This window comes from Endozoicomonas sp. PH6C (assembly GCF_059322965.1).
The window spans coordinates 2,890,759-3,006,101 of sequence record NZ_CP185342.1 but is presented as its reverse complement, the minus strand read 5'-3'; the positions used below and the strand labels follow the sequence as shown (position 1 = coordinate 3,006,101).

General features: G+C 48.6%; 79 protein-coding genes and 3 pseudogenes (1 of these 82 running past the window's edge). 37 read left to right on the top strand and 45 right to left on the bottom strand.

The features are described from left to right. Positions 1 to 133: 133 nt before the first annotated feature. From lpxD to rpsB, 11 genes are all read right to left on the bottom strand, one after another. On the bottom strand, positions 134 to 1,162 hold the full coding sequence (gene lpxD / locus ACOMG9_RS11270; RefSeq protein ID WP_422133634.1) for a UDP-3-O-(3-hydroxymyristoyl)glucosamine N-acyltransferase: 1,029 nt from the start codon (positions 1,160 to 1,162) through the stop codon (positions 134 to 136). A 3-nt stretch (positions 1,163 to 1,165) separates the two neighbouring features. After that, entirely contained in the window at positions 1,166 to 1,663 is a 498-nt protein-coding gene (locus ACOMG9_RS11265) for an OmpH/Skp family outer membrane protein (RefSeq protein ID WP_317141682.1), read from the bottom strand. Between the two features lie 420 nt (positions 1,664 to 2,083). Further along, the gene (bamA, locus tag ACOMG9_RS11260; RefSeq protein ID WP_494530263.1) at positions 2,084 to 4,399 is read right to left on the bottom strand and encodes an outer membrane protein assembly factor BamA; all 2,316 of its coding nucleotides are present in this window, start codon (positions 4,397 to 4,399) and stop codon (positions 2,084 to 2,086) included. Between the two features lie 47 nt (positions 4,400 to 4,446). After that, on the bottom strand, positions 4,447 to 5,823 hold the full coding sequence (gene rseP / locus ACOMG9_RS11255) for a sigma E protease regulator RseP (protein WP_422133631.1): 1,377 nt from the start codon (positions 5,821 to 5,823) through the stop codon (positions 4,447 to 4,449). A gap of 154 nt (positions 5,824 to 5,977) precedes the next feature. Continuing rightward, complete coding sequence (ispC, locus tag ACOMG9_RS11250) at positions 5,978 to 7,165, bottom strand: 1-deoxy-D-xylulose-5-phosphate reductoisomerase (RefSeq protein ID WP_422137898.1); 1,188 nt, start codon at positions 7,163 to 7,165, stop codon at positions 5,978 to 5,980. Between the two features lie 2 nt (positions 7,166 to 7,167). After that, positions 7,168 to 7,968 (bottom strand): phosphatidate cytidylyltransferase, encoded by an 801-nt coding sequence (locus ACOMG9_RS11245; RefSeq protein WP_422133629.1) that lies wholly within the window; start codon positions 7,966 to 7,968, stop codon positions 7,168 to 7,170. Continuing rightward, positions 7,962 to 8,735 carry a polyprenyl diphosphate synthase gene (uppS, locus tag ACOMG9_RS11240; RefSeq protein WP_448216974.1) on the bottom strand — a complete coding sequence of 258 codons (774 nt, stop codon included), beginning with the start codon at positions 8,733 to 8,735 and terminating at the stop codon, positions 7,962 to 7,964. The genes ACOMG9_RS11245 and uppS overlap by 7 nt, the downstream gene beginning before the upstream one ends. 339 nt (positions 8,736 to 9,074) lie before the next feature. After that, entirely contained in the window at positions 9,075 to 9,632 is a 558-nt protein-coding gene (gene frr, locus ACOMG9_RS11235; protein WP_448216973.1) for a ribosome recycling factor, read from the bottom strand. After that, positions 9,625 to 10,365: a UMP kinase gene (gene pyrH, locus ACOMG9_RS11230; RefSeq protein WP_448216972.1), complete on the bottom strand. Its 741-nt coding sequence runs from the start codon at positions 10,363 to 10,365 to the stop codon at positions 9,625 to 9,627. The genes frr and pyrH overlap by 8 nt, the downstream gene beginning before the upstream one ends. Positions 10,366 to 10,625: 260 nt before the next feature. Continuing rightward, on the bottom strand, positions 10,626 to 11,486 hold the full coding sequence (tsf, locus tag ACOMG9_RS11225) for a translation elongation factor Ts (protein ID WP_422133627.1): 861 nt from the start codon (positions 11,484 to 11,486) through the stop codon (positions 10,626 to 10,628). A 195-nt stretch (positions 11,487 to 11,681) separates the two neighbouring features. Then, on the bottom strand, positions 11,682 to 12,494 hold the full coding sequence (gene rpsB, locus ACOMG9_RS11220) for a 30S ribosomal protein S2 (protein WP_448216971.1): 813 nt from the start codon (positions 12,492 to 12,494) through the stop codon (positions 11,682 to 11,684). 440 nt (positions 12,495 to 12,934) lie between these two features. Between rpsB and map the strand changes: the two genes are divergently transcribed. From map to corA, 9 genes are all read left to right on the top strand, one after another. Then, positions 12,935 to 13,735 (top strand): type I methionyl aminopeptidase, encoded by an 801-nt coding sequence (gene map, locus ACOMG9_RS11215; protein WP_422133625.1) that lies wholly within the window; start codon positions 12,935 to 12,937, stop codon positions 13,733 to 13,735. A 110-nt stretch (positions 13,736 to 13,845) separates the two neighbouring features. Beyond that, positions 13,846 to 16,563 (top strand): [protein-PII] uridylyltransferase, encoded by a 2,718-nt coding sequence (glnD, locus tag ACOMG9_RS11210; protein WP_448216970.1) that lies wholly within the window; start codon positions 13,846 to 13,848, stop codon positions 16,561 to 16,563. Positions 16,564 to 16,757: 194 nt separating this feature from the next. Then, complete coding sequence (locus tag ACOMG9_RS11205) at positions 16,758 to 17,993, top strand: hypothetical protein (RefSeq protein WP_494530262.1); 1,236 nt, start codon at positions 16,758 to 16,760, stop codon at positions 17,991 to 17,993. 1,045 nt (positions 17,994 to 19,038) lie between these two features. Further along, complete coding sequence (locus ACOMG9_RS11200) at positions 19,039 to 20,331, top strand: hypothetical protein (protein WP_448216968.1); 1,293 nt, start codon at positions 19,039 to 19,041, stop codon at positions 20,329 to 20,331. A 410-nt stretch (positions 20,332 to 20,741) separates the two neighbouring features. Then, positions 20,742 to 21,896 carry a hypothetical protein gene (locus tag ACOMG9_RS11195; RefSeq protein ID WP_448216967.1) on the top strand — a complete coding sequence of 385 codons (1,155 nt, stop codon included), beginning with the start codon at positions 20,742 to 20,744 and terminating at the stop codon, positions 21,894 to 21,896. 16 nt (positions 21,897 to 21,912) lie between these two features. Next, complete coding sequence (locus ACOMG9_RS11190) at positions 21,913 to 22,113, top strand: hypothetical protein (protein WP_494530261.1); 201 nt, start codon at positions 21,913 to 21,915, stop codon at positions 22,111 to 22,113. Further along, positions 22,110 to 22,634: a hypothetical protein gene (locus ACOMG9_RS11185; protein WP_448216965.1), complete on the top strand. Its 525-nt coding sequence runs from the start codon at positions 22,110 to 22,112 to the stop codon at positions 22,632 to 22,634. Before ACOMG9_RS11190 ends, ACOMG9_RS11185 begins: the two co-directional genes overlap by 4 nt. Before the next feature lie 387 nt (positions 22,635 to 23,021). Then, positions 23,022 to 24,422, top strand: coding sequence for a hypothetical protein (locus tag ACOMG9_RS11180; protein ID WP_494530260.1), 1,401 nt, complete (start codon positions 23,022 to 23,024; stop codon positions 24,420 to 24,422). Between the two features lie 776 nt (positions 24,423 to 25,198). Then, positions 25,199 to 26,152: a magnesium/cobalt transporter CorA gene (gene corA, locus ACOMG9_RS11175; protein WP_317141697.1), complete on the top strand. Its 954-nt coding sequence runs from the start codon at positions 25,199 to 25,201 to the stop codon at positions 26,150 to 26,152. A gap of 38 nt (positions 26,153 to 26,190) precedes the next feature. Here corA and ACOMG9_RS11170 read toward each other — a convergent pair whose 3' ends face one another. Genes ACOMG9_RS11170 through ACOMG9_RS11160 form a run of 3 tightly spaced genes read right to left on the bottom strand, consistent with a single transcriptional unit; the run spans position 26,191 to position 28,790 of the window. Then, complete coding sequence (locus tag ACOMG9_RS11170) at positions 26,191 to 27,555, bottom strand: HAMP domain-containing sensor histidine kinase (RefSeq protein WP_448216963.1); 1,365 nt, start codon at positions 27,553 to 27,555, stop codon at positions 26,191 to 26,193. Continuing rightward, positions 27,533 to 28,210, bottom strand: coding sequence for a winged helix-turn-helix domain-containing protein (locus ACOMG9_RS11165; protein WP_422137892.1), 678 nt, complete (start codon positions 28,208 to 28,210; stop codon positions 27,533 to 27,535). Before ACOMG9_RS11165 ends, ACOMG9_RS11170 begins: the two co-directional genes overlap by 23 nt. Positions 28,211 to 28,259: 49 nt before the next feature. After that, on the bottom strand, positions 28,260 to 28,790 hold the full coding sequence (locus ACOMG9_RS11160; protein WP_448216962.1) for a PepSY domain-containing protein: 531 nt from the start codon (positions 28,788 to 28,790) through the stop codon (positions 28,260 to 28,262). Positions 28,791 to 29,049: 259 nt separating this feature from the next. Here ACOMG9_RS11160 and brnQ point away from each other — a divergent pair, with 259 nt between their 5' ends. From brnQ to cydX, 9 genes are all read left to right on the top strand, one after another. Further along, a complete protein-coding gene (gene brnQ / locus ACOMG9_RS11155; RefSeq protein WP_448216961.1) occupies positions 29,050 to 30,363 on the top strand; it encodes a branched-chain amino acid transport system II carrier protein in 1,314 nt (437 codons plus the stop codon). Between the two features lie 118 nt (positions 30,364 to 30,481). Then, entirely contained in the window at positions 30,482 to 31,636 is a 1,155-nt protein-coding gene (locus tag ACOMG9_RS11150) for an ATP-dependent zinc protease family protein (RefSeq protein WP_448216960.1), read from the top strand. A gap of 8 nt (positions 31,637 to 31,644) precedes the next feature. Beyond that, the gene (locus ACOMG9_RS11145; RefSeq protein ID WP_448216959.1) at positions 31,645 to 33,186 is read left to right on the top strand and encodes a UUP1 family membrane protein; all 1,542 of its coding nucleotides are present in this window, start codon (positions 31,645 to 31,647) and stop codon (positions 33,184 to 33,186) included. A gap of 3 nt (positions 33,187 to 33,189) precedes the next feature. Continuing rightward, positions 33,190 to 34,158 (top strand): alpha-L-glutamate ligase-like protein, encoded by a 969-nt coding sequence (locus ACOMG9_RS11140; protein WP_422409518.1) that lies wholly within the window; start codon positions 33,190 to 33,192, stop codon positions 34,156 to 34,158. 217 nt (positions 34,159 to 34,375) lie between these two features. Beyond that, positions 34,376 to 36,568, top strand: coding sequence for a diguanylate cyclase (locus ACOMG9_RS11135; RefSeq protein WP_448216958.1), 2,193 nt, complete (start codon positions 34,376 to 34,378; stop codon positions 36,566 to 36,568). 86 nt (positions 36,569 to 36,654) lie between these two features. Then, the gene (locus ACOMG9_RS11130; protein WP_448216957.1) at positions 36,655 to 38,556 is read left to right on the top strand and encodes a hypothetical protein; all 1,902 of its coding nucleotides are present in this window, start codon (positions 36,655 to 36,657) and stop codon (positions 38,554 to 38,556) included. 498 nt (positions 38,557 to 39,054) lie between these two features. After that, positions 39,055 to 40,629: a cytochrome ubiquinol oxidase subunit I gene (locus ACOMG9_RS11125; RefSeq protein ID WP_448216956.1), complete on the top strand. Its 1,575-nt coding sequence runs from the start codon at positions 39,055 to 39,057 to the stop codon at positions 40,627 to 40,629. A gap of 12 nt (positions 40,630 to 40,641) precedes the next feature. Then, the gene (gene cydB / locus ACOMG9_RS11120; protein ID WP_422133609.1) at positions 40,642 to 41,775 is read left to right on the top strand and encodes a cytochrome d ubiquinol oxidase subunit II; all 1,134 of its coding nucleotides are present in this window, start codon (positions 40,642 to 40,644) and stop codon (positions 41,773 to 41,775) included. Between the two features lie 12 nt (positions 41,776 to 41,787). Continuing rightward, complete coding sequence (gene cydX, locus ACOMG9_RS11115) at positions 41,788 to 41,910, top strand: cytochrome bd-I oxidase subunit CydX (protein WP_422137889.1); 123 nt, start codon at positions 41,788 to 41,790, stop codon at positions 41,908 to 41,910. A gap of 225 nt (positions 41,911 to 42,135) precedes the next feature. Here the strand turns inward: cydX and ACOMG9_RS11110 are convergent, their stop codons facing one another. The 11 genes from ACOMG9_RS11110 to ACOMG9_RS11060 form a co-directional block, all read right to left on the bottom strand. After that, positions 42,136 to 43,314, bottom strand: a complete 1,179-nt coding sequence (locus ACOMG9_RS11110; RefSeq protein ID WP_448216955.1) for a DUF3322 domain-containing protein — start codon at positions 43,312 to 43,314, stop codon at positions 42,136 to 42,138. 1 nt (position 43,315) lies between these two features. Continuing rightward, positions 43,316 to 46,738 (bottom strand): ATP-binding protein, encoded by a 3,423-nt coding sequence (locus ACOMG9_RS11105; RefSeq protein WP_448216954.1) that lies wholly within the window; start codon positions 46,736 to 46,738, stop codon positions 43,316 to 43,318. After that, positions 46,719 to 47,309: a DUF4194 domain-containing protein gene (locus tag ACOMG9_RS11100; RefSeq protein WP_448216953.1), complete on the bottom strand. Its 591-nt coding sequence runs from the start codon at positions 47,307 to 47,309 to the stop codon at positions 46,719 to 46,721. Before ACOMG9_RS11100 ends, ACOMG9_RS11105 begins: the two co-directional genes overlap by 20 nt. A gap of 39 nt (positions 47,310 to 47,348) precedes the next feature. Next, entirely contained in the window at positions 47,349 to 48,788 is a 1,440-nt protein-coding gene (locus ACOMG9_RS11095; RefSeq protein WP_448216952.1) for a DUF3375 domain-containing protein, read from the bottom strand. Positions 48,789 to 48,923: 135 nt separating this feature from the next. Further along, positions 48,924 to 49,583, bottom strand: coding sequence for a DUF4276 family protein (locus tag ACOMG9_RS11090; RefSeq protein ID WP_448216951.1), 660 nt, complete (start codon positions 49,581 to 49,583; stop codon positions 48,924 to 48,926). Beyond that, positions 49,580 to 50,665 (bottom strand): AAA family ATPase, encoded by a 1,086-nt coding sequence (locus ACOMG9_RS11085; RefSeq protein WP_448216950.1) that lies wholly within the window; start codon positions 50,663 to 50,665, stop codon positions 49,580 to 49,582. The genes ACOMG9_RS11090 and ACOMG9_RS11085 overlap by 4 nt, the downstream gene beginning before the upstream one ends. A 463-nt stretch (positions 50,666 to 51,128) precedes the next feature. Then, complete coding sequence (locus ACOMG9_RS11080) at positions 51,129 to 52,880, bottom strand: vWA domain-containing protein (RefSeq protein WP_494530259.1); 1,752 nt, start codon at positions 52,878 to 52,880, stop codon at positions 51,129 to 51,131. Between the two features lie 94 nt (positions 52,881 to 52,974). Then, positions 52,975 to 53,952 carry a DUF3150 domain-containing protein gene (locus tag ACOMG9_RS11075; protein WP_494530258.1) on the bottom strand — a complete coding sequence of 326 codons (978 nt, stop codon included), beginning with the start codon at positions 53,950 to 53,952 and terminating at the stop codon, positions 52,975 to 52,977. Continuing rightward, entirely contained in the window at positions 53,949 to 54,953 is a 1,005-nt protein-coding gene (locus ACOMG9_RS11070; protein WP_494530257.1) for an AAA family ATPase, read from the bottom strand. Before ACOMG9_RS11070 ends, ACOMG9_RS11075 begins: the two co-directional genes overlap by 4 nt. 96 nt (positions 54,954 to 55,049) lie before the next feature. Next, positions 55,050 to 56,099, bottom strand: a complete 1,050-nt coding sequence (locus ACOMG9_RS11065) for a lambda-exonuclease family protein (RefSeq protein ID WP_494530256.1) — start codon at positions 56,097 to 56,099, stop codon at positions 55,050 to 55,052. An 11-nt stretch (positions 56,100 to 56,110) separates the two neighbouring features. Further along, positions 56,111 to 57,091: a recombinase RecT gene (locus ACOMG9_RS11060; RefSeq protein WP_448216474.1), complete on the bottom strand. Its 981-nt coding sequence runs from the start codon at positions 57,089 to 57,091 to the stop codon at positions 56,111 to 56,113. Positions 57,092 to 57,339: 248 nt separating this feature from the next. Here ACOMG9_RS11060 and ACOMG9_RS11055 point away from each other — a divergent pair, with 248 nt between their 5' ends. Next, the gene (locus ACOMG9_RS11055; protein WP_257253224.1) at positions 57,340 to 57,465 is read left to right on the top strand and encodes a hypothetical protein; all 126 of its coding nucleotides are present in this window, start codon (positions 57,340 to 57,342) and stop codon (positions 57,463 to 57,465) included. Between the two features lie 97 nt (positions 57,466 to 57,562). Here the strand turns inward: ACOMG9_RS11055 and ACOMG9_RS11050 are convergent, their stop codons facing one another. Next, positions 57,563 to 58,582 (bottom strand): integrase domain-containing protein, encoded by a 1,020-nt coding sequence (locus ACOMG9_RS11050; RefSeq protein WP_494530255.1) that lies wholly within the window; start codon positions 58,580 to 58,582, stop codon positions 57,563 to 57,565. A gap of 810 nt (positions 58,583 to 59,392) precedes the next feature. Here ACOMG9_RS11050 and ACOMG9_RS11045 point away from each other — a divergent pair. Together ACOMG9_RS11045 and ACOMG9_RS11040 are read left to right on the top strand one after the other, a co-directional pair. Beyond that, on the top strand, positions 59,393 to 59,950 hold the full coding sequence (locus ACOMG9_RS11045) for an IS66 family transposase (RefSeq protein ID WP_494530389.1): 558 nt from the start codon (positions 59,393 to 59,395) through the stop codon (positions 59,948 to 59,950). Further along, entirely contained in the window at positions 59,947 to 60,402 is a 456-nt protein-coding gene (locus ACOMG9_RS11040) for an IS66 family transposase (RefSeq protein ID WP_494530254.1), read from the top strand. Before ACOMG9_RS11045 ends, ACOMG9_RS11040 begins: the two co-directional genes overlap by 4 nt. Before the next feature lie 832 nt (positions 60,403 to 61,234). Here ACOMG9_RS11040 and ACOMG9_RS11035 read toward each other — a convergent pair. The 6 genes and pseudogenes from ACOMG9_RS11035 to ACOMG9_RS11010 all read right to left on the bottom strand — a co-directional run bounded on the left by ACOMG9_RS11035 (position 61,235) and on the right by ACOMG9_RS11010 (position 69,869). Continuing rightward, positions 61,235 to 62,677, bottom strand: a pseudogene (locus tag ACOMG9_RS11035) (ISNCY family transposase). A gap of 846 nt (positions 62,678 to 63,523) precedes the next feature. Further along, positions 63,524 to 64,927, bottom strand: coding sequence for an alpha-amylase family protein (locus ACOMG9_RS11030; RefSeq protein ID WP_494530253.1), 1,404 nt, complete (start codon positions 64,925 to 64,927; stop codon positions 63,524 to 63,526). 253 nt (positions 64,928 to 65,180) lie between these two features. Then, positions 65,181 to 65,855, bottom strand: coding sequence for a LutC/YkgG family protein (locus ACOMG9_RS11025; protein WP_448216936.1), 675 nt, complete (start codon positions 65,853 to 65,855; stop codon positions 65,181 to 65,183). Further along, the gene (locus tag ACOMG9_RS11020; RefSeq protein ID WP_448216935.1) at positions 65,852 to 67,303 is read right to left on the bottom strand and encodes a LutB/LldF family L-lactate oxidation iron-sulfur protein; all 1,452 of its coding nucleotides are present in this window, start codon (positions 67,301 to 67,303) and stop codon (positions 65,852 to 65,854) included. The genes ACOMG9_RS11025 and ACOMG9_RS11020 overlap by 4 nt, the downstream gene beginning before the upstream one ends. Further along, on the bottom strand, positions 67,300 to 68,124 hold the full coding sequence (locus ACOMG9_RS11015; protein ID WP_494530252.1) for a (Fe-S)-binding protein: 825 nt from the start codon (positions 68,122 to 68,124) through the stop codon (positions 67,300 to 67,302). The genes ACOMG9_RS11020 and ACOMG9_RS11015 overlap by 4 nt, the downstream gene beginning before the upstream one ends. A gap of 50 nt (positions 68,125 to 68,174) precedes the next feature. Then, on the bottom strand, positions 68,175 to 69,869 hold the full coding sequence (locus ACOMG9_RS11010) for an L-lactate permease (protein WP_494530251.1): 1,695 nt from the start codon (positions 69,867 to 69,869) through the stop codon (positions 68,175 to 68,177). Positions 69,870 to 70,082: 213 nt separating this feature from the next. Between ACOMG9_RS11010 and ACOMG9_RS11005 the strand changes: the two genes are divergently transcribed. After that, positions 70,083 to 70,826, top strand: coding sequence for an FCD domain-containing protein (locus tag ACOMG9_RS11005; RefSeq protein WP_448216932.1), 744 nt, complete (start codon positions 70,083 to 70,085; stop codon positions 70,824 to 70,826). Positions 70,827 to 70,958: 132 nt separating this feature from the next. Here the strand turns inward: ACOMG9_RS11005 and ACOMG9_RS11000 are convergent, their stop codons facing one another. From ACOMG9_RS11000 to ACOMG9_RS10985, 4 genes are all read right to left on the bottom strand, one after another. Next, entirely contained in the window at positions 70,959 to 71,729 is a 771-nt protein-coding gene (locus ACOMG9_RS11000) for a hypothetical protein (RefSeq protein WP_448216931.1), read from the bottom strand. A gap of 173 nt (positions 71,730 to 71,902) precedes the next feature. After that, a complete protein-coding gene (locus ACOMG9_RS10995) occupies positions 71,903 to 72,166 on the bottom strand; it encodes an exonuclease/endonuclease/phosphatase family protein (RefSeq protein WP_448216930.1) in 264 nt (87 codons plus the stop codon). A gap of 45 nt (positions 72,167 to 72,211) precedes the next feature. Continuing rightward, on the bottom strand, positions 72,212 to 73,546 hold the full coding sequence (locus ACOMG9_RS10990; protein WP_448216929.1) for an HlyD family type I secretion periplasmic adaptor subunit: 1,335 nt from the start codon (positions 73,544 to 73,546) through the stop codon (positions 72,212 to 72,214). Continuing rightward, entirely contained in the window at positions 73,543 to 75,633 is a 2,091-nt protein-coding gene (locus ACOMG9_RS10985; RefSeq protein WP_448216928.1) for a type I secretion system permease/ATPase, read from the bottom strand. The genes ACOMG9_RS10990 and ACOMG9_RS10985 overlap by 4 nt, the downstream gene beginning before the upstream one ends. 205 nt (positions 75,634 to 75,838) lie before the next feature. Between ACOMG9_RS10985 and ACOMG9_RS10980 the strand changes: the two genes are divergently transcribed. Both ACOMG9_RS10980 and ACOMG9_RS10975 read left to right on the top strand, forming a co-directional pair. Continuing rightward, positions 75,839 to 77,182: a TolC family outer membrane protein gene (locus tag ACOMG9_RS10980; protein ID WP_448216927.1), complete on the top strand. Its 1,344-nt coding sequence runs from the start codon at positions 75,839 to 75,841 to the stop codon at positions 77,180 to 77,182. A 4-nt stretch (positions 77,183 to 77,186) separates the two neighbouring features. Next, positions 77,187 to 89,666 (top strand): VCBS domain-containing protein, encoded by a 12,480-nt coding sequence (locus ACOMG9_RS10975; RefSeq protein ID WP_494530250.1) that lies wholly within the window; start codon positions 77,187 to 77,189, stop codon positions 89,664 to 89,666. Positions 89,667 to 89,787: 121 nt separating this feature from the next. On the opposite strand, the pseudogene tnpA reads toward ACOMG9_RS10975, so the two are convergent. The 5 genes and pseudogenes from tnpA to ACOMG9_RS10950 all read right to left on the bottom strand — a co-directional run. Continuing rightward, positions 89,788 to 90,012: pseudogene (gene tnpA / locus ACOMG9_RS10970) on the bottom strand (IS200/IS605 family transposase); the annotation flags it as partial. A 317-nt stretch (positions 90,013 to 90,329) separates the two neighbouring features. Next, positions 90,330 to 91,277 (bottom strand): LysR substrate-binding domain-containing protein, encoded by a 948-nt coding sequence (locus tag ACOMG9_RS10965; RefSeq protein WP_448216925.1) that lies wholly within the window; start codon positions 91,275 to 91,277, stop codon positions 90,330 to 90,332. Positions 91,278 to 91,397: 120 nt separating this feature from the next. Further along, complete coding sequence (locus ACOMG9_RS10960; RefSeq protein ID WP_448216924.1) at positions 91,398 to 92,894, bottom strand: CoA-acylating methylmalonate-semialdehyde dehydrogenase; 1,497 nt, start codon at positions 92,892 to 92,894, stop codon at positions 91,398 to 91,400. Between the two features lie 225 nt (positions 92,895 to 93,119). Then, positions 93,120 to 94,280: an iron-containing alcohol dehydrogenase gene (locus tag ACOMG9_RS10955; protein WP_448216923.1), complete on the bottom strand. Its 1,161-nt coding sequence runs from the start codon at positions 94,278 to 94,280 to the stop codon at positions 93,120 to 93,122. Positions 94,281 to 94,340: 60 nt separating this feature from the next. Further along, the gene (locus ACOMG9_RS10950) at positions 94,341 to 95,921 is read right to left on the bottom strand and encodes a BCCT family transporter (protein WP_448216922.1); all 1,581 of its coding nucleotides are present in this window, start codon (positions 95,919 to 95,921) and stop codon (positions 94,341 to 94,343) included. 561 nt (positions 95,922 to 96,482) lie between these two features. Between ACOMG9_RS10950 and ACOMG9_RS10945 the strand changes: the two genes are divergently transcribed. After that, a complete protein-coding gene (locus tag ACOMG9_RS10945) occupies positions 96,483 to 98,993 on the top strand; it encodes a CoA transferase (protein WP_448216921.1) in 2,511 nt (836 codons plus the stop codon). Positions 98,994 to 99,125: 132 nt separating this feature from the next. On the opposite strand, the gene ACOMG9_RS10940 is transcribed toward ACOMG9_RS10945, so the two are convergent. The 4 genes and pseudogenes from ACOMG9_RS10940 to ACOMG9_RS10925 all read right to left on the bottom strand — a co-directional run bounded on the left by ACOMG9_RS10940 (position 99,126) and on the right by ACOMG9_RS10925 (position 100,291). After that, positions 99,126 to 99,383 carry a hypothetical protein gene (locus ACOMG9_RS10940; protein ID WP_448216920.1) on the bottom strand — a complete coding sequence of 86 codons (258 nt, stop codon included), beginning with the start codon at positions 99,381 to 99,383 and terminating at the stop codon, positions 99,126 to 99,128. A 6-nt stretch (positions 99,384 to 99,389) separates the two neighbouring features. Further along, positions 99,390 to 99,440 (bottom strand): annotated as a pseudogene (locus tag ACOMG9_RS10935) (hypothetical protein); the annotation flags it as partial. Between the two features lie 2 nt (positions 99,441 to 99,442). Next, positions 99,443 to 100,009: a PD-(D/E)XK nuclease family protein gene (locus ACOMG9_RS10930; protein ID WP_448218634.1), complete on the bottom strand. Its 567-nt coding sequence runs from the start codon at positions 100,007 to 100,009 to the stop codon at positions 99,443 to 99,445. 120 nt (positions 100,010 to 100,129) lie between these two features. Next, positions 100,130 to 100,291 (bottom strand): hypothetical protein, encoded by a 162-nt coding sequence (locus ACOMG9_RS10925; protein ID WP_448216919.1) that lies wholly within the window; start codon positions 100,289 to 100,291, stop codon positions 100,130 to 100,132. Positions 100,292 to 100,502: 211 nt separating this feature from the next. Here ACOMG9_RS10925 and ACOMG9_RS10920 point away from each other — a divergent pair, with 211 nt between their 5' ends. The 12 genes from ACOMG9_RS10920 to ACOMG9_RS10865 all read left to right on the top strand — a co-directional run. Continuing rightward, positions 100,503 to 101,885: a hypothetical protein gene (locus tag ACOMG9_RS10920; protein WP_494530249.1), complete on the top strand. Its 1,383-nt coding sequence runs from the start codon at positions 100,503 to 100,505 to the stop codon at positions 101,883 to 101,885. Then, positions 101,882 to 102,277, top strand: coding sequence for a hypothetical protein (locus ACOMG9_RS10915; protein WP_448216917.1), 396 nt, complete (start codon positions 101,882 to 101,884; stop codon positions 102,275 to 102,277). The genes ACOMG9_RS10920 and ACOMG9_RS10915 overlap by 4 nt, the downstream gene beginning before the upstream one ends. Positions 102,278 to 102,332: 55 nt before the next feature. Next, positions 102,333 to 104,471: an HsdM family class I SAM-dependent methyltransferase gene (locus ACOMG9_RS10910; RefSeq protein WP_448216916.1), complete on the top strand. Its 2,139-nt coding sequence runs from the start codon at positions 102,333 to 102,335 to the stop codon at positions 104,469 to 104,471. Next, positions 104,471 to 105,979, top strand: coding sequence for a restriction endonuclease subunit S domain-containing protein (locus ACOMG9_RS10905; protein ID WP_494530248.1), 1,509 nt, complete (start codon positions 104,471 to 104,473; stop codon positions 105,977 to 105,979). The genes ACOMG9_RS10910 and ACOMG9_RS10905 overlap by 1 nt, the downstream gene beginning before the upstream one ends. 86 nt (positions 105,980 to 106,065) lie before the next feature. Beyond that, positions 106,066 to 106,344, top strand: a complete 279-nt coding sequence (locus tag ACOMG9_RS10900) for a type II toxin-antitoxin system Phd/YefM family antitoxin (protein ID WP_448216914.1) — start codon at positions 106,066 to 106,068, stop codon at positions 106,342 to 106,344. 3 nt (positions 106,345 to 106,347) lie between these two features. Beyond that, positions 106,348 to 106,707 carry a type II toxin-antitoxin system RelE/ParE family toxin gene (locus tag ACOMG9_RS10895; protein ID WP_448216913.1) on the top strand — a complete coding sequence of 120 codons (360 nt, stop codon included), beginning with the start codon at positions 106,348 to 106,350 and terminating at the stop codon, positions 106,705 to 106,707. Positions 106,708 to 106,834: 127 nt separating this feature from the next. Next, positions 106,835 to 107,674 carry a DNA damage-inducible protein D gene (gene dinD, locus ACOMG9_RS10890; protein WP_494530247.1) on the top strand — a complete coding sequence of 280 codons (840 nt, stop codon included), beginning with the start codon at positions 106,835 to 106,837 and terminating at the stop codon, positions 107,672 to 107,674. Next, positions 107,671 to 108,906, top strand: a complete 1,236-nt coding sequence (locus tag ACOMG9_RS10885) for a hypothetical protein (RefSeq protein WP_448216911.1) — start codon at positions 107,671 to 107,673, stop codon at positions 108,904 to 108,906. Before dinD ends, ACOMG9_RS10885 begins: the two co-directional genes overlap by 4 nt. Further along, on the top strand, positions 108,903 to 113,141 hold the full coding sequence (locus tag ACOMG9_RS10880) for a hypothetical protein (RefSeq protein WP_494530246.1): 4,239 nt from the start codon (positions 108,903 to 108,905) through the stop codon (positions 113,139 to 113,141). Before ACOMG9_RS10885 ends, ACOMG9_RS10880 begins: the two co-directional genes overlap by 4 nt. 2 nt (positions 113,142 to 113,143) lie before the next feature. Continuing rightward, on the top strand, positions 113,144 to 114,004 hold the full coding sequence (locus ACOMG9_RS10875; protein WP_448216909.1) for a hypothetical protein: 861 nt from the start codon (positions 113,144 to 113,146) through the stop codon (positions 114,002 to 114,004). Then, positions 114,001 to 115,137 carry a hypothetical protein gene (locus ACOMG9_RS10870; protein WP_448216908.1) on the top strand — a complete coding sequence of 379 codons (1,137 nt, stop codon included), beginning with the start codon at positions 114,001 to 114,003 and terminating at the stop codon, positions 115,135 to 115,137. The genes ACOMG9_RS10875 and ACOMG9_RS10870 overlap by 4 nt, the downstream gene beginning before the upstream one ends. Before the next feature lie 3 nt (positions 115,138 to 115,140). Further along, a protein-coding gene (locus ACOMG9_RS10865; RefSeq protein ID WP_448216907.1) for an ATP-binding protein crosses the window boundary here: on the top strand, positions 115,141 to 115,343 show its start. It continues 1,483 nt past the right edge of the window; the window shows 203 of its 1,686 coding nt (coding positions 1-203); it begins with the start codon at positions 115,141 to 115,143; the stop codon falls past the right edge of the window.

Here is a 115,343-nt window from a genome sequence, read left to right as displayed (position 1 = left end):
TTCATGGCCAGAAATTAAGCCCTCAGCAAAACCTGATCACCGGGCATGACAGGATGATCAGGAAATACAGCAAGAGACTGATAAACCAGCCTCTTGCTGATAGATACCGAACGTGCGGCACATCAAACGGGTTTCATTCTTCGAGTCGGCGCTCGCACCGTTTCAGTCGTTTGGCCATATCATCAAGTCTCCTGAAGCGGACCGCGTTCTTTCTCCACTCCCCCGCATCCATGATGCCTGTCCCGGATGCATAGGCACCAGAACGGGATATGGATTTGGTGACCATTGCCATTCCAGAGAGATGAACATGATCAGCAATGGTGATATGACCCGCAAGACCCGAAGCACCAGCAATGGTGCAATATTCACCAACCCTGGTACTACCGGAAATACCGACATTGGCAGCAATAGCAGTATGCTTTCCTATTATCACGTTATGAGCGATCTGCACAAGATTGTCGATTCTGACTCCGTCGTGTATCACCGTGTCCCCCAATGCGCCTCGATCGATACAGGTGCAGGAACCAATCTCCACATTGTTACCGATAACTACTCCACCGATCTGGGCTATTTTATGCCACTGCCCGTCCAATCGGGCGTTGCCAAAGCCATCGGCCCCGATAACAGCATTAGCATGAATAATACTGCGCTCACCAATAAAGACACCGTGACAGACTGAAACATTTCGACAAATATGACTGTTCTTACCGATCACAGTGTCATGACCAATCACAGCACCGGCATCAATTCGAACACCCTCAGAGATCTGAACTCCGGACTCAATCACTACTTTTGGGCCTATTGCGGCCGTTGGATGAATCGCGGCGTCTGAAGCAATAACTGCGGAGGAATGGATACCTTCAGGCAACCCCTTATCAGTATCAAACAGATGAGAAAGAGAAGCATACCCCAGATAAGGATTATCCAGAATCAATGCATTCCCGGCCCAGGCTTCAGCCTGAGCGGGTGCCAGAATAACCGCACTGGCCCCTGTAGTCTCCAGGTAGCGAGCGTAGGCGGGATTCGCTAAAAAGGCCAGCTCACCAGCAACAGCATCCTGAAGGGTATTCAGGCCAGAGATACACTCCTCACCATCACCCTTGAGTTCAGCAGCCACTCTGTCAGCCAGCTCAGACAAGGTAAAGGAAAAAGACTGTTTCATGAATTACTTCAACTTATTCATGCGCTCAATCACCTTACGGGTGATATCAAAACCAGGCTTAACGAAACGCGCAGCACCACGCTCCAGAACCAGATCATAGTCCTGCTCTTTAGACACTTCCTCAATCGCTTTATCAAGCTTCGGTCTCAGCTTACCCAGTTCGGTCTGGTCAGAACGGGCTTTTTCGCTTCGCAGCTGTCGATCTTGCAGTTGCAGATCTTCAAACTTACGCTTGATCTGGACCTGACGATTCTCACGCTGGCCCTCGGTTAAAGTAGGACCATCTTTCTGCAGTTTTTGCTCCATTACTCTGATTTCTTCCTGCAGTGCTTTGAGCTGTTTGATTTTAGGAGCAAACATCTTTTCAGCTTCTTTGGCATATTTTTTGGCAGCGTCTGACTCCAGAACAGCCATCTCAGAATCCACAACAGCGATTTTTTGTGCCTGAGCCAATGGAGATAACAGCAGCAGAGCAACAAACGCCAATTTGATCGATTTCAAGTTCTTTCTCCTGAATAAAAACGCAAAGTCCAAAACAGAGTATACCTTTGTATACCAGAAACTCTCTAAAGCCTGAAACAATCACCTGATAAATTCTGAAACAGCTTCAAAGCTTTCCTAAAGCCACATGCGAGAACGCACTAATTATAATGAAATGGTATTATATCGCATCTATTTATACCGCTCTGCTTGTATAGAATCAGTAAAAACTGATTCTTTCTCCTGGCAAAAAAAGTGGGCATTCATCATATATAAAACCATCCTTCGGTATTATCGAATCGCAGGAATAATCAGGTGGAAATCAGAGCCGAAAACTGCTGAGGAAACACTCGCTCAACCTGTATGATTGTATTGGCTTCTGAAAATCTTATTGAGAGCTGCTAATGCCAGAAGCAGCCCTCAATAAAATCACGAGAGGTTTTAGAAAGGCGTACCCAGGGAGAACGCAAACACCTGAGTCTCGTCCTCTCCCTCGGGATTAAGTGCTTTGGCCAGACTAAAGGTCAGCGGTCCGAGTGGAGTAATCCAGGTCAGGCCCACGCCCACACTGTAACGAAGCGAACCAAAATCAGGCTTCGAGCAATCCTTGATATCACCGCTGGGACAATTGGTATCAAAGACATTACCGTAATCAAAGAACAGACTGGTTCTGAGCGAACGCTGATCTTTCACAAAAGGCAGAGGGAAGAGCACTTCAGCGGTACCCTCGAAGACAAAATCACCACCAATGGCGTTGTAATCATTGTCTGTCCGCTCTTTGGCCTTAGGACCCAGGGAGTTATCTTTATAGCCACGAACAGAGCCAAAGCCACCCGCATAGAAATGCTCGAAGAAAGGTATGTCGGTGGTATCACCATAGGCACCGATATAACCGATTCTGGTAGAGACGCGCCCTGTCAGCGAGTCGGTAAACGGATAGAAGTACTGGCCACGATAAACCAGCTTGTAAAAGCTGACATCCGACCCCGGAATAGTCACCTGCGCCGATGCACTTTGAGAGTAACCCCGTGTCGGCAACAAGCCCCGATTCAATTCATTTTCGGACCAACTCAGCGTTGTCTTGACGTTTGTGAAACTATCACCATTCTCCTTCAGATAATTGAGAATATAATCCGGCGTTTCTGACCCCGTTGTAATACTGGTATCGTCAATACCCAATCCCATACTGATTGTCTGAGTTTCCGAAATCGGGTAACCAAAGTTAACATTGGCACCGGTTGTATCTGCAGCATAGTTCGAGATATCAGTATCACTGTAATCATAAGAACGATGATACAAGTTGAAACCACGGCTGACACCATCAACGGTGAAATACGGATCAGTAAAGCTGAAGTTATAGAGCTGACTGACATCACTTTTGTTCAGACCTACAGACACCTTGTTACCGGTCCCCAGGAAATTGTTCTGACTGATAGAGCCGCCCAAAAGCAGGCCGTCAGACTGAGAGAAACCCACACTGGCTGATATACTGCCCGAAGGCTGCTCTTCAACGGTGTAGTTCACGTCAATCAGGTCACTGGTTCCGGGAACCGGTGGTGTTTCAACATTGACTGACTTAAAGAAACCCAGACGTTCCAGACGCACCTTGGATTGCTCAATCTTCTGAGTGTTCGCAGAAGCGCCCTCCATCTGGCGCATCTCACGACGCAGAACTTCATCTTCGGTTTTGGTATTCCCGGTGAAGTTGATCCTGCGAACATAAGCACGTTTACCAGGATCAACAAAAAATGTCAGGGAAACGGTTTTCTTTTCGTGATCCGGAGTCGGTATACCTGTCACATTGGCAAAGGTATAACCTTCATTACCCAGGCGCCTGCTCAGAATTTCTTCTGTCGTCGTAATCACCCGACGGGAAAACACTTGTTCCGGTCTGGCCAGCAACAAGCTTTTGGCCTCTTCTTCAGAGATAATCAAGTCGCCCGCCAGCTTGACATCACTGATTGAGTATTTATCACCTTCATCAATATTAACAGTGATAAAAACACTCTGTTTGTCAGGACTAATCGAAACCTGAGTGGAGCGAATATTAAAGTTGATGTAGCCTCGATCCAGATAGTAAGAGCGCAGACGCTCCAGATCACCCGAGAGTTTTTCCCGGGAATACTTATCACTGGAGCCAAAGAACGAGAGCCAGTGCGACTCTTTGAGTTCAAACAAACCCAGTACATCTTCCTGAGGGAAAACCGTATTACCAACGACATTGATATGTCGGATGGTCGCTACCTTGCCTTCTTTGACATTGATAGTCAGCTTGACCCGGTTACGGGGCTGAGCTTCAACATCAGCGGTAATACTGGCTCCATAACGACCCTGAGCAACATATTGACGCTCCAGTTCAAGTCGAATAGCCTCCAGGGTAGCCTGCTGAAAAATCTCACCTTCAGCCAGACCTGACTTACTCAGCCCCTGCTTGAGATCATCAGTTTTGATGGCTTTGTTACCCTTAATTACAATTTCACTGATTGAAGGTCGCTCAATAACCGAAATGACCAGAGTATCACCGTCTCTGGCCATTTGAATATCTTTGAAATACCCCGTGCGGAACAGAGATTTAGCTGCACTGGAAATCTGCACAGATTCAATATCATCCCCAACCTCTATGGGCAATGCATTAAATACTGTACCGGCTGAAACCCTCTGAAGGCCATCAATCCGGATATCAGACACTACAAAAGCATTAGCGCCTGACGCATAGGCCATTGAGCCAATCAGCAGAGACAACAGTGATCGCTTCATGGAATCCGTTCTTAGTCCGTGTTCATTTTTCACTCTGGGTAGTCGCATCAGAAAAGCCGGCTTATGTCATTATAAAGAGCCAGCATCATTACACTGACCACCAGAGTCACCCCAATTTTCAACCCAACCATCTGAGCCTTTTCAGACAGAGGTTTCCCTCTGACCCACTCCACCAGATAAAACAACAGGTGTCCTCCATCCAGTACAGGAATGGGCAGTAAATTCAAAACCCCAAGGCTGACACTCAACATGGACAAGAAATAGAGAAAATTCTCCAGTCCTGATTGCAGGGACGCGCCAGCCACTTTAGCAATGGTAATAGGGCCGCTCAGGTTTTTTACCGAAACCAGCCCGACAACCATCTTCCACAGCGACTCAAGCGTCATTCCTGTCAAAGCTGACGTTGCCTGAATAGCTTTGGGCACTGCGGAGAGCGGGTTAAACTGCAAGGTCCTGACCATATCGTCAGGCCAGGAGACCGACTGAACACCAGCACCAATATAACCCACAGATTGACCTTCCACCTCTTTCTCACCAGGCGTAATGGTAAGACTTTGGAGACTGCCGTTACGCTCAACGTCTAACTGCAGTGTTTTACCAGAGTGACTACGAATCAGGTTAACCCATGCCAGCCAATCCTGTACAGGCTCACCATTGGTTTTAAGAATTTTATCTCCGGGCTGGAGGCCTGCCTGCTCAGCAGCACCGCCCGGAACAACCTGACCGATAACAGCAGGTAGTTGTGGTGAGTAAGGTACAATCCCCAGTGCCCTGACGGGATTCAGATCCTCCTGACCTACCAGCCAGTTATGCAGGGGCACCTGCCTGATGACTTCAGTGCCTTCAGGCTTTTGACCAGGGATTCCGGGCCTGACCACGATTTCAACAGAGCGATTGTCGCCAATAAACGACAAAAGCTCCATATTCACCTGTTGCCATCCGGGTGTATCTGTTGAGTCGATTCTTAAAATCTCATCACCGGGCTGAATACCGGCTATTGCAGCAGGAGAATCAGGCAATACTTTTTCAACCTGCGGCAGCACAGTCTTTACACCCAAAACATACATTAACCACAGTGCCGCTATTGCCAGCAAGAAATTAGCGATCGGACCCGCAGCCACAATCGCTATCCGGGACAGGACAGGCTTGTTGTTAAAAGCGAAGGCTCTTTCCGATTCAGGTACAGGCCCCTCCCGCTCATCCAGCATCTTGACATAACCGCCAAGGGGGATGGCTGCAATTACGTATTCAGTCCCCTGACGATCAGTTCGCTTCCAGAGCGGCTTACCAAAACCTACGGAAAAGCGAAGAACCTTGACACCACAACGACGGGCCACCCAGAAGTGGCCAAACTCATGGATACTGACAAGAATTCCTAACGTTATGACAAAAGCCAAAAACGTTTGCAAAGTTCCAAATATCATTTCGCGCTACCCAACCTCCGGTACGCCTGCCTGCCTGCTTTGACCTTGAACTCGCAGACAGCAGTGGTTGACAGAGTTTTATGATTCAATGTACGACTGTAAATAGAATATCGCCAGAATGACAGTAAATATATGTATTTAAGCCATGACAGCATCAAGCTGTCTTGTGCCACTGTTCAATCTGGGTTCTGGCCTGCAACCTGGCCTTTCGGTCAGCATCCAGCACCTGTTCAATATCACCTGCACTGAACACCTGAAGCGCCTGAAGCGTGGCATCAATGACTTCCGGGATACGATCAAAACGTAGATGATCACCCAGGAAGGCTTCCACAGCCGTCTCATTGGCTGCATTTAACATAGCGGCTGCAGTCCCACCGGTAGTTGCAGCATCCTGAGCCAGCTGCAAACATCTGAAACGTTGCATACAGGGCTTCTGAAAATCCAGTCTGCCAATATCGGCCAGAGAAAGTGGCTCCACACCGGATTGCACGCGCTCAGGCCAGGCCATTGCATGAGCAATCGGTGTGCGCATATCCGGATTGCCCATTTGTGCCAGAACTGAGCCATCCTCATAATCCACCAGAGAATGAATGATACTCTGCGGATGAATCAGCACCTCGACCTGGGAGGGACGAGCACCAAAGAGCCAGCAAGCTTCAATAAACTCAAGCCCCTTGTTCATCATGGTGGCCGAGTCTACTGAAATCTTTCGCCCCATGCTCCAGTTCGGATGAGCACATGCCTGGGCTGGTGTAACAGCAGGTAGAGTGTCTACCGGTGCATCCCTGAAAGGCCCACCCGAAGCGGTTAATAGAATTCTGCGAACCCCAACCCCCTGAAGACCTTCACTATAACCATGGGGAAGACACTGAAAGATAGCATTGTGCTCACTATCAATTGGCAACAGCTGGGCACCAGACTCTTTTACCGAATCCATAAAGAGCGCCCCGGTCATAACCAGCGCCTCTTTGTTTGCCAGCAAGACTTTCTTACCTGCCTTGACAGCGGCCAGAGTAGGCAGCAGACCTGCGGCTCCGACAATAGCAGCCATGACGATATCGATGTCTGAATCAGCAGCCATCAGAGCGACTGACCGACTACCACCAAGAACCTCTGTTTTAATCCCTTCAGCTTTTACCGATGCTCGCAACTGATCGGCAACAGCAGGATCTGACATGACAGCGAAGTCCGGCTTAAACGCCCTCACCTGCTCCAACATCGCATCATGACTTCGACATGCGACCAGCGACCTGACTCTGTAACGATCATTGTTTCGAGCAATGACGTCCAAAGTGCTTTTTCCGATAGACCCGGTTGAACCCAGGACACAAACCTGTTGCATGCTTAACTCCCTCCGACAATCAGAGCCAGAGTAAAGACCGGCACAGCCGCCGTCAGGCTGTCTATTCGATCCAGCACCCCACCATGACCTGGCAGTAAATTACTACTGTCCTTAATACCGCGCTCACGCTTGAGCATACTTTCAAAAAGATCACCCAATACGGAAACCAGAACAACAGCAACTGAAAGTACCAAAAGACCCAGCCCACGAGCTAAAGAAAGGTCAAAATACAAGCCCACACAGGCCGCCACCAGTAACGACATTAGTAGCCCACCGACCAATCCTTCAACCGTTTTCTTGGGGCTCACCCTCTCGGCGAGCTTGTGACGACCAAGATTCTTACCGGCAAAGTAGGCACCTATATCGGCTGCCCAGACAAGCAGAAACACCAGAATAATGGTCCAGCCATGCTGATCATGGAGTTTAAGTTTTGAGAGTGCAAACCAGGCTGGAACCAAGGTCAACACACCCATCACCAGCCTGAGCAATCGACTCTGACAGAAACGGGCAGAAGCTGGATAACTCTTCACCAGAGCAAATGCCAGCAGCCACCAGATAACAGACACTGTCAGCAGTGCATAGGCCGACATATCTTTCACAAACCAGCAGACCCCAGCGATCAGCAACACATAAACCACCCGGGCAAAAACATCTTTAAAGCCGGACAAATTAGCCCATTCCCAGGCTCCCAGCATGATAACCAGGGCAATCAGGACTGAAAAAGCGGTGGGAGGAAGAAAAATAACACTGCTCAGGGCCAATACTGCCAGAACTACAGCAGTTAGAATTCTCTGTTTTAACACGTAGCCTCAGCCTCCACCTGCTCACTGGTCTTGCCAAATCGTCTCTGGCGATTGACATAAGCCAGGAGCGCACGCTCAAACTCCCTGCGATCGAAATCCGGCCACAAGGTTTTGGTAAAATAAAATTCGCTGTAGGCACACTGCCATAAAAGAAAGTTACTGATACGCTGTTCACCACTGGTTCTGATGAGTAGATCAGGCTCGGGTATACCCACTGTACTCAAATGCTGACCAATTAACGACTCATCAACCTGGTCAGCGGATATCTCCCCCTGCTCTACCATGTTAGCCACTTTGCGGGCAGACTGGGCAATATCCCACATTCCGCCGTAATTGGCAGCAATCACCAGAGTCACTTTCGCTTCGTCAGCAGTCAAAGCTTCTGCTTCAGCAATATGTGCCTGTATGTCCGGACTAAAACGACTAATGTCGCCTATAATCTTCAGTCTGATATTATTTTTCTTGAGCTTAGCGGTTTCCTTGCGCAGCGTTCTCAGAAACAACTCCATCAAGCCATCCACTTCACTCTTCGGCCGGTTCCAGTTTTCACTGCTGAAAGCGAAAAGAGTCAGAACTTCAATACCTGCTTCACCGCAGGCTTCAATGACTTCTCTGACTGCTTTCAGACCCGCTCGATGGCCGGCAAGACTCGGAAGCAGTCGCCGTTTCGCCCAGCGGTTATTTCCATCCAGAATGATGGCCACATGGCGGGGCAACTTCTGAACTGGTACTTCCTTAAGGCTGCCGATTTCCTCTTGCGATTTCATGGCCATTCACTATTTTGTTGATCTGAAAATACAATTTATTTGCAGCACTCCGGAAGCGTTCACTGCAAATTGTAAACGCCAGCAAAGTGCCACTCCTAACACCTCAGAACAGATACACAAATCCACCTGAGAAACACCATCCCTGATCAAATGAGACATTAAGAGGAGCGATCAAACAGCCATGTTAAGGAAACACAGCCATGCCAATGACACAGAGCTGACGACAGCACCACAATAACCACATTTGCAATTAAAGTGAGACTGCTATATCCAGATTGACACAGATTGATTTTCTTCGCTCATGACTGTCTATAACCAATCAATTAGAAGATGAAGCGCTCAAACTTCCATCAGGTCCTTTTCCTTGCTGGCCAACGCCGCATCTACTGCCGCAATGTATTTATCAGTTAACTTCTGGATATCGTCCTGTGCACGACGCTCATCGTCTTCACTGATTTCTTTTTCCTTTTCCAGCTCCTTGATATCGGCCAGCGCATCACGACGAATATTGCGAATAGCAATTTTAGCGTTTTCAGCTTCCTGACGTGCCTGACGGGTGTAGCCCTTCCGGGTTTCTTCAGTCAGGGGAGGCAGAGGGATACGAATCACTTCACCGGCAGTGGAAGGATTCAGACCCAGATCAGATTTCAGGATCGCTTTTTCTACATCAGGAACCATCTGCTTTTCCCAGACGCGGACAGCCAGAGTCCTGGCATCTTCAGTAGAAATGTTAGACACCTGGCTCAATGGCGTCTCGGAGCCATAATAAGAGACCCTGACACTATCGAGCAGACTCGGGTGAGCGCGGCCAGTACGAATTTTGGCAAATGCACTGTCCAGAGAGTCAACACTCTTGCTCATGCGCTCCTGCGCATCTTGCTTAATTTCTTCAATCATTTTCCACCCCACTCACCAGTGTTCCTTCTTCGCCACCTACCACTGCATTGAGCAGAGCACCGGATTTATTCATATTGAAAACCCGAACGGGCATCTGCTGATCACGGACCAGACAGATCGCAGTCAAATCCATTACGCCGAGTTTGCGCTCGAGCACATCATCATAGGTCAGGGATTCAAATTTTACTGCATCAGAATGTTTAACCGGATCCTTGTCATAGATACCGTCAACCTTGGTTGCTTTCAGCACAACATCGGACTCAACCTCAATACCGCGAAGGCAGGCTGCAGAGTCTGTTGTAAAGAAAGGATTGCCGGTACCCGCTGAAAAAATCACTACATCGCCACCATTGAGGTAGCGTATTGCACGACGATGGTCATAGTGCTCTACAACACCATCCATCGGAATGGAAGACATGACCCGGGTGTTGATGTTTGAACGCTCAAGGGCATCACGCATAGCCAGAGCATTCATAACTGTGGCCAGCATCCCCATATGGTCACCAGTCACACGGTCAAGGCCAGCGGCACTCAGCGCTGCGCCACGAAAAAGGTTTCCACCACCGATCACGATACCGACCTGAACGCCGATACCGACCAGCTGGCCAATTTCCAGAGCCATTCTGTCAAGAACACTGGGATCAATGCCAAAGTCCCCCGCTCCCTGAAGGGCCTCGCCACTGAGCTTAAGCAAAATGCGCTTGTATTTCGGTTGTCGATCATTTGCCGGCATATTCAGCTTTCCAATTCAGAGTTAGGCGAAGGCGCGCCTGTCCCCGATAACCTGCCGACTCACCCCACATCCTGCCAAATGAGCTTTCTGCACTGTCAGCAGCTCAAAAGCGGCCGTTTACATACAACCTTGCAGCAGTGCATCATTGCTCAGATACCAGAACACGGGTAAACCTGCAGACCCGCTGAACAGGCTCTGTCAAGCCTGTTCAGCTAACAGGTCAGGCACCATCCATTAACCAGTAATAACCAGTATCAGGATCAGAGTCCAGCCTGAGCGCGAACTTCAGCAGCGAAGTCCACTTCTTCTTTCTCGATACCCTCGCCAACTTCGTAACGAACGAAGCCAGTGATAGTTGCCCCAGCTTTCTTGGCCAGAGCACCTACCTTGACATCAGGGTCTTTAACAAAAGGCTGTTCAGTAAGACTGTTTTCAGCCAGGAACTTGTTGATACGACCAGCAATCATCTTTTCGATAATTTCAGCTGGTTTACCAGACTGCTCTGCCTGAGCCTTGAAGATTTCCTTCTCTTTTTCAACCAGCTCAGCAGGCATGTCGTCCTTGTTAACCACCTGAGGGTTAACAGCAGCAACGTGCATAGCTACATCACGAGCCAGCTCGGAGCTGCCACCGTCAAGGCTAACCAGAACAGCAATACGCTTGTTACCGTGAACGTATGCGTCAATCACGCCACCTTCTACGATTTCAATACGACGGACACCGATGTTTTCACCGATCTTCTGTACCAGCGCCAGGCGTGCTTCTTCCAGTTCACCTTCCATCAATTTGGCTACGTCAGCTTCCTTACGGTCAAAAGCAGCGTCTAACACTGTCTGAACGTAACCCAGGAAGTTGTCATCACGAGCAACAAAGTCGGTCTCGGAGTTAACTTCAACCATTACACCGAAGCTTCCATCTTCAGCAACTTTGGTAGCGACAATACCTTCAGCTGCGGTACGACCTGCTTTCTTGGCGGCTTTAGCCTGACCAGATTTACGCAGCTCTTCAATCGCCTTTTCAATATCACCTTCTGAAGCAACCAGAGCCTTTTTGCACTCCATCATGCCCAGGCCAGTGCGTTCACGCAGTTCCTTAACCAGTGCTGCAGTAATTGCTGCCATGGTGGGTTCCTCTCGCAAATATTCAATAAGGGATTCAGGGCAGCCTTGAGCTTAGTTGTTTAGCGCTTCAAGCTTACGACATACAAAATAGGCTTGTGCATACTGAAGCTCCTGTCAATGACCACCCCAAAGTGACAAACGCTCTTTTAAATCTGAAAAAGGGGGCCACGCCCCCTTTTCGCAACGACCAGAAGATTAAGCTTCCTTAGTGTCTTCCTGGTCGTCTTCAGCCTTGGCTTCAGCTGCTTCTGTAGTTTCTGCAGTTTCAGCTGCTTCTGCAGCTTCTACTTCAACTTCTACAAACTCGCTTTCAGCGCCTGTGTTGGCAGCGGAACGACCTTCAAGAACAACATCAGCAGCAGCTTTAATGTATAACTGAATAGCGCGAATCGCATCATCGTTACCAGGGATAACGTAGTCAACACCTTCAGGACTGGAGTTGGTGTCAACGATACCGATGACAGGGATGCCCAGCTTATTGGCTTCCTGGATAGCGATGCGCTCGTGCTCGACATCGATAACAAACAGTGCGTCTGGCAGACCACCCATTTCCTTGATACCACCCAGAGAGCGATCCAGCTTTTCCAAATCACGACGGCGCATCAGGGCTTCTTTTTTGGTCAGCTTTTCGAAAGTGCCATCTTCAGCCTGAGCTTCCAGGTCACGCAGACGACGTACAGACTGACGAATGGTCTTGTAGTTGGTCAGCATACCACCCAACCAGCGATGTGCTACGAAAGGCATGCTGCAGCGAGCAGCTTCTTCACGAATGATCTTACCGGCGGCACGCTTGGTACCAACAAACAGAATCTTGTTCTTACCTTCGGCCAGCTTGCGAATGAAGCTCATCGCTTCATTAAAGGCAGGCATGGTGTGCTCAAGGTTGATGATATGAATCTTGTTACGAGCACCAAAGATGAATTTATTCATCTTCGGGTTCCAGAAACGAGTCTGGTGACCAAAATGCACGCCCGCCTTGAGCATGTCACGCATGGTGACTTGAGCCATGAGAATTCTCCTGTTACAGGGTTAGGCCTCCACACACCCCATGAGTTCGACCCAACGATCAGCTCTCGCTGACTGCACTCGGGCACCCTGAATCATGTGTCGGTGTATGTGAGTTCTGTTTACAAAATCAGATAGTAACCTCGCAATCAGGTGACCCTGAACACGAGGACGCAATTTTATACCACAATCTTATGATGATTCAAAGTCGACAGATTTCTTTGCAGGAGGATTCTTTATACAGTTGAAGCCAGTTCCAGTTAACAATAACCAACTCTCTCTTCTTTTCTGTTAGAATTTCAGCAATGAATCCATAAAGCCCCTGGGAAGCTACCGAAGCAGACCGTCATAAGTGATCAAAACGACCTTGTTAACCCGTCATCAAAGATCACTCACTATAGAGCACTCTCGGTATTTCCTGCGCCTGACAAAGAATATTTGAAATGAACGTTACGATCAAAACCCCTGAAGATATTGAAAAAATGCGCATCGCCGGCAAGCTGGCTGCCGAAGTACTGGAGATGATCACCCCCCACGTAAAACCTGGCATTACTACTGGCGAACTTGATCGTATCTGTCACGACTACATCGTTAATGAACAGCAGGCTATTCCAGCCCCCCTGAACTATGGTGCTGCACCCGGTCGCCCCGGTTTTCCAAAATCCATATGCACCTCTCTGAACCATGTTGTCTGTCACGGCATTCCCAATGACAAGAAGACCCTCAAGAACGGCGACATGCTCAACATCGACATTACTGTTATCAAAGACGGTTACCACGGTGACACCAGCAAGATGTTCCTGGTCGGCAACGTCCAGCCCTATGCAGAAAAATTAGTCAATGTCACACAGGAATGTCTCTACAAGGGCATCGAGATCGTCAAACCCGGTGTAAGGTTGAGTGATATTGGCCGGGTCATCGCCCAGCATGCTCACGCCAACCACTACTCTGTGGTTGAAGAGTTTTGCGGCCACGGCATCGGAAAGGTCTTCCATGAAGATCCTCAGGTACTTCATTACGATGGTTATGGCGATCATAACGATTATGTTCTGCGGGAAGGCATGACATTCACTATTGAACCCATGATCAATGCCGGCAAGAAGTTCACCAAACTCCTGGGAGATGGCTGGACTGCGGTCACCAAGGATCGTCGCCCTTCAGCCCAGTGGGAGCACACCATTCTTGTTACCGCTGATGGCGTCGAGGTACTGACTCTCAGAAGTGAAGAAACGCTTCCTTTTTGACCCCTGAATGGCTCGCACGTTTTATCTATAGAATCTGATCTGTAGAATTTCGCCTTCAAAGAAGCGCGAGCCGTTTTTTTAGCGACGGAGTGCCAGGAGAATAATCTATTATGAATCACGCAACCCCAAAGATTCCGAATCAGCTTGAAGCCCAGCTGTTTGATAAAAACTCGTTTGTTACCGCCCTCAGCAATCAGCCTTCCATCCCTCTTTACAAAGACACCATCCAGTCTGGCAGAGATATGCTGAACCAATGGTTCAGGAAAAAAGTCAATATTGATCAGCTGGTATACAGTCATACTTGGCTTATCGATCAAATTCTTATCACAGTATGGGAACAATCTGCCTGGGACGATTCTGAACACATCAGCTTGCTTGCAGTAGGAGGCTATGGTCGGGGCGAGCTTCATCCCGGCTCCGATATCGACATTCTGATTCTTCTGGAGAATGACGAGTACCAGACCCACCAGACAGAAATCGAAACTTTTTTGACGACATTGTGGGACATTGGCCTGAAAGTAGGCTCCAGTGTGCGGTCCATAAAAGAATGCGCCGAACAGGCCAGAGACGATCTGACCATCATCACTAACCTGATGGAAGCACGCCCCCTCTGTGATCCTGAAAATCTCAACAAGCAACTTCAGGAAAAGATCAGCGTCCACCATATGTGGCCCAGCAATCAGTACCTTCAGGCCAAATTTGACGAACAGAAGGCCCGACACAAAAAGTATGCTGACACCGCGTATAGCCTGGAGCCCAACATAAAAGGCTCACCCGGCGGCATCCGTGATTTGCACATGCTGGGTTGGACCGCAAGACGTCATTTCGGTACCCAGGACCCGATCAAACTGATGGCTTTGAATTTTTTGACAGAAGCCGAATACGAACAACTCATCCGCTGCCGGGCATTTTTGTGGAAGATACGATGGGCACTGCATACACTGGCCGGCCGGGGCGAAGACAGACTCCTGTTTGACCACCAGCGATCACTGGCTGAACAGTTTGGCTACCGGGACCAACCTGGCTCACTGGCGGTAGAACAGTTCATGCAAAGCTACTTCCGCACGGTTCTGATTGTTGGCCAGTTCAAAGACCTGATCCTCCAGAATTTTGATGACAAGATTCTGAATGCGGACAAACCGCAGACCGTAACGGCTATCAATGATCGATTCCAGATACGCAATCAGTACATTGAAGTTACTCATGACCGGGTATTCGCTGAGCACCCGCCAGCTATTCTGGAAATGTTTGTCCTCATGACCCGCGACCCCGATATTCTCGGCCCAAGGGCTGAGACCATCCGGTTGCTGCGCGATATTCGTCACACCGTTGACAGTCAGTTCAGAAAAGACCCAAGGTGCGCAAAATTATTCCTTCAGCTTTTGCAGGCACCCTATGGATTAACCATCAGTCTCAGAAGAATGGCTCGCTATGGCATCCTTGGCCGCTACCTGCCAGAGTTTGGTCGCATTATTGGCCAGATGCAGTTTGACCTGTTCCACACCTATACAGTCGATGCGCATACTCTGTTGCTGATCAAGCACCTGCGTAGCTTTCGCTACGAAGAAAACAAGCAGCGCTACCCTATTGCCTCTCGAATCATACATGACATCAAAAAACCAGAGTTACTCTATGTCGCCGGCCTTTATCATGACATCGGTAAAGGGCGTGGAGGTGATCACTCTCAGCTGGGCGCCGATGATGCCGAAGTATTCTGCCGAAGACACGGCCTGCGTCGTGTCGATACGAAGCTCATTGTCTGGCTGGTACGTGAACACCTCACCCTATCGACCACGGCCCAGAAAAAAGACCTGTCGGACCCGGAAGTCATTCAGGATTTCGCTCGTAAAGTGGGCAATCTGAACAGCCTGAACCATCTTTACCTGCTCACTGTTGCCGACATTAATGCTACCAATCCTGAGTTGTGGAATGGCTGGCGATCTTCCTTATTGCAACAGCTGTATAGCCAGACCCGCCTGGTCCTGGAGCACGGCATAGAGAATATGCCTGACAATGATGAAAGACTGCAGGACATTCAGCAGGAGACGCTCGCCTTGCTGGCTGATGACAACCTGGACACACAATCGATTCAGTCACTCTGGAACACTCTGGATGACGACTACTTTTCCCGTCATGACCCCCATGAAATTGCCTGGCATACGAGGGGAATTCTCGCTCACCAGGAGCGGCAACCCTTGGTACTGACACGGGAAACAGACACTGACAGGGAGCACGGTGGTTCTCAAATTTTTGTTTATGCACCTGACCGCCCCAATCTGTTTGCTGCAACGGTAGCCGGACTCGACTCCCTGCACATCAGTATCCAGGACGCAAGAATCATCACCTCCAGTGAACAGTTCAGCCTCGATACTTATACCGTATTAGAAGAAGACGGTTCAGCCATAGGTAACAATGAGTCTCGCATTGTGCAGATACAGAGTTACCTGCAAGATATTCTCAGCGATTCGGGGCAAATGCCCGTTGCTGCCCAGAGACGCACCCCCAGACAACTTCGGCACTTCGCCAAAGAACCTCTGATCACCATCAGCAACTTACCCGGCATTAAAAAGACACTGCTGGAGATCAGGGCAACCGACAGACCCGGACTTTTGGCCAGAGTCGTAAGGACTTTCGTGGAACTGGAGCTGCAAGTCCATAATGCCAAGGTTGCTACCTTTGGTGAAAAACTCGAAGACAGCTTCTTTATCACGGATAAAAACCATCAGCCCATCAGTGATCCTGATGTTGCCGAGCATATCTGCCTGACTCTGAAGCAGATTCTGCAACAGGCCTCTGAACAGGATGTCATCCGCTTTCAGAAACCATAAGTTCTTAGCCAGGCCGACCGGGGACTTCAAGCTGTTTATGACTCTTATGTCCCTTTATGGCTGTACCAAAAAACACCGGAGCCAGGAAAGCATTAACAACACCTGCAAAGTGTTGCATAGTCGGAAATATTCTAAATAAAAAACATCTTTTTTCAGTGGCTTAACTATTTTTAAGCTTTTGATTAACAGGTGTGATGATGAAAAAACTATATCTTATCCGGGTATCGTTCAGTTTTGTCATTACTGTGTTGCTCCTGCTGACCCCACCAGCTTCGGTTGCAGAGCATTTCCTACTTGTTTTTCAGAGTCCGCAAACCGTCGTCAGAGTACACCTCTCTGTACCCCTTGATACAGAAGCGAATCAAGCATCGGTAGAGCAAGGATTGCAAGAGCAACCCTCTGGATTGTTACCCAGTGATGATCGTGAAGACCAGAAATATACAACGGTAGGTGGCTTGCCAATTTCTGAACCGGCGCCTTCTCCCCAGGCCCAGCCCTCTGATCTTGCATCAGGTGGTAATGATGAAAATCAGGAACCAGGTGCAGTTGGGGGATTGCCGGTATCTACCGAAAGTCAGTTCACTGATTTGACATATATTATTAACGACGAAGGCCAGAACTCAGGAGGGCTTCCTTCACCCGTTTCACTGCATTTCATTGAACCTGATGATGGGACTGGAGCAACTTCTTCCCTACCCTTAACAACTCAACCAACTGCTACATCGAAAGAATATATCCGTCCACTGCCAACCAAAAGTTCAAGCGTTTCCTCCTGGTTGGAAAGAGTAGAGGATGGCGGTGGTGCATTTTTTTTTGAAGGTTCTCCAGATCAGCTGGATGAATTTGTCGTTCTGTTCGCCAGTCTGGTTGCTACGGAAGCTAAAGAAATGCATTCCTGTCAGCCGTTCACGCGGCTCCGCAGCTACATATGTGACTCGGATGTAAATCCGCGCTGGTATCGGGGAAGGATTGCGGTTCTCACTGAGTCAATCGCTATAGCGGCAGTTACCAGTGTTGGATTTAGTATGGGAATCCCTGCCTTGGGAGGCACATGTCTGAGTACCGGAATCTGTATTCCTCCCAGCATTTTAATGTTAAGCCGTGCCTGGTTTCCAAACCGGTTTCAGGTGAGTTTCACATTTCGATCGAATAATTTACTCATGAGTGAGGAAATCAATCATTTGCAGCAGATAGTGAATTTACTGCAGTGCACAGGAGGCTTTAATCTGGTGTCATTTCATTTCAACGAGCGGACCTCCACCCAGACACTGAGGTTTATCGTCCAGGTGCCTGACACAGTGAATGCTGGCAATCTCCGCGGCTTGCTTGAAAGGCAGAATCAGCAATTAACAAATCCGCTTCAAATAAAGGTATCTGCCATTGGCGAGCCAACAACACACCCTGTTGGTCTTCTGGAAACCAGCCTCTAGAGCACAGATTAACTTTATATCCGTTATTTCGGACTACAGAAGCCTGGTATCAAAACGCTGTAAGAGAGAAGAAATAACATACTCAAAAACCCCTTCGCCAAATTAACAAACAAACTGTTATGAGAAACATAAAAACCACCTGCTCAACTCAAACGCTCTTTATTAAAATTATTATAAAAAGCAGAATACGTGTTTTTTTTGAAAATCTGTATATCTTCACATCAAAATCATTCAGTAGAAATACAATAAAAAAATTCAAAGAATTCAAATACGCCGACTAGAATATGCGACTAGAAAAACATAGCAATTGAACATTGAAGCATAAGCACAAAATTTGATAGCAAAAATAGAGTCCAATCCACCTAAACAGTTGACAACCTGCCACCTTGAAGATTGAAAAAAACCCATAGTCGTATAATTCTCAAAACAACATTAGTCTCTGATTACGGAACAAAACGCACAATAATAAAAGAGTATTACCCGGATCAATCAGTCTACTTTGGGTGCAAGCAAACTCGAGCACAGTCCCCAACTGATACAAGTCTAAAAAGTAGTTCAACACGTCAGTTAGTCAAATATATGGATACTTTTTCCTTCTCTATTTTAAAGTCACCCGGTCAAAGAATTCCCCGAACGTTTCTTTGTTTTTCTTTGTTTTTCTTTGTTTCCTTGTTAGTAAAATTTGTGGACGCCCCTTTATTTTATATTTTATAGACAGAAATATTCTAAATAAAAAGCATCTTTTTCCAGCGGCTTAACTATTTTAAAAACGTCTGGTAATCAGGTGCAATAATGTTTGAGTCTTTAAAAGACACATTATGGCGATTTTTTTATTACCCCTTACAGTTTGCAGACAACACCATCAACAATCATGGAGGAGTGTTTTCGGGCAAGCATTAATTGAATGCATTTTCTGTTTTTTCGGGAAGGCTTAGTTACTCGCCGGGTCTTTATTCTGCCCTGGAGCAACTCTCCCTTTCATTCTTATCTAATTCACTGTGCAGATTGGAAATGCGTTTCCGGCTATTAAGCTGGAGGAGTAATTATGAAAAAACTTTGTAGTGTTAAGGTGTTGTGCAGCTTTGTCGTTGCACTGATCTTTCTGCTGACCACCATGGTTTCAGTGGCCGATAATTACGTGCTTAACTTTAAAACCTCACAAACACACGTCAAAGTATACCTGTCTATTGATCCTGAAACTAACACTGATGGAGCACCAGAAGAGCAAGCCACGGCCACCGGGATGTCCCCCGATGATGTGAGTGGAAGCCATGAACATAAGACAGTTGGAGGGTTACCAATTTCTGGGCCGCCACCTTCTGTCCAGAGCCAGCCTCGCGATTTGACATCGATAGGCAGTGATGGAGACCGTGAACCTGAAACAGTAGATGGCATTATACAGGGACTGCTATCTGATTTGACAATGGTTGAACATGCTATAGATCAGGAACTTGGAGCAACAGGCGGCCCGCCAGTTTCTCCCCAGAGTCAGCCCCTTGATTTAAGATTTACAGGCATTGATTTAGATCAGCAGCCCGGAGCAGTCAGGCGCTGGCCTGCGTCTTCGCCAGTTTCAGTGACTATTATTGACTCTATCGACGCAGCTGATTCCACTTCAGCTGCCCAGCCCTTAACCAATCAACCTGATGATGCGTCGGTGCATTCAGTCCACTATCTGAAAACAGGGAGTTCAATCGTCTATGCCTGGTTGGAAAGAAGAGAGGTAAGCGGCGGCAACCCGTTTCATATTTCTGCCAATGAACTTAAAGCCTTTGTCCGGATGTTTGCCAGTCTGGTTGCTATGAAAGTCAACAAAATGCGAAGCTGGAAGCCCTTTCCACGTTTCAGCACCTACGTCTTTAACTCCGAGGCAAATCCGACCTGGTCATGTGGAAAGTTTGCGGTGCTCTCGACGTTTCTTGCGGCAGCGGCAGGTACGGGCACTGGATTTGGTACGGGAGTCTCTGGATTAGCTTACGGATCTCTGGTCGCAGGGGGGGTCTTTACTCCTCTGTGTACCTGTTTTTTCAGCCATACACGTTTTCCAAACCCGTTTCAGGTGAGCTTCACTTTCAGTTCAAACCAGTTGCTTATCAGTCAGGAAATCTATGATTTTCAGCAAATTGTGAATATTCTACAGTGCTCGGGAGGTTATGAATTGGTATCGTTCAGTTTGGATGAGCTAAACGCCAGCCAGACACTGACGTTCAATGTCCGCGTGCCAGATAACGTGGATGCCAAACAGTTCCAAAACTGGCTGGAAAGTAAGAATCAGCAATTAGCTAATCCGTTTCAGATAAAAGTCTCTTCCATGGGCAAATCCGAAACCACGCTATAGGGCTAAGGTTGAATTTATCCGCAGCCGACAGATTAATCCTCATCTAAACATCCCCCCACTGATTCAAAGAAATCAGCGGGGGATTGTCTTTGCATCTACTTTTTCACGATTTCGTAGTGGTTCCTGCCTGCTTCGTCACAGATGCCAATGAGCCTGCTCAAAAGGCCAGCAGGTCACGTCCTGACGCTCAGCCTATTGTAAGTACCTAACCAGGTACTTAACGGGTGCCTTTTGAAAGAGTTTGGGTGATGGTATTGCCGGGTGGCAGTATATTGCGCTTTTTCAGTACTTTCTTCCTTATCTCAGCTTTGCTCTCTGCTTTTGCGACACCCTGGGAACTCTCACGCGATAAAAAACATCTTTTTCCAGTGGCTTAACTATTTTAAGACTTCTGATTAACAGGTGTGATTATGAAAAAATTTTTAATCATCGAAGCATTGTTCCATTTTGTCACTACAACAGTGTTTCTGACAGCTCCCATGGTTTTAGCAGCCGATGACTACGTGCTTAATTTCAAAACTTCAAAGACTCTCGTCAAAGTCTATTTATCTATAGACCCTGACAGAAAAACCGATGAAGTATCGCAAGCATGCGGGCTACAAGGGCATTCCTTTGTGTTACCAAACGTTGATAACAGTGCGAGTCGAAATTCCAAAAAGGCTGAAGGGTTACCAATTTTTAATTCGCCATTTTCCCGGGTTCACGCTCCTGGGATGACACCCTTTTATAATGATGAGACCGAGGAGCGAGGTGCCGTTGGGGGCCTGCCAATTGCAGTATCTTTATTCGAGCTTGAGTTTGAGTTTGATTCCGATGACGAAGATGAATCCTCTCCTCCAGCTCAACCCTTAACCACTCAACCCGTTGCAGTTTCAACCCATTCTATCCAAAATCTGCAAACTGGAAGAGCCTCGGTTTCCGCCTGGCTGGAAAGAGTAGAGATGGCCGATGACGCCCCGTCAATTCATGTTCCTTCAACCCAGCTCAATGAGTTTGTCCGTGTCTTCGCCAGGTTGGTTGCTATGGAACCAAAAGAAATGAATACCTACCAGCCTTTCACACGGTGTGGCATCTTTGTATGTGACTCGGCCGCAAATAGGATTTGGAAATATGGAAAGTTTGTGCCTTTCTTTGCGTTGATTTTGACAGCAGCAAGTTCCAGTGCTGCATTTGCTGAGGGAGCTCCTATTCTTGCTGCCGTATCCCTGGCAGCAGGGCTACTCATCACCTCTGCCTCTACCTTATTCTATAGTCTTACCCACTTTCCAAATCAGTTTCAGGTCAACTTCACATTTAGCTCGAACAATTTCGAAATCTGTAATTTGCAGCGAATAGCGATCATGCTGAAATATTCGGGAGGTTACGAATTGGTATCGTACATTTTGGACGATCAACACGATAGCCAGACACTGAGGTTTAATGTCCGGATGCCGGACGCAGTAGATGCCAACCAGTTAAAAGCCTGGCTCGAAAGTCATAATCATCACTGGGCCAGCCCTTTCCAGATAGGGGTCTCCGACATCAGCAGACCAAACTATATGGGTGAGCGGGAATCCAGACTTTAGAATTCAGTTTGAATTTATGGGCGGAAAACAGGACGGTAGCACAAAGCCTGCTGAATCCCGTCAGGTACAGGCCGCTGCCAGACGAGATGACAAGAAGCGCATCCTGAAACTGGAAAAAGAACTCAAACGCAAAGACAAAGCACTTGCTGAAACCGCAGCACTGTTGGTTCTAACAAAAAAGGCAAACGCGATCTGGGGGGAGCGCGAGGACGATTGATTCCTCTCCCTGATCGCAAGGAAGCCGTTGCTTTAATCCAGGAAGCTGTTTCACAGGGTGCACGTAAAGTGAAAGCCTGTGCTGCGCTCAACCTGTCGATACGCACGGTTCAGCGCTGGCAAACGGATGTGGAACAGGTACGGGAAGATCAGCGTCAATACGCAGACCGGCGAATACCTGCCAACCAACTGACCAAGAGTGAGCAGAACGAGATTCTGAAAGTCTGTAACAGCGAGCGATTTAAAAGTAAGTCGCCAAGCCAGATTGTACCGACACTGGCCGACGAAGGTGTTTATATGGCTTCTGAGTCAAGCTTTTATCGAGTGCTCAAGGCCTATAATCAACAGCATCACCGCGGTCGCAGTCGGAAGCCCGGAAAGCGGAAGCCAACATCGCATCGGGCCACGGGACCAAATCAGCTCTGGTCGTGGGATATAACCTTTTTAGGGTCACCCATCAGGGGTAAATATTATTACCTCTATTTGGTTCTGGACGTCTATAGCCGCATGATTGTGATTTAGCTGCATAAGTTGAGGCGACATCTACCTTGAAAGTTACCGATACAAGGCGGCCTATTGACAGAAAACAAGCAGGACGCGCCCTACAAGAGGTGTTGAAAAACGACCATAAAGGAACATCACAACCGATCTAAAGAGCCTCGATATCTTTGTTAAAAAGTCTAACAAAATACTTTATTTACTATGGTCAAAGGGAATGACTGGTTAATAGTTGTCATAGTCGGAAATGTTCTAAATAAAACCCCATTTTTTCCATAGGCTTAACTAATTTAAAATTTCTGATTAACAGGTGTAGTTATGAAAAAAATTTCGAGCATCAAGAGATTGTGTAGTTTTTTCACTGCACTCCTATTCCTGCTGACTCCCACAATTTCAGTCGCAGATAATTTCGTGCTTAATTTCAAAACCTCACGGGCACTCGTCAAAGTTTATCTGTCCGTAGAGTCTGACACAAAAACCGTCGCTGATGACCTAACTCCAGCCCCCGGATCACAGGGAGACTACTCTGAGTTACCAACCCATGAAAATACTGAAAGCCAGAGATCTGACATGGTTGGCGGGTTACCCGTTACCGGACGGATCCCTTCTGCCCAGAGTCATTCCAGTGGCTTGACATCGGCGGCTGACGATACGGGTCAGGAACAGGGAGCTGTTGGGGGAGTGCCGACTTCTCCGGCAAATGGTGCGGTTTCCTTACCAGTCTCAGTGTCTTTCTTTGATTCTGATAACAGGGCTGAATCCACCACTCCCGAACAGCCCCTGACCAGTCAGCCTGCTGCTATGTCGAGACGTTCCGCTGAATTTCTACCCACCGGAAGTGCCTCTGTTTCCGCCTGGCTGGAAAGAGAAGACCGTGGCGCTGGTGAACCGTTTGTACATATTCATGAAAACCAGCTGAAAACGTTTATCCACGTATTCGCCAGGCTGGTGGCCATGAAAGCCGACGAAATGTATTCCACCCCGCCTTTCTCCCGGCCTCACTGTGTATCAGACCCGGAAGCCATAGAGCCCGACCGTCAGCTCAGCTGCTTATGTGGTAACTATATATGTAACTCGGAAGTAAATCCGTCATGGTCTTATATGAAGTATGCGCTTGCGGCTACGGTTGTCGTGACAGGGGCTGTTTCAGGAGCTGGATTTGGTATAGGGATTCCAGAGCTGGGAGGCGGATGCCTGGGTGCAGGACTGGTCGCTTTAGGTCTGGAAGGCCTTTTCTTAAGTTATACCACCTTTCCAAAAGAGTTTCAGGTCAGCTTTACGTACAGTTCGAGTAATCTGGAAATCGATACTTTGCAGCATATGTTGCCGATACTGCAATACTCTGGAAGTTATGAGTTGCTCTCATTCAGTTTGAACGAACAAAACGCCAGCCATACATTGAGTTTCAGGCTATGGGTGACGAAGGCTGTGAATGCCGAGAAGCTAACAAAATGGCTCGATACTCGTAATCAGCAATTGGCTAATCCTTTTGAGATAGAGATCTCTTCTATCGGCGAGCAGGCAGATAAGGAGCCGGTAGATAAGGAGCCGGTAGATAAAGAGCAAACAGATGGCGCGCAGGCAGATGATGAGTCGGCAGATAACAAGCAGCCAGCAGATCAGCCAGCAGATAACAAGCAGCCAGCAGATAACAAGCAGCCAGCAGATCAGCCAGCAGATAACAAGCAGCCAGCAGATCAGCCAGCAGATAACAAGCAGGCAGAAGATCGGCCAGCAGATAACAAGCAGGCAGAAAATCAGCCGGCAGATAACGAGCTGATGGATAAAGTCGAAAAGGAAACCGAACTATAGGGCTCATTAACTTTATACAAGGCGGCAGGCCGGGTAGCTTTCCTATCGCAACAATGCATAGCGATAAAGCTGGCCTGCCGAAAGAAAATGAGTTAGACATGTCTCACAGCAGATACTGAAAAACGACCAGAAAGTAAAATTACAGCCTGATTTGAGTCACTTTGTATTTTTTCTCCATCTACAGCTACTCAGCGGGAATGGCTGATTGAGAGTTTTTACATTCAGATATCATCTAAGTAAAAAGCATCTTTTTTCATTGACCTAACTATTCTGAAGCTTCTGACTAAAAAGGTATGATTATGAAGAAAAAATGCCGCAATGCTCAGTTGCTTATTATTTGATCGGATTTCGTTTTGACAGGGAGCGCAAAAGCCAGACACTGATGCTTAATGTCCGAATGCCGCAAATGCCGACCAGCTAAGAGACTGGCTCGAAAGTTATAATCAGCAATCAACCAATCCCTTTCGGATAGAGGTCACCTCTATGATGCGAAGATCTGAACATACAGGCGATGAAAGAACCCGCTTATAGAGCCTGGGCTGAACTGTCTCACTATTGCTGACAGGTAAAAAGCCTTATAAAGCATATCACCAGACTCTGGTGGACAAATGCCTTGCCTCCACCAGAGCCAGATCACTGCTGGACTAAGGTGCATCGATCTGTACAATAGAGCGACCCTTCTTAAAGGAGCCTGATGGACTTAGACGATTTCAGCCAATTCCGGGAAGCCTGAGTCCAACAGACGCCAAGTACCAGATTTGCTATCAGAGTCTTTTATGATCAACGCCTATCACCGTGATACTGAGCAGTACTGCATCACCCGTATACAGACCGATGTGGCGCTTCCTGAAAATACACTCTGGCTGGACCTTGTTGAACTGGACGAAAACGAGGATGACTGGCTGAAACAGGAGTGCCCGGGATTTATAGAAGACGAAGATGCACTGTACGAGATTGAAGCCTCATCACGATTTTTTGAAAGTGAGACAGGTTTTCATATTCGTTCCTTATTCCCTCATCAGGCAGGCCAGGAATTTCGAAGCATCAACGTTGCTTTCAACCTTCGTGACGACCAGTTGGTCACCCTACAGGATGAGCCTACCGCCCTGTTCCGACTGATGAGAAATTATCTGAAACTGCAACACATAAAGGCACGAACACCGATCGATATCTTGATCGCATTGTTTGACACTAAAGTTCAGTTTCTAGCTGACACTCTGGAAGAAGTTTACGAAAATCTCGAAGCCACCAGTCAACATGCTCTTTCTGACGATGATACTGATGTTGATGACCTGTTGAAAAATATTACCCTGCAGGAAGATATAAACGGCAAAGTTCGTCTTAATCTACTGGACAGCCAGCGCTGCCTCAGATACATACTGAAAAACTGCCGTCACAAGCTGGATGACGGACAGGTTGACCAGGTGCGAGACATTCTTCGTGATATTGACTCTCTGACACCCCACACTGGCTTTCTCTTTGATAAAATCAACTTCCTGATGGACGCCACCATGGGTTTCATCAATCTGGAACAGAACAATATCATTAAGATATTTTCCGTAGCCGCCGTGATGTTTCTGCCGCCGACCCTGATTGCCAGCATCTATGGTATGAACTTCAAGGTAATGCCTGAACTCAGTAGCAGTTGGGGATACCCTCTGGCCCTGATTCTGATGCTGGCAAGCGCTCTTGGCACTTATTTTTTCTTTAAACGAAAAGGCTGGCTATAAGTAACCGAACAGAGTAAAGCCTGCCCATATGCCAGGCTTTACTCTCCTCTGCGAAACGTCAGTTTAACAGCAAAAGATTGCTCACCCTGCTCAAAACTGATCCTGGCATTGTGCAGCTCAGCGACCACCTTGACCAGCGACAAACCCAACCCATGACCAGGAGTTGTTCGACTCTGATCAAGCCGGTACAGCCTCTGGAATACCTTTTCCTGCTCTGATTCCGGAATACCTGCCCCCTGATCAATAACTGATACTGAATCCTGATCAATACGAATTTTGACCTCGCCTTTTTCAGGAGAGTACTTGATTGCATTCTCCACCAGGTTAAACAGGATTCTAAACAGCAACTGGTGACTCCCCCGAACAACCAGAGGCTGCTGCACTTCAAGTATTAGAGACTGCTCACAGGCTTCTGCCAAAGGCTCCGCCAGTTCAACCACTTCGTAGCCTATTTCTTTCAGGTCACAACGGACAAACTCAAGATCCCCCTGCCCATATTCCAGTTTCGTGAGTTCAAGCATGGCATTGAAGGTATGCAGGATCGTATCAAGCTCAGTCTGGGCCTCAAGAATATCCTCAACACCAGCACCGCCATTTCGCAAGTATCCATCCAGCTTGATCCTCAGTCGGGATAAAGGCGTTCTGAGATCATGAGCAATACTGCTGGTTACCGATGCAATGGCTTCTACTGAGTCTTCGATCTGCGCAAGCATTTGATTGATATGACCAGCCAACTCATCAAACTCATCGCCCTTTTCAGTGACTTTAACTCTGGCGGCTAACAGACCTTCACCGACTTTTGCAGTCACTTTATTGATAGCGCGAAGACGAGCCAATATTTTTTTTGAAAATAAAAACCCGGTCACCAGTCCTACCAGCAAAACCAATACCATAGCGGCATAAAGTGCCAGAGTGAAACGAGAAGCAAACAGGTTAAAGTCTGAAGAGTTGTAGGCCAGCACCAAGGGACCCCAGCGACTGTTAATACGACTCCCCCGCACTTTCTGGAAGCGACCGTCTCCCAGAACCGAATCTCCCAGTATCCAGAAACTGCCCGTCGCTGGTGACAGGGGGACGGTTTCAGGCAGATAATTCAAATTACCCAGATAGCCCTCGGCGCTTTTAAAAACCACCAGCACTTGCCGGTTATTTTCAGCCATCTGACTTACAACCGCGCTGAATTCACTTTCTGAATGGCTTCTGGCCAAAGATGCCAGAGAATTGAGCTGTTCCAGAACAAATTGATCCTGTCGTTTCTGATAGAACCCCAGACTGTAGTCTTTCACTAACCACAGGGCTGATCCGCAGAGTACCAGGACAATAGCTGTATGCAGCAAGGTATAGCGCAGCAGTGAGGATGCCCGTAACCGACCCAGAGGGTCAAGCCGACTCACGGAGAACATAACCTGCCCCTCTCACAGTGTGAATCAGGGATGCTCCTCCGGCAGTATCCAGCTTTTTCCTCAATTTAGCGACATGAACATCAATAATGTTGCTGCCCGGATCAAAGTGATAATCCCACACAGACTCAAACAGCATGGTTCTGGAAATCACCTGATCCTGATGCTCCAGGAGAAAGCGAAGAAGCTGGAACTCTCTTGGCTGAAGGTTCACCTCAACCCTGTTTTTGACCACACGCCTGGATAATAGATCTACTTCGAGATCGGAAATAACAAGAGTATTTTTAGCTTCTTTACTGTGCCCTCTGCGAGTCAGAATTTCTGCCCGAACCAGAAGTTCCCCAAAAGAGAAAGGCTTGCAAAGGTAATCATCCCCTCCCTGCTTCAAGCCTTTAATGCGTTCATCAACGCCATCAAGAGCGCTGAGAATGATTACCGGTGTCTGGTTTTCAGAAGCTCTCAGTGCCGCCAGCACCTTGAGCCCTTCCATCTGGGGCAGCATACGATCCAGAACAATGATGTCATAGCTCTCGCCTGATGCCAGAAACAGACCATCCCGGCCATTGTCAGCCACATCCACGGTCCAGCCATGCTCCATGAATCCCTTGGCAATGTATTCACGGGTTGTCCGGTCGTCCTCAACCACTAGCAACTTCATATCATCACACCTATTCCGTTCTGACAATGGAAGGGAATCAAAAACCTGATCATTTTTGGGTCACCGGAATCGGCCTGCCAGACTGAAGATCAACAATCACCTTGCGCACGCCTTTATCCGTCAACAACTCAATTTCAAAAAATACAATACCCTTCTCCTGTTCAAGCTCTGCTTCCATCAGCTGCCCCGGAACAATCTTTTTCGCTTCATCAATGGCTTTCTTCAAAGTCATGCCACTGTTCATTAACAGCTGGTACTTTTTACGTTTCAACGTTTTGCTGGAAAGCCTGTCTTTTTCGTCCAGCCAGACCTTTCCCGAGTCAGCATCCATAATTACTTCCAACTCAACGCTGTCTTCAGGATCAACAATGGCAAACTCATAAACCATTCTACCGTCTTCATCATCGATGCCAAATTCGCTGAGATGCCCGGAATAGCGGTCGGAAATTTTCTCAATGGCCTGTTCGGGTTTGATTTTGGCATTTTCGATAGCCAGCTGAAGCAGGACATCCTCCTGGCTTGCCAGAGCAGCGGTTGATACCAGAAAAAGGCCCAGAATGGCCTCTTTTAAAAGCCTCATGACACTTACCTGTATGAAATCAGTGAATAATCGCAAAGGATAGTGACTCTACAATGAAGACCCAATGAGCATAAGATTAACAAAAGTTAATCTTATGCTCATCTCGAATAATGACCGAGCAAAAGTCGGACCGGACTACCACTTTCTGAAATTGAGTCCATACTTCCTATTCATTACAAAAAAATCGTTCATCTCCCAGGATTGAGCATGGACGTCCGTTTCTGACCAGATAACATTCAATCAAGGCAGAACCTTACGCATGAAGCAACGATTAAGTCTTCAGAACATCATTGGTATGGGTTTTATGACCTTCGCCATGTTTCTTGGCGCGGGCAATCTCATATTTCCTCCATTGGCGGGACAGCTGGCTGGCACCCACGTCTGGCTTGCTGCTGCCGGTTTTCTGGTCACCGGAGTGCTTCTCCCTTTGTTAGCTGTGGTCATGATTTCCCGAGTTGGCGGCGGCTTCAACGAGATCACCGGTGAACTGCCACGCAGCATGATTGCATTGATGGGTTGCTGCATTTATATCATTGTTGTCCCGATATACGGTGTCCCGAGAACCGGCCTTGTTGCCTATGAAATCGGAATAATCCCGTTTCTGAAAGAGCCCGACAGCACTTCCAGACTGGCATACAGCATCATTTTCTTTGGCACTGCCTGGTATCTCAGCCTCTATCCGGGAAAATTACTTGAATCCGTAGGCAAGATCATCACACCGGCCCTCATCCTCTTGCTGATGATTCTCGGTATATCTCCCCTCATCTCCCCTCTGGGAGAAGCCGGTGAACCTATGAACGGATATGCAGAAAATCCTTTCTTTAGTGGATTCCTTGAAGGCTATATGACGATGGATGCTCTGGCTGCACTGCTGTTCGGCATTGTCATCATTACCAACCTTAAATCTCACGGTATTACCACACCCGACGCCCTGGTCAGATATTCTGTCATAACGGCCTGTCTAGCAGCTTTCGGACTGGCTCTGGTCTACCTGTCCCTCTTCAATCTGGGTGCTCAAAGTCACGGAATCATTGCCCACCCAGACAACGGCGGCCAGATTCTTTCTGTTTATGTCAACAGACTGTTTGGTTTCTATGGCAATGTTCTGCTTGCAACGGTTGTGACACTGGCGTGCCTGACTACCGCAATTGGATTGATCACTGCTGCTTCGGAGTATTTCTGTGATCTCTCCGGGAAACTCAATTACAAGGTACTTGTGGCGACCATCAGTCTCTCCTGCATGATGTTTGCCAACTTTAATCTCAACCAGATGATCGAACTGTTTATTCCTGTTTTACTGGTACTCTACCCGGTCTCTATTGCCCTGATTCTCCTGGGACTGATCAAAAGCCTGCTACCCAATCCTCAGCTGGTCTACAGAGCCACGCTCCTGGTCACCTTTATACTCAGCCTGGTCGATGCCAGTAAGGGTTTGAACCATCCAATTACACAAAAGCTTCTGGTACCTCTTGAGTCACTACCATGGTACGACTTTAATTTAAGCTGGGTTGCCCCCTCTGTGGTGACTATTGTTCTGACCTGCCTGATCGGGAAACGCGTTACCCCTTCATAGCCTGCTCACAAGGCCAGACTTCTTGGCAAGTCACCAAACATCAAGTAAGCTGCTCGGCTTGCGATAGACTATCGCGGCTACCATTCACTCATTTTATGTAAAAATAAGTAGCTTACCCATGACCCGTTTTCCGGCATTACCCGCGCTTATCCTGGCGATATCCGCTTTGACTGGCTGCCAGGTGCTACAAAAACCTGCTCAAACTACGGACAGTCAAAAGACCTCCAGGACAGAAACCGAGGCGCCCGACTCAAAACAGAAGACAGAAGAATTACAAACTTTTAAACCTTCCAAGCCTCTTCATCCGGATACCATTTCTGTTAAACAGCAACTGGTTCAAACCCCCGCCCGTGTTGGCGGAAAACTGGTGTTGGGTTTTGCAGAGATAGGCACTCTCACAGAATACGGTCTGAAAATGAATGCCAAGATCGATACCGGTGCAGGACGCTCGTCGATTGATGCCAGAAACATTAAGAACTTTGAACGGGATGGTAAAAAGTGGGTTCGCTTTGACCTCCCCAGAACCAGCAAGGGCAATGTCACTCTGGAACTCCCCGTCAAAGACACTGTCTTGATCAAGGTTCCGGGCGGTGAAGAGTCCCAGACCCGTTATGTCGTCAATATAAACGTCAAGGTCGGCGATATTACCCAGAACCTGGATGTCTCACTGAACGACAGGGAAAGTTTTGAATTCCCACTGCTCATTGGTCGGGATTTTCTCAAAGACATGGCCATAGCCAATGTTAGCAAGAAATACATCGCAACCGAGAAAGTCCTGGATACCTTGACCGTTAAGCTCCCGACTGGCGGCAACCTGAGTATCAAGGAACAGATAGACAAGCCTGTCGACGTCAGTGGTCTTGCTTTGTTTGGAGAGCTTGAAGAGGTTCGTATCAAAGGATTCAAGAACCCATTCAAGGCACGTATTGATACAGGTGCCAAAACGTCTTCCATCGATGCAACCGATATTGAATACTTCACAAAAAATGGCGAAGAGTGGGTTCGTTTCAAGATCGTCAATGGTGACAACAGCCGGACCTTTGAGCGCAAAGTCCATCGTGAAGTTTCAATCAAACGTCACGGCGGTCTGGCAAACCAGAGCCGGGTTACTGTCTTTATTCCCATAACTTTGGGAAAGATTTCCAAAAATGTTGAATTTACGCTGACCAATCGCACTGGCTACGAGCATCCGATTCTTATCGGTGAAAGACTCCTGAGCAATACGGCTCTGGTTGATGTTGCCCAGCAAAATATTGCTGAGAAAAAGAAGTGAGGTTTTGAATGAAAGGACGTTTTCAACTCAGTCTGGCGGTGGTCATTTTGATCGCGGCAGGTTTGGGCCTGACTTTATACAAACACTTTGCCCTGGGGTTTCCCTTAACCCGGGGAGAAACTACCACCGTCTGGAGTGTTGAAGCTGAAATACAGTTCAAGGCCGACGGTGGACCCGTCAAGGCATCCCTGACCTTACCCGATCAACAATCCGGCTTCCGTATTCTGAATGAATCCTTTGCTTCTCCGGGTTATGGCATCAACCAGTATGATGATGAAGGACAACGTCGTGCAGAGTGGAGCATTCGCAAGGCCAGTGGCAAACAAAGCCTGTTTTACAAGGTGAGTCTGCATCCGGATCGACAACTGGTGGAACCTCTGGCCCCTCCTGTTGAAGAAAACAACGACACCCTGAAGGCCAAACCGTCCCTGCCGGAACCTTATCAGACTGCAGCAGACTCACTGCTGGAACAGGTGAAAGAACGCTCTGCTGATAGTCGAAGTTTCACAGGCACCCTGATCAAGGAATTTATTGCCCAACAGCCCAGTCAGAATACCAACATGCTGCTTAGCATGATTGATAGCCGTGCTGAGCTCACCAATCTGCTGATCGAGATGCTCTCCATGGCCGATATACCGGCCCGGGTTGTTCGAGGCCTTTACCTCGAAGACGGCAGACGTCGTCAGCCCATAGTAGAGATGCTGGAAGTCTACACCAATGATGGTTGGTTACTCTTTGATCCTGAAACCGGAGCATCCGGAAACCCGGAAAACTTCTTCCTCTGGCAACGAGGTGGTAAATCCCTGTTGGATGTCATGGGTGGCACAGCGTCCCGGGTCTCTTTTTCGATGATTTCCCAGAACGAGCCAACAAGGGATCTGGCCATTGAAACGTCCCGGGCTGACAATGCAGCACTGGTCGATTTCTCTATTTACGCCCTGCCTCTGGAAGTCCAGAATGCCTTCAAGAGCATTCTGCTAATTCCGATTGGCACCCTGGTCGTATTGATCATGCGTATCCTGGTCGGCCTGAGAACATCAGGAACCTTTATGCCGGTCCTGATCTCCGTGGCCTTCCTGGAAACCCAGTTACTGCCTGGTTTGATTATCTTTGTCACCATAGTTTCCATCGGCCTCTGGATTCGCTCGATATTGAGTCAACTCAATATGCTCCTTGTCGCCCGACTGGCGGCGGTGATCATTGTCGTCATAGGCATAATGGGCGTTATGAGCGTACTCACCTGGAAGATGGGGATTACCCAGGCCCTGACCGTGACCTTCTTCCCAATGATTATTCTGGCGTGGACCATTGAGAGAATGTCTATCCTCTGGGAAGAAGAAGGCCCCAAAGACGTACTGATTGAAGGCTCTGGTAGTCTGCTGGTGGCCACTATGAGTTACCTGCTAATGTCCAACCCACTGGTTGAGCACCTGACCTATAACTTTCCGGAGTTGCTATTGACCGTTCTGGGTCTGACCCTCATGCTGGGTCAATACACCGGTTACCGTCTGTTGGAACTTCGTCGCTTCAAGCCTCTGGTTGGAGGTTAACCCATGGAGTTCATCAAACGATTTTTTCGCAGTTTTGCCAGTCCATCCAGCCTCCACGAGGCCGGGATTCTCAGCATGAACATGCGGAACCTCGATTATGTTATCAAATATAATCCCCGCAAACTGCTACCTCAGGTGGACGATAAGCTCACTACCAAAAGGATGGCAGAAAAAGCCAATGTAGACGTCCCTGAACTGCTGGGTGTTGTCGAATACCAGCACGACATTAAAGATCTGGGTACCCTGCTTGAAGAACACAACAGTTTCGTGATCAAGCCCGCCCAGGGCAGTGGCGGTAAAGGCATTCTGGTCATCGTGGGTCGCGACGGTCCACGTTATGTAAAAGCCAGCGGCGACACTCTGGAATTTGAAGACATCAACCGACATGTTTCCAACATTCTGGGTGGCCTTTACAGTCTCGGAGGCAAAAGTGATGTAGCCATGATCGAGAGCCTGATCGTGGCAGACCCGGTATTTAATGATTACAGCTTTGAAGGTGTGCCGGACATTCGTATGATTGTTTTCCGGGGCTTTCCGGTGATGGGCATGCTGCGTCTGGCCACCCGGGCTTCTGATGGTAAAGCCAACCTTCACCAGGGAGCCGTTGGAGTGGGTCTGGACATTGCCTCTGGCAAAAGCCTCAGAGCCGTCCAGTTTGATCTGCCGATTGACAGGCACCCTGACACGGGTCACAGCTTTGAAAAACTGGCAGTACCTCACTGGGACAAACTGCTCAAGTTGACATCAGCCTGTTATGACATGACAGGACTGGGTTATCTGGGCGTGGACATTGTCCTGGATGAGAGGGATGGTCCACTGATCCTTGAACTCAATGCCCGACCCGGCCTGGCTATCCAGATCGCCAATGACTGCGGCATCCAGCCCCGTTTGGAGCTGATTGAGTCTCTGCCCAACTGGACTATGCCTATTGACGAGAAAGTCGCCTTCTCTAAAGAGCACTTTGCGATGTAATTTCCACTACATCAGGACTCGACGTCCTGATGTACACTCCTCACACCAGTGACAGAAAACGTCACTGTCGAAGTTAATTTAGTGACGAATCCGCTCTGCCACCTTGGCCTGCACACCTTGTCTGTGTCACAATCATTTACAGGGTAAATAGATTTAACAGACGACCCTTTGAAGGAAGAGTGAAAAGCTGTCAATTCGTCATGGAGGACTGCCTGAATTGCGGGTTCTATTGACCTTCTCAACCTGTTCGCAAAGAGCAGTCATTTTCATCAGGGCTCTGGTGCTTCTGCTGATCTTTTTTGTCAGCCAGGCTACCCACGGGACTTCCGTTGCAGAATCTTCACCGTCTGGACCGGTTAAACTGGTCAGCTTCCTGACTTCGGTTCCTGCTCCGGAAGCGATCCTGAGCGGAAAACAGCCCGGCACCAGTGATCGCTGGTACAAACTCCGCCTGACATTGAATCATTCTCTTAATTCAGACTGGTTGCTGGTATTCAGAAGGACTCCCCACAAGAAACTTGATGTCTTCACACCTTCTGAAAAGGGTTATCGGATCACTTCATTGGGTATTGGCAGTCAAAGCCGCAAGTCAGACCCAAGAGTTCTGAAACTCCGGCTACCTGGGAACAAAACCCACGACATTTATATACGTGTGGACAGCTCAGAACCAAACAGGTTGAACCCTCACCTTTGGCCACAATCACTCTACATGCTGGATGAATACAAGAATCAGGCCTTGTCAGCTTCACTGCTGGCACTGCTTCTGCTCTTTCTGATCGTTACAGCGGCTGTAATGATCTACACCCGGCACCCTTCCTACCTGTTGCTTACTGCACACCTGCTGGCCACCACGACGCTGGTCGTATTTTACCAAGGCGACATTTTCTGGATAATTAACGGGTCCTGGGACCCCGAATTCTGGGTGCTGATCATGACGGTCATCAGCCTTGTCTCGGCCCTGGGCTGTTACAAGAACCTCGGTTTGCTGGCACTCTATAATCCCAAAACAGACAGACTTATGCTCTGGCTTAGCTGCCTGTCGGTCGGACTGGTTCTCAGCTTCTTCGCCACAGAGAAAACCCTGCTTCTCAATGCGGCATTTTTAATGATCGCAGTGTCCGCAGTCCTGCTCATTGCCAGCCTTCTGACTATTTTTTCGCAGGGTGTCAGACCCGCCAAACTGGCGTTACCGGTCATGCTCACACTGTTCTTTGCCCTATTTAGCAGCTGGGCCTCAAAAGAGTGGCCCAGAGTCATTCCCAGTCAGGCCGAACTGGCATTAATTGCTCTCCAATCCATGCTAATTAACGGTCTTTACTGGATTAACCGCAAACACAAGAATCGCCAGGCTATCTCTATCAATCTGGTTAACAGCCAATTTGATAAACGACGAGTCTTTGATTCAGCCCTTCGCAAACATCTTCAGGCACCCAGCAATGCACTAATGGATGAAAAGACCATTCGACAGCGCATTCTGGCAACTCTGGATGCGATAATACCCGATACACCCTCTATGATACTGATTAAGAATAAAGACCAGTGGGATGTCAGCAGCCATTACCCTAAAGCAGCCCAGATTCTAACAAACAGTATTGACAGTATTGAAGATGAGCTGATGAACATCATTACCTCGGAACAAAAGCACCATATCCGGCTTGAAGATCGAAACGGCGTTAAATACTGGATATTTCTGCTTCACAGTGAAGAAAACCACCATAGTCTGCTGGTGGTCTCACCGGGAAGCCAACCCAACAGACCTTTGAAGTGGCAACAGATAACCGACATCAGCAACCATGCGCGAACCCTGTTTCAGGCCAATCAGCAGACTCGATTCTGGAAACTGCAGGCCAGCCTTGATTCACTGACGGGTCTTCTGAATCGGAGAGCTTTTGTCAATGAGGCTTCAGAACTGCTTCACCGCCCTGATTCCGCAAAGTCCCAATCCTGTCTGATTTTCATAGATATCGATGATTTCAAACAGATCAATGATCGTTTCGGTCACCCGGCGGGTGACAAGGTTCTCTCTGACCTTGCTTGTCAACTAAGGAAAGATCTTCGTCAGGAGGACCTGATTGCCCGCTATGGCGGCGAAGAATTTGTTGTTCTCCTGCCCAACACAGATGCTGTCAGGGGCGTAAAGATCGCTGAGCGACTCAGGAACTCGGCATTACTCTACAAGGGAGGTCCTGTACCCCTGAGCCTCAGCCTGGGCATTGCTGCCACCGGTCCGCAGACCGACACTCTCGACAAAATACTCAAAGAGGCAGACGACGCTTTATACCAGGCCAAGCATCTGGGTAAGAACAGAGTCTGTCGGGCACCTTCCTGTGCAGATATTCGACTATCGGTTGGTGAACCAGACAAAGTTGGACAGCCTGCGCGAGAAGAGATTACAAAACGCTTATCCTGAAACGTAAATCTACATATACTGCACCGTCACACCGAGGCTTTAGAATATAGTACTCATCTCCCACCGAAAAAACGTAATACACGACAATGACCGCTCTTTTCAGTCGCTGGAGACGGCAACGGAATGACGCAGACCTGCAGCTTGAAGAACGAAATTCAAGCTGGCTGGAGAAAGTGGCACGCGCTCCTCACCAGGAGCCCTGGAGTGTCACCATACTGCAATACGCCTGGACTGCCGGTCCGGTCACACTTCTGGCCGCCTTTGCAGGCTACTATATTGGTTACGGCACCATGATGCCTTTGGACAAAACCCTGTATTTTGTTGGCTATTCTGTTGTTGCCATCGGTCTGGGTCTGTTCACCAAGCTGATTTACGACGTTACCCACGGCCGACGGATCAATCAAGACAAAAACAACCTGCTCAGCATCATCGACCGAATTCCCGAAATCATTTACATGGTGCGTGATCTGACCCAACGTAATATGACCGAAGATGCACGTCGCATCCACTCTGCCGGTATTCTTTTGCAAAAGTTCGATCTTGGTCCGGAATGGATATCAACAGCCATCGAAGATATTACGGGTGACCCCGATCTGGCCCGCAAGGCCGAACAGATTGAAATATTTCGCAGGGCTGGCCTTTATCACAGAATGCATGACATTGTTCACGAAGTCTCCGATGACACAGAGCGTTATCAAAACGAACTCAAAGAACTTCACCCACGCATAGCCAAAGCGCTCAAAAACAGGTTAAGCGGGATCGTGGCCAGACCCCATGAAGGGCAGCCCAGGGAGCCTCTGTTTATTGAGCGGATTCTCACTGCCAGCGAGCGAGATAATGAAGAATTGATGACTCTTCACGATGTCGAGGAAATACTCATATTATGCTTCGAGCTGATTTGCGGGCGCAAAATTTCCTGGCTAAAAATTGAGTATACCGGTCGCTGGGATCTGGCCAAGGCTTTGGACAGGCTCGAGGAAGAACGCAATGATTTCCGGATCAGCCGGGCCAGGGTTTACTCCCGCCTCAAGGCTCTGGCTACCTGGCTCCATAATGTTGATATCCAGAATGACATTATTACCGATCACGGCCTGAGCCCCCGGAATTTGCTGGCGGCGGTCAGGGAGTCACTCGACACTCTCAGTTTGCAGGTTCGCCAGGCCAGGGACCTGACCCATAAAACCGGCAAACACGTTAAGGCCCTGAACATAAAACGCAAACAACTCGATAAAGCCATTCAACTCTACAATGAAGCTCACCGCGCCTACCTGAAACAGGGACGGGACAGCGACAAACTCAAACGCGCCCTGAAGTACTGGCAAAAACTCTCCACACTCCATCAGCACAACCCTAAAGAGAACTTAAAACGCAGCCTGACTATTTCAGAGCAGAGTATCGAACTGGACGATGATACCAGAATGGAGGTTGCCAACCGTCTGGAAGCGTTTTCAAAGGAAACCCGCTTGAGAAAAGATAGCCATCGAGTCCACTCCCTGTCGCCTGCACGGAGATACCTGACAGAAACACGTGCCAGGGAGGTGGCCATCGAGGTGGCAACTATTCTAGACCCTTACATACATCTTCATGACCCACAGATTCAGAGGGCTATTGAGAGTTCCAATGCTTCCAGCCTGGCTTTTCTTGAGCCCGGTATGAGCGCCAGGACCAAGGCAGCGCTGGGAGAAGCTTTGGCCGCAGATGTTGACAAAAACCTCTCGGCCAGTGCCGAGAAACTGGCCCAGAACCTGATCCGTTACTATCGCGTCCCCCTGAGTGAGAGAACCATTAACTTCCTGGTACACACCTATCAGGCCGATTTGAAACGATTACAGTTCATTGCCCAGTTCGAGAGCCCTATGAGCGCTCGCTATTCACTGGATAATATTTCGCCCATCGAAGTTCCCCCTGCCAGTAACAAATGGCAAATTGACTTATACAACGCCAATAAAGTCATCAGCAAATACAGCTCTGCCAGAAGCCATGGCTGAGTCACCTCTCAGCCCATCCTGATAACAATCAACCGAGCAAATATTTTCTATATGCCAATCAGAAATACTGATAGACAGTTATTACATCTATCAGCATTCCTTATAGCCAAAAATTCACTTTACATTTCGAATGTTTCGTTTTTACACAGTGATTTATTCTTTATATTCAAACAAAAAACATTTATATCCCTAAAAAACACCTGGATAACAATATATTTTAAACATTTTTGATGAAGATCAAACTTTGCGTCCTACTGTAGTTCATATACGTAACAAATCCGAGTAACATGTCCACAAATCTGTTTAACCAGCCACAGATTGATCCAGACCCATCTAAAACTCGTATATACCGGCGCACCGGCCACATACATGCATTTAGCATGTATCTATTATCCAGAATGCGCGGTAACTGCAGCACAAAAAGGACCTCTGTGGCAGCATGCATTTTCTGATTTCCAGTACGGATTTGATTTAACACTGTCATAAACGAGGAGCACCATGATTACAGACGAAATCATCGACCTGTCGCGATTCCAGTTCGCGATGACAGCACTCTATCACTTCCTCTTTGTGCCGCTGACCCTGGGCATGACCTTCATTCTGGCGATCATGGAGTCGGTTTATGTTATGACCGGCAAACAAGTCTATCGGGATATGACCAAATTCTGGGGTAAATTGTTCGGTATTAACTTTGCACTCGGCGTTGCTACCGGCCTCACCATGGAATTTCAGTTCGGAACCAACTGGTCATACTACTCCCATTATGTTGGTGACATTTTTGGTGCTCCACTGGCCATTGAAGCCCTGATGGCCTTCTTCCTCGAGTCAACGTTTGTCGGCATGTTCTTCTTCGGCTGGGACCGACTCAGTAAAGTTCAGCATCTGGCTTGTACCTGGCTCATGGCTATAGGTACTAACCTATCGGCCATGTGGATACTGATTGCTAACGCCTGGATGCAGAACCCGGTGGGTGCAGAGTTCAATTATGAAACCATGCGCATGGAAATGACCAACTTTGCTGACCTGATTCTGAACCCTGTAGCTCAGGTGAAATTTATTCATACGGTTTCTGCCGGTTATACAACAGGTGCCATATTTGTACTGTCTATCAGTGCCTGGTACATGCTTAAAGGCCGTGATATAGGTTTCGCACGTCGTTCATTTGCGGTAGCCGCAGGCTTTGGTCTGGCATCCATCCTCTCTACGCTTCTGCTAGGCGATGAATCCGGTTATGAACTGGGAGACGTTCAGCAGGTCAAGCTGGCAGCGATTGAGGCCGAGTGGGACACCGAACCTGCACCGGCCGCTTTTACTGTTTTTGGACTCCCCAACCAGGAAGAGCAGAAAACAGATTACGCGATCAAAATCCCTTACGTCATGGGCATAATCGCAACCCGCTCAACAAACACAGAAGTACTGGGTATCAAAGATCTGATCGACGACAAGATTCAGAGAATCAACAATGGTATCAAAGCCTACGAACTGCTTGAAAAACTTAAAAATGGTGAAGATACACCCGACAATCGTCGCGAGTTTGATAAAGTCGTGGATGACCTGGGTTATGGCTTGTTACTCAGCCGATATACCGACGACATTCGAAGCGCGACACCCCAAATGGTTCGGCAGGCTGCAGAAGAGGCTATTCCGACCGTGTGGCCACTGTTTTTCTCTTTCAGAATCATGGTGGGTCTCGGTGTTGTGATGCTCCTGCTGCTTGTAACCGCCTTCTACAAGACAGCCCGCAGAACTGAGTACAACAGCCCAACATTCCTTAAACTCTGTTTCTATTCGTTGCCACTGCCGTTCATTGCCAGTGAAATGGGATGGTTCGTTGCTGAGTTTGGTCGTCAGCCCTGGTCGATCTCAGGCATACTGCCTACCTATCTGTCTGCTTCTACCCGGACAGAAGCAGACCTCTGGCTCAGCATCATTGGTTTTACTGCGCTCTACAGTATCTGCATCATTATCGAAATTTACCTGATCGTTAAATATGCCCGCAAAGGTCCTAGCAGCCTGCACACTGGCCGCTACCACTTTGAACGTAATCGTACCGACGATATGGCTCAGGCATAAAAGGAGGCCCTTATGGACTACGAAGTTCTCAAATTCATCTGGTGGGTTCTGATCGGTGTCCTGTTCATTGGCTTTGCCATAATGGACGGGTACGATCTGGGGACCGCCAACCTGCTACCTTTCATGAGCAAAACCGACGAAGAGCGTCGTATCATGATCAATGCCGTCGCCCCTCACTGGGACGGCAACCAGGTTTGGCTGATCACTTCAGGTGGCGCACTGTTTGCGGCCTGGCCTATCGTTTATGCCACAGCTTTCTCTGGCTTCTACTGGGCCATGCTGCTGGTTCTGTTCGCACTGATTGTCCGTCCGCTGGCCTTTGATTATCGCTCCAAGGTTAAACCTGAGCAGACAAAGTACTGTGACTGGGGTCTCTTTATCAGCGGCATCGTACCTTCTCTGGTATTCGGCGTAGCCTTTGGCAACCTGTTCCTGGGCTTTGGTTTTAATCTGGATGACACAATGCGCTCCAGTTTTACTCAGGGTTTCTTCTCATTGTTGAACCCCTTTGCCCTTCTTTGTGGTGTTGTCAGTGTCTCTATGCTAACCATGCAGGGATCTGTGTGGCAAAGCATGCGCTCTGGTAGCCCGATCAAAGAGCGTGCGACCATTGTCGCCCGCATCTCTGCCCTTGCGACCATTGTCACCTTTGCACTTGCGGGTGTCTGGGTAGCTAACCTGCCCGGCTTTGAGGTCGTCAGCGGTCTGGTTATGAATGGCGAAGCCAACCCTCTGATCAAAACAGTTCACATAGCTGACGCAGGCATCTGGTTGGCTAATTACACCAAGTACCCGGTTATGCTGATTGCACCGGTCATGGGTTTTGCTGGCGCCATTGGTGTCTTCCTGCTGGCCAACAGCCGTCTGCACGGCCTGGCCTTTACCTGCAGTTCAATCACCCAGGCAGGCATTATCATGACAGCCGGCTTCTCACTGTTTCCATTTATTCTGCCGTCCAGCACCCACCCTAACGTTAGCCTGACACTGTGGGATGCAACGTCCAGTTACCTGACGCTGGGAATTATGACAGTGGTTGCCATGATATTTGTTCCCATCATTCTGGGATACACCATCTGGTGTTTCTACAAATTGTGGGGTCGTATGACAGCAGAACACCTTAACGAAAACACCCACTCACTTTACTAAGGAGGGCAGACTATGTGGTATTTTGCCTGGATTCTGGGCGTACTCCTTGCGTGTGCCTTTGGTATCATCAATGTCATGTGGTATGAGTTTCATGATATGGGATTTGATAATGATATCAACGAGTTAGATGACTAGGGCAGGTGTTTGGGAGTAATTTTTTGTTACTCCCAAGCTCAATTTTCGTTCCCAAACATGCCCAAAAAGAAGCAATAATTCCGGATCGTGCCTTATGGCAAGATTTAGTTGCTCAGGAAGAAAACGCCACTCTACTGCTCAAAATGTCATGAGTGGCGTTTTATACAATCGCTTCTAAAAAATCCCTATGCACTAGCTGCTCGAGCTATAACCCAATTTCATGCTTCAGCAAGCCCCAGCCGCTAAAGCCTCCCTCAGGCAAGAAAAAGCAATGCGCTCCTGCTCGAGCCTAAGATTTTTGCTCAGTTTGTTTTGACGCAAAGCGTCAAACAACACCTGCTCTCTGTTCGTCAGGTTGGTAAGCTCCGCCAAAAAACGCTTGCTTTCAGGTTCTTCCACACAAAGAGGCATGTGCATGTCCAGTGTTGCCTGATCCATTAATAGCGACTCTGTTTGCCGGAAGCGACCTCGCAGTTGCGACAATATAGAAAAACCGTGGGTATCAATATCCCCCCAATAGCTGATTTGTTTGTCCTCAAGCCAGTTCAGTGAGAACAGAGATCGAATGCCATATCCCAGCCCGAAAATGACTATGGCATCTTTTACTGACGGGAAAGTCAGGCCATTTATTTTATTCTCGGTGATAAAGACCCGGCTTACACCCGGATCAACAAACTGTGATAGCGGCACACTCATATCTGTGGCCGGGGCCGCTGAGTCCAGCAGGCGAAAGCGGATCAATGGCTCGTCATAACACAACCCAAAGCGACGCTCAAAGCCATTCTCGGCTATACCCGATACGCTGTCGTCGAATTCTCCCGGTTCAAGTGCCAGCATGAGTAGATCTGATAGCACGCCTTTGTGAGATTCAATAAATTTGGTATCAACACCCTGAATATCCAGTTGCCGGATATACCGGTATGGCTGAGGGTTGAGCTGAAAATAGCGGCAGACTTTAATCAGCTGAGGCCAGACATCAGCATAATCCAGTAATTTCACTGGTTTGCTGTTAACCAACGGCATGACCTGCGGAAGCTGTCGTCGGGTCTGATTGGCCAAGGCCTGAAACTGTTTGAAAGCCGACTGCTGCCCAATAAAGGTCAGCCAGTCGTCCCTGCTTTCAAACAGGATTTTATGGGGTAGCCTTTGCTGCCCTAACTGCTGGTGACTGATGGTGCGATATTCCAGTTGATAGCCGCTACCGGTGACGGCCCTGGAATGACGGTGCAATTCTGCAACCCAGTCCCGAACCTGAATAAATTCACTGCTCAGGGTACGCCCTGACGGTGTTTTGAAAGGAACCTCAAAGGGGAAAAACACCTCATCATTCAGCCAGCTTTTCAGGAAAGTCCCAGACACCCAAGGGCGCAGGGCTTTCTTTTTCAGTTCTTTCTGGGAAATCATACTAATTCACAGTCACCGAAACAGGATCAATGCCTGCGAGCATCTGCTCTTTTTGCTCCAGCAGATATTGCTGTTTATCCCTGCGATACTCCTCAATGGTCAGGTTCTGCAAGACCGAGTTGCAGCCGCCTTCGTTATGAACAAAATGCACCGAGCTGACGTAGTCTTCTATCACATGAATTTTCTGTAGAGGCGTCACAATCAACAGTTGCAGATTGAGCTTGCGGAACAACTCCAGTCCATATCGGGCAGATTCATCAGATCCCCGGCCAAAGGCTTCATCAATCATCACGAAACGGAATGACCGTGAGCGTTTCTCTCCCCACTCGAGACCAAACTGGTAGACCAGTGCCGCCGCCAGGATAGTGTAGGCCAGCTTTTCTTTCTGCCCCCCGGATTTTCCCGCCGAATCGGAATAAAATTCCTTTTCGGAGTCGTCTTCACGGTAACGTTCAGAGGCATTAAACAGGAACCAGTTGCGCACGTCCGTGACTTTTTTGGTCCAGCGCTTATCAAGGTCGCTCTGCCCTTCCCGGCCATTAAACCGTTCAATAATCTCTTTCACCTGAAGAAACTTGTTTTCTGCATAGTGTTCACTGGTATCGGGCGACAGGCTGTCCCCCAGACAATTACGCAGGTCGATTTTGAACTGATTGATTTCCGGGTCACGGTTACTATCCGCCACCAGACGGATATAAGAACCTTCACTGTAATCAATCGCCGACAGCGAGCGGTTAATGGTGTCAATCTTGTCCCTGATGGTTTGCTGCTGATGATCCAGCCAGTTCTGAAACATCGCCATATTGTGAATGGTGCCTTCGTTGAGCATTTGCTTGAAGCGCTGCTCATGCCTTGGCAGGTCTTCACCCTGCAAGGTTTGCAGCATACCGGAAAATTCTCCGGCAGAAGCAACATCGGCATCCACTTCCCGGGTTTCCTGGGGGTAAGCGTTTTTATAATCGGACATCTGTCCGGTAATTTTTGAGATCAGGTTTTTGGCGGTATTCTGACGTGTATCAATCCGGCTGGTCAGCCATTTACGCATGACGACTTGACCACTGTCACAGCTTTCAATAGTGATTTTTTTATCGGGCAGTGCTTCTGGCTCCAGCAACTCCAATTCAGGGAAACAGGCTTCCCGGTGTTCGCCAGGCAGTTCATCCAATAGTCGTTGTGCCTGATCCCGATCGTCACGATCTCGCTCCAGCTTTGAGTTCAGGTTGCCCACATCCTGCCCAAGCTTCTCCTTTAGCCGATCCTGTTCAGCAATCAGGGCTTCGGATCGGGATTGGCGCTCCCGCAGGGTTTTCAGGATGTCCGAACCGGTTTCCAGCTGTTGTTTTTCTTTCTCAAGAGTCTGAATCTGCAGCGCCAGTGGCTGCCAGTTAATCTCGGCAAAGCTTTGCACATTCAATAACAGTTCCAGCTTCAACTGACTGTTCTGTAACCCCTTCAGCCGATGGGTAAATTGCGCCTGCTTCGCAGCCGCCTTTTGAATCGTCTGCTCTTTCCGCTTTTGTTCTGTTTCCAGGGCAAAAATCTTTTCCCGATTACTCCAACCCAGTACATATCGAGATCGGTCATCAATACGGTAGCGGTCGTCTTTTTCATGGCGGCTGCCGCTGCTTTTGATCTGGCCATTGGGGGTAATCGCCCGGCTCATCCTGCGGAAGTCTGCCATGTTATCGCAGCAGGTATAGTCGAATCGCTGAATCAGCTCTTGTTCCAGCCAGCCGTAAAACAGGCTGTCGGTTTTCACCGAGATTTTACGGCTCAGCGAGTGTTCGTCTATGGCATCATGCACTGGACGTGAAGGCTCCCGAACCCGGTAATACACCAGCCGTCCTTTCAGATGGGTCTGGTTAACATAGTCGGCCACTGCCTGATAATGATCGTCGGGCACCAGCAGGCTCAGGGCGAAATTATGCAGCACTCTTTCAGCCGCCCCTTCCCACTGTTTTTCTTCTTCCCGGATTTGCAGCAGCTCACCGGCAAAAGGCAGGGTGTCTTCCGACAGGGACAGGTTCTCACAAAGCGCTTCACGAATGGCAAGGTTACGGCTTGGGATATTGGACTTACGCCCTTTCAGGGAAGCAATTTCCTGCTCCAGTTCTGAATGTTCATTCCGCAGTTGCTTCAGAACAACGGCCTGTTCCACCTGTTCGTTCTGTAAATCAGCCTGCTTCTGTTCCAGCCGTTGCCGACTTTCCTGCGCCTCTTTCTGGTTGCCATAAAAACCTTCGTCGTCTTTTGGCTCCGGCATATCCAGTTCACGACACAGGCCAAGGTATTTGTCACAGGCATCAGACAACCGCTCCCTTTCCCTGTTCAAACGTTCTATTTCAGTTTTCAGATCCGAGAGTCGTTGCCCGCCGTTCTGATCTATCGCCCGCTCTATGTCCCGCAACTCCGAGCGCAAATCCGTTAACAGCTGCCGGGCTTCTTCCAGTCTGGCGGTGAGTTTGGTCTGCTCCTGTTCCCGACGAACAATGCGATCATTTAACAGTTGAATTTTCTTGTCAGCAAAGAATCCGTACAGCGCTTCCCGGCACTGCTTTAAAGAATGAATGGCGGCTTCCAGTTCCGAATAGCGCTCACAATCCTGAACCAGTGGCGACAGTTTTTCTATTTGCTGGCGGGCTTTCAGTACGGCTTCATGGGCACGATTGAGGTTATCAAACTGACGACTGAGTTCATCTACCCGATCCGCCACATCGGTGCTTTTGAGCATATGGCTGCGGACAAACTCTGTTAAGTTACCCACGGATTTCATCGAGACAGTCTGATAAAGCAAGTCCAGCGCCTGATCGTTTTCAATCCCCATCTGCCGACGAAATTCCGCTTGATACTGAGAGAAGCTGTCAAACAGTTTCAGGTGATCTTTACGTTTAAGTTGTTTTTTCAAGTCACCGATATCACTGCCAAAACCACTGAAATGCCTGGCAATGGTTAACGGCTTTCGGGCAACAATATAAAAGCGTTCCGGTGTATTGGCGTTATCCCGACTCCAGAATACCTGTGCCAGAGTGATCGTCTGGTCATAGCCTTCATTCCTGAACCGGGCGAGGATCACGCTGTAACTGTTGTGGTCACGCAGGGCGACGGCTTTGGCACTGAGCGTGTCATCATCTTTAGCGCTTTTGAAATAGCCGCGAACATAAGACGTCAGGCTTCGTTCACGGGTTTCCGCACCTGCCGCTTTGTTGTAGGTGATCTTCTGGCTGGGCACTAACAGTGTCGTTAACCCGTCCACCAGGGTCGATTTACCGGAACCGATATCTCCGGTTAACAAACTGTTGTTGCCATCCGGCTGTGCCGACCAGATTTTTTTATGGAAGGTCCCCCAATTCAACACTTCCAGTTTTTCGAGCCGGAATCCTGCCTTGCCATCGTCCTCGTTGAACTCAACTATTTGATTCTGCATGTTCCCGGTATACCTTTAGCTTGTCATTAAAATCCGCCAGCCAGTCGGCATCTACCAATGCCTTGATGATCCGGCGAACTTCCCAGGCGGGCGGATTGCTGTTCAGTTTTTTCAGAAATCCGAATTCGGCGACTTTATTGAGGTGAGTATCAATCTGATCAAACAGACGCGCTTCATTAGCGCGGTCTGGCAGAAAGACTCGCATCATTTCCACAATTTGCTCCCGCGACAAAATCAGCCTGGATTCACCACCACCGGCATCCTGCTCCACCATTTTCTTGCGCAGCAGCACACAGAGTAAGCTGACCGGAAAACTTAACGGACGACGGGTGACCAGTTTCGGCAATGCCAGCTCTTCGTCATTAACCTGCTTCAGAAAAGCGTAACCTTCTGCTTCATCCAGTACCAGGTCAAGTCCAATCACTTTGACATAATCAATCACTCTGGCATGTAAATCCTGTAACTGCTGCCAGACCGCAGGGTTATTGTCCCGATATAAAACGCCTTTCATCAAATGAATAACCACTACACCGAGCGAGGCATCCTGTGCTGTTTCTACGTCATCATTCACAAAAACTTTTCTCCAGTAAACTGTCGTCTGATTTCAGCGTCATCGGGTAAAGATGACTTCCGGCATTGAGGCTTCTTTCTGATGTCCTTTGTCATCCAGCCAGATAATCACTTCAACCTGTTCAGCATTGACCAGCGCATGATCCGATTCAGATGCTATATGCAGATAGGCCACCACTTCGCTCAAGCCCTTTCGAACCGGATACTGTTTCACCAGTTCCGATAAACTGATCTGCTGACGATTCTGGAGCGCATGGCGAATACGTGCCCGCAGCTCCCGCTCATCCACATAGTGCTGGCTATACAAAGCGGTGCTGTCAAATTCGGCCTGCCCTTCTTCCGGCACCTCTTCAATCACCGGGCGCACAGCCGGGCGGAACAGACCACGGGACATAGGAAGTTCAATCTCGGGTTTACAAGGCTGCAATGTAGTAAAGAGTTTATCCGGTGGCGGGCTCTGGCGCACAGCGATAGCGCTCTGCTCGATCTCCCGGACAATCTCCATGATGCGACGATTTTCCAGCCAGGCCTGATCCGCCAGGTAGTGCCGGAGCTGTTCCACCAGTTGCGCACAAGTGCTGTTCACTTTTTCTCCGGCCTCCAGCAAGCGGAAGCGAATTTGGCCCAGCAGCTCATCGTGTTGCAGGCTACGCACTTCGGGCAGTGCCAGCACTTTTTCCAGAATTGTCTGTAATTCATCCTGACTGGACGGCGACATCAGCCAGCTCCAGAACGCCTTGAAACTACGCCCCTGATCCGATTCGGTGATGGCGTCCTGTTCCGAGAAAATATCATCCAGCATCTGCCCCTTGCCGCTATTGCTGATCGTGATTCGTTCCCGAACGCCCCGGTCAAGGCTGCGAAAGTTCTCTTCTACCTGGCGGAAATCTGATAATAACTGTCGTGCGGTATCTTCAGCCTGCAAGAATTTCTCTTTGACTCTTGTCGGGTCATGAGGCGCCATCTGGCCACTTTTCAAACGAGCAATTTCGAGTTCAAGCCCGGCTTTTTCCTGCTCCAGACGATCGATTCTCAACTGCGGGTCGACCTCCGTCTCATGGGCAATTTCATTGAGAAGACGAAAGACCGTCAACAAACGGGACTCGGTACCCACAAACTGTTTCTGCTCAAACCCGGACAGCCATTCGATCACTTTCTCCGTGGCCGGTGTCAAATCAAACAGGGGTTCATCGCCTACACTGGCAGCCGGATAATATTTGCGCAAATATCCCTGCTCCCCGGATGCCCAGTCGTTCAGGTAGTCCCGACCTTTGCGGGGGTATTTGTTTTCACCGCTGCTCTCACGCAAATGGTGCAGATAATCGTCCAGCCGGGTCGCCAGCTCTTCAGCAGCGATGGAACGCTGATTGGTCACGATAAAAGAACGATGCAGGAAGCTGATAATCAGCGGCGCGCTGTCAGCCTGTAATAGACGCCAGGCGGGATGACTGCGAAGTCCGACAAGTCTGTGAAAATCCATAAAACCTCAGGGCTGCTATAGCGTTTACGGTACCGACACTCAGCTCAAGTGGAACATTGCTTATTCAGCAATTAACCAGTAAATGGCAATATCTCAGAGCCGCTGGTCTGATCTGTGGAAAGCGCTTAAACAAAATCAGGAAACTATTGGCTTTAATCGCTCCAGCTTTTCAAGCCACTGTGCAAAGTGCGGACACTTGACCCTCATGGCATCAAGCCCAATATCCATTGCAACCAAACTACCATGGAAAGGTTTCTGGTAACTTCTGAAATGTTTGATGATACGCTTGGAAGGCGCTGTTTCAGGCCTATCGTTGATAGCTTCCGGCTTCAGACCTTCGACTTCTTCTTCCAAGTCAGCGACCAAGCCAGGCCTGTCTGCTTCCAGTATTTCAAATCCATTCACATCAGAGAAAAGCAAAGCTTCAAATTCATGCAGAATAATGCCAGGAATAAAACGATGGCTGAAACCAATGCGAGCTTGAAAATCTGCCTCTATCCGCTGCACTGAAGCATAAATATCCTTTGGATTTTTCAGATCCACAGAAGGGAAATCACCCGGCAAGCCGTAATAATCCAGCATCGTGGTCACATACGCTCCGGTATCTTCCTTGCAAAGCCGACTGACCTGATTCTCGATCTTAGCGAATGTGGATACACCTCCACGCCCGGTTTTGCTGGTTCGGAGCAAAATAGCTGTTGTATAAATATCCAACCGTTGAAGATGCTCCTGCAGAACTTCATTCACGAAGGCCTCTTCCGTCTGTCCTTCTACAACTATGTTCAGACGAATCATTTTGACGGCCTTCCTCCCAGGAGGTTCTTCTTCCAGATATCCCCAAGAGAATAATCTTCCAACCAGCCTTTGAGTTTCTCCTCACTCGTTCGTTCAAAAACTGTTTCACCATTTCGCCGATTAACAATCACCAGATCATCAGCTTCAAACTCATTCACCAGTTCAACGGACTGCGTGGAAACGATCACCTGATGACTGAGTGACACAGCTTTCAACTGTGCTGACAATAACGCTATGGCATAAGGATGCAGCCCTAGTTCAGGTTCATCAATCAGCAGGGTGCTGGGCATGAAGTCTTCAGGCTGATTTAATACGGTAGCCAAACAAATAAAACGCAAAGTACCATCAGAAAGCGCATGAGCCTTAAGGGGAACATCCATCCCCTTCTCGGTCCATTCCAACTCTATTTGATCTGCATTATGTGTAGTGGACCGAAGGTGGAAATCCCCAAAAAATGGAGCCACCAGTTGGATAGCCCGTACTATTTTTTTGTAATGCGCAGGATGGTTCTGTTTAAGACGCAGCAAAAATGCAGCTAGATTTCTGGCATCCTGTCGTAGATATTCATTATCATTAATCTGGCTCGGTTGTTTTACAAGCGCAGTTTCACTGGTATCGTGAAAATGATAAACCCGCCAGTTAGTGATGGCATTACATACTGATTGTTCTGTACCATCCGTCACATGCTGACCGACATAACTTTCGAAATGCCCCGCATTGCTGATATGCCCCCCAGCCGCCAGAGATTCATGATGAAACATCATTCGGTTATCTGCTGTTGGCTCCAGCTCCAACATGTATACCTTGTCACCAAAATACAGTTCTGACTCAAATGACCGGGTCACCTTACGCCCATGCCTTAAAAGAGCGTCCGGGCCTCCCTGCTTGCCTACAGTTCTTTGCAGGTTGCCCGACAGAATCTGACCAATAAGGCGGAAAAAGCTGATAAAGTTCGTCTTACCTGCGCCATTCGCACCTATCAAAATATTCAGGGAACCCAGCTCCAAATCGCACGAACGTATAGACTTGAAGCCACCAATTCTGAGGTGAGTCAGCTGCTTGTCGTCAGAGACCGGCTGCATAGCACACTCCTGTATAGAAAATATTTACAATAATAACCTGATTTGATGTGGAATGGCTGTATGACTGGATGAGGTTTTTTTGTTGCCCGATCAGAGCGGCTCATTCTCTACAACAGTATATAGCGCTGCAATCGTCTTCTGTCTGATGTCCTGAACTAACGGTAGCGTATAGCGACCAATTAGCTTCAAAAGTACTAAAAAGAAAAGGTTTAAAGCTCAATTTTACATTATTAAAGAGGTTTGGTATGAGTTTCATGATATGGTATTTGATAATTATATCAATGAGTTAGATAACTAGGGCAAGTGTTTGGGAGTGAATTTTTATTACTCCCAAGCTCAATTTTTGTTCCCAAACATGCCCAAAAAGAAGCAATAATTCCGGATCGTGTCTTATGGCAAGATTTAGTTGCTCGGGAAGAAAACGCCACTCTACAGCAAAAAAGCAGTGAGTAGCGTTTTAGTTTCAGTGCAGCAGCCAGTCCCTGGTCAAAGCGAACAGAGAAGATTTCAGCTGATACAACTGCTCAATCATCAGGCTTTTTGGGAACAGCTCTTCTGGTAGCTGAATACTGATCCCCAGCCCCACAACATCTATCCCTGAATACCCACAACGTTTCACCAGATCAACCACCGCATCATAGTGATCAATATCCGGCGCCCCATCGGTAATCATCAGGATCAAGCGCCTTTCGGCATTTGACTGGCAAATCTGATGCACTGCATGCCACAACCCTGTGGCCATGGGGGTTGAGTCATGGCTGTCCAGAGCAGAGAGTATTCCTGCAATTCGCAGATCTGAATCCTTGCCTGAAACTATTGGGTATACCCGGTCAGACACGTTGCCCGGATAGGCAGAAGCCGTCACAGTGACACCTTTGATCGGCTTCAATGCCATTATCAAAGCCAGAACCGCTTCCCTTGCCAGTTCCATCCGTGGGCCCATGGACGCTGAGATATCGAGAGAAATATGAACAGTCGCGTTGGTTTCTATGGATTCTGAACGTCGTTTAAAAAGACGACCATCGTCCAGAGCTATCCTGTGCAGCCGTTTACCATTGATTCTCATACCTCGCTTGCCAATGCGATCTCTGGTTAAAGTTTGCGCCTGAACCAGTCCGGCTAGCTGTGCAGCTAGACGAGCGGATTCTGACTTTACCTTCCAGAGCAAATCCTTTGCGGCCTCTCTGTTTTGATCATTTATGAACACTTCATCAATTCCAGGTGTCGTAGTTATTGCTGACAATCTGGGTGATTGCTTATAACTCCAGCATTCAAGCTGACCTGCCACGGATTCGTAGAGGCCTTCAGGCCAGTCAACATCAGACGACTCCAGGATTTGTTTCAGAAACGGGTCTTCAGCCTTGTCTGAAGCTTCTCCGTTTGCTGAAACAGATTGATCATCATTTCCTGACAAATTCTCAGTTTTTTTGTCTTTTCCTTCCGCAGAATCGGATTCCAGATCATCACCTGACACAGAATCTGATTTATCCTCCTGATCCTGTGTATCAGAATGCTGAGAATAGGTTTCCTGATCTACTGACGCATTTTCTGTTTTTTCCGCACTTGCCTCACCTGAACCTTCGCTTTCAGAATTTTCATGGCTGAGATTCTGAAACAACGCGATGATCTGGTCAGCCAGACTCAAAGCTTCCCTCGTGCTCTTCAAGTCAGGTACCTTGACCAAATGTTCATCAAGTGAATCCAGTAATTGTCTGGAAAAACAGTCACTCATCACTTCACGGGCTTTCGCTGCTTCCTGCTCCAAAGCCATCTGTCCCAGCACCTCGTAGCGCAGAATCGACAATAAAGAGTCGTTTAACACTTTCACAGGTGGATCACTCTTTTTTGGTGCACCTACACGACCTTCAGCCACTAACTGCCGGATGACTTCTGCGAGCGAAAAGCCAGCACCGGGGTATTCCTGGCTGATTGCTTTTTCGATCCGAATGTCCTCAAGCAGGTTAGTCAGCCTGTGCCGAAGAGCAGAGCCTTCATAGTCCAGATCAAAATCCGTGTAACGCACATGGGCGGCCTCATGACTCAAGAATCCCCAGCAAAGGGTTTCCTGTTCACGTCGCTGCGGGTCAAAGGCTGGAATCCAGATGCACTCACCATCGGTGCACGCTTTACGACCAGAGACTTCAACCCGAACACCCATTTTTCTGCCCAATGCACTGCCAACAATTGGGAGTGCTTTGTGTAAAACAGGAGCCATATCCAAATACCTCGTATGCATAAGAAAAGGGACATAGCTCCTGCCCCGGCGGGCACTATGTCCCGCTTGGGGTGGCTGGCTTACACCAACCGGTTCAGAAGTAGAAAGTAGCTGTAGACATCGTTTCCTCCGGTATCACAACCCGTTGCTCTTTAAGAGGTTCTTCCTGAATCTCTATCTCATTTAATGCCGACGACTGGGTTTGAGGCATTTCCTGATCCTGCACCTTCACAGGTTCAAGAGCCGTCAAACCTTCCGCACAACGCTCCATTTGCTCCACAGAACACAGCAGTAAAACCCGCTCCATCAACTGAGTCAGCACTTCGCCTTGCAATGCTCCGTTGTTAGGCAATTGCGATAACCCGGCATCCAGCCGTTGCACTATGGACGAAATTCCGGGATCAACAAACGACAGACCGTGCAGTTTATCTCTGAGCCGAAGAATCGGATTCAGAGCTTTACGGGTGACTTTGTTTTTCCCTTTGAAGGTCTGCTCAAACAGAGCCTGAGCATCCCGGCTGATTTCTTCTCGCAGTGTGCCACCCAACTGGTTTACCTGTTGATTCAGGTTCTCCGGTTGGGGCGATGCCACTACTTTGTAAGTCGTGTAACCAAAATGAAAACGTTGACCTACATCCTGAGCATCCGGCACGGCACTTCTTATGGCTTCGGCAAAGTCAGGATGGGCACTCACCCATTCCTGAATATGCTGGTCATAGCCTGTCAGAAACACCTTCTTTTCCTGGTTAAAGTCCTGCTGAACCTGATCCAGTTTCAGACTTAATCCTGAAACATAATGATCGGGCACAGCATAACCACCCAGAAACCTTACTCCTTCTCTGCCACAGAGCCGACACGCCTGATCTCTCAGACGATGAAATGGCTTGAGCACTTCCCGTTTACACAGTTTTTTGCTTCCCAGCGATACCACTTCATCAGACGGCAACTGACCACCTTTTCCCAGCACCAAATCCTCTGGTTTCAGACGACGAGCGCCCGACCAGATGGAGCAGTCCAGGGCAATCACTGACATTTGATCCAGAACTTTGTCTACAACAGCGTGATCTGTCATGAGTCCACTCCTGAAGACCACAAGTCTCCGAATACATCATGCCCAATCCGATGAATCGCCTGTCGCTCCGCAGGTTCCACTCTGGCAGTCAGGGCTTGTTCCAGCGCATACTCAAATACTCTGGGTGCACCCTGAAACCGGAGTGATAACCTTGCCCAGCGCGCCAGTCCACGAGTGGACAAAGTGACACTGAGCTGCGATTCGCCTTCTCCAGCTCTTCCATCAGAATCACCAGTGAACAGACGACGCACCTCGTTAGCGAGTTTCACCATCTTTTCTCTGACGACAACGGGCAGCTCGGGCACCACCTGGTTAAGAATCATCAGCTCTGTGAATTCGTCAGGATAATCCACCAAAATCACACGAAACCGATCCAACCAGGCTAATGATTGTCTTAATATGCCCTGATACAGACCACTGCCATCCCCTGCTCCAGCACTGTTACCGGTGGCAACAAACCGGAATCGTGGATGCACCGGAATGATTTCTCCGCCGTTTTGCGCCAATACAAGAGGCGCACCATCCAGCAGATCATACAAGCCAGCAAGTACTGCCGGGTCGGCCACATCCATCTCATCCAGGATCAGAATATGACCGTCTTTTACCGCAATACTTAGGGCACCATATTGGAAGGGAGTTGATCCCTTATCCAACACTTTCTGCCCCAGCAAATCATCCAGCTCTAACCTTCCATGAACAGGCACCATCTGCACTGGCCAGTGCAACCTTGCAGCAGCCTGGGAAACCAGACTGGTTTTCCCACACCCTGTCGGACCGCACAAATACAAGCCATCACCCTCCGGATTATCCAAAAACGCCAGCAGCTTCCGCAGCCGGTCTCTGTCAAATACATAAGGCTGAACAGCCGGTACTGCCGGATGCCCGCATTCCTTATAACCTTCGAGCAGAATCAGTTGATTGGAATCCAGATCGAAGGTTTCATTCAGCTCATAAAATGCCGGTTGCAAACCAGCTGACTCAGACTGAGCATCATTTTCCATTGTTAATATCCTGCACTCTCATAAAACAAAAAAAGGGCAGAAATCTCCCCCGGATGGGGAAAACAACTGCCCCACTCGGGTTAATGAAAATTGGATTCAGAAATAGAAGTTCTGGTGACTGACGGTCGGGTTTAAGATCAACCGATCATTCTCAGACACTTCAATTTCTGACTCTCTGTCGTCCACTCTCTTTTCCAACAAGGTTACCCTTACCTGTTCTCTCGCCTTGCGGCGAAAAGCATCAAGGTCCGGCAACGCCAGCTGGTGTTGTTTGCACAATGCTTCCAGCGCTTTCTGATAATCTATGGAACCGTTGCATTCACTGCGGCAGATACGTAAACCATCAGACTCAGCTACCCGGAAAGCTCCCATCAACTTTTGCAACTCCTGTTGCAGCCGCTTCTGTTGAGACTTCCCGGTTTCCAGCATCCCTTTCAACTCATCGAGACGATACTGACGACGGCGATAGACCATTGCCAGCTTGAGCCAATGCGCATGCTCCGTCGGACCTTCTGGTACATAAACATCCAGATTCGGATCTTTCTCCGGCTCATCACCATCTTCCACAAGCTGCCAGAAAGCTTCTGCTTCCATCCGCAACTGCTGAATCAGGTGATCGTCCCTGCTGATACAGGCCGGAAGAATCGGCCTACCTTTTCGATAAAAACAGAGCCAGGCGCGATTAGAGTCTGCAACCAACATCTGAAACTGCACTTGTGCAAATGCGCGTCGATAGCCTTCCGACTGCCCCTTCAAAGTCTTCACATCCTGATAGACTTTTTCACTTGGCGCTTTCAGTTCTACCGGAATACCGTCCCTGGTCATACCGTCAAAACTGGCACGCAGCCTTGGGTTCTGTTCCCACTCTCCACAAACGGGCAAGAGCGGCGCATCACCCAACGCTTCTTCCATCCGAATCCTTGCGTCGTCTTCATCCTCAATCCCGCGTTGAACATGAGGGTTTAAAGATAAATCCGGTTCCTTCAGAATCCCTGATTTCTCTGCACCTTTCTTTTCACACCAAAGCTGCCAACGAGATTTATAAGGCGATTGCCCGAGAATCACAGCAGCATCACTGGCTGTGACGCCACAGCTTCTCCAGTCGAACCATTCCCTGGATCGTTGCTCAAGATTGATCTGCTTCATCACAAATCACCTTAAACAGCCTGTTCTGCTGATTCGGCTTGCGCCACATCCAGCCGGAACAGGCAGTAATTCAGAGCATTACCATCTTCCTTAAACCGCTCCTGGGCAAAACCCTGAGCGGCGGTAAAAGCTCCTGTTCCCCTGGCTCGTTCCACAATCTGTTCAATAAACGACACAACCTGTGGTTCAAGACCATTGGGCTCAGGCACTTCATCACCAATAATGGCTTTCGCTGGTAATAACTCCCCTGCTATCTCAGCCAGCGTGTCATCCTGAACATCCGGTTCAGGCGACACAAGCCCAGCATTTTCCTTCACTTTCTTGCCCGCTGCTTCTGCCAGCTTTGACTCAGACTCCCGCAGATCAGGCACAGGATCACCCATCTGGGTTTCCAGTAACCGTTCAGCTTCATCCGGTTCAAATAATCCGCTGAGACCATAGGAAATCCGAATGGCCTGAATCTGAGACTTATGGCGAAGCATTCGCTTAGGACAAGTCTGCCAGGGGCCAGGAAATTTCTTGCCATTCTTTATCACTGCAGGCCGGTACAGCTCATCAAGATACTCACGTACCCGAATCGCATGTTCCCGATCTTTACGGTGAACCGTGCACTCAATCCAGGGATGGCAGGGTTTCATATCCTCATCGAACTGGATAAGTTCATCGGGATAACCGAATTCAATCCCATCACTTTCTGGATACGAGTTCATGATACAAACCCAACCATCGACAGATATCACAGGCAATACTCCACCTTTTCTGTCGGATAAAGCCCACACCTGCCGGATAAATGGGTTCAAACCATAGCTGTCTGCCACTGCCAGCAAAGACAGCATTTGCTCCCGGGTGGGAACGCTGCCGTTCTGCTGTCGAAACGCAGTCTGCGCCAAAGTATTCAGCAACTCATCTTCACGGAAGCCATAGCGTTCCGCAAAACGAGCCACCAGATCGTTGGCACTGCCACTATCATTAACAACACAAGAATGATTCATAAGAAGTTCTCTCTCACTTTCCTGAAAAACAAGATGCAAGACAGAACTTCCCCGCATGACAGAGAAATTCTGCCATGCACGACGGCACGGATGCCGGAGCTAGGGCAACGCAGGAGCAGTTGCCGTGAGGCACGAATAAGATTCTGGCGAAGCCAGAAGCTCATACGACATAGGTGGATCACCGAAGTGACCGACAGATACGGATACAGACTTCGCCTGCTACCGTCAGTAGAAAATTGATGCTCTGAATGCCCGATCGCAAAGCTGACAGGCTGATTCCGGAATGCCACTTCCCTGTGACAACCACCTCACCGCTGCGCGTGTTTTATCTGCCGGATCTGCAAAACACACTGACCTGTGAGATCGTATTCTGATCATTACCGTTGTAGCGCTCTCATTAAGGATGAGGTCACTACGCCATAGATCATATTCCAAAGAGGAGTGGTAACTATAGGACACATGATCGCTAATTCAACATCGCTTTTTCAGCAGTTGCCCTTTGCTTCTATCTCGCTGATTACTGCCAATGTAGGATGAGACCACAATGCTTCTATGATGGCCTAGCAGATCAGCGATAGCCTTTCGGGCTTGAAGATCACCGTGTTTATCAATGTTGATACCACTTGATAAAACAGGTGCAGAACAACCTGTAATTTGTTGATATTGTTCACAAGCGTAGGCCGCCCTGAGATCATGCCGGTTATTCAGCCCATACTTTTTGAGAACCGGACCGCTGTGCATTCGCACCAGAGCCAAAAAATCTTCAAGCTTTTTACCGACAGGCATCAGGCAGTCGTTGTCACCCTGTAATTTGGCTGCTTGAAACAAGGCTATACGTGCATTGCCGTATACTGGCACCCACCGTTCAACCCGTGAAGGACTGGTAGACGTCGATTTGCCACGTCCACCTTTTGTACCTCGCTCAATATCGATTTTTCCGCAGGCTTTGTCTTGCTCAAGTGCCCTGCGGCAATCAAGCAATACAGCTTCTCGGGAACGCAGCCCAAGTTCTCGACACAGACCTAAAACAGTTGCTATTCGCTCCTGACCTTTCAAAATTAACTCGGCTTGTGCCTGTGCCAACTTATCCCTCCTTAGCTCTGGTGGTTCAGTGCGAATTTTCTCCCGGTTCACCTGTAGAGCCTCAGAGGGTTTAATCCTTATATCTTCATTGTCTCGCAGCGCCTTCAGAACCACATTGCAGGTAGACAGCAGATTCTGTGCTGTGGCAACAGATAATGGCTTGCCCTGCCCTTCCAGCCTTGCCCGCAGGTAAACGGCGTAGTGCTTCAATGTCTGGTTATTCACCTGATGGGCTTCACAAATATTTCGGGTCTGACACCAGGCACAAAACTGTTTCCATCGCTCAGAGTGGGTGGCCACCGTACAAAATTGACCCGGCATCATTGCCCTGAGTGCATTACGCCCGGCATAAGACAACTGTCGGCCAAAACCAAAATTATGGCCGTTACGGATTAAAAAATGAGACACAGCTCTACCCCTCCATCCCAATCTGGCACATCGGACAATCAGTCCCGAAACCCTAAACAAAGTTCAATTCGAAGCCACATCACGCAGTGGCCAGACGGGACAGCCTGTAACGCAAGGGTTGCGGGCAGTGACGCTCATTGCTCCAGAGAGCTGAGCTTTGCTGATGCCAGCAGCTGAGGCGGTTGCTGTTATAACCAATACTGAAGAATGGCCGGGTTTAGCACGTTCGCCTGCTTATAAAAAAGTTGATAAAATCATCAGAAAGTGCCGATAAAAGACACTGGTCTGGCTGTAGGCTACGGATGCCAATATATCCAGAAAGGGTCTCTTGAAACGGCTTTTTGAAAATGCGCTGTAACCGGATTTCAGTGCGCACTTACCTGTGACCCGATGTAATGGGTGATGGCAAACACAGATATCCACGCTCTAAAAAATGGGCAGCAAGTGCGACAAGTTATTCTGATGAGCAGAACAACCTGGTGGCCAGAGTGATAAAGCTCTGGCGTCATTGCAGCAGAGAAGCTGCTGAGTGGAATGACTCGCGAAGAGTAGTCGTTGCCTCACGGCAGTTCGAGTTTCTGTAATAGTTAACGTTGAAACTTTAGTTTCTCCATCCATTACAGAAACAAAAGCCTGCCAATATGAAGCTCAAGTCTTCCCAAGCTATGGCAGTCTGAAATTCAATAGTCCAAAGAATAGGCATAGTTTTTTGCCTCGTCGGCAAAATCTGTGGAGCATTTCTGGCTCGGGCAGATTGCCCAGTGCATGATACAAAGCAATTTCTGCACATAAAATTGATTTTCAAAACAGATTAAAGTTGCAAAGCTGCCAAAACACCCACTGCCCAAATCTTCACTCTCTGTTTGCACACTGGCCTGGATCATTGTCTCCAAGTACTGCGACGCACTGCCTTTGTACAGGCAAGAGAATATCCTCAGGCGATACGGTGGCTCTGTCACCCGGACGACGATGGCCAACTCTTTGATTCGGCTGTCTACAGAACTGCGGCCACTCATCAATTTGATGAGAGATCATCAAAAGACCGGTTCGGTGATCCATGCTGACGAAACCCGAATTCAGGTGATCAAGGAAACCAGCAAGTCCATCAACTCTGACAAATATATGTGGGTCAGCCTTGATGGGCCACCCGGACAAACATCGGTGGTGTTTGAATACGATCCCTCAAAAGGCAAGGAGGTTCCCCTGCGTCTGTTCGAAGGGTTCAGCGGTTACCTGCAAACTGACGGGTATGCCATTTACGACGCTGTATGCAAACAAGAAGGCATCACCCAGGCGGGTTGCTTCGACCACGTTCGCAGGAAATTTCTGGATGCCAGGAGGGCGAAGCCAAACCGGGCAAAAAGGTGAAAAACACCCGCGTTAGCAAGGCGAATGTCGCTTTAGGCAAAATCGGTAAGCTTTACGCCATTGAGAAAGAAATAGGAGATCTTCCTCCATCAGAAAAAGCCATCCTGCGTCAGCAAAAGAGTAAGCCGCTACTGGACGACTTTCATGTATGGCTGGAGAAAAACATAACCAGGCTAGACCCGGGCAGCCTGTCGCACCAAGCCATGAGCTATGCATTGAACCAATGGCCAAAACTGGTCGTTTACTGTGACAACGACCACCTGGATATCAGTAATGCCGCAGCGGAAAATACCATCCGCCCCTTCGCTATTGGCCGCAAGAACTGGATGTTTGCAGACACGCCAAAAGGGGCGCAAGCCAGTGCCCTTTTCTACAGCCTGATTGAAAGCGCAAAGGTGAATGGTCTGGAGCCTTTCGATTACCTGAACCATATTTTAAAAGAGCTGCCTTAAGCCGATACCGTTGAGAAACTGGAACAGCTTCTCCCCTGGAATGTTAAGACAGGCAAAGAATAAGAAATCTTGGGGTGGGAGCCAGTACGCTGCTTTATTTGGCGCTTACTACCAAAAAGTCTCCAACGGCCCTAAAGCACTGATCACCACTTCACAGCTACCCATCATCAAGCGGTGTATATATTATTGATAAAAACGACAGCCGACGCCATTATATTTCACCTGTTCTACCGCTCCCACCGGGTGGAGCTGTCAAGGAAATTTATGCGTAAAAAGTTCATATCAACTGAACCAGCCTAAGCATTATTTATTCTAAACAAATGCAAATATTTTCTAGCTAAAGCTGACATCTTTTCTACTGTTAGTCTTTAGGATGGGTCTTCTGAGCATTGCTGCCACACAGGACATTGTAAGAAACCCGACCGCTGCCACTCTTAGTAGTGGCTTTTTTATGCCTTCACTTTAAAAGTTGTGCTGCATTTCAAGCACCCCAAAATCAAAGCCTGAATTACCCCCGATTCCTGTACAAATGTGTTCATGACACCCGAAGAGAGTCATTGACGCCTTACGATCGAACAGAAACTAGTGCAATACCATATGTCGTACAGTAAATGCGCTATTCGGCTGCTATTTAGTGCCTGCCCGAAAACCCACAAGTAATCCGATTCAGCAGGCAGCAGCCAAAATTTTTTGATTAAAATTTAGCCTACTCATTTGTGGGTGCTACTTTTTGATTAATTTCTGTTCATTTTATGAACAACTTTCCGATTTTTGAGCACAGGGCAGCCTCACCCAAAGGTGAATCTGGTTGCCAACAAACCTGTTTCTCTTTTCAGGCGGCTTTTTTACTTGTCTGGGCTGCCTGCTTTTGCAGCAAGGTACCCAATCGATGCAGATTGGCTCCCAGAACTGCCAGCGACACATAACGACGGAAGCCATCAATGCTAGTATCCGGGCATCGGTCCAGCCCATGCTGTTCGAGGGCATTAATATCAGACTCTACAGCGGAGTGCTTCCTTTTTGCCCTGATAAACTCCGGGTGTCGCTCACGGAGCCTGTCCTGTTCTGACCACCTGCCTTTTTTCGGCAACACGGCCCGGTCGAGTAATTCTTCCAGTTTTTCAAGGTTTTCTTTTGACCAGAAACCTCGGTCATAACTGACCTGTGATAACTGAGGAAATCGCTGTTTGGCACCTTCCGCAATAGGTACAGTCACTTGGTCGTCTGTCTGTTTTTCCATGACCAGATGATGCAGGGTAAAGCCAAACTGATCCTGCAATACGCAGACTCTGAGGCCAAGCTCTACAGGGGTTCCAGCCTTACCTTTGCTGATCCATTCGGTATGACGTTCGAACAAAGAAAAAACCTTCTCATTATGAGGGATGCTTTCATGGTTCAATACACGACGGACAATCAGCTGACACTGGTAGTCCGAATCTTTTACCCAACGTTCCAGTTCTTTTAGCCGCACGTCTCCCGGCGTACGTGCTCTCAGGAGCTTTAAGGTGACTTCTGCCTTGCTAATAAGCTTCTGGCTGTAGGCAACATAGTCGGCATGGGCCGCTTAATATCATTCTGCCGGGCATCCCGAAGCGCTTCGTTGGTCGAGGTGGATCGTTTAAGGTTGCGGGCTTTGTGAAATCGCTTCTTATGCTGCTCCTGCAAATAGCGGCTCTGCCGCCACAGGCTTTCATGATGCTCCGAAGACAGAGTGGTTGCCCACTCTATCATCTTGCGCGTGGCATCCCTGAGCAGGTTGATATCCGTCGGAAAGTGAACATTGGTTTTTACGACGAACAAGTCAGCGCGGGCGCATAGCCGCTCTTCTTCTTTTTTTTACCAGCTGGTGACCGGCATTGACGACGACCTGATTGATTTGATCAAGGATTTCCGGCGTATACAAAGCAATGTTGTCTTGCAGGGTTTGCAGTTTGTACTGGTGCTCGCAATAAGGCCCATGGCCCAGCATTTTTCGAAGGGTTCCATGCTCATTAGCCAGCTCCAGAAGTCGATCGTAATCACAGTTGATGACCAGTCGCAAGGCGCCAAAGACCAATATGTGCCATAGGTCCATTCCAGGCCGTCCGTTATTGTGATCAGCAGAAATCACGTTCTCAAGTAGTTGGAAAACCTGGTTCCTCAACTCGATATTTGTCCAGATATGCTGCAATGCCAACAGCAATCGAGGAATATCGTCCCTTGACCTGAGGTTGAATGTGATGGCAGAGATGTCAACATCTCCCAGCTGCATTTGTGAGTTGATGGTTTGGCGCACAAGTGGAAACGGCTCGTTGTGGAAAATCTTCGTTCCTTATATTGGGCTATAAGCCTATGTTTTCAAGTGGTTGAGGGTTTTCGGACAGGCACCTAGATAGGAACGCTTTCTGACTCCAGCCTGAATAAATAATCGCTTTTCCAGACAATCCACACCCGGCTCTAGTCGCTTATGACTATGTTAAGAAAACTAAGCCCTGGCTGGCAGGGCTTGAAATATCTCAGGTTTCCCGGCTGTAATTATTATTGGTGGCCATCCTTGGCCATTACATCCCTCCTGGAACGGGTCTGAGCTTGCCGTGCAAGTAGAATGCAGCATACTGCGTGCCAATATGTAGAATTCAAGGAATCCCAGTGGATTGCGAATCATTAGAAAACTTACAGTATCTATAGATTGGTGGATTACGGGCAGCCATCTGTTACGAATCGAACCTCCTTACACAAAACCCCACACCGCAGGTAAATCATGCAGGGCTATGACAGAAGCAGGCATTCAACAGACCTGTCCCAGGTAATTTCATTATCTTTTTAATGCAGCTCATGAAGGCATCTGGCGACTTTCAGCAAAAATTAGCCGGATCGAACCAGGTTGGCCGAAGAAAATCAGGTATAACCACAGATGATGAAAACCAGACAGGTTTGGGAAACTACAACTAATGGACAAGGGGGGGGGAGCAAAGGACTTGCTTGCAAGATGCATGCAAGGAAGGCCAACAACAGGCTGACGCCATTTCAAAGCTTCTCTGGAAACGTCAATCGCAAGATTGGCGTTTTTTTTCGTCTGGTTGTACCTTTAACAATGCACTTCAGCAATGCGCCAGTCAAAAGTTCTTATCGTGTTAGATCATCACCGCCGCATCCACATTTTAGCCCTACGCCCCGGTATGTATAGCCTATGCCATTGGCTGTTTACTATGAATGTGTCAGCAGGTTCGATGACATCAAAGTAAGTTTGATGCCAGAAGAATTTGTACTCCTCCGTATTTACCCAATACTCCTGGCCATGTTCACACTTGTTGATACCGACCACCGCAGCGGCGTCTGGCTCACCTCGGCTAAACAGAAGAAAACAATCACCCTGCCCTATTATTCTCATTGGTAGCCCCTGGTTGGCTCTGTGAAATTCGAGCATGGCTTTTAAGGTGCTGGACTTGTATGCATCTACCCAGCGATTATCCCCGCTCTCGTTATGATCGGAGAACACCAGGGGAACTCCTCCATCACGTCCCATGATATAGGCATAGGCCAACTGCTCATCAGTCTCGTCCATGATCAGGTAACGAAAGCCCTGGTTATTCGGAATGTCATGCGTAGTAACAAAAGTTATTGCTCTTCCTGACTGAAGAGCCTGACCATAGGCAAGGGGATCAACAAGAAGGTTCAGGCTACCACCGATTTTGAAAGCATTGTAGAGGCTACTGAATAGCGGGAAATCATAAGCGGCAAAACCTGTACCATCCAGGTATGGTTTCAGAAACCTGTCATACTCAGGGCTTCCCTTTCCACCACTGGTAATGATCTCTCCAAATATGTGCATGCCATGCCTGATGTCAGCTGTAATGACCTGATTTACATGCTCAAGAGGTATATGCTTCGCTGCGTCAATCCTGAAGCCCCTGACCCCCATGTCACGCAAACTCCTGAGATAGTTCTGTTGCTGCTCAACAACCCAGTCATTGTTCACCAGATCGGGCAGACCCGGATCTGGAGGTACGCCACAAAGCCGCCAGTTTTGAACCTCATAAGGCGAGTTGTAGTTATTGATGCATTTTGAAGGGTTAAAGTCCGGGGCAGAGAAGAGGTTCTTGCTCAGATCGCCAAAAAGCCTCAGGGAGGAGTACTTCGCAGGGCTGACTGTATATTGTGTAAGGATTTTTTGCCCGGGATAATTAAGATCACTCCTTTCAGAAGCTTCGTTAGCCATGTGATTCAGGACGATGTCAGCATATACGACCAAACCATAACGTTTAAGGGCATTAAGCATCTGCTTGAAGTCATTAGTGTCACCCAAAGGGTTTTCTATCACACGGTAGTCCTGCGGCTGATACCGGGCCCACCATTTTTTACCGGTGCTTTTCAGTGGAGGGGATACCAGCACCATCTTGTACCCCAGCTTGGATAGCTCATGAGCTTTCTCGCTGACTTCCGAGTATTTCCAGTTGAAAGCATGAAGAATGACGTCGGCGCTACTTTCTTGGAGAGTGAGCAGGAAGAGAAAAAAACAGGTGATGTGACGTATGAATTGATGCATGATGAAACCAACATGATCGAAGGAAATGAGTGTTGAAGAATGGAGTTAAGGCTCAGAGCTGAGCAATAACCCTATGTGAGAGGAAAAATTATCTGGATTTCCCATCGCAAAGCAACAGATTCTTAGCATCTTCATCCTCAATTCGCGTAAGCCCCCCAAGCCGTTGAAGGTCTTACGCGAATGAAGATGAGAACCGGTCACAGCAACGCTCAGTTGTTCTCTCTTATACCTCATTAGCAGGACAACAAGCTACCTACTCCACCAGCAGGACAATGAGTTCACGCGGACCATGGGCACCGTAAGCGAGAATGCGGGCAATATCTGCAGTTTTGGATGGTCCGGAAATCAGTAAAGCATTGGTAGGCATTCCTGTGGCCCAGCCTTCCTGCCTAATAACATCGGCCAGGGTACTATATATATGTTTTGCTTTTAGCAGGACAAAGTGGACAGGCGGGACTAACGACATTGCCCGGGGCTCAAACTCATCAGGCCAAATAACCAGGCTGCCAGTCTCGGCAATGGCACTTCGGCAGGTTGTCAGTGTTGCCGGAATATCAAAGAACAGTTCGTCCTTCAGGCTTAACGGGTCGTCTGGCACGGTTTGCAAAATTAACCCGGATTCAACAACGGATTTATGGGTTGCCATACGCCTACCGGTTTCTTTCTCGGAAGACACCAGTAAGCTGTTGATGTTTTTCTCAGAGAGTATCACGGTAAGAAGTTCTGGCCAAAGCGCTTCAGTGGTGAGGTGAATTTCTGTTTTTACCGCAGTCATAGCATTAATAAAATTCTGCATGCGCTGACTCTTATCCCAATCATAACAAGCTGTCTGCCCACAATCGTCAGCCAGAGAAAGACTTGGGTCTTTGCCTGACCCCTTGCGCAGGCGATTTAAAATATTGGTTCTGGATTCAATGCCAGTACTCATTGCTCAGCGCCTTCCTGTTGTTTTTTGTATTGCTTTACCAGACTGTGCAGGCTTCTCTTTGAAGGTTGGGGAGACGCTCGAAAATCTGTCCAGCCTTTCATTTTCGATGGCGTAAGGCCCCTGAGAAGTGTGGCTGAAAGTACAAAACCTCTATAGAGGGCAGGCGAGCTGTAGAGCTTACTCCAACTGAGCCAGACCGCTTTTTCTGTATGGGTGTACTTGGCACCCTGGCCGCGAATAACCGCCTTTTCCCCTTTCTTGAGTTTACGGACTCCCTCATGGCGCAGTCGTCTGAGTATATCGGGAATTGGAATACGTACCGGGCAGACTTCTGAGCAGGCACCGCACAGAGTGGAAGCACTGGGTAAGTCTCTGGTTTCTTCCAGGCCCAGCAGATGAGGAGAAAGTATTGAACCTATCGGGCCAGGGTAAGTGGTGCCATAGGCATGGCCTCCCAGGCGTGCGTAAACCGGGCAGTGATTCATGCAGGCAGCACAACGAATACACTGTAAAGTTTGCCGCATTTCCTGGTCGGCGTAGGGAATGCTGCGACCATTATCCAGCAAAACCAGATGCACTTCTTTTGGCCCGTCTTCCCTGCCTTTACGGGGAGAAGAAATCATATTCACATAAGTGGTTATCGGCTGACCGGTGGCCGAATTGGTCAGCAGAGTCAGCAAAGGCGGCAGGTCGTCCAGGTATTCAATAACCTTTTCTATGCCGGTCATGGCAATATGGATTTTTGGCACAGTGGTGGCCATGCGACCATTGCCCTCATTCTCAACCAGAACAAGTGTACCCGTTTCAGCCACCATAAAATTTACGCCGGTGAGCCCAATATCCGCTTCGTGAAAGCGTTTTCGTAGTTCTTTGCGGGCAGCCTGAATCAGCTCATCAACGTCTTCTGTGTATTCACACTCGTCCAGGTTTTCCTCAAACAGTTGAGCAATGTCTCCTTTAGTCTTGTGAATGGCGGGCATCACAATATGAGAAGGCTTATCCCCAGCCAACTGAAGAATATATTCCCCCATATCTGCTTCTACCGGAGTGATGCCTTCATGCCCAAGAAATTCGTTTAACTCAGTCTCCTCACTGACCATCGATTTGCCTTTGATCATGGTTTTAGCACCGTGATGCCGGGCAATATCCAGAACAATCTGATTCGCCTGCTCAGGCGTTTCAGCCCAGTGCACACGAACGCCATTCTCACGTAATTTCATTTCCAGCTGCTCGAGCAAATCTGGGAGTTTTGACAGCGCTCTCTTGCGAATGCTTGCCCCAAGATCACGCAAGCTCTGCAGCTGCTGATCATCAGTAAAGCGATCACTTCGCTTATCCATCAGGAAGTCCATGGCTTCCCGGAAGTTGGTGCGCAGCAGTGGATTATTCAGATCACGTTCAACCCGCTCGTCAAAGCTCAGGTTCCGGGCCGGAATGCGTTCGTTCATAGATTGTCACCTCCGATCCGTTCCCAGAGATAAGAGGCAAAATGTTCTCCTCTCATTTCCTTTTGCTGGAACTCGAGGGCACCGTTTATATTCATGAGGCAACCAAAGTCTGCACTCACCAGCCGGTCTGCTCCGGTATCAGAAATAGCTTTTACTTTGTCGTTTACCATAGCGCCGGAAATATCCGGGTAACGCACACAGAAGGAACCGCCAAATCCACAGCACTCAAATTCGTGATCCTGGGTAACGCGGGTAACATTGGTGAGAGTATCAATCAAAGCCCAGCCGGTTTGATGAACATTCATCTCTCTTCGTGCAGCGCAGGAAGTATGAACGGCGACCATTTCCGACTTACCTTTATCTTCTGGCTGATAATCCAGTACATGCACAAGGAATTCGGTGAATTCAAACACCCTGTCTGCAAACTTCAGAGCCTGCTGTTCTTCAGGGTGGCCAGCAAAGAGTTTGGGGTAATGCTGATTCATCATGCCACCACAGGAACCGGACAGAATCACAACCGGCCAATCTTCTGGCATGATGCCCATCTGTAGACGGGCCACCTCACGGGCTTCATCATCGTATCCGGAGGCATAGGCGGGTTGGCCGCAGCAGGTTTGCTGTTCTGCAAACACAACCTTGATGCCTTCTCTCTCCAGCAGCTTTAAAGCATCAAGACCCGCTTCAGGCTGCAACAGATCAACAAGACAGGTTCCGTATAAATACACTGTCTCAGGCGGTGAAGGGTAGACTCTTTTTTTGCGGGGACTGGATGTGGGTTGCTGACTGCTGTCGCCCATAGCATTCACGTAAAGTTCAGACATACAGAAAACCTCGACAACAGGAGCCAGGCAGTCTGGCTCCGAATTTCTGGTCATTTGACCAGAGGATCAGTGATTCCAAAAGTGGTCACAGCTAATGCGCCCAGAATACCGGCAAATATCACGTAGTAGATGGTGGGCAGGATGGTCATTCTCAGAGTTGCGCCCTCACGCCCCAGTAAACCAACTGTAGCAGAGGCAGCCACCACATTGTGGATGGCAATCATGTTACCTGCTGCAGCCCCAACAGCCTGCATTGCCACTATCATGGCACCAGAAACACTCAAAGCTTCGGCCACACCAAACTGGAACTGAGACAACATCATGTTACTGACAGTATTGGATCCAGAAATGAAAGCACCCAGTGCGCCAACAGTCGGCGCAAAGACCATGTAAACGCTACCAAAAGTGTCTGCCACAAAGCTGGCCATAGCCACGGGCATACTGCTGAGGCCTGCACCATTCACACCAGAATTAATCAGTATGCGAACCATAGGAATCGTGAACATGAGTACAAAACCTGCTCCCAGCAGAGTACCTGTAGATTCCCCAACAGCCGCTCTCATATCTTTTAGGGAAATACGATGTAAGAAAATTGTAGATAATACCACTGCTACCAGTATTCCTCCGGGTAGATAAAAAGGTTGAATGCTGGCACTTATACCCGCTTCTCCCAGAATATTGCTGAAGCTTAAAGAAACAGATTGGGTGAAGGCTTTAACATTGTCACTGGTGCGGCTAAGAACAAGCAGGACTGCAACCAGTACATAAGGCATCCAGGCTTTTAAGAGGGACATGTCCCTGTTAGCACTTAAGCTGTCCAGTTTGATTTCCAGTTTCCCTGTCCACTCAACAGGCCACTTTTCAGCCGGTGCAAACTGCCATACTTTCTCTGGCATCAGGAAGCCAGCTTTAGCCGCTGTTGTGACGACTGACAGACCTATCAGCCCACCAAGCAGAGACGGGAATTCAGGACCCAGAAAAATGCCAGTGAAGACATAGGGAATGGTGAATGAGAGACCGGCAAAAATAGCAAATGGCAGAATCTGTAAACCTTCTCTCCAGGATTTATTTTGTCCGAAGAAGCGGGTCATCATCATTACCATGAACAGAGGCATCAATGTGCCGACTACTGCGTGGATGATGGCAACTTCACTGGTAATCAGCTGCAAGAAGGCGTCCCAGCTGCCCCCCTGAACCACCAGTTGCTCACCAATCGTCTGGGTATCCAGACCTTTGTTTACCCCAATAATAATGGGTGTACCCACAGCACCAAACGACACTGGTGTACTTTGAATCATCATGCCGACCATAACGGCGGCCAGTGCCGGAAAGCCTATCGCAACCAGAAGAGGCGCTGCGATAGCCGCTGGAGTACCAAAGCCCGATGCACCTTCGATAAACGAACCAAATAGCCAGGCGACAATGATGGCTTGAATACGCTGATCTGGCGTAATCCCCACAAAGCCAGCCCTGATAGCAGTTATTGCGCCGGAATGTTTGAGTGTATTCAGCAGCAGAATTGCACCAAAGATTATCCAGAGCACAGCAATGGTAAAGACAAGCCCCTGCAGCGAGGAAGCCATGACACGTTTAAATGAAACATCCCAGGCAAACACAGCAATACCTGCCGTTATTAGAAAGACTGCAGGCATCGCAGTTCTGGCTGGCAGGCGAAAGCCAAGCAGCAGAACAGCGGTGACAAGAATGGGAGCAAAAGCCAACAAAGCCTGAACACCTAGACTCATGGGAGGTTACCTCTCTTATACTAATTTTGCAGTCAACAAAACACTTAAAAAAAGGATTGGTCTTACCAATTACCCAATTTTCACGCAGAGTAATGATCATGTATGATCACTGTCAATGAATAAATGTTAATTTTTGTTCATTTGAATAAAGATCTTGCAACTACAGATCGAGGCGGTTCCAATACCACCAAGGGCTAATAGAGAGAAAGAGAAGTGAAACAACAAACCCTGGCAGACCGTATTACCGGAAAGCTGGAAACCATGATTTTGGAAGGTGTTTACAAACCAGGAGATCGTCTTCCACCAGAGAGAAAACTGGCAGAGCAACTAGAAGTCTCCCGCCCATCACTACGCACAGCTCTTAAGACACTGGCAGCCAAAGGCATTCTCCGGTCCCGTCAGGGCGGCGGACATTACATAACAGATATCTTGACGCGATCGGTTACCAACCCACTGGTAGACATATTGGGCAAGCACCCGAACGCTCAGGATGATGTGTTGGAATTTCGGGTACTTCTGGAAGGTACCTGTGCATTCTACGCTGCCCAAAGAGCAACAGAAGAGGATAAACAAAATCTGCAGAAGGCCTTCAGGCTCTTGGAAGAGAGTACGGGGACTGATCAGGAAAGTCAGGCAGACCTTGCATTTCACCTCGCTATTGCTGAGGCCTCTCACAACATTATCCTTCTGCAAGCCATGCGCGGTATTTTCAGCCTTTTGGAGCATAATATTGCCGCCAATATTGGCGGTATGTATAACAATCAGGAAACGGGTACCCAGCTGCTTCAGCAGCATAGAGACATTATGGCAGCCATACTGGCAGGCCAGGCTGAACAAGCTCGCCTGGCTGCAGAAGAGCACGTAATTTATGTTCGGGTAACACTGGCAGGTGAAGATAAAAAACAGATCAGGCAGCTCCGAGCCAGACGACGTGCAGGCTCGCTGGAGGCAATTTGATGACCCACAGATTTTAAGGACGAGGCCTAATTTAATGAAGTGGTGGCACATCAGGTCTACAAATAGACATTAGCCTCTAGAGGCTTTTCAGAACGACTATTGGCATCACCTCTTATCCCAATGAGCAGAGCATCATTTGCTTTCCTCTTGTGCAAAAAAACGACGTCGATAGTCTTCCACTTGTTTCTGATAGTAGGACTGCCAACGCTCCCCAGCAAGCTCAGAGTCCTGACCAGCCCTCTGCATGGCCAGTTGTGCTTTGAGCTCTCGTAACCCTGCCTGATAATCCTGAACGTTTTGTTGCTGCTCAATCAATTGCTGTTGCCGCTTTATTATCACAAACTCTTGTTCACGACTTAAATAATGTTGAGCCAGCGCTGTTCTGACTTGCTCTCGTTCTGAAGCTGTATATTGCTCAGGCATTAGCGATAACGCCTGTTCATACTGAGCTGTCTTGGTCGTTAATCCAAATACATCGTCTTCACTCTGCCATTTTTCTCGTAACGACAGGTAACGATCAACAAACTCATCAGAAGGAAGCTCTTTCAGGCTTTGCGCATCCAGCTTGTAGTCGTATAAGGCAAATTCATCAGCAAAAAAAGCAAAGCCATCCTTGGTCCAGACGCGGAACGCTTCTTGCCTGACCTTATTCACTTGCTCTTTCAGCGTTTTCAGATCTGACAACGCCATATCTCCCAATACTCGCTGCCACCGGGCATTTATGGTGAGGTATTGACTCACCAGATGAAACCGCTCGTCGGTCAATTGATGCTTGAGCTTTATTAACTGTTCAGAGCAATTGTTTTGTTGTTGACAACGTTGCCAAAAATCCGCCAGAGCCTGTCGCAACTGGCGACCTTCACCAACACTCAGCGCATCGCTGTCAAAAGGCTGCTCACTCATAGCAGTCTCATTATCAGTCTTTGCCGACGCTTTACTATGCTCAAGCGTTGGTAATTCAGCATCCTGTTTTGTAACCGCAAGATAAGGAGCTCTGCTTAGTTCCCCTTCACTACTCTTTACGAACCAGACTGTATAACCGAGCCCTAGTATCACGAATAGCCATACACCATACTTCATTCTTTAATCACTGCCGTTACAGGAAAGTGATCTGACAGATTCCAGTGCTTCCACAATGCGTCATCGGTGGTTCGAGGGACATCCACTCGGTTAATCGTGGATTGCTTACGACCAAATTCAGTGCTGAGCATTACATAATCCAGATACTCAACATTCTCACCTCCTGAGCCTGGATTACCCGCATAGTCGTTGATTCGTGGGTCAAATGTCGATGAGGTATACCCTGTATACACTGGCTCAGCCACCTGCAAGTTAGCCACCAACTACAATCCGGAAATACATATTGTGCCTGATTCAAGTTCGTTTCATTGTATGGCTTTCAGGACTGGCGCCATCACATAATTCATGACGGTTCTCCTCCCGGTAAGCACATCGACTACGGCTGTCATACCTGGCAGAACAGGCCACTGATCTTCAGTGGTGGGTAACTTTACCCTGATCCGGTAATAAGGCTGCCCCCGATCATCTTCCAGCGTGTCCGCACTGATCGACTCCAATGTTCCCTTAAGACTTCCGTAGGAAGCATTTTCATAAGCCGTCAGTTTCACCTGGGCATTCTGACCTGATCTCAGAAAAGCAATATCCGATGGTTTCACCTGAGCTTCAACCACCAGACTGTCCCCTTCAGGGACAATTTCAATCAACGTGGCACCGGGTTGAATAACACTGCCCGGCGTATTCACATGGACCACTTTTATCAGCCCACTGACAGGGGCTGAAAGCGATGTTCTGTGGACTTTGTCCTTAAGCCCCACCTGCCCTTCAGTCAATCTTCCCAAACGCTCGCGAGCCGACTGCAGTTCCTTTTGGACATCTGCCCGGTAGCGCACAGCTGTGCTTCTGTAGCGACTGCGGGCTTCACTCAAAGCGGATGCCAGCCTGGGCTCCATCAATTTTGCACTCTCTAGCTCGCCTTTCAATTCATTGGCTCGACGCTGCAGCCCCAGAATATCCACTTGAGTGACCAGCCCTTCGCGAACGAGAGGCTCTTTCAGCTTCAGTTCTTCTTCGATAAGGCTGTCACTTCGGCTCAGGGTTTTTATTTTCTGTCGATGCTCTTTCAGCTCCTGACTCTTCTGACTTTCCTGGATAGACAATATATCGAGCTGACTTATAAACGACTCTAATCTCTTGTCAAGAATGGCATTCTGCTGTTCAAGTCTCATCAAATCAACAGGTTCTGCATGGAATTTATCCGGTAATTCGGATCGAGTAATCTGCCATTGACCTTCCTTCTCGTGGAGTGAATTCAATTCCACTTCAAGTCTTAGAACTTCCCATGCTGTGTCTTCCAGTTCGGTTTCATTCACCATCAAGCTGGACCGGTAACGGGTTTCATCTACCTGCACCAGTGTATCGCCCCTGTTGACATGATCCCCCTCCCTGACCCCTATCCACTTCAATATGCCACCGTCCAGACTCTGTACCAGCTGCACCCGGCTGTCAGGTACTACCCGACCATAACCGGTGACAACCTCGTCAAGTTCCGCCCAGCATGACCAGAGAATCAGCACAACGAGAAGAGCCAGAAGCATCCAGACAAACCATCGGCTGTGAACAGAAAGATCAAGCAGTCTAGCCTGATCGCGGCTTCCAGCTGTTTCTAGTAACCATCTCTGCCAGCGACTTTCTTCCTTCATGACGACTCAGCCCTGATGTCTTCTCTGGCCTTATCTGAAACCAATCGCCCTCCATCTAGCAGAATAACTCTACTGACCACATCCAAAAGACTGCTTCTATGCGTCATCAATATCAATGTGGTGGTGGCTGGAAGATCAGCAAGAGTCTGACGTATCTGGTCCTCCAACAGGCTGTCCATATGAGCAGTGGGCTCATCCAGCACCAGCACATCGGGCTTATTCAAAAGAACTCTGGCCAAAGCGACAGCTTTACGCTGACCACCAGAGAGCCTCTGTCCAGCTTCTCCAACATGGTATTCCAATCCAGCCAGTGACATCCCTGTAAAAGCACTGACTCCAGATGCCTTTACTGCAACTAAGAGAGCTGCTTCTTCAATGTCGTTATGACCCAGAATAATGTTGTCTTTTATCGTGCCATGGAAAAGCCAGGGCTCCTGGGCAAGAAAACCAACTTTCTTCCTCAAGTGGCGAGGATGAATATCATTGATATCAATATCATCCAAGGTGATTCGTCCCTGTTCGGGCGTATAGAGCGCAGCCAGAGTTCTGGCCAGCGTTGACTTGCCGGAACCAGACCGTCCCACAATAGCTACTTTTTCACCTGATGGAATCTTCAGAGTCAAGTCCACCAGCGCAGGCACTGCTGCGCCCGGATATTTGAAGGACACCTGCTCAAAGCCAATCCTGCCTTCGAGCCGACCCAGATTGCGAAAATGATGGCCGGTCTGTTGTTCATCCGGTTGAGCCATTAATTGCCCGGTGACCCTGAAGGCAGTCTTTGCCTGATGGTAGCGGGTTGCCAATAGAGCCAGTTGCATGAAAGGAGCCATAGCTCTGCCGGTTAACATCATAACCGCTATGAGCGCCCCCAGATTGATCATGCCAATGCTGATGGCATTCACCCCGTAATAGATAACGGCCACTGTCGTCAGCTGCTGTGCACAAAGTGCAACCACCGTCACTGTTCCGGTGATCGTCCGAGTCTTTAACCCCCAGGTGGCCATTTGACCTACAGCCTGCTCCCAACGTTTTTGGAAACGCCACTGTGCACCCGCCAGCCTCAGAGTTTCCATACCGGTCAGGCTTTCAACCAGATCTCCCTGCTTTCTTGCTGACAAGCGCTCACCCTCTTCTATAGTGCGGCGCAATGCGGGTTGTATCAACAAACTCACCAGAACCATCAACGCAATGGCAACAATGTGTATCCAGACCAGTCCGCCGGCAAGAAGACCAATCACCAAAAGAAAAACCAAAACAAAAGGAATATCCACCACAGCGATAAGGCAGGTGGACGTAAGAAATTCCCTGATGGCGTCAAAGTCCTGAAGCTGCCGGGCGAATGCTCCTGTGGAAGCAGGTTTGGCTGATAACTGCATAGCCATAACCTTGGCATAAATCCGGCTGGCTATCAGCAGGTCAGACTTTTTGGCAGCCAGATCAATAAACCGGTTTCTCAGGTATCTGCAGGAAAACTCAAAGACAATGACCAACAATATTCCTAATGTCAGAGCATTGAGCGTTCCCATGGCCATACCCGGGATCACCCGGTCATAGACCAGACGAACAAACAGGGGAACAGACAGCGCAAAGAGATTAACCAGCAGTGAAACCAGCAATATCTCCCGATAGATGGCCCTTCCGGCCAGAAGAGCCCCCCAGAGCCAGTGCTCATGCAAAGCGGGCTCCAGGTCCGGTTCTCGATCGTCTCTGATACTGGCAGGACTAAACAGAATAAGAACATCACGGGTGCTTTTCTGAAACTCTTCAACTAAAAAACTGTAAGGTTTTAATGGCTCCGAAGGATTCAGCAGCCTGACTTTCCCATCCTCAACAGCAAGAATAATGATGGGCAAATCCTGCCACCATGCCAGGCAAGGAAGGCTACCCTTTGGCAGACCCGCTTCGGAAAGGTTTAGTGCTTTCTCATACGTCAGTAGTCCTGCATTTTCAGCCGCTCTTCTAAGCAGATGCTCAGGAATAAATCCATCCTCAAGAGGAAGACCCGATAAAACAACTTCAGGAGAGACCGACCGTTCATAATAGTTTGCCAGCCAGACCAGGCAATTCAGTATGGGATCCCGGCTCATTTCGCTCGCCTTAGTCATGTTCTCAACGACAGTGGAACGCTAAGTTAGAGTAGAGCATGAATATCAGGACCGCCATAATCCCTCGAAAGGTCTCACCATTCATGCAGCAATAAAGAAAAAGCAGACCGGAGGAAAATCACCTACCCTTAAATAGTTCTAGCTCCATCTGTTTTTTTCGCCACCGTTCTTTACTGAATTAGCTCACATGAAACTGCCATTTCAACGACGTCAGCCGTCAGTAGGTCTGGCTCTTGTCGTATTTCTCACTCTTTCCAGCCACCAGACCCACGGGCAGAACCTTGAAGAAGTGGTCAGTATTGCCCTCATCACTAACCCGAAAATGCAACAGGCTCTTCATAAGGTTCAGGAACGCAAACACGATGAAACCGTTGCAAAATCAAGCTATCTCCCCACTCTGGATCTTCATGCTGGCGTCGGTCATGAGCGCACTGACAGCCCGGCAACCCGCAGCGGCGGACCTTCTACTGACGAATACCTCAGACGACGGGAAGCCTCTGTTGTACTGCGCCAGATGATTTTCGAAGGTTTCTCAACCCTGAACAATGACCGCAGAACGAAGGCAGCAACTCACTCAGAGCAATACCGCCTCCTGAATATCGCCTCCGAAATGGCTCTTGATGTGACTCGCTCTTTTCTGACGATCCTGATGCAGCAAAAAGCCCTGAAAATGGCTCATCAGAATCTGGATGCCCATGAAGAGATCTATTACTCGATCTTTAAACGCTCAGAGCATGGAGTTCAGAGCGTAGCCGATTTGAGCCAGATCAGAGGGCGTCTGGCAGTAGCGCATGCCAATGTCATTGCTGCCGAGAATAACCTGAACGACGCCAGGATACAGTTCCTGAAACTGGTGGGTATTCAACCAGATAATTTGATCGCACCAGATCCCGATACCAGCCTGATTCCAGAAACACTGGACGACACTTTGAGAGTGGCTACAAGCGACTATCCACTCCTGCAGTCAGCCACACTTGACCAAAAGGCTGCCGATCATGAGTACGAGGCCAGCAAAGGACGCTTTTATCCCGAGTTGTCTATCGAAGCGGGTCGTTCCTGGAATTACAACCTTAACGGGATCAAGGGCAGAGACGATGATTACGCTATTATGTTTCACGCCCGATACAACCTGTTCAGTGGTGGCAGAGATACCGGTCTGATGAAGGCTGCCCTGACCCGGCGAGAGGAGGCTGAGGACATTTACTCACAGGCAAGGCTACAGGTTCAGGAAGAAGTCAGGCTTTCCTGGGAAGCTCGCCAGCAACTCAAAAGACAGCTTCCCAAACTGGAAGAGCACTTTGAGGCCATCAATATGACCGTCAAAGCCTATCGCAGACAGTTTATCCTGGGAGAGCGGACCTTAGTGGATGTCCTGAATGCCGAAAACGAAAAGCTGGAAGCCAACATGGCCTGGAACCGGGCTTTAACCCATGAGCTGGAAGCCAAGTACCGACTACTGCATATCACCGGAAGACTGCTCGACTCACTGAAATTCACTCTGCCCGCAGACCGGATGCCACCCGGGAAGTAAGGTCATGAGAAAGCTGGTCATTCCATCTGAAGGTGCCAGAATCGGGAAAGTTTCAGGCGTTGTCTGGAAGCTATTACCGGATGGTTCCCGTCAGAGAATTTTTCCTGAAGACACTGGCACTGCCCTGTCCTCCAGTATTACTGTTGAAGTAGAAGATGACTCCGATCTTGAACTGATTCCAGAACCCCAGGCCCTGGATGAGCTTTTTACAGAGACAAGCGAACCTTCTGATGCTCTCAGACGAGAGCCTGCCACCACATCCGGACATGGCCAAAGTGTCACCGTGCCCTTTGTCTTACCCTTGAGTCTGGTCCGGATTGTACCAGCAGCGGGCTTTCAAACAGGGGCAAGATCTGAAGGTGCAGAGTCTGAACGGCTGCGCTCTGGCCAGTTCAGCAATGATCGGGCACAAGTAAACGACAACAGTGCTGTTCTGAAAATTGCTATACCGATCACAGTCGATAATGTCGTTAATCTCAAGGAGTCAGGGCACCTGCTCATCACCGGTACCGTCACGGATATTGAAGACGGCCAGAGTGTTCTGGTCATCCTGACGGATCAAAACGGTAAAAGCCTGCAAGTCTCAAGTACTATTTCCGGTGGTCACTGGCAATGCATTTTTAATGAAATGGGAGGCAACAGTGCAGGTCTTGTTGATGGCTCTGTTCTGATCGATGCTTCAGCTTCCGATCTTTTTGGGAATAGAGCCAGTGACAGCCATTCATTTATTCTGGATACCTTTGCATGGACCCGAATCGATGACGTTGACAGTATCGGTCAGACGTTACCCACAATGCTCAGTGGTCGCATAGACGGAGTCGAAAATAGCAGGGAAATTGAACTGAGAGACACTAACCCTGTTGTGTTCCCCTATGCCAGGTTGATTCCCAATGGCGGCTCAAGCTGGCAGACCCCGATTCCCGTTACTCAGGACCTTATCGGTATCAGTCCCAATGCATACGTCAGTGACCAGGCTGGCAACATCGCGACAGATTACCTCCCTCCTATTGGTAACCCAATTCGATTGGCCATTGATGAGCATACGGTCATTTATGTCAGACAACAGAACCCTCCCATTAGCAGTGAAAAGACGGATCTTACTTTTGACCTGCCATCACTGCAGAAGTTCGCTCCAAAGAATCTTGAAGTGATTGATAATGGACAGGCTTACCCTCTGCGTTGGCAAATATCAGACAGTTCACGTGTTCTTAATGGAATATACTCCGTTAACGGCAAGGAAAAGATAGCCATTCACTTCCAGATGCCTGCGCGCGGCTCCGGTCTGGCTGAATTTACTCTTGATGCACCGCTAAAGCATCCTGACGGTCAGGGGCAGAACAGTATCCGTTTTACCCTCCCTTATCTAAAAAGTGATCTCATTACTCAACACCGCTCCCTGGCCGGTCAAGAAGTTGAAGTTACCGACGACGTGCCTGTCGCAAAAGTCCACGCGGCGGTAGATTTGATAGAAGGCTCCTTAGCTAGCTGGCACCAGAGAGGCAGACTATTCACTAAAAATGATGCCGGGAATGATGATGCAAGATTGACCGCTGTTAACCAGAAGGCCATAGAAGACTACCCTGCTGAAGCCTCTGGAAACAGGGCTGACTGGAATAAGCTAACAGGACAATATGGAAACTTCTTTTTCCAGGCGGACGGTCGCTGGTTTTACAAGGCTTCGCCAGGTCAGTTGCACCCAGGGGGCAAACCCTTGAGTGAAACGTTTGAGTTTACCGTAACCGATTACGATGGGGATGATTCATCGGCCAGTATTACTTTCGATGTTCTGGACGGCACTGCCATTTCTACTGCCGATATTTTTTTCACAGCTGACCAGGAATGCCAGTCACCACCCGCTGCTGACAGTGGGATAGTCACCTATTTCAAAGGTTCAGACACTATTGCCGAGAACAGCCTGACTTTTGATGCAGATGCGACACTCTCTCAATTCAAACAGGTCCTGTCAGGCAGAACGGCTACCAGCAGTGCCGTAGCTCTCGATCTCAGCAGTCTTTATCCTGACCGTCAAGAACGTAATCTTGAGCTGAAAACAGTCGATGGAAAAACAGTCGCACAATTCTGGATAGATTCGGTGACAACGAACAGCAAGGGGGATGTCAGCGCCCGTATCTCGGTTCTACAGCATCTCAATCTTTCAGTAACGGATGCACAGGGCACATCCGATCTTATTCTCCCGGTTGTCACCCATGCCCGTGAGATCAAGGATGATATGGCAGAAGGTACCGCTTATATCACCTTGAAAGATGGCAGACTCGAAGCCCGTGACGACACAGGGTCCGTTATTGAAAGCCAGAAACTCAGTGGCAATGTTATTTCAAACGACACGCTCTGCTCGCACGTTGCCCAGGTATCAGAACTCTTTATTAATGGCCGTTTTCTTCCTTCAGGAACGGACAGTCACTTCCTTCCGGAACAAACGATTCAAACACTTAAGGGTGAGCTTCGTGTTGAAAAGGACGGGTCCTGGAGTTTTAGCAGCAGGGATTCGCTGAATCAGTCACAACCTCAGCAACTTCCGTTCAAATACACCCTTATTGCTATTGATGGCCATAAAACCGCAGCCACTTGCACTATTGATGTAACGGATGGTGCCCCTCCTGCCGGCGGCTTTTTATCCAGTCTCACTTTCAAAGAAGCCGGGCTGCAAAACCCTCCCCTTTATCCGGTTGTCACTAACAGCAACAGGGTCATCATCTCTGGAGACGGTTCAGACCCCATAGCTTCTTCAAGCCTGGTATTCAGTGACAGCAATGCCAAAGATTTATCGGGGAAATATTTCTCTGGTCATGTTCCGGTTCTCTTCACGGTTTCTGGAAAGACTCTCTCGGGTCTGGCGGCAAGTACAAAAGTACTGGACGTCGAGCTGATCCCGGAAACCCAAATCGGAAAGGACCTCGAATTCAGCTACAAGGCAACGCTCTACCAGCCTCTGGAGCACCCGAAAAACAACGCATTAGATATGTCTTTAACGGTCAATGCGGCTGATATTGATGGCAGTCCATTAGTAAACCACGGAAGTCTTTCTCTCACTGTTCAGGATGGAGCAAACTTACAGTTTTCAGATCAGGAAATGGCTACTCTGGATGAATCCGCCCTGATCAGCCAAGCTGTGATACAAGGAACTGCAAAGCTGCTGCTGACCCCAGGCTCCGACAAAATTGACACGTCCAGCTGGAAGTTTTCGTCGAATCAGCCTGGCCTGCTCAATCTTACCTCCCTGGGACATTCTTTGCTCATCGAAACCGGGACCATCAATAGAGTCATTCAACTTAAAGATTCATACACTAACAAACAGGTTCTGACCCTGACGCTGGATAACCTGCCTTCAGAACAAAACAAGTCAATGCTTCAGTGGACAGCTAAATTGCACCAGCCAATGGATCAGGATCGGGGGGCATGGCCAATACAGCTGGCGGTTGAGGCCGCTGATATGGACAACGACAAGGTTCAGGGATGGTTTTTTCTGGACATCAGCAATGATCAACCCAAGGCTGTGGACCACAGCTTCAGGCTTATCGAAGGCGAGAACATTTCCAGCAGTCAGGAAGGAACTCTATTCACACTTGAACAGGCAGGAGCAGACCTGGGTAAGATCACCGCCATCAATGGCACTGAACTGACTTCCAGTACCGACTTTCAGGTCTTCCCCGGAAAGCTTGGAAGCCTGTCAGTAAAACCTGACGGCACCTGGCAATATCAGGCTCTGCCAAACCTGATTCATCCACCAGAAAATATTCTATCAGAGACGTTGACTTACACACTGACCGATTCGGATAGTGATCAGTCCAACGCACAAATTACTTTTACCGTCGAAGATGGGACACCGCCTCACTTTGATCCAACCAGTGCTCCGATTCCACCCTCAACCGGGAGTCCTTCAAACGTCTCCGGTGAATTAATGACTCTGGATATCAATCAGGAGTGCAAGTCCCTGTCTCAAGCTGACAGGGGCAGAATCACTGTCATTAAAGGCTCAGACAGTCTGCCAGTCGATCAATCTCTGCAATTCGATCCGGATAAAACCCTTGAGCTGTTCAGGACAGCTTTAGCCAGCAGAAGCCCTCAGAGTAATGGTCACCCGATAGATCTGTCAGGCCTGAATCAGGACGCTGACAACCACCGTCTCGAGCTCAAAACCGACGAAGGTAAAACCGTTCTGCTGATCTCTCTGGAGAATTTTTTTCCAGATCCCGGCACCGGAAACCTGAAGTCTGAAATTCACGTTCTGCAGGAAAACGCTTTTCAGGTAAGCGGCACTGAACCTGTCATTTTGCCTGTTTCGTTAAAGGCTATTGATCATGATGACGACACCGTTCGTGCAACTGTCGATCTGAACATGATTGATGGCACTGTAACCGCCGTTGATGACTATAACGATGTTATTGAGGGAGAGACCGTCACCGGTAACCTGATGGACAATGATGAAACCTGTATGGACACGACAGCCGTCATTGCTGTCAATCTTGGCTCCCACTTCGACACTGCAGGGAACGACCCCAAAAAAATCTTCAATTACCCACCCGGAACACCGCTTACCACAAAGTATGGATCGCTGATGGTCAATAAAGACGGCAGTTACCGTTTCGATGCCAGCGACTCCCTGAAAAATAATCCTGATTCGGTCCAACAAATTTTCTCTTACACCTTGCAGGATGTTGAGGGCCACAAGGATCATGCCAGTGTTTATATTTCTATTGTTGACGGAACGCCACCGGAAGGCCATAACCTGGGAAAAATAAGAATAACTGAGGGGGAAGTCAGCGGGCAGAGATCCTACCCCGTCCATGGCTCACTGCACAGTCTTTTACCCGGAGGTTCGGACCCGGCTGATCCAAACAGTGTCCGCTTTGCTGGTCAGTTTGGCGACTTGAATAACAAACTGACATCGCTGGGCGAACCTTTGTCCTTTACCCAGGAAAAACAGTCTCTGCAAGGCAAAACGGGTGCTGGAATAACAGTCCTGTCTATTTTCACTCACCTTTCGATGGCTTCTTCCAGCAAGGATACACCCGTCACTCATGAAGTGCAGCTGTTCAGACCGCTGGATCACCAGGGCACTGGGCAAATCAATGAGCTTGTCAGTGTTGATGGGACTGACATTGATCTGAAGCTACCCATGACTTTTTCCGACTTTGATGGCTCACCCGCAAAGAAAACAGGGCTTCTGGAGATCAAAATCAAGGATGGAATAATGCCGAAAGTAACGAATATCACCAAGATAGGCATCGACGAGAAAAACATTCCTGTCAAAGACTCTGAGTCCGTGACTCTGGAACCAGGGTCTGACCCGATAGCACCTTCCAGCCTGCGATTTGCAAACAATCAACCGGGCCTGTCGGGTCTTTTCAGCAATGACCAGCCACTGACTCTGATTCGGGATAATGACCAGTCTCTCAGGTTGGTCATCAACAAAAACCCTGTTATTCAGGTGCTGACCATTAAACTCGAGGGTGCTCCAGCGCCAAATGCACCCTCAAAGGTCCGGTGGTCCGTTCAAATGGACAGTCCAATGGATCAGGACCAAGGCCAATGGCCCCTGAAGATTGCAGCAGAAATCTCAGACTCCGATGGTGACATTACAACGTTTATTCTGGCAGCAGATATCAGAGACAACATCAGTGGTCTCGATATTCTGGTGAATACACCTGAATTAACATTGATTGAGCCCCTGCTGGATGCACCTTCGCCAACAACCGATATGACATCAGCCATTGTACACGCTGGCACTGATAACATAGAACAGGTTCATTTCCTGACACCTGCTACTGATAGCCAGAACCGGGCCATTGATGACTCAGGCCATCCCCTCCTGCATGATGGATTACCTGTTCACTATAAGACAGAAGGCGACCAATCGATTCAAGCCTGGGCATATAAAAATGGAGCTCCGGACCAGAAGGTTTTCACCTTTACCTGTCAGGACTGCCCCAGTTCGGGCAACCCTATCCTTGCTAATACTTTTGCTACTGTTCATCTGAAGATTGAATGGTTCACCTTCCTTGATCATCAAGATGACAAGGGACAAAAAGATAATTTAAAACTGCCAACGACCGTGACTGCGATAGATACTGACGGTTCCAGGGTTCAGGATCAGATCATCCTGACTCTGACTGATGGTACTTTACCGGTGCCTGGGGATCCCCGGTCACCCGAACCTGCTGTGGACATTAATCGAGGTCAGGTAAACACCCTTGAAGCAACGCTTGATTTTACCCCCGGTTCTGACCGGGTCATCCCCGATATTGAGCTCAACGATCTGCAAAGCAGGCTTGGGGGGTTCAGTTCTGATGGGCATCTACTGAATAAAATAGAAAAAGCCCCTGATGGTTCTATTAATGTTTATCGTTCAGATAATCAGCTCGTGTTTACCCTGAAAGGCAAAGCACTACCTGGCAATCAGGCTGCACTGGAAGTCAGACAGCTCGACAATATTGACCACTTGCCAACAGCTTTATTTCCAGAATTTGCGAAAACCAGGTCAGTCTTGATAAAAGTCTGGCTGCATGACTCTGATGGTGACGAGAGTAAAGAATACAAAATCATCCATATTGATATTAAAGATACCAACCCTTCTGCTTCACCAGACTATTTCAACAATGGCAGCCCTCTGGCTCGTGAAGGTCAAACCGTCTCTCTGGATAAGAGTCGTGGGCTGATGAACAATGATCAGCTGAACGCCGATGCAGACAATGCCAGAATTACAGGGCTGCATTATCCACCTTATGATCATCAGGTTCCTGCTGGTTCATCAATAGCAGTGGACACCCCCCTGGGCAATCTGACCGTTTTCTCTGACAGCCAATGGTCTCTGAATACACGAGCATGTATTGATCATAGCGGCGGCAGAGACAGAACCGAAACCTTCCAGTACACGATTACGGATGGCGATCAGGACACTTCCGCTTCGGAAGCCTCGATCACAATCAGAGACTTTGATGCACGCTTTCGAAAAATACAGAATGCATCAGGCATTGAAGACCAGGTTTCCCCAGTGCCTGTGAATTTTGAAATATTGCTGGGTGATACAGACCGTGGTGAAACAATCAGCCAATTATGGGTTGTTGAGCGTTCACTGCAAAACGGTCAACTGACTTACAAGGGCAATCCGCTCCCGACAAATGACGGAAAGATTAATATACCTTCTGAAGCATTAGCGCCTTCCCAGGAGGACTGTTATCGTTTCTTTACCTCAGTTGAACTGGGTTATCTGCCACCCGCAAATGGCTCTGATTACAGCTTCGCCCAAAATAAAATCCGATTGAGACTAGAAGCTGGTATCAGCAAAAATCCCGGACCCGATCAGAGCATCAGCAGTCAGCTGAAAATCAACATCAGCGGGGTTGCAGACGAGCCATTGTGGAACAAAGGTAAGGACATCGACTACTTTACGACAGAAGAAGATCATCCTCTGACGTTAACGGGGGCTGGCGCCCGGTTGCAGGATACTGACGGATCCGAAACCCTTTCATACGAAATACTGGGCATACCAGAACACTCCGCTCTTAAACTAAACGGCACAACCCTCCTGGCTGGACACATCTTAACGACATCAGAGATTAAGCAAATAGAAGTGGTTCCGGACTCTGACTGGAGTGGGAAACTGTTAATACCGCTCAAAGCCATAGTCACTGAGGCTCCTCCCTTCTCGGTCCAGACAGCTAAGGCTGAACATACTCTGACTGTGGATGTACAACCCGTAGCCGATCAACCATCACTTTCCGTTACTCCAGCAATGGCGGGGGGCACTTCAGCCAGAGTTTCAACTCTGGAAGATGGCAAGACTCTGGTGGCCAATTATATCCATGCAAAGCTTTCGGATACGGATGGTTCAGAGCAACTGTTTATTCACATTAAACCCATGGTGAACCCTGGAGAAGATCCCGGAAGCTTCTGCCTCGAAAAAACAGATGGAAGCTGTGATCCTCTAACCACTGGCAAAAACCAGAATGCCAGAATGCTACCGGATGGCAGCGCCGAAATCGCTTACGATCACTTGTCCGATCTTGCTTATCAACCCGCAAAGGATCGCAGTTCTGCAAACTTTGCTGACCTTCGTTTGAAAATCAATGCGGTCAGTAAAGAAGACTCTCAGCAGGGGGTTGTCCCCTCTGCAGAAAAAGCCGTTTCTGCAGATAGGTTTCTCGAGCTCAACATAAAAGGGGTACCCGATGCTCCCTCGGTCACAGGCAACGCTGTCTGGATAACAGACCCCCAAAATAGATTTTCACTGACAGGCACGGGTCAGGAGGATCATGCATTGCCTATACAGTTCGATATCAGGTCTTCTGATATCGATGGGTCGGAATCCCTGAATGTCCTTCTGGATACCGCTCTTCTTTCCAATCGGTTTATGATCAGGGACTCTCTGGATCAACAGCCTCCTATTGCAGGTATTTCCTCTAACAAGCCTGTCTACCAGGTCAGTCAGAATGATCTGAAAACCGGAAAATACAGCATCATCCCTCCTGTGGATTACGCCGGTGAACAGCAGCTGACCTTGAAAACCCTGATCACCGAAAGAGACGGTGCCCGTTCCGTGTTTCCCGTTGAGTTGACCGCAAAGTTCCTCCCAATTGTCGATACTATTGGTGAACCCTTGTCTTACAGAGGTCGGGAAGTGGATCTGCTGCCTGACCATAAGGGCTTCTCAGGCGGTGCTGCTTTAACACTGGAAAGCATCAAATTGAAAGATACTGATGGCAGTGAAAGCCTTCAGGATATCAACAGAGTTCAACTGCCTGCCGGATTTCTGCTTTACCAGAAAAGCATTGCTACCTATTCCAGTCTGGATCCAGATCAACCTCTGGCCAGTCAGCTCGGTGGCAGGGATTCATTAATCGAGGCTTTGCGCCAGAAAACGCTGGTCATTGTTCCCGGAACAGGAGGCAATATCGACACCGACTTTCCGACAGCCAGTCAAACCGTTACAGACTTCACTTTCTACCCGGTGATTCGTGACCAACAAAACAATCTGGAGACCACCAGCGAAATCACCATGAAGGCAACCATTCGTTGGACCGGTGAGGTCGACGGTCCTACTTCTTCGCCGGTCAACAATGATGAGAATACCCGCATAGAATATCCCTCCAGCTATTCCTTTACAGGGCCGGATATACTTCTGACGAATTATCAGTTTACTTCAACTGACACAGATCAGAGCGAGCATGTTAATCAAGACAACCCTGTTTTCAGGATTGCTTTGCTGGACGCCGGGGGTCAGCCTCTGAGCAGCGGCTGGCATCTATCCGGCAGTAATCCCAACATCTTGACGTATAATGGCAATGAATGGTTGGTAAGCAAAAACAGCCTGACAGGCACGACTCTTCATATCTCAATGAAGGGTCATTATGAAATGAAGGTGGAATCACTCATCACGGATATTGGCGACCTTGAAGCTCGCTCGGCCCATTTTAATGTGATCAACAACCAATCTTCGGTGGATACACCTCCCCATGATCCCGGCGAAGTCTTTACCTGCGCTGATGGCATCAAGACAGATGAAGATAACTCACTCCCTCTTATCGGTTGCGTTGATCCTGCACAAGCTGTTTTCAGTCATGAGACCACAGCATTTCGGATCAATGCTTCCGATCTGCCTCCGAACTGGAGCCTGAACGGTGACTACACAAGGTCATGGGGTGAGAGTGGCGAGACAATCAGTTACCTGATTCTTCCCGGCAGCCTTCCCAATATTGTCATTAAACCGGCCAGGGACTTTTCCGGACAGCAGGTCATTCCTTTACAAATTCTTCAGCGCAACAATATCAGTGATCAGACCAAAGTCAGTTCACAGGATCTGCTTTTCAAGGTCAGTCCAATAGTTGACGACAACCCGGATCTCAGGACAGACCCGCAAGCCAAAGGCTCTGAATGGAACGGAAAAGATCAACCCTGGCCCATGAATCTGAAAATAAATCCGGCGGATACTGATGGTTCTGAAAGAGTTATAAGTGTTGAACTGGTTCCTCCAACAGGCATTCAATTACAAGGCACCGGTCTTTCATTTGATGGCGCTCGATATACACTCACCCGAGAGCCCGGTGAGTCTGTCGATGCATTTAACCAGAGACTGGCAAGTATTCATTTTATTCCTGCCAAGGGTATTTCAGGGAAGGTATCTGTCACTGTCGATTTCAGGATACAGGACTATGCACCCGATATTAGCGAGTCCCGGGAAAAAGATTTCAGCCGACAGCTTCAGCTGGAGATTGTACCTGCAAATAACTGTGCATCCCTGACCTCGCCGACAGCAGAAGGTGATGAAGACTCTGATATTCTGCTTTCTGGTCTGCAGGCAACACTCAATGACAATGACGGCTCCGAGGCCCTGTCAGCCCTCATCGAAAACATGCCCAACGGCGCAACCCTGTCAGATCAATCGAATAACCTTTTGCCTGCTAACGGTAATGGCAGCTGGCAAATTCCTGCTAGCCTGATCAACAGCTCCGGTCAAATCGCTCCATTAAATCTAAGGCCTCCCCTTGATTTCAGCGGTGAGCTGAACCTGCAACTAACCAGTTACAGTCATGAACAATCTCTGACCACATTCTGTACCAATATGAGCCCGCTCCCGGTGAAAGTCCGTCCGATAGGGGATGACCTGACTCTAAAAGAGCTGACAGAGAGCAACGGCCATGAAAATGTTGCCATAAACTTGCCATTGGATATCAGGATCACAGACACTGCCTCAGACCCCACTGATCATCCTGAAGTGATCGCTGTATCGGTCAAAATACTCAGCAGCAGTGAACCGACCATTTTCCCAACGGAAAGCAAAGCTGAAAAGCCCTATATAAAAACCCCTGATGGCCTTCGGGCTCTATTTATCCAATCAGGAACAGAGATCGAAGCCAGACTTGAAACAACCACCACTACTTTGCCACATTTGATCTATCAGCCCGGAGATGGACATGGCAAAGCAGATCTGCAGATTACGGCTCACTCGGTTGATAACACTGACGGTCTCGTTCCCGGAGAAGGTTCAGATGTCAGCCTCCAAATCAAAGTTATCATTGCACCCGCATCAGACCAGCCTGACTGCCAGATAGCATACGACAACATTACTGTATCAAAAAATGTTCCGGTACCTCTTGGTATCAAAGCGGCTGTGGTGAACCCGGCTCTTCAGGTCAACAACCTGGTCAAAACTGAATTGTACGTGCTTCTGGAAAACCTGCCACCGGCTGCATCGCTGATCAACAGTGTTACGGGCCAGCCATCAGGAGTACCATCGGCCTCACCTTCTGGCTGGGCACTGACAACCAGCGAGCTCAGTGAGCTTGCCATCATAAATCTGCCCACAGGTCAGTATGACCTGCAATTGAAAGCCGTTTCTGATGCTGCCGATGGTGCACCACAGCAAAGTGCAATCCAGAATATTTCAGTCACAGTGACCCCGGAAACAGCCAATATTCAAACGTCCGATAAAGATGATTTTGTACTGGGTAGTGACAAAGCTCGAACCATAAACACTCAGGGGGGAAATGATACCATTGGAGCAGGCCTGGCCGAGAACACTGTCATTGAAGGGTCAGGCAACGGGCAGATTTGGGGGGGTGAGATTAACAAAAATGGTGATGGAAAAACCGACCACTTCGTCTGGCAGAAGGGTGATGAAGGTGCCGGCGGAGCCTGGGACAATATCATGGATTTTGAGCCCGGTCTGGACAAAATTGACCTCTCGGCCATGCTCAATATCCAGACTGTTTGGGATACATCGAAACTTTCCAGCCAGTTGGTGATCACTGAATCCGCCAATCATAATATAGTGATTTACTGGACCGACGATAGCACTGGCGGGACATCGTCTTTTAACATCAGTAATGACGACAGTGTCCAAGTTTCCGGTTCCATCCAACAGCTGATCTATCTCAACAGCCTGCCTCTTAATACCCTCATTCCCGGTGGCGATAGCATGACTCAAGCACAGAGACTCAGCGCTCTTGTAGAGTCCGGCACCCTGAAGGTATCTAACCAATATGGACATGAAGGTTCTGATGTACTGCGCGATACTGTCGGAGGCCTGACTCTGGACGCCGGTGGGGATGACGATGTGCTTTACGCCCACTTATCAGGCAGTAACCTGATAGGAAACAGCGGTAATGATCAGTATATTCTGGGGAGCAGTACAGATACATCTATCTGGAAGAAAGGGCATGAAGGTACAACCATGAATCCAGCTTCCGACATTTTGAAAAACTTTGCATCTGTGGACGGCAATAAGGATGTTGTGGATATCGCCGAGCTTCTGCCCCGGGAAGCCAGCAAAAATCCGGAGCGTTATCTGAAACTGGAGCAAGACAGTAGTAATAGTTTGCTTAAAGTAGCCACTGAAAACCCTGACGAATGGACACAATTCATTGTGTTTGAGGACACACTGCTTATCCCTGATGGACAGGCAGCTGATGAAGCCCTGAGGCTAATGATTGAACAGGGACAACTGCAAACCAATGTCATGATATAAAGCTTTTCAAAGCGCGCCCATTCCCTGCTCAAGACATTCATGGTCTATCGTTTATGAGCACCTCATCCTGCTGGCTTAATAATCCTTAAAATGGGAAAGGATTTGTCTATGTTTGAACTTTTGAAACAGAGTATTTCGGCGGAATGCTAATGCAAATATGAACGTGATCTCGCATCAAATGCCCTTCCACAATTTCACACCCTTTGCGACTGGCAAGATCCTGGAAAATGGCTCCCGGAAATTTTCTCAAGCTCACATAAATAACCTTTTGCCTCTTTTTGGGAATAAAGACAATGTGATACTTACAATCCCATCGAGTATGAGTCAGACTTTTGTAGTCTGGCATAAGTTAAACCTCTCGGTTCTTGGCGGAACCTTCGAGGTTGGCTATCGAAGCCTCGGTATAACCTATGCGCGTCTCCCCAGCATAGCCGGAGGTTTGCCTGGTGATTAATCATCCCGAAAACTGGATGGACTAAAAGAAACTGCATATATATGGAAAACCGAAGTCGAAAATTGCCGAGCTATCAATGCTTCCTTGCTGTGTCCCACGTTATGAAATGCAAGATCATCAGAGATACAGGCAACAACTGACTGCTCCAAGGACATCACCCGCATCTCCAATCCCTCAATGGAATCAGTGTGGCCAGAGGATAAGGTCAATCAGTTTTCAGTATTTGCTGCCTTCGCATCCTTATTTAGCTGACTCGTTGATGACGAAACTTTGCTTTTCCGGCTCTCTTCCAGAACCCAGCTTCTGAACATTTCTGCCTTGGGATGCAGATACTGACGAGAAGGAGAAGTGAGATAGAATCCCTCAGAAGCCCTGATTTTTTGCGGCAACGGTGCCACCAGCTCACCACTGGCCAACATTCCTGCGACGAGTGACGTCCGGCCGAGTGCAAAACCCTGACCATACTTCGCCATTTCCAGTGCTGTAATCAGGGTATCAAACTGCATGCCTGAAGAGTTTTCACGGAATTCATAATCCAACTGCCTGAACCAGTACCCCCAGCCTTCTTCGTAGCCAATAACATGCAATAAGGTATGATCCGTTAGCTGTTCCGGACAATCAGGCAGTGGCAGCCCCTTGGCCAACTCAGGACTGCAAACAGGGAAGAGCTCGTCCTCAGTTAAACAATCAGCCTTCAGCCCCGGCCAGTCGCCCCGGCCATAACGTATTTCAAGGTCCGCCTCCCTGTCCTTGTCCTCTGCCCAGATATTACTGGTAAAACGTATTCCGATCTCAGGGAACTCTTCCTTGAAACGGACCATTCTGGGAGCCAGCCAGGTCGTAAAGAACACCAGGTTGACCCTGACAGTCAACAATCTGTCCCTGCCCTGACCGAACAGCTCTTCAGTAGCCACGGCCAGCGAGCTGACTGCTTCATGAACAGCAGGAAGATAAGCCATACCGGCTTCCGTCATTTCCAGCCCACGGGGAAGCCTTTTGAACAGGGCTACTCCAAGCTGATACTCAAGACCTTTAACCTGTTGGCTGACCGCAGCCTGGGTAAGATTCAATTCATTGGCTGCATGAGTAAAGCTAAGCAGACGAGCAGACGCCTCAAAGGAGCGCAGCCAGTTCAAAGGGGGTAGTCGCTTTTTCATTGTAATAATCACAGCAGGGCAAAGCCCTGCAGTATCATCCCCAGACAAATTGAAGACAGTTCATTTTTTGTAACAAAACTGCAATCAAACTAATTGCGGGGCTTATTACCTGGGCTTCGCTTACTTCATAGTAGGCATGGAAAACTGGACATTTTCCCGAACACCCGCCGAAGGCCAGCGCTGGGTAATGGTCTTGCGACGTGTATAAAAACGCAACGCATCCGGACCATAAGCATGGAGATCACCAAAGAGTGAGCGTTTCCAGCCACCAAAGCTATGATAGGCCACTGGCACTGGCAAAGGCACATTGATACCAACCATTCCTACCCTGATGTGATCGGAGAAATAACGAGCGGCTTCGCCATCCCGGGTAAATATGCAAGTACCATTACCGTATTCATGACAATCAATGAGATCCATGGCTTCCTGCATACTGTTGACTCGGACAACCTGCAGAACAGGGCCAAAGATTTCATTCTGATAGCTGGTCATTTCTGGCGTTACCCTGTCAATAAGAGTGCCACCGACAAAGTAACCTTCCTGATAATCAGAAACATCTGGCTGGCGACCATCAACTACAATCTCGGCTCCCTGTTCTTCGGCACTGTCAATGAAACCGACTACTTTTTCCTGATGCTGTCGGGTAATAACCGGTCCAAAATCATTGGAACTATCACTGTAAGCACCGACTTTCAGGGACTGCATGGCTTCAGCCAGCTTGCCTACCAACTGGTTGGCCGCATCATCACCCACGGCAACGGCTACAGACAATGCCATGCAGCGCTCGCCGGAGGAACCAAAAGCTGCACCAAGCAGCTGATTAACAGCATTATCCATATCAGCATCAGGCATTACGATCGCGTGGTTCTTGGCACCACCCAATGCCTGACATCTTTTGCCTTTAGCTGTTGCTGTCGTGTAGATATACTCAGCGACAGGAGTCGATCCAACAAAGCTGATAGCCTCGACCCTTTCATCATGGAGTAGAGTATCGACAGCTTCCTTATCACCATTGACAACATTCATGACACCTGCAGGCAGACCAGCTTCGTGCAGCAGTTGAGCCACGAAAAGGGTTGAACTTGGCACCCGCTCGGAAGGCTTCAAAACAAAGGTATTGCCGCAGACAATGGCCATCGGGTACATCCAGAGAGGCACCATGACCGGGAAATTGAAGGGAGTGATCCCGGCGACAACCCCCAGAGGCTGGAACTCACTCCAGGAATCAATGCCTGGTCCGGCATTGCGACTGTGCTCTCCCTTTAGCAGCTCTGGCGCACCGCAGGCATACTCAACGTTTTCAATACCACGCTGCAGCTCCCCCATGGCATCATGAGAAATCTTGCCGTGCTCCTGGCCAATCAATTCACAGATACGTTCGGCATTTTGTTCGAGCAGTTCCTTGAACCGGAACATGATGCGGGAACGCTTAATGGGGGGCGTGTTCCTCCAGGCAGGAAAAGCTGCTTCTGCGGCGGCAACAGCTTCTTCTACCGTAGCTTTTGAAGCCAGAGCAACCTGCTTTTCAGCCTGACCAGTTGCCGGGTTATAAACCGGCTGATGACGTACATCATCATTGACTTCGCTACCATTGATAAGGTGGGCAACTGTGTTCATGATTCACTCTCTTGTTATTATCAGAAATGGTTTTCTTAGCAGCCTGTCGGACTTAAGCGTCCGTAGCGAGGATTGCAAGAAATTGAGGATAAAAATCTCTGTTTCTGAGGAGAATAGCGAGCTATTTGACGAAGAAACAGGGATTTTTAGACCAATTTATTGCAACCGCAGTAGGACAGTCTTAAGTCCGACAGGCTGCTTAGCTTGTGACTATCTTGTTTTGGTTCAGTCCCAGAGCCGCTGGTAAATGGCTTTAATCTCTTCTGCGTCAGGCACCCTGGGATTATTAGCAGGTGACCCGGATGCCAGTGCCTGCACTGCCATGGTGTCCAGCACATCAAAAAATGCATCTTTATCAATACCAAATTCCAGTGGCCCGGGAACTGAAAGCTCATCATTCAGGGCTTTCAGTTCGATCAACAGCTTTTGGTTTGCCGCTTCATCACTGTCTCCCTGTTCGGCAACGCCCATTGCCCGCGCACAGTCAGCATAACGATCGGGCGCAGCAGGAATAGAATACTCAGTGACAGCCGGTAATAGCATGGCATTGGACAAGCCGTGGGGAACATGAAAAAAAGCTCCAATAGGTCTGCTCATTCCATGGACCAGAGCTACTGATGCATTAGAAAAGGCGACACCCGCCAGGGTTGAGCCCAGCATCATGGCTTCGCGGGCTTTTTCATCACTGCCATTGTGGTAGGCAGTTCGCAGATTCGGTGCAATCAGGCGCATGGCTTCCAGAGCCTGACTATCACTGTACAAGCTGGCTTTTTTACTGACATAGGCCTCCATGGCATGGGTCAGTGCATCAATACCTGTATCTGCTGTCGTTCGGGCAGGCACAGTCAATGTAAGGTTGTAGTCCACCAACGCTGCTGTGGGCATATAAGCGGCCCCGACACAAAGCATTTTTTCATCACAGGTCTCATCTGTGATAATGGTTACTCGAGTGGCCTCAGAACCCGTGCCGGCTGTAGTGGGTATGGCAATCACAGGCATTCCGGGCTGATCCATGATCCTCGGGAACTTATAATCCCGCATTTCACCGCCATGGCATGAGAGAACAGCTATTGCCTTGGCGCTGTCGATAGGACTACCTCCACCCAGAGCAACAATACAGTCGAAGTTTCCTTGCCTGGCCATTTCAACACCCGTCTGAATCGAGCCGACGGTGGGTTCCGGTACAGTATCTGCAAAAACACTGGACTCAATGTCGTTTTCTGTCAGACAGTCTTGCAATGCCTGGACATAACCTAGCTGAACCATCATGGCATCAGAAATAATGAGAGGCTTTGCACAGCTCAAACTAGCCAGAACATCAGGAAGAGCCAGGCTAGCACCTGACCCCACCTGCATTATGCGGGGCAAAATCACTCGTGTAGACATAACAAACCTCTTTTAATCTACTAAAATGACCGTGCGAGTCCAGCGCACAGCCAATATCTATCAGGAACGCCCGTCTCTTGCCATGGACACCCTGTAACCCTCTTCAGCTGGTAAAGCCTCCTCGCGCAGGGATTTGATAAGTCCATAAGTGGCAAGAAGCAGGATGATCGAGAATGGCAGGGCCGCGACAATAGAAGCTGTTTGCAGAGCCTTAAGACCACCGGAGTGCAACAGAACGGCTGCCGAGGCACCAATCACCAGTCCCCAGAACACTCTGAATCTGGCAGGCGGATTATCATCCCCCATGGTAACCAGGGTACAGATTACTAGCGTCGCCGAGTCCCCGGAGGTAACAAAATAAGTCACCAACATAATGGTGCAGATGCATGCCATCAGTAGGGACATCAACTCACTCTCAATGAGCAGTTTCAGGGTGGTAAACAACGCAGTAGTGATATCTTTGTTCACAGCCTCTGTGACACCGCCATCGCCATACAGCTCGAGATAGAAGGCACTGTTACCAAATATAGTGATCCAGAAAGCTGCCAGTGTCGTAGGTGCCACGAGAACACCAAGGATAAATTCACGAATGGTCCGGCCCTTGGAGATACGGGCAATGAACATGCTGACAAAAGGACCCCAGGCAATCCACCAGCCCCAATAAAAGATGGTCCACCATCCCTGCCATTGAGCATCTGGCTCTGGATCAACCCACAACCCCAGGGAAACAGCATTCAACAGATAGTCACCGGTATTGGTAAAGAATGCACCCAGCAGATAGGCAGTTGGGCCAAAGATGACGAACAGGCCCAAAATAACTATGGTCAGATGCATATTGAAAACACTTAGGATACGAATGCCTTTGTTCAACCCGGTCAGTACTGAAAGAGTTGCCACTACCGAAATAACTGCGATCAGGATCACCTGATTGGTGGTAGACACTTCTATGCCCAGAAGATGGCCCAACCCGGCATTCATTTGTTGTGCGCCCAGTCCCAGCGAAGTAGCTATACCGAAAACTGTTCCAAATACTGCCAGTAAGTCAGCTGCATGACCGATAGGACCATAAATCCTGTCACCGAAGATGGGGTAAAGACTCGAGCGAATGGTGATGGGCAGCCCTTTGCGATAGGCAAAATAGGCCAGAATCAGACCAGTCACAGAAAACAGCCCCCAACCGTGCAAACCCCAGTGAAAAATCGAGATTCTCATGGCAATCTGAGCCGCTTCGACTGTCATGGCCTCGTCTTCGCTGACGAACGGATTGCTTTGAAAATGGTAAATCGGTTCGGCAATGCTCCAGAACAGGATACCAATACCAATGCCAGCACCAAATAACATGGAAAACCAGGCGAAATTACTGAACTCCGGTCTGTCATCATCACTGCCCAGGCGAATGTCGCCGTAGCGGCTGAACACCAGCCAAACAGAAAAAAACAGGAAAAACGACATTATCCCTATGTAATACCAGCCCAGATCTGAAGCAATAAAGTTTTTTGCCGAAGTATAAATACCATCGGCGTATTCAGGATTGGCAACGGTAAAAACAATAAATGCCAGAATCAGTAAAGCGGAGCCAACGGCCATAACTGGATTGGCTCCCGAAAGCAAGCCAGTATACGACGTGGTATTATTATTCATTATGTTTTGCTCTTTCCAGGTTCACGAACAACCATGACGGAACACTTGGCATGGTGACTTAAGGCCAGATCCATAGCAGTGGGGTGCGAGCGCTCCCAGAAACTTTCACAGCATTGATCTATGGGAATTGATACATTTTTATTTTTATTTTTCATTTTCAACCCTTCTTTTGGGGGTATTTATCCTCAGGGGCATCATTAAATGCAATTTGCATATCAGAGCGCGCATTTATTATCAGTGGCTGAAAAAAAAATGAGAAACAATAAAATAGACACCTGAGACCATATTATTTTTATAGCTAAACAGAGAAGGGATTCACCTTTCAATTCGGAAACGCCCATTAAACTTCGACATCAGCCAGTTTATTTTGAAAACACTCTCATTTAAGTCACGGCAAGAATGGCAAGCCCTTTTTCTGCAATAAAAAAAATCAGGTCTCAGGGATGTTTTTTTTTGCTGGTCGATCGTGCCATCCATTCATACCATTTTCCGAGCATAAACGCGTGCAATGAACGCACCGTATTTTAATGAAGCGCTGCTTCTTTTTAGCAGGATTACCAGATGCACTATAAAAATAAATTACCATTAAATGGTGTCAGGGTTATTGATTTTGGTCAGCAGATTGCTGGTCCGGCTGTTGCCATGGTACTGGCCGATCTGGGTGCAAGCGTTGTCCATATCGATCCGCCCGAAGGTCCTCAATGGGACCATCCCGCCAATGCCATTCTAAATAGAAACAAACTCTGCCTGAAGCTTGACCTCAAAACTGAATCCGGCTTGGATCGGGCACTGTCATTGATTGAAAAAGCCGATATCGTCATTGAGAGCTTCAGACCCGACGTTATGAAACGTCTGGGCATTGATTTTCAACAATTGAGAGAGTCGCGCCCGGATCTGATCACACTGTCAATTCCTGGTTTTGCCAGTAATGACCAGTTGAGAAGGGAATGGAAAGCCACTGAAGCAGTTGTTGCAGCAACTGCTGGTGCTTTCACGGACATGGGATTCAACCGCATTCTGATGGGTTTGGACCCAAGCTTTTCTCCTCTGCCACTGGCTTCTTCCTATGCCACATCTCTCGCAGCCAGTTCAGTGGTTCTGGCGCTCACTGCACGTGAGAAAACCGGTAGAGGCGATCACATTGAAGTCCCTATAATTGCTGCCATGATGGAAGGCCTCTCCTATAACTCTTACGTTGTCGAAGGATTACCAGAGCGTTACAAAACCATGCGTGAACATGAAATTGGGCATCGCAAGCACAACAACATTCCCATGGATCTCAGTTACAAAGAGCTTCAGGAGTACCTGGACCCCTTTTACCGAACCTACGAATGCGCCGATGGCCGAATGTTCTACTGTGTATGCCCATCCCACCGTAATCATGCCCGCCGGTGCCTTGAGGCTCTCGGTATTTATGAAGAACTGCTGGCTGAGGGACTACCAGATGTTGAAGACCTTCACCTGCCAATCAGAGAGTGGGATGGTGAAACATCCATAGGCGTCTATCCATTACCGAAGAAATGGGCTGACATTATTTCAGCCAAAATGAAGCAAGTGTTCCTGAGCAAAACCTCGCAAGAGTGGGGTGAAATTTTCGGTGAAGGAAAGATCCCGGGCGCTCCTCACAGAACAACCCGGGAATGGGTGAATGATGAGCACACCAATCAGTCTGGCCTGATCGTTGAGGTTAATGATCCCGTCTATGGTCTGATGAAACAACCTGGCCCCATTGCCTGGCTTGAAGAGTTTGCCGAGCAGATGGTTACTCCTAATCCACGCAAGAATGTCTGCTACGAAGAAGCCCTCTTTGAACTGAATACAGTCACTGATGAAAATGACCAGAATCGGTTTGCCGCTCGCAGGCAGAAGAAAGCTCCCGCTCAATGGCTGGACGGATTGCGCATTCTTGATCTGACCAATGTTATTGCCGGACCACACTCTACAGCCTTCATGGCTCGCTTTGGTGCCGAAGTTATTAAGCTGGACCCGGTCACCCCTCTTTATGATCCTCTGATTGGTACTCTGTTTACCTTCCAGACCGGCGTTGGCAAACGTAGCGCTCTGGTCGACATCCTATCTGAAGAAGGACGTGAGGTATTCAACAAACTGGTCAAGTCGGTAGATATAGTTGTTATCAATGCTCCTGAACGCCAGATGAAGCCTCTGGGTCTGGACCACGAATCATTGCAAGCCATTAACCCGGGTGTTCTCTTCTGTCGCCTGGATTGTTTAGGCGGCCCTTTGCCCGGACCAAAAACCAATTACATTGGTTACGACGACATCATTCAGGCCAACAGTGGTATCATGAGTCGCTTCGGTGGCCGTGAGACTCCGGAAGAACACGCCCACCTCGGCACTCTGGACGTAAACTGCGGTTTCTCCGGTGGACTGGCTATGGCAGTCTCTCTCTTCCACCGCCAGAAAACAGGTCAGCCTACCAGGGCAAGAACGTCTTTGTCTGCGGTAACCAACCTGGCACAGATTCCCTTTGCCTTTGACTACCAGGGAAGAGCTGCGTTTAATGAGCCTTCAGGTCGACAGGCTCTGGGCTATAACGCCCTGTCTCACTTCTATGAAACACAGGAAGGTTGGATTTATCTGGACAGCAACGACACCGAGTTGGGCAGACTGGATCAGGTAGAAGGCCTCAAAGGTATATTAACTGCTGACAATCTCTCAGATTATCTTGCAGAAGCCTTTAAAACAGCTCCAGCCGTTTACTGGAAGTCCTCGCTGGACAAGGTAGATGTGGCTTCGGCCATTCCACAGGCTATTGAACATCTCAGAGAGCAATACAGCCGTGTTGCTGATGGTAAAGCAGGTACCGACCTGGGCAGCTTTGCCTTCTCGATCTATCCTGAGCATCCCAGCGGCCATCAGATCACACAGATCGACCATTATTCCATTAGACCCACAGAGTCAGTTATCGTTGCTGCCACGCCTACTGAAAGGTTTGGTCATTCAACAAGAGAAGTGTTAGCTGAAATGGGCTACGACAGTGAATCTATTGAGTCAATGATTGAGCGCGGAATCGCCGGTACAGGCTGGGGCAAGGAGTTCCTTCCCAGCTGACAATCAAGCGGCGGGCACATCCTGTCACCCTCTTCGATAAGCATATTAAATTAAGCTTTTGAGACTCCTGCCAATGAGGCCGCAGCCAAAAGTCATCATTAAAGACTTTTGGCTGCCGGCCATTTTTTTGAATCATAATGCAAGGGAATGATGTATAGCATCTCCCAGCTCATTCATGGCCACCTTGGAAGGCACTAGCAGCCTTACCCGAACTTCTGTCACTGAGTCATCAGTTCGCGGCAAAAGGCTTTCCAATTCACTGACCGAGAGTTGAGCAGACTTGTTTAAGGCCTCGGCATCAATCCGGTTAACTCGTGCCTGCTTAACAATTTTCAGAACCGTAAAAGTGACAACCATCAGATTGGCTGGTGAAATATTGTCATCGAGCAATTTGTCTGCCGTAGCATGCTCAACTTTATAAGTTTTACCTGAACCAGCACCGGCCAGAGTCAGAGTTTTTGATAAGTTGCCAGCTGCAAATAACGAGACTCCTTAAGCTCAGTGGAATAGCGTGATTCACTGCCCCACTTGATATCAATCACCGCCCATTTACCGCTTTTTCTCAATACAAAAAGATCGAGAGCGCCTTCAAGTTCCCCGAAAGACTCACCCTGTGACAGGGTTTTCTCGACATAAACCTCAGAAACCTCTGCTTCATAAAAATGCTCAAGCAGTTTGGTCAGTGAATGAGTCATCGTCTCAAGAAATAAGTGTTTTACTGCCCGCATTCCCTGTGCCAGCATTGGTAAAGCATACCGGAGAGCAAATTCATCAAAGTTTGCATGCAACCAGCGTTCAACGTCTGATCGCACAATTTTTTCACCCCTCCAGATATTTTGCTGGAACCAGCACTCAACCAGCTTGTGCCCCAGGTTTCCTTTAAGCCGGTTGTCCAATGAGACAGCTCTGATTGCTCCCTCAGAAAGTTTGGCCCCATATCGCAAAACGTACTCATGAGGCTTCAGCAGTAATGATGACAGGCTGCTATAGGAATGTTTGTCTCTGCCCGGAATCACTCCAGAAGAAACAGTCCACCACCTCTGGTTTTTCGGAAATTTTGCTTCTCCAAGAGCGTGCTTTTTTAAACCCGGAACCTGACCTTCAAGCAAAGCATTTTCAAGTAACGACCAGTTATCTCAGGATAAAGCCTGATCCAGATAGACCTTCAATAGGTTAGGTGCATTATCCAGCTGAATCAGAACAACCGACTCGTCAGCCTGAAAAATCGGCAATAACGCCATATTCAGACAGGCTTTCCTGAAGTCCCGTCGCTGCTCTTCGGAAGGAAGTAGCGGCAAGCCTTCAAGCTCCTTGCGTGAGAGTGGCGGAATTCGCTGATCAGGCTCGTGTTTTTGTCTAACCGCAAAATCAACTTAGATCAGATTATGCAGAACTACAAGAGCAAATATTACTTTCGCATTAATACTCACATTTTTACGTATATTGAATATTCAGTCAGAATAAGCCAATATAACCCAACACCAGAGTTCTATTTGGACCAGGAAACCAATGAAAACCCGCTACATAACAGCAAACAGACTGGACAACAGCGACGACTGGCGGGCGAGTTATCACCTGTCACCAGCCGCCCTGTTGCCAGAAATGGGAGAACATTGGCCAAGCATTCAACAGCTGGGAAGCGATTGTATCGAAGGCTGGAGGACCTCATTGAAGCCAGTCGCTGGCTTATCAGAGCATGATATTGAAGAGATGCCGTTCTACAGACTGAGGCATATCGAGAATTCCATTCTTGAAACAGACAGCCAACACGCCCAAACACCCGTTATAAAATCAAAGCCTTTCTGCATTCAGCCCTGGGATGTTGTGATTAAAAAAGTCGGCGGCATCAAAGCAGCACTCACTCTGCCTGAACACGGGCAACACCCTGCCGATGCCAACCTCGCCATCATTCGGGGAATGAACCCTGAACAGGCTTTATGGCTGACAAAATGTCTTGAGCAACCTTTATATCGAGATTACCTGGAAAGCTCCGAGCGTATTACCTCTCTGATTCGGGTTGGCATCAAACAACTTAAACAAATGCCTCTGAACCCCATGCCGGAAAGCTTCAAACAACCGGCAAGCGTTTTTATCGCCCAATACCGGCAGCTGGCCGAAGCTCGCTACCAGTTGGATGCATTAAGACAGGAAGTCAACAAGTGGATGAAAGACTGGCAACAGGGATTGGAAAGGTTTATAAACCACCAGCCCTGGCAAAAACGCTGGCAATCATTCCCGGCATCCGATATCGGTGATAACTGGCTGATGTCTTATACCGAGCAACGCTATATGGCCAGATTATGTGTGCAGGAATACAATGCCTGCCTGCTTGAAAACCTGGCGTCTATCAACCCACGTCAGCCCGAATACTCAGGTGAGGACAATCGAACACGCGCCCTGAGAATCCGGGATATCGACAACCATTTTGGTCTTTCAAGCCAACCTCAGCCCCTTAGCGAAATGATATGGCGCACCCGACCACGCCCCAATCAACCATACGATGTTTTGGTTTCAACCTTTATCCATCAAATTAAAGTGGGCTTTATTGAGCAAACACCTGATCGGGAAACCTTGCCCAGCGATCAGCTGGCCACCCTCGCTTTTCATAAATACCAGGGAGCCTATGCCCTGATGATGGAAACCCCCTTTGTTCGCAGTCAGTTGTCGCGGCTGGCAACAGGATCGATGCAACAGTTTGTACCGACCACCATGATTCGCAAACTGGTACTACCCCCTATTGAGCAAAACCCCGAACAAGCCCAACGCTGGCACCGCTTACTGGTTAAAAGCACGACAAAGGCCGCCAGAGCCCGACAGCAAATGACGGAACTAGCCCCAGCTTTACAACAGATTTTTGATCAGGCCCACGCCTGGCAGGGAGGCAAATCATGAACCCGATTCATTCAGGGCTGGATAACATTAAAAGAAACCTCAGCCAGAGCGCACAGACACTGGAACAACTCTGGCAGGGCTACCAGCAACTCTGGCAGCAAGCTGGCTGGGATCAAGGGCAACTGCGACTGTGGTTAAGCGCCCTACCCGATATCAGTATCCAGAACAGCGACAGTGACAACCCTGAATACAGCTTTGCGAGTAACGAAGCACAGGGCGACGATCTGGGCAGCCTGATTCTACAGACCGTCGATAATCTGGGCGGGCGCGTTCAAATCAATGCTCTGCTTCAAAAACTTCCGGTTGAAATGGTCACTATTGAACAAATCAAAGTTGCCGTAAACCAGCACCCTGAATTAAGCCTGATGGGACCTTTTGTCCGCAGGCACTGAAAACACGTTTGCATTATTTAACGACGAATAGCGCACAGTTAAACAGGAACAACCTATGTCTGACCAGACAGCGACAGAATTCAACGCCCAGTATCTTCTGAGCGAATATCGCCAGAAGCAATACGACCGCAGCGATGATCTGCCAAAAACTCACGACTTTGCCCAGGCTGCCAGAGTCTGGGGCGAACACCAGGGTAACGATACACCGCATATCTTGCTGATCGCCCTGAATGAAGGGCACTGGGATTACTCCGAACCCACCAGACTGGAAGAACTGGCCATTGAACTCTGCGCCAGCATTCCGGGAGACTGGCCGGTATTTGCCCACCTGCACGACACTGCCACCCACAAAAATGTTTATTTCAGCCTGTTTGGCAAACAAGGCACCCATTCCGTTGATGAAATCCCTTCTGTGGAACTGATGCGAGAACATCAGCGACTGAATGAAGACCCGACCTTTCGCTGGTCCATGAAAACCTACACGACACTGATGCACCGACTGGATGATTTCCACGAGCAAGTGTACCAGACCGTTAAAGATAAGGTGTCTGACAAAAACGACATTATTGAAGAAGTGGCCAAGCTGCTGTTTCTGGAATCCTTCCGTCTGCATTACGGTGAGAACCTGACTTTTACCTATAAAGGTCAGCAGCTGAATTTGCGTGAAGTCTTCAACTATCACTACGTGGCAGATAAAGGAGACACCGCCGTACATCAGATTCAGGCAGCCTTTGATGAGCTGAAACTGCATAAAGATTATGTGGTGGTCGATGATGAAGGCAACCGCAACCCGATCTTTGATGAGAAAACCCACCTGCGTCTGGTGCAACCCCGTAATTACGAAACCCTGTTAAAAGCAATTCAGGATCTGGGGCCGGTAACTGATAACCGCAACCTACCGGTTCCGAACAAAGAGCAAGGCACTTTGGCAGATATGTCCGGCGATTTACTGGGTCGGGTGTTCGATGTTTTCCTGCGTGCCAACTTTGAATCCAAAGGCGGACTGGGTGTTTACCTGACCCCCAATCCAGTGAAACAGGCCATGCTGGAAATGGCGTTTCACGATATCAAAGAACAATCCCCGGAAGAGTTAACCGCCCGTGATGCCGATGGTAATCCGGTATTTATGTTTGGTGATCCTACCTGCGGTTCCTACGGTTTTGGTTCTGTGGCCATGCGTCATTTAAGGACCGCTCTGGATGAACTGCCCATGCAGGACAACCTGCGTGACAAGCTCTGGGAAGATATGCTGAACAACAGCTTTATCGGTGCTGATGCCGCCCCACGCATGGTGATGCTGGCGCGGGTCAATATGGCCTTGCAGGGGGCAAACAAAGCCAAGATTTTTTATACCGATAACTCCCTGACCAGCCGCTCCCTGAAGCCTAATAGCCTGAGCCTGATCTGCACCAACCCGCCCTTTGGTACGCCGAAGTTCAAAAGCGACAAGCGCGGCAAGGAATCCAAAAAACAGTACGAAGAAAATATGGAGCAGGTGCTGGGTGGTTTCCGTCCTGCTGAGCAGGTGGTGGAATCGTATAACGCCTATTACGACTATGAAAGAATGGAATGGAAAGATACTGGCGACCTGTTTAAAGACGACGATGGTAATCCACTCTGGGCAGGTTTCAGAACTGACCTGCGTAATGTTTCCAACGGCAAAAAAGCCAAATACCAGCTACGCCCTTCTCCTAAAGGTTTGGCATTGGGCAGCAAACCCAATAAAAGTGGCGAGTGGAAGCAGGTAAAAGGCGGCTCCATTGATCCGGCGGTACTCTTTATTGACCGCTGCCTGCAACTGCTGAAACCCGGCGGTCGTCTGTTGATTGTTCTGCCCGATGGCATTCTCTGCAACTCCGGTGACCGTTATGTGCGGGAATACATTATGGGCAAAAAGGATGAGAAAAGCGGTGAGTTTGTGGGCGGTAAGGCCATTGTTAAAGCCGTAGTCAGTCTGCCAGCAGATACCTTTAAACTGTCGGGTACGGGTGCCAAAACCTCTATTCTTTATTTGCAGAAACGTCCGGCTGATCCTGAGAATGAAGATCGTTTTCTGCCGGAACCTCAGGGCGATGTATTTATGGCTGTGGCTGAAACTCTGGGCTATCTGGTGAAGAATAATGTGGAGGATTACTCCGCGGGTGTTTCCAATGATCTGGATAAGATTGTTGGTGCTTATAGGCGGGGTGAGTGATGTCTGTTGATACCTTGCGCGAAACGCATCATATAAACCGAATCTCTACTAATCAGCTTGATGACTTCCTCACAGCTCAAACCTATCGTCCTGAAATCACTTCAGCTTACGATAAAGTGCAGGCATTCAATCATACGTCACTTCAAAGTTTATGTAGGGAAATAATTAGACAAGGCCCAACTCCAACTTTTGGACACAATGGTGATCCATGCCTTAAATCGAAGCATACAGCTGATTTGCTTTGCATTGATGTCGATGGAGATCTGGTTGATCCAGCGTTTGCCAAAGCGCATAAGAAATTCAAAGTTAATCCAGGAGATCTTGTTATTACTCGAAAGGGTACAGGTACTATTGGCCGAGCTTCGATTTTCTGCGGTAAAAAACCTTTAAATACCGACGATCTTATATTTAAAGTTTCGATATCGAATGGTGACTCTGCTTTTGTAGCCGCTTATCTTCGTTCTTATTGGGGAGAACGCCTTCTTGAAAAAGGAGTTTATGGCAGTACAGGACAAATAAGCATCTCCAGTACTCATATTCGAGGCCTACCAATTATTCAGTGTGATAAACGAGTTGAAAAATACATCGGCGATAAAGTCCGTCAGGCCGAGCGGCTCAGGGCTTGGGCGAAAGAGATTGAGAATGATTTGGCAGAAACGACATCCTCTGATGAAATAAAAATGGCTTTGGCTACTAAGTCAAAACATATCAGCCGTCCCAATGTTTTAGATTTAACACCAAGACTTGATCCTAAATATTACGGAAACAGGGCCTTGGAAGTTCTGCGTGCGGCCCATCAAAACAGCGTACCGCTTTACACACTTGTTGCAGAAATTAGCAATGGATTTGAGGAACGTAGCTTTACAGAAACTGGTGTTGATTACATTACGGTTTCTGAGGTTTCTTCTGGCAGACTTGACCTGAGTACATCACCAAAAATCAGTATAGAAGCGGACATACCTGACAAAGCACAAATCAATGAGCGTTGCGTTCTGGCAGTTAGAACAGGTTCTATTGGCAATGCTGTCAAAGTAGATGAACGAGACAAGCATGCCGTTATCAGCAGCCACCTTATTAAGCTAGAGTTCAAATCAGAATCAGTCGCTGCTGCTGTTTCCAGTTTTTTGAATTCAGAAGCCGGTAATGTGCTTCAACACAAGATCAGTTATGGAGCTGTCCAACCGCAGATAGGCCAAGATGAATTACTGAAGCTACCTATTCCTCAGTTCATTCTTGATGCTGCTGATGAATTATTGGCAATACTGAAAGACCGGGAAAATTGCATCAGGGCATGCAAAGCTCTTACCCAAGCAGCCAAATTCCTGGTCGAAGCCCTGATCGAAGGCCAACTCACCGAACAACAGCTAATCCAAGCCGAATCCAGCGCAACCGCCAACCGCGCCCTTCTGGAACGCCTGAAAACCGATGGTTTCGATGGCAAAGGCGAACCCCTGTTCCCGGATATTGACCAGCTGGAACAACTGCTGGAGGAAGCGGCGGATCAGTAAATCCGCCCTTGCTACAAAGCGCCTTTTAAGGACTATAATTAAGAACCTTAAAAGGCACTTTATAAGACTTTCATCAGGAGGACGCCATGCGTATGGACCAAATCAAACCGATCAGTTATCTGAAAAAAAACACCTCAGCGGTGATTAACGAAATCCGGGAAAACCGCCAGCCCATGGTGATTACCCAGAACGGCGAGGCCAGCGCCGTCATTCTCGATGCCGATAGCTACCAGCAACAGCAGGAGTTACTGGCACTGCTGAAAATTCTGGCCACTGGTCAGCAACAGATCGAACAGGGCGATACCGAACCCGCTGAAGCGTTTTTCAATCGGCTTAAACAACAGATAGAGTCTGGCGAGCGGTAATTGATGAGCAAACCTGAACCGTCCGGGGCAACCGAAAGTCCGTCTTACACTGTCTACCTCACCCGCTGGGCACAACAGGATTTACAGGATATCAGCCGTTTCCTGCTGCAGAAAACCGGACAACAGCAGGTGCTGACCTGGCTGGATGAACTGCAAAATGCCATCAGCACCCTGAACACTATGCCTGAGCGGGGCCATTGGGTACCGGAGATGCTGGCCGCAGGTATGAAAACTCACCGGGAACTGTCTCATCCACCTTACCGGATTATTTACCAGATTCGGGAACAGTCGGTCTTTGTGTTCACCGTTATTGATAGCCGCAGGGATTTACAGAGTCTGCTGAAAAAGCGGCTGCTGGAATGACATTGAACCGGCCTCCTTCACGACCCTATTGCGCAGCTGCGCAATATGGTCAGAAGCCAGAACGGGCAGGGCGTGCTATATAATAACTGTTTTTTTATACAGGTAGAGACAGAGCATGGATAAATCAATGAACACAGATCATCAGAGTTTTGAGTCCATCAGGCAGGTGAATGAACACGGTCAGGCATTCTGGTCTGCCAGACAATTAAGCAAAGTTCTGGGATATTCTGAATATCGAAACTTTCAGCCCGTCATAGCGAAAGCCGCCGAGGCCTGCACTAACAGCGATCAGGCTATTTCAGACCATTTCGTGGAGATCCACGAAATGGTTCTGATCGGCTCCGGTGCCAAACGCAAACTGCCCGACGTGCGCCTGTCCCGCTATGCCTGTTATCTGGTGGTTCAGAACGGTGACCCGTCCAAGCCAGTGATCGCCAATGGTCAGACCTACTTTGCCCTGCAAACCCGCCGTCAGGAGCTGGCCGATGATCAGGCTTTCAAGCAGCTGAAGGAAGATGAAAAACGCTTACTGCTGCGGGAAGAGATGAAAGAACATAATAAACAGTTGGTGGACGCTGCGGCCGATGCCGGTGTCACCACCAATATGGATTTTGCCATTTTCCAGAACCACGGTTACCGGGGGCTTTATGGCGGGCTGGATGCCAAAGATATCCACCAGCGCAAAGGGCTGAAAAAAAGCCATAAAATTCTCGATTTTATGGGCTCGACCGAACTGGCCGCCAACCTGTTCCGGGCTACCCAGACCGAAGAAAAGTTACGCCGTGATCAGGTGCAGGGCAAAACCCAGGCCAACCAGACCCATCATCAGGTCGGCGCCAAAGTAAGACAGACCATTGATGAGCTGGGTGGCACTATGCCTGAAGACCTGCCCACACCGGAAACCAGCGTTAAACAACTGGAAAAGCAAAAAAATAAAATCAGCAAGGCGGAGGATAACCAGGAATGAAAGACTACCCTGTTGCTGCCCTGCTGAAACTCTTCAGCCATGGACAATGTCGTTTTGCCCCCCGGCTCGATACATTACTGACCGGGCTGGCCCACCCTGCCCCTGAGTCAAAGCTCTGGAGCATCAGCCAGAGGCTGTTAAAAGTTCGTAGCCAGCTGTCGTCTGACGAAGAAGCGGTAGCAGCCATTCTCGCCACCGATAAAACCATTCGCCAGCCCTGGTTATCCGTTATGGCGGGCAGGGTTAAAGAAGCAGGCAAGCTTAGTAATCAGGATGCCCTTATACAGCTGGTTACTCGCCTTGGCTCTGCCGCACCCTGGGTGGAAGAAGCCCTGCCTTCGGCCAGTATTGCCCCAACAGAATTTCAGAGTCTGGAGCAACAATTATTAGGTGCCGGTGTTGAGCAAAGCCAGTCGCTTCCCGTTATTACCCGGGTGTTAGCCGCAGCAGCCCAGCTGACACAGTGGCAACCCTACCCTTTACCAGAACTGAAGCCTCTGGACGATACTTGCAACCCTGAAAAAAACTGGGTTTCCGGGCGTTTACTGCAACTGCCGCCATTCATCTTCTCCAGTAATCATTTTGCGGCCATAAACACCGATTCAAAACAGCCACAAATGCTGTTACAACAACAAAAACCCCATAGCAGCCATGGCAAGCTGGCCGATATTGCTGCCACCCCCTGGTATTTCCTGTTATGCGCCATTGTCTACGCCCAGGACAGCTGGGCAGCGGAACAAACGGGCGGTTTATTGCTGCAGTTACCAGCAGGTCAGCAACCCACTCACCCGACAGAAATTCAGGTGCTGGTTGAAGACAGCGAAGGAATTGAGATTTTCTGCGGCACTCTGGCAGAATTGGTGACACGCATGCTGGGTGCTTTGGGTATGGAACTCTTTCCAAAAACACCCGATACCCATGGGCTTAATGCCCTGTTATCCCCCATGATTCAAAAAATGCTGGAACAGAAACTGTGGTGGTTTAATGAAGGGCTGTCGGGTGAACAGGGTTATTACACCATTGATCCGGCCTTTGCCGACGAATGTTACGGGATAGAAGGCAGCCGTCTTTTTGGGCGACTGGGTCGCCCTGTCTGGGAAGCCGTTAGAAAACAAGCTGTACAGTGGCGGAAAGAAAAGCATTCAGGGAAAAAACTCCGGCAACAAAAGACGTTAGCAAATTTTGATGGACAGAACCGGCAACCCAGCAAATTATCAGGAGCTAATTTATGAATACAGGAGCAATGACAACTGCTGGTGTGGCCACCATTGCCAGGCATCACAACTGGGCCGCAACGGGTGTATCCGATTATCCGCCACAAGACCCTTTGGTGGGACAAGGGCTTTTCTTTGACCGCTATAAAACCTTTATCCATACCGTAGACCGGGATGAAGACAAGTTCGCCCATGTGTTTGCCATTGAAGGGGAATGGGGACGGGGTAAATCCCGTCTGGGTCATGAACTGATCGCCCAAATCAATGAATGCTCTCAGGGCTGGTTTGTTCGGGACAGCAAAACCGGCCAACTGAACGATGCCCAGCTGTTCAATAAAGAAGAAGATCGGGACGGCTATCTCGGCCTCTATATTCGATACTCTCAGGTCGCTTCTGAGTACCAGAATGCCAACAACTGGTTTGGTTTTGGTGTTTATAAAGCTCTGTTACCGCTGGCAACCGAGACCTTTGATGACTCTATTCAGGGGGGGATCGCAAAACAGGCCTTTAACCGCTATAGAGGTTTTGGTTTTGATTCTGCTCAGCTGGCACAGGCATTGGAGCTGGATAAAGCACAAAGCACACAAGCTTTGTATGAAAAGCCGGGGCTGTTAACCCGTCTGGTTAATCAGGCGTTTGACTATCTTGAGAAATTTGGCATCAAACATGTTTTGCTGGTTCTGGATGAGCTGGAGACCATTGCCGAAGCCGCTTCTTTTGGCCTTGAAGACGACGATACCAAACGTTTGGACGGTCAGGCTATTCGCTTGATTGGTCGTGCCATTAAAGAAGAAGACCACCGCCGGAATTTCCCCTGGCTGCGTTATGTCGCACTATGCTCTCCGTTGCTCGGCCAGCAGATGCGAGAGGTAAAATCCAATGCCCGTCGTTTTGAGCTGGTGCAGCTGGAACACAACGCCTTTGCCGATGTATCGGACTATGTTAAACGCCTGAATGCAGATCGTAAGTTGCGCCATACCTACCCTGCCGGACTGGTTGAAGCGGCCTATACCATGAGCGGTGCAAACTTTGGCTGGTTCAACGTGATTATGTCCAATGTGGATGTTGTGCTGGATGAGCTGACCAATGCTGGTCAACCGGTTCCGCCGAATGGCGAGCTATTTGATATTCTTATTCGCAAATCAGGCCGGGTTTCAGAGCATGTGCTTGATCACCATGCCATAGATGGCATTAATACTCTGAACCGGGATTTGCTGGCAGAAGCACGCACCCTGTTATTTGGTCAGTTACCTGTTGCTCTTGAAGGCTGCTCAGCACTAACAAAAGCCCTGCTTGATCATCAGAACGAGGATAATGAGCCAGTGGCCAGTTTATACCGCAAGGTTAAATGGGACCCGCTGGAATGCCGTCAGGCCTTGAAAGAATATAAGTTTATTCGGGATAAGGAAGAATGGTCTTATCCAAGTATTGAGCAGCCTCTTTCTCTTAATGCCTTACTGCAAAATCTGCAGACGTTTGCCATTAATGAAACTGAAGAAGACAGCCTACTGATTCCACTCTCTTTGGGTGAGTTTCGCCATCTGATCAACCTGCTCTATAACCACCCTGCCGCCGAATACGCAGCAGAAGCCCTGTGGCGTAAGTTCTTTGGTGACGACAAGGAACTGTCGGAGGCGTTTGCAACCCATATTGGCCCAAGTATTGCCATGCTGCTGAAGCTGGATCTGCGTTATCGCAGCCAGCAAAGTAACTCCATGATTTTCCTGGACACTGAACATGCCGATACTCACAGTCAGGGCGTCACAGCCTGGGAAGCCGCGCTGCCTAAAGAGCCATTGCTTCGCAATATCACCCGATTGACGGGTATTTATCGGTTGCTGGATAACAACTGGGGCTATCAGCCCGTTGTTTACAGTAACGCTTCTGATTTAGCCATTATTCAACCAGCAAGAGGCGGCTTGCAGTCTTGCGAAGGCCTCAGATTACACCCTAATAACCAAGTCTGGTTCGCCTGGGTCAATAACAATGATGAGTTAAACAGCCTGCACCGTGAAGTGACCGCACAGCGTGCATCCGGACGTTTGCCGGTAATGGCTTTTACCACATCCATTGGTGTTTTCGACTTTTACCGAAAAGGCACTGCCACCAGCACGCAGAATGATATTCTGCTCTATCAACTTAACACCAGCGAAACGGATACCTTTGAGCTGATCGGCTTGCCTCAACAGTATTCTTTGGGTCTTGATCTTAAAAACAATCTGTTTAACGCCAAGTTCAAGGGACGACTGAATAACCTGAAAGACCATGCTTATCAGGCTATTCATCAATGGCGAAAATCTCTAAATGAGCAAGGACTGATTGCGTGGCCGCTGCGTCCTTCAGGCAAACTGAATCCTCAAAAACGCGACGAATTGTTTAAAGCCTGGAAGTTACTGGGTATAGATCAGCCGGGGACTGGACTTGCCAGCCTGACATCAGAGCATTCTGTGGATGCAGTAGAAATTGCCAACCTTCTGAGTGATTTGTCAGTACCAGGATCTGTCACCAGTAAAGGTTACGACAAAACCGAACATGCTGGCTTGTTCTCCGACGTTGACAACCCGAACCATGCATTGGCACAGCTACCACCCTTTCTGGCGAGTATCACCAACCCCGCTAAAGATCATGCCTGGACTTTTAGCCAGGCCAAAATGAATTGGTACTGGGGGTATCTGTGGGACAATGCCAATAATCCTAAATCAGTGTTTGAAGACTGGATGTGGTGGGCTGCACAGCTGAACCTGCTGGAGGTTAAACCGGAACACCGTATTGGTAATGACCCCAAGTGGACGGGTGTACCCAGAGCTTCATTTGAAAATGTGATTACGGAAGCAAGAAACTGGCTGGATGATGATCAGCCAGGGCATTACCGTGAAACGGTAGAGCAACTGAAGAAAGTGTATGGGCAGGAGCGCATCAATGGTCTTTTTGCTCCATCAGGCCCAAAAACGACTAATGCTGTGACCGCACTTGATCGTGCCCAGATCACATTTGACCGTTTAAAGCAGGCAGAAGAGAAGCTGGATATTACTATCGATCTGGACGATTTAGCTCGGGCAATGGTTTCCTGCATTAAAGATCGTAATGATGTACTCGCACAAGTTGACAGGGTAAAACCTGCTGATAGCTATAAGCCGGGACATCAGAATTTCAACACTATAGATCTTGGCAACGATGATATCCCCCTTTACAACCGCATTGAGCAAGCCAGAGAGTTTGCAGAAATTGTTAATAATTGTGGAGAAAAAATCAGTAGTAGAGTCTCTCAGCTGGTTGAAGACCTGAGAGAAGATCCTGAAGCCCAGGTTCCTTTCCCCCAGAATCTTTTCACGCTCTCACTTCAGACTATTACTCATATCCTCGAAGGAGCACTTGATCGCAACATGGAATCAGCTACTGCCAAGCGTGAAGCGGGCGGCAGCTCGGAAACACTGCTGCATTATTTGAGAGATCTTAAAATTGATAAAGCCTACAACAGACTTCAATTGTTAGGACATGAAGTAGGTTACAACCTGTCGAATAACAGCCTCTGTGCCCCCGATGATATCAGTGGGCATATTATGACCACTTTTAAGCGATTCAAGACTTCCTTTAAAAAACTGCTTGAACAGTTTGACGGCTATAAAAAGGGGGTAGAACGTTGTAAGCAACAGTTGGAAATGCTCCCCGCTGATTATGAAGATAAGAATGTTCTGAATATTCTCACTGATCTGGAAGATCAACTTACCTTTATTGGTGATGCCTTTGAAGATATTGTCGACAATGTTGAAAGTGAGCGGCAGCGATTTTCTGAGCAATCCTGCAAAGGGCAATTCAGCAGCATTAAAGATATTCCTGAGCGCTTGGTGAGCCCGGTTCAGAAACAGTTGAATGCATTTGCGGGACACTTGCTCACTATTCAGAACCAGATAAAAGGTTATCAGAAGGAGAAGCTGGACGCTGCCAATGGCGAGCTAATGGAAACGCTAAACCCATTGTTCAAGGTTTGTGGTCAGCCTGAAATGCCAGTGCTTCAACAGCATGAAATCAGTCATCAGACACTACACGATCTTGGTCTGACTCTTGAGGCCAGGGAAGCAAAATGGTCAAGAGAAGCAGAGAAGTTGCTGGAACCAACCGGTATCAATTTACAGCGGTGGATTGAGATTGCTAAAGCCCTTAATGCCGAGCAAGAACCGGACTTGACCTCTGATGAACGTCAGGCACTGGAAAAGGCTGGCATTATTCGTTATCGCACGACCTACGGTGGCTAAAAATGACATTATCAGTCTATCTTCAGTCTTCTCTGGCGAATCATCGACGTGGAAGACTGCTGGGTAAATTACTTAAGGCTGAAGCATCAGAGAACTCCTTCCCCGATGCCGGACTAATGTTGATGCCCGGGCAGGCATTTCAGGCTTTAGCTCTGGAAAAGCAGGAAGCATTTTTTAACTGGTGTAGTCAGCCCGGAAGGACTCTGCTCTTGATTCCGCCTTTTAGCGAGAAACAATTATCAGAGTCAGAGTTCATTGACTGGCATTTTGCCTACAGAGAATCACCCGCTGCGGCTGATGAGGATTCTTTACCGGGCGTTCTGGCAGATGAGGTGAATCTCTCTCTTCAGGGTACCGATGGCGCTTTTGATTCAGAGCATGACCATCAATGGCTTGATATGTCTCCAAACTCTCGCTACTGGAAGAAACACGCCGGTACAGGGGTATTTGCGGCCACCGTTCTCCCTCTTTGGTCGATATCTCTGCTGGGACACGGTGAGTTATTGCAGTCCTGGCTAGGTCATATTCACAGCCATGCAGGAAAGGCTTCTGACTCTACGAAATCCTCAGCAGATCAGCAGAACGAAGTGGTTATTAAGGATACCGATTACACGACTATGGTTTGTATCCACGGCTGGTCATGCCAAACCCTTTCTGACCTGACTGATAAATTGTATGCAACAGGCGGCATTCCTGTTTTCTCCATCGAGCAAGATGAACTGGAAGAGTCGTTAAAAAGATTAAAGCAGGCAAAGTATCTGGTTGCAGAAGAATCGCTGATTAGTTTGTCAGAAGCCGGGGTTTCTGTTCTGGAGGCTTCTCCATATCTGGCCTATGCCGACAGTTTAAGGAAGAGTTTGTGAAAAATATAAACCTTGCTCAGTCTCTGGCTATTGAGAGCCAGTTACGACTGCCCGGCAGCGCCGGGCGTTTGATAAAACAGATCAGGGATATTGAGTCTGTAGCCCCGCTATTTCGTGATGCCGGGCTGGTCAAATCTGTTCACCGGCCTGCAATGCTGGACTTGAACGTTTCTGGCATTGCCACACGTTCCACCATCAAAAAAGCGTTAGGCGGCTTTTTATTCGCTTCTGCGGCGGTAGCGAGCAATATTCTGATTAATCGAAATCAAGTGGCAACTCAGGGAAGTGACTCCGTCTCAGAGCTGGATGATATTGACTTTGAAGCTCAAAGAAAGCGACTCGATCTTATTGAAATGCGGTTAGCCTACCGGCTTGTTGAAAAACAGTTGAAATCCAGTACCCCACCACAATTGATTTTGCTGGACACACCTTTGTTCATTAGTCGTGATATGGCACCACTGGAGAGAAACCAAAAGCATAAAGAAGAATATACCAAAACCCGTGATTTTATCCGCAGCTTTTGGGAGACCCATCGTGAGCAGCTTTTCCCGTGGAATAAAGAAGGCCCGGTCATCGCCAGTATTGTTGCAGAGCGCTTCAGCGCGATAATCAGCATTGCCAAGCATGATTTACGGACAGAGACTGGTCGTAAACATTTATTACTGTCAGATGGTTTTTCTGAAGAACAGGCAAATCAACTGACCAATCTAAATGAAAAACTGATTGGTGTGGGTGATACCCGTTTTATCAACGGCATCCTTAGCGCATTTACCCGAACTATTGCTTTCAGAATGACAGAGAGCGAAACCAGGCTGGAACCCTCTGAAGCAGTCACACCGGGAGTAACCGGCTTCCATTATAAAGGTGGCAGAGGCAGCCAGATTCAAATGGTTCAACTGGCAGGCGAAGAGCCCGACTGGAACACCAAAACACTGGACGAAGTGGCATGGAAACTGATGGTTCTGGATATGCAGAACCGCAAAAAAGTATTGCCACTACCCCAGCTTCTCGGCCAGGAACAACTGAAGCTGCTGGACCAGTTTGTTATTTATTACCGCCAGGGAATCAGTGAAGCCCTGAAGAAGAATGATATTGAAGAGACCTGGCTTTCAGGTCTGGATGAGGAATTTTAAGCGATGAAACATCAAGTATTGGGCAAACTGGTTGGTAACACAGGTGATGCGGCCAAATTAACCATGGTGGTTGAAGGTTCTTTTTCGGTACGCCGAGGCGAGTTCGTCCGGATTATGCATAGAGAACGACAGGATGAGTCTGAGGTTCCCGTATTGGGCCGGGTTACGAAAATCCATCGATCCAATATGCTTTTTAATGCCGGTTT

Excerpts from the sequence above, each read along its gene's own strand:
- lpxD (WP_422133634.1), bottom strand. The coding sequence starts at position 1,162 with ATGAAACAGTCTTTTTCCTTTACCTTGTCTGAGCTGGCTGACAGAGTG.
- bamA (WP_494530263.1), bottom strand. The coding sequence starts at position 4,399 with ATGAAGCGATCACTGTTGTCTCTGCTGATTGGCTCAATGGCCTATGCG.
- rseP (WP_422133631.1), bottom strand. The coding sequence starts at position 5,823 with ATGATATTTGGAACTTTGCAAACGTTTTTGGCTTTTGTCATAACGTTA.
- ispC (WP_422137898.1), bottom strand. The coding sequence starts at position 7,165 with ATGCAACAGGTTTGTGTCCTGGGTTCAACCGGGTCTATCGGAAAAAGC.
- uppS (WP_448216974.1), bottom strand. The coding sequence starts at position 8,735 with ATGAAATCGCAAGAGGAAATCGGCAGCCTTAAGGAAGTACCAGTTCAG.
- frr (WP_448216973.1), bottom strand. The coding sequence starts at position 9,632 with ATGATTGAAGAAATTAAGCAAGATGCGCAGGAGCGCATGAGCAAGAGT.
- pyrH (WP_448216972.1), bottom strand. The coding sequence starts at position 10,365 with ATGCCGGCAAATGATCGACAACCGAAATACAAGCGCATTTTGCTTAAG.
- tsf (WP_422133627.1), bottom strand. The coding sequence starts at position 11,486 with ATGGCAGCAATTACTGCAGCACTGGTTAAGGAACTGCGTGAACGCACT.
- rpsB (WP_448216971.1), bottom strand. The coding sequence starts at position 12,494 with ATGGCTCAAGTCACCATGCGTGACATGCTCAAGGCGGGCGTGCATTTT.
- map (WP_422133625.1), top strand. The coding sequence starts at position 12,935 with ATGAACGTTACGATCAAAACCCCTGAAGATATTGAAAAAATGCGCATC.
- glnD (WP_448216970.1), top strand. The coding sequence starts at position 13,846 with ATGAATCACGCAACCCCAAAGATTCCGAATCAGCTTGAAGCCCAGCTG.
- ACOMG9_RS11205 (WP_494530262.1), top strand. The coding sequence starts at position 16,758 with ATGATGAAAAAACTATATCTTATCCGGGTATCGTTCAGTTTTGTCATT.
- ACOMG9_RS11200 (WP_448216968.1), top strand. The coding sequence starts at position 19,039 with ATGAAAAAACTTTGTAGTGTTAAGGTGTTGTGCAGCTTTGTCGTTGCA.
- ACOMG9_RS11195 (WP_448216967.1), top strand. The coding sequence starts at position 20,742 with ATGAAAAAATTTTTAATCATCGAAGCATTGTTCCATTTTGTCACTACA.
- ACOMG9_RS11190 (WP_494530261.1), top strand. The coding sequence starts at position 21,913 with ATGGGCGGAAAACAGGACGGTAGCACAAAGCCTGCTGAATCCCGTCAG.
- corA (WP_317141697.1), top strand. The coding sequence starts at position 25,199 with ATGATCAACGCCTATCACCGTGATACTGAGCAGTACTGCATCACCCGT.
- ACOMG9_RS11170 (WP_448216963.1), bottom strand. The coding sequence starts at position 27,555 with ATGTTCTCCGTGAGTCGGCTTGACCCTCTGGGTCGGTTACGGGCATCC.
- ACOMG9_RS11165 (WP_422137892.1), bottom strand. The coding sequence starts at position 28,210 with ATGAAGTTGCTAGTGGTTGAGGACGACCGGACAACCCGTGAATACATT.
- ACOMG9_RS11160 (WP_448216962.1), bottom strand. The coding sequence starts at position 28,790 with ATGAGGCTTTTAAAAGAGGCCATTCTGGGCCTTTTTCTGGTATCAACC.
- brnQ (WP_448216961.1), top strand. The coding sequence starts at position 29,050 with ATGAAGCAACGATTAAGTCTTCAGAACATCATTGGTATGGGTTTTATG.
- ACOMG9_RS11150 (WP_448216960.1), top strand. The coding sequence starts at position 30,482 with ATGACCCGTTTTCCGGCATTACCCGCGCTTATCCTGGCGATATCCGCT.
- ACOMG9_RS11145 (WP_448216959.1), top strand. The coding sequence starts at position 31,645 with ATGAAAGGACGTTTTCAACTCAGTCTGGCGGTGGTCATTTTGATCGCG.
- ACOMG9_RS11140 (WP_422409518.1), top strand. The coding sequence starts at position 33,190 with ATGGAGTTCATCAAACGATTTTTTCGCAGTTTTGCCAGTCCATCCAGC.
- ACOMG9_RS11130 (WP_448216957.1), top strand. The coding sequence starts at position 36,655 with ATGACCGCTCTTTTCAGTCGCTGGAGACGGCAACGGAATGACGCAGAC.
- ACOMG9_RS11125 (WP_448216956.1), top strand. The coding sequence starts at position 39,055 with ATGATTACAGACGAAATCATCGACCTGTCGCGATTCCAGTTCGCGATG.
- cydB (WP_422133609.1), top strand. The coding sequence starts at position 40,642 with ATGGACTACGAAGTTCTCAAATTCATCTGGTGGGTTCTGATCGGTGTC.
- cydX (WP_422137889.1), top strand. The coding sequence starts at position 41,788 with ATGTGGTATTTTGCCTGGATTCTGGGCGTACTCCTTGCGTGTGCCTTT.
- ACOMG9_RS11110 (WP_448216955.1), bottom strand. The coding sequence starts at position 43,314 with ATGATTTCCCAGAAAGAACTGAAAAAGAAAGCCCTGCGCCCTTGGGTG.
- ACOMG9_RS11105 (WP_448216954.1), bottom strand. The coding sequence starts at position 46,738 with ATGCAGAATCAAATAGTTGAGTTCAACGAGGACGATGGCAAGGCAGGA.
- ACOMG9_RS11095 (WP_448216952.1), bottom strand. The coding sequence starts at position 48,788 with ATGGATTTTCACAGACTTGTCGGACTTCGCAGTCATCCCGCCTGGCGT.
- ACOMG9_RS11090 (WP_448216951.1), bottom strand. The coding sequence starts at position 49,583 with ATGATTCGTCTGAACATAGTTGTAGAAGGACAGACGGAAGAGGCCTTC.
- ACOMG9_RS11085 (WP_448216950.1), bottom strand. The coding sequence starts at position 50,665 with ATGCAGCCGGTCTCTGACGACAAGCAGCTGACTCACCTCAGAATTGGT.
- ACOMG9_RS11080 (WP_494530259.1), bottom strand. The coding sequence starts at position 52,880 with ATGGCTCCTGTTTTACACAAAGCACTCCCAATTGTTGGCAGTGCATTG.
- ACOMG9_RS11075 (WP_494530258.1), bottom strand. The coding sequence starts at position 53,952 with ATGACAGATCACGCTGTTGTAGACAAAGTTCTGGATCAAATGTCAGTG.
- ACOMG9_RS11070 (WP_494530257.1), bottom strand. The coding sequence starts at position 54,953 with ATGGAAAATGATGCTCAGTCTGAGTCAGCTGGTTTGCAACCGGCATTT.
- ACOMG9_RS11065 (WP_494530256.1), bottom strand. The coding sequence starts at position 56,099 with ATGAAGCAGATCAATCTTGAGCAACGATCCAGGGAATGGTTCGACTGG.
- ACOMG9_RS11060 (WP_448216474.1), bottom strand. The coding sequence starts at position 57,091 with ATGAATCATTCTTGTGTTGTTAATGATAGTGGCAGTGCCAACGATCTG.
- ACOMG9_RS11055 (WP_257253224.1), top strand. The coding sequence starts at position 57,340 with ATGCCCGATCGCAAAGCTGACAGGCTGATTCCGGAATGCCACTTCCCT.
- ACOMG9_RS11030 (WP_494530253.1), bottom strand. The coding sequence starts at position 64,927 with ATGCATCAATTCATACGTCACATCACCTGTTTTTTTCTCTTCCTGCTC.
- ACOMG9_RS11025 (WP_448216936.1), bottom strand. The coding sequence starts at position 65,855 with ATGAGTACTGGCATTGAATCCAGAACCAATATTTTAAATCGCCTGCGC.
- ACOMG9_RS11020 (WP_448216935.1), bottom strand. The coding sequence starts at position 67,303 with ATGAACGAACGCATTCCGGCCCGGAACCTGAGCTTTGACGAGCGGGTT.
- ACOMG9_RS11015 (WP_494530252.1), bottom strand. The coding sequence starts at position 68,124 with ATGTCTGAACTTTACGTGAATGCTATGGGCGACAGCAGTCAGCAACCC.
- ACOMG9_RS11010 (WP_494530251.1), bottom strand. The coding sequence starts at position 69,869 with ATGAGTCTAGGTGTTCAGGCTTTGTTGGCTTTTGCTCCCATTCTTGTC.
- ACOMG9_RS11000 (WP_448216931.1), bottom strand. The coding sequence starts at position 71,729 with ATGAGTGAGCAGCCTTTTGACAGCGATGCGCTGAGTGTTGGTGAAGGT.
- ACOMG9_RS10990 (WP_448216929.1), bottom strand. The coding sequence starts at position 73,546 with ATGAAGGAAGAAAGTCGCTGGCAGAGATGGTTACTAGAAACAGCTGGA.
- ACOMG9_RS10985 (WP_448216928.1), bottom strand. The coding sequence starts at position 75,633 with ATGAGCCGGGATCCCATACTGAATTGCCTGGTCTGGCTGGCAAACTAT.
- ACOMG9_RS10980 (WP_448216927.1), top strand. The coding sequence starts at position 75,839 with ATGAAACTGCCATTTCAACGACGTCAGCCGTCAGTAGGTCTGGCTCTT.
- ACOMG9_RS10975 (WP_494530250.1), top strand. The coding sequence starts at position 77,187 with ATGAGAAAGCTGGTCATTCCATCTGAAGGTGCCAGAATCGGGAAAGTT.
- ACOMG9_RS10965 (WP_448216925.1), bottom strand. The coding sequence starts at position 91,277 with ATGAAAAAGCGACTACCCCCTTTGAACTGGCTGCGCTCCTTTGAGGCG.
- ACOMG9_RS10960 (WP_448216924.1), bottom strand. The coding sequence starts at position 92,894 with ATGAACACAGTTGCCCACCTTATCAATGGTAGCGAAGTCAATGATGAT.
- ACOMG9_RS10955 (WP_448216923.1), bottom strand. The coding sequence starts at position 94,280 with ATGTCTACACGAGTGATTTTGCCCCGCATAATGCAGGTGGGGTCAGGT.
- ACOMG9_RS10950 (WP_448216922.1), bottom strand. The coding sequence starts at position 95,921 with ATGAATAATAATACCACGTCGTATACTGGCTTGCTTTCGGGAGCCAAT.
- ACOMG9_RS10945 (WP_448216921.1), top strand. The coding sequence starts at position 96,483 with ATGCACTATAAAAATAAATTACCATTAAATGGTGTCAGGGTTATTGAT.
- ACOMG9_RS10920 (WP_494530249.1), top strand. The coding sequence starts at position 100,503 with ATGAAAACCCGCTACATAACAGCAAACAGACTGGACAACAGCGACGAC.
- ACOMG9_RS10915 (WP_448216917.1), top strand. The coding sequence starts at position 101,882 with ATGAACCCGATTCATTCAGGGCTGGATAACATTAAAAGAAACCTCAGC.
- ACOMG9_RS10910 (WP_448216916.1), top strand. The coding sequence starts at position 102,333 with ATGTCTGACCAGACAGCGACAGAATTCAACGCCCAGTATCTTCTGAGC.
- ACOMG9_RS10905 (WP_494530248.1), top strand. The coding sequence starts at position 104,471 with ATGTCTGTTGATACCTTGCGCGAAACGCATCATATAAACCGAATCTCT.
- ACOMG9_RS10900 (WP_448216914.1), top strand. The coding sequence starts at position 106,066 with ATGCGTATGGACCAAATCAAACCGATCAGTTATCTGAAAAAAAACACC.
- ACOMG9_RS10895 (WP_448216913.1), top strand. The coding sequence starts at position 106,348 with ATGAGCAAACCTGAACCGTCCGGGGCAACCGAAAGTCCGTCTTACACT.
- dinD (WP_494530247.1), top strand. The coding sequence starts at position 106,835 with ATGAACACAGATCATCAGAGTTTTGAGTCCATCAGGCAGGTGAATGAA.
- ACOMG9_RS10885 (WP_448216911.1), top strand. The coding sequence starts at position 107,671 with ATGAAAGACTACCCTGTTGCTGCCCTGCTGAAACTCTTCAGCCATGGA.
- ACOMG9_RS10880 (WP_494530246.1), top strand. The coding sequence starts at position 108,903 with ATGAATACAGGAGCAATGACAACTGCTGGTGTGGCCACCATTGCCAGG.
- ACOMG9_RS10875 (WP_448216909.1), top strand. The coding sequence starts at position 113,144 with ATGACATTATCAGTCTATCTTCAGTCTTCTCTGGCGAATCATCGACGT.